Annotated in this window: 103 protein-coding genes, 2 tRNA genes and 1 pseudogene (2 of these 106 running past the window's edge); 48 read left to right on the top strand and 58 right to left on the bottom strand. The window is 72.4% G+C overall.

The window, feature by feature from the left end:
* From AB0L89_RS19645 to AB0L89_RS19625, 5 genes are all read left to right on the top strand, one after another.
* Positions 1-124 carry the 3' portion of a penicillin-binding transpeptidase domain-containing protein gene (locus AB0L89_RS19645; protein WP_365142405.1) on the top strand. 1517 nt of this gene lie to the left of the window's left edge, so 124 of the gene's 1641 nt are visible here — the last part of the coding sequence; the start codon falls outside the window, past its left edge; it ends in the stop codon at positions 122-124.
* 117 nt (positions 125-241) lie between these two features.
* Entirely contained in the window at positions 242-1966 is a 1725-nt protein-coding gene (locus AB0L89_RS19640) for a penicillin-binding transpeptidase domain-containing protein (protein WP_365142403.1), read from the top strand.
* A 124-nt stretch (positions 1967-2090) separates the two neighbouring features.
* Entirely contained in the window at positions 2091-2612 is a 522-nt protein-coding gene (locus AB0L89_RS19635) for a YbaK/EbsC family protein (protein WP_365142401.1), read from the top strand.
* Complete coding sequence (locus AB0L89_RS19630; protein WP_365142399.1) at positions 2609-3460, top strand: DMT family transporter; 852 nt, start codon at positions 2609-2611, stop codon at positions 3458-3460. The genes AB0L89_RS19635 and AB0L89_RS19630 overlap by 4 nt, the downstream gene beginning before the upstream one ends.
* Before the next feature lie 161 nt (positions 3461-3621).
* Positions 3622-4383, top strand: coding sequence for a hypothetical protein (locus AB0L89_RS19625; RefSeq protein ID WP_365142397.1), 762 nt, complete (start codon positions 3622-3624; stop codon positions 4381-4383).
* A 34-nt stretch (positions 4384-4417) separates the two neighbouring features.
* On the opposite strand, the gene AB0L89_RS19620 is transcribed toward AB0L89_RS19625, so the two are convergent.
* The 5 genes from AB0L89_RS19620 to AB0L89_RS19600 form a co-directional block, all read right to left on the bottom strand.
* Complete coding sequence (locus AB0L89_RS19620) at positions 4418-5050, bottom strand: GNAT family N-acetyltransferase (RefSeq protein ID WP_365142395.1); 633 nt, start codon at positions 5048-5050, stop codon at positions 4418-4420.
* Positions 5051-5120: 70 nt separating this feature from the next.
* Entirely contained in the window at positions 5121-6293 is a 1173-nt protein-coding gene (locus tag AB0L89_RS19615; RefSeq protein ID WP_365142393.1) for a serine hydrolase domain-containing protein, read from the bottom strand.
* Between the two features lie 35 nt (positions 6294-6328).
* A complete protein-coding gene (locus AB0L89_RS19610; protein ID WP_365142391.1) occupies positions 6329-7093 on the bottom strand; it encodes an ABC transporter ATP-binding protein in 765 nt (254 codons plus the stop codon).
* A complete protein-coding gene (cbiQ, locus tag AB0L89_RS19605; protein ID WP_365142389.1) occupies positions 7081-7842 on the bottom strand; it encodes a cobalt ECF transporter T component CbiQ in 762 nt (253 codons plus the stop codon). Before cbiQ ends, AB0L89_RS19610 begins: the two co-directional genes overlap by 13 nt.
* A gap of 1 nt (position 7843) precedes the next feature.
* On the bottom strand, positions 7844-8899 hold the full coding sequence (locus AB0L89_RS19600) for an energy-coupling factor ABC transporter permease (RefSeq protein ID WP_365142387.1): 1056 nt from the start codon (positions 8897-8899) through the stop codon (positions 7844-7846).
* Between the two features lie 198 nt (positions 8900-9097).
* Between AB0L89_RS19600 and AB0L89_RS19595 the strand changes: the two genes are divergently transcribed.
* A complete protein-coding gene (locus tag AB0L89_RS19595) occupies positions 9098-9451 on the top strand; it encodes an SsgA family sporulation/cell division regulator (RefSeq protein WP_365142385.1) in 354 nt (117 codons plus the stop codon).
* Between the two features lie 37 nt (positions 9452-9488).
* Here AB0L89_RS19595 and AB0L89_RS19590 read toward each other — a convergent pair whose 3' ends face one another.
* Together AB0L89_RS19590 and AB0L89_RS19585 are read right to left on the bottom strand one after the other, a co-directional pair.
* Complete coding sequence (locus AB0L89_RS19590; protein WP_365142383.1) at positions 9489-11735, bottom strand: MMPL family transporter; 2247 nt, start codon at positions 11733-11735, stop codon at positions 9489-9491.
* A gap of 121 nt (positions 11736-11856) precedes the next feature.
* The gene (locus AB0L89_RS19585; RefSeq protein ID WP_365142381.1) at positions 11857-12447 is read right to left on the bottom strand and encodes a TetR/AcrR family transcriptional regulator; all 591 of its coding nucleotides are present in this window, start codon (positions 12445-12447) and stop codon (positions 11857-11859) included.
* Between the two features lie 228 nt (positions 12448-12675).
* Here AB0L89_RS19585 and AB0L89_RS19580 point away from each other — a divergent pair, with 228 nt between their 5' ends.
* Both AB0L89_RS19580 and AB0L89_RS19575 read left to right on the top strand, forming a co-directional pair.
* On the top strand, positions 12676-15969 hold the full coding sequence (locus AB0L89_RS19580; protein WP_365142379.1) for a S41 family peptidase: 3294 nt from the start codon (positions 12676-12678) through the stop codon (positions 15967-15969).
* 76 nt (positions 15970-16045) lie between these two features.
* Complete coding sequence (locus AB0L89_RS19575; RefSeq protein ID WP_365142377.1) at positions 16046-16285, top strand: hypothetical protein; 240 nt, start codon at positions 16046-16048, stop codon at positions 16283-16285.
* A gap of 613 nt (positions 16286-16898) precedes the next feature.
* On the opposite strand, the gene AB0L89_RS19570 is transcribed toward AB0L89_RS19575, so the two are convergent.
* Genes AB0L89_RS19570 through AB0L89_RS19560 form a run of 3 tightly spaced genes read right to left on the bottom strand, consistent with a single transcriptional unit; the run spans position 16899 to position 20304 of the window.
* Positions 16899-17777 carry an SDR family oxidoreductase gene (locus AB0L89_RS19570; protein ID WP_365142375.1) on the bottom strand — a complete coding sequence of 293 codons (879 nt, stop codon included), beginning with the start codon at positions 17775-17777 and terminating at the stop codon, positions 16899-16901.
* Positions 17774-18715 (bottom strand): alpha/beta hydrolase, encoded by a 942-nt coding sequence (locus AB0L89_RS19565; RefSeq protein ID WP_365142373.1) that lies wholly within the window; start codon positions 18713-18715, stop codon positions 17774-17776. Before AB0L89_RS19565 ends, AB0L89_RS19570 begins: the two co-directional genes overlap by 4 nt.
* Complete coding sequence (locus tag AB0L89_RS19560; protein WP_365142371.1) at positions 18712-20304, bottom strand: NAD(P)/FAD-dependent oxidoreductase; 1593 nt, start codon at positions 20302-20304, stop codon at positions 18712-18714. The genes AB0L89_RS19565 and AB0L89_RS19560 overlap by 4 nt, the downstream gene beginning before the upstream one ends.
* A gap of 184 nt (positions 20305-20488) precedes the next feature.
* Between AB0L89_RS19560 and AB0L89_RS19555 the strand changes: the two genes are divergently transcribed.
* On the top strand, positions 20489-21115 hold the full coding sequence (locus AB0L89_RS19555) for a MerR family transcriptional regulator (RefSeq protein WP_365142696.1): 627 nt from the start codon (positions 20489-20491) through the stop codon (positions 21113-21115).
* Between the two features lie 24 nt (positions 21116-21139).
* Here the strand turns inward: AB0L89_RS19555 and AB0L89_RS19550 are convergent, their stop codons facing one another.
* Together AB0L89_RS19550 and AB0L89_RS19545 are read right to left on the bottom strand one after the other, a co-directional pair.
* Complete coding sequence (locus AB0L89_RS19550) at positions 21140-22168, bottom strand: DUF6528 family protein (protein ID WP_365142369.1); 1029 nt, start codon at positions 22166-22168, stop codon at positions 21140-21142.
* A gap of 132 nt (positions 22169-22300) precedes the next feature.
* The gene (locus AB0L89_RS19545; protein WP_365142367.1) at positions 22301-23092 is read right to left on the bottom strand and encodes an exodeoxyribonuclease III; all 792 of its coding nucleotides are present in this window, start codon (positions 23090-23092) and stop codon (positions 22301-22303) included.
* Positions 23093-23205: 113 nt separating this feature from the next.
* On the opposite strand from AB0L89_RS19545, the gene AB0L89_RS19540 reads away from it, so the two are divergent.
* A complete protein-coding gene (locus AB0L89_RS19540; RefSeq protein WP_365142365.1) occupies positions 23206-23718 on the top strand; it encodes a GNAT family N-acetyltransferase in 513 nt (170 codons plus the stop codon).
* A 24-nt stretch (positions 23719-23742) separates the two neighbouring features.
* Here AB0L89_RS19540 and AB0L89_RS19535 read toward each other — a convergent pair whose 3' ends face one another.
* The 9 genes from AB0L89_RS19535 to galU form a co-directional block, all read right to left on the bottom strand.
* Positions 23743-24951 (bottom strand): HAMP domain-containing protein, encoded by a 1209-nt coding sequence (locus tag AB0L89_RS19535; RefSeq protein ID WP_365142363.1) that lies wholly within the window; start codon positions 24949-24951, stop codon positions 23743-23745.
* Positions 24952-24967: 16 nt separating this feature from the next.
* On the bottom strand, positions 24968-25429 hold the full coding sequence (locus AB0L89_RS19530; RefSeq protein WP_365142361.1) for a hypothetical protein: 462 nt from the start codon (positions 25427-25429) through the stop codon (positions 24968-24970).
* Positions 25430-25553: 124 nt separating this feature from the next.
* Positions 25554-25627 (bottom strand) — tRNA-Ala (locus tag AB0L89_RS19525).
* 85 nt (positions 25628-25712) lie between these two features.
* Positions 25713-26879 (bottom strand): gephyrin-like molybdotransferase receptor GlpR, encoded by a 1167-nt coding sequence (gene glpR, locus AB0L89_RS19520; RefSeq protein WP_365142359.1) that lies wholly within the window; start codon positions 26877-26879, stop codon positions 25713-25715.
* Positions 26880-27097: 218 nt separating this feature from the next.
* Positions 27098-27721, bottom strand: a complete 624-nt coding sequence (locus AB0L89_RS19515) for a GNAT family protein (RefSeq protein WP_365142694.1) — start codon at positions 27719-27721, stop codon at positions 27098-27100.
* On the bottom strand, positions 27718-28230 hold the full coding sequence (locus tag AB0L89_RS19510; protein WP_365142357.1) for a MogA/MoaB family molybdenum cofactor biosynthesis protein: 513 nt from the start codon (positions 28228-28230) through the stop codon (positions 27718-27720). Before AB0L89_RS19510 ends, AB0L89_RS19515 begins: the two co-directional genes overlap by 4 nt.
* A complete protein-coding gene (moaC, locus tag AB0L89_RS19505) occupies positions 28227-28793 on the bottom strand; it encodes a cyclic pyranopterin monophosphate synthase MoaC (RefSeq protein ID WP_365142355.1) in 567 nt (188 codons plus the stop codon). The genes AB0L89_RS19510 and moaC overlap by 4 nt, the downstream gene beginning before the upstream one ends.
* Before the next feature lie 87 nt (positions 28794-28880).
* The gene (gene glp, locus AB0L89_RS19500; protein WP_365142353.1) at positions 28881-30227 is read right to left on the bottom strand and encodes a gephyrin-like molybdotransferase Glp; all 1347 of its coding nucleotides are present in this window, start codon (positions 30225-30227) and stop codon (positions 28881-28883) included.
* Positions 30228-30231: 4 nt separating this feature from the next.
* Complete coding sequence (gene galU, locus AB0L89_RS19495; protein ID WP_365142351.1) at positions 30232-31143, bottom strand: UTP--glucose-1-phosphate uridylyltransferase GalU; 912 nt, start codon at positions 31141-31143, stop codon at positions 30232-30234.
* 94 nt (positions 31144-31237) lie between these two features.
* Between galU and AB0L89_RS19490 the strand changes: the two genes are divergently transcribed.
* Positions 31238-31852, top strand: a complete 615-nt coding sequence (locus AB0L89_RS19490) for a 5-formyltetrahydrofolate cyclo-ligase (RefSeq protein WP_365142349.1) — start codon at positions 31238-31240, stop codon at positions 31850-31852.
* 72 nt (positions 31853-31924) lie between these two features.
* Here AB0L89_RS19490 and AB0L89_RS19485 read toward each other — a convergent pair whose 3' ends face one another.
* Positions 31925-34684, bottom strand: coding sequence for a penicillin acylase family protein (locus AB0L89_RS19485; protein WP_365142347.1), 2760 nt, complete (start codon positions 34682-34684; stop codon positions 31925-31927).
* Between the two features lie 224 nt (positions 34685-34908).
* Here AB0L89_RS19485 and AB0L89_RS19480 point away from each other — a divergent pair, with 224 nt between their 5' ends.
* The 6 genes from AB0L89_RS19480 to mscL all read left to right on the top strand — a co-directional run bounded on the left by AB0L89_RS19480 (position 34909) and on the right by mscL (position 40695).
* Positions 34909-36408 (top strand): potassium/proton antiporter, encoded by a 1500-nt coding sequence (locus tag AB0L89_RS19480; protein WP_365142692.1) that lies wholly within the window; start codon positions 34909-34911, stop codon positions 36406-36408.
* Between the two features lie 245 nt (positions 36409-36653).
* The gene (locus AB0L89_RS19475) at positions 36654-37925 is read left to right on the top strand and encodes an MFS transporter (protein WP_365142345.1); all 1272 of its coding nucleotides are present in this window, start codon (positions 36654-36656) and stop codon (positions 37923-37925) included.
* Between the two features lie 67 nt (positions 37926-37992).
* Positions 37993-38322: an FmdB family zinc ribbon protein gene (locus AB0L89_RS19470; RefSeq protein WP_365142343.1), complete on the top strand. Its 330-nt coding sequence runs from the start codon at positions 37993-37995 to the stop codon at positions 38320-38322.
* Between the two features lie 133 nt (positions 38323-38455).
* Entirely contained in the window at positions 38456-39310 is an 855-nt protein-coding gene (locus AB0L89_RS19465; RefSeq protein ID WP_365142341.1) for an S-methyl-5'-thioadenosine phosphorylase, read from the top strand.
* Positions 39311-39537: 227 nt separating this feature from the next.
* Positions 39538-40083, top strand: a complete 546-nt coding sequence (locus AB0L89_RS19460) for a hypothetical protein (RefSeq protein WP_365142339.1) — start codon at positions 39538-39540, stop codon at positions 40081-40083.
* Positions 40084-40221: 138 nt separating this feature from the next.
* Complete coding sequence (mscL, locus tag AB0L89_RS19455) at positions 40222-40695, top strand: large conductance mechanosensitive channel protein MscL (protein ID WP_365142337.1); 474 nt, start codon at positions 40222-40224, stop codon at positions 40693-40695.
* Positions 40696-40702: 7 nt separating this feature from the next.
* Here the strand turns inward: mscL and AB0L89_RS19450 are convergent, their stop codons facing one another.
* From AB0L89_RS19450 to nirB, 6 genes are all read right to left on the bottom strand, one after another.
* Positions 40703-40912, bottom strand: a complete 210-nt coding sequence (locus tag AB0L89_RS19450) for a hypothetical protein (protein WP_365142335.1) — start codon at positions 40910-40912, stop codon at positions 40703-40705.
* A gap of 22 nt (positions 40913-40934) precedes the next feature.
* Complete coding sequence (locus tag AB0L89_RS19445; protein WP_365142333.1) at positions 40935-42347, bottom strand: NarK family nitrate/nitrite MFS transporter; 1413 nt, start codon at positions 42345-42347, stop codon at positions 40935-40937.
* An 84-nt stretch (positions 42348-42431) separates the two neighbouring features.
* On the bottom strand, positions 42432-43253 hold the full coding sequence (gene pflA / locus AB0L89_RS19440) for a pyruvate formate-lyase-activating protein (RefSeq protein ID WP_365142331.1): 822 nt from the start codon (positions 43251-43253) through the stop codon (positions 42432-42434).
* Between the two features lie 147 nt (positions 43254-43400).
* Positions 43401-45671: a formate C-acetyltransferase gene (gene pflB, locus AB0L89_RS19435; protein ID WP_365142329.1), complete on the bottom strand. Its 2271-nt coding sequence runs from the start codon at positions 45669-45671 to the stop codon at positions 43401-43403.
* Between the two features lie 300 nt (positions 45672-45971).
* Entirely contained in the window at positions 45972-47405 is a 1434-nt protein-coding gene (locus AB0L89_RS19430) for a NarK family nitrate/nitrite MFS transporter (protein ID WP_365142327.1), read from the bottom strand.
* Positions 47406-47540: 135 nt separating this feature from the next.
* Positions 47541-50318, bottom strand: coding sequence for a nitrite reductase large subunit NirB (nirB, locus tag AB0L89_RS19425; RefSeq protein ID WP_365142325.1), 2778 nt, complete (start codon positions 50316-50318; stop codon positions 47541-47543).
* Positions 50319-51151: 833 nt separating this feature from the next.
* On the opposite strand from nirB, the gene AB0L89_RS19420 reads away from it, so the two are divergent.
* The 5 genes from AB0L89_RS19420 (at position 51152) to AB0L89_RS19400 (ending at position 56704) form a co-directional block, all read left to right on the top strand.
* On the top strand, positions 51152-51841 hold the full coding sequence (locus AB0L89_RS19420; protein WP_365142323.1) for a CbiX/SirB N-terminal domain-containing protein: 690 nt from the start codon (positions 51152-51154) through the stop codon (positions 51839-51841).
* 32 nt (positions 51842-51873) lie between these two features.
* Positions 51874-53118 carry a low temperature requirement protein A gene (locus tag AB0L89_RS19415; protein ID WP_365142321.1) on the top strand — a complete coding sequence of 415 codons (1245 nt, stop codon included), beginning with the start codon at positions 51874-51876 and terminating at the stop codon, positions 53116-53118.
* A 165-nt stretch (positions 53119-53283) separates the two neighbouring features.
* Positions 53284-54345: a P1 family peptidase gene (locus tag AB0L89_RS19410; RefSeq protein ID WP_365142319.1), complete on the top strand. Its 1062-nt coding sequence runs from the start codon at positions 53284-53286 to the stop codon at positions 54343-54345.
* 211 nt (positions 54346-54556) lie between these two features.
* Entirely contained in the window at positions 54557-55774 is a 1218-nt protein-coding gene (locus AB0L89_RS19405; RefSeq protein ID WP_365142317.1) for an Ig-like domain-containing protein, read from the top strand.
* A 168-nt stretch (positions 55775-55942) separates the two neighbouring features.
* Positions 55943-56704: a DUF6227 family protein gene (locus AB0L89_RS19400; RefSeq protein WP_365142315.1), complete on the top strand. Its 762-nt coding sequence runs from the start codon at positions 55943-55945 to the stop codon at positions 56702-56704.
* Between the two features lie 69 nt (positions 56705-56773).
* On the opposite strand, the gene AB0L89_RS19395 is transcribed toward AB0L89_RS19400, so the two are convergent.
* From AB0L89_RS19395 to AB0L89_RS19375, 5 genes are all read right to left on the bottom strand, one after another.
* Complete coding sequence (locus AB0L89_RS19395) at positions 56774-57028, bottom strand: hypothetical protein (RefSeq protein WP_365142313.1); 255 nt, start codon at positions 57026-57028, stop codon at positions 56774-56776.
* Positions 57029-57254: 226 nt separating this feature from the next.
* Complete coding sequence (locus AB0L89_RS19390) at positions 57255-59306, bottom strand: fructose-specific PTS transporter subunit EIIC (RefSeq protein WP_365142311.1); 2052 nt, start codon at positions 59304-59306, stop codon at positions 57255-57257.
* A 67-nt stretch (positions 59307-59373) separates the two neighbouring features.
* The gene (gene pfkB, locus AB0L89_RS19385) at positions 59374-60321 is read right to left on the bottom strand and encodes a 1-phosphofructokinase (RefSeq protein WP_365142690.1); all 948 of its coding nucleotides are present in this window, start codon (positions 60319-60321) and stop codon (positions 59374-59376) included.
* 38 nt (positions 60322-60359) lie between these two features.
* Entirely contained in the window at positions 60360-61121 is a 762-nt protein-coding gene (locus tag AB0L89_RS19380; RefSeq protein ID WP_365142309.1) for a DeoR/GlpR family DNA-binding transcription regulator, read from the bottom strand.
* A gap of 237 nt (positions 61122-61358) precedes the next feature.
* Entirely contained in the window at positions 61359-62000 is a 642-nt protein-coding gene (locus AB0L89_RS19375; RefSeq protein WP_365142307.1) for a TetR family transcriptional regulator, read from the bottom strand.
* Between the two features lie 261 nt (positions 62001-62261).
* On the opposite strand from AB0L89_RS19375, the gene AB0L89_RS19370 reads away from it, so the two are divergent.
* Positions 62262-63515 (top strand): extracellular solute-binding protein, encoded by a 1254-nt coding sequence (locus tag AB0L89_RS19370; protein WP_365142305.1) that lies wholly within the window; start codon positions 62262-62264, stop codon positions 63513-63515.
* Positions 63516-63555: 40 nt separating this feature from the next.
* Here the strand turns inward: AB0L89_RS19370 and AB0L89_RS19365 are convergent, their stop codons facing one another.
* Positions 63556-65133 carry an MFS transporter gene (locus AB0L89_RS19365; protein WP_365142303.1) on the bottom strand — a complete coding sequence of 526 codons (1578 nt, stop codon included), beginning with the start codon at positions 65131-65133 and terminating at the stop codon, positions 63556-63558.
* A gap of 103 nt (positions 65134-65236) precedes the next feature.
* Here AB0L89_RS19365 and AB0L89_RS19360 point away from each other — a divergent pair, with 103 nt between their 5' ends.
* On the top strand, positions 65237-66241 hold the full coding sequence (locus AB0L89_RS19360) for a transcriptional regulator (protein ID WP_365142688.1): 1005 nt from the start codon (positions 65237-65239) through the stop codon (positions 66239-66241).
* Positions 66242-66383: 142 nt separating this feature from the next.
* On the opposite strand, the gene AB0L89_RS19355 is transcribed toward AB0L89_RS19360, so the two are convergent.
* Positions 66384-67382 (bottom strand): sigma-70 family RNA polymerase sigma factor, encoded by a 999-nt coding sequence (locus AB0L89_RS19355; RefSeq protein ID WP_365142301.1) that lies wholly within the window; start codon positions 67380-67382, stop codon positions 66384-66386.
* 183 nt (positions 67383-67565) lie between these two features.
* On the opposite strand from AB0L89_RS19355, the gene AB0L89_RS19350 reads away from it, so the two are divergent.
* Positions 67566-68108, top strand: coding sequence for an N-acetyltransferase family protein (locus AB0L89_RS19350; protein ID WP_365142299.1), 543 nt, complete (start codon positions 67566-67568; stop codon positions 68106-68108).
* Between the two features lie 48 nt (positions 68109-68156).
* A complete protein-coding gene (locus AB0L89_RS19345) occupies positions 68157-69188 on the top strand; it encodes a questin oxidase family protein (RefSeq protein ID WP_365142297.1) in 1032 nt (343 codons plus the stop codon).
* Between the two features lie 62 nt (positions 69189-69250).
* On the opposite strand, the gene AB0L89_RS19340 is transcribed toward AB0L89_RS19345, so the two are convergent.
* Entirely contained in the window at positions 69251-70021 is a 771-nt protein-coding gene (locus AB0L89_RS19340) for a class III extradiol ring-cleavage dioxygenase (protein ID WP_365142295.1), read from the bottom strand.
* 149 nt (positions 70022-70170) lie between these two features.
* On the opposite strand from AB0L89_RS19340, the gene AB0L89_RS19335 reads away from it, so the two are divergent.
* A complete protein-coding gene (locus AB0L89_RS19335) occupies positions 70171-70680 on the top strand; it encodes a MarR family transcriptional regulator (protein WP_365142686.1) in 510 nt (169 codons plus the stop codon).
* Between the two features lie 31 nt (positions 70681-70711).
* On the opposite strand, the gene AB0L89_RS19330 is transcribed toward AB0L89_RS19335, so the two are convergent.
* Both AB0L89_RS19330 and AB0L89_RS19325 read right to left on the bottom strand, forming a co-directional pair.
* Positions 70712-72235, bottom strand: a complete 1524-nt coding sequence (locus AB0L89_RS19330; protein ID WP_365142293.1) for an MFS transporter — start codon at positions 72233-72235, stop codon at positions 70712-70714.
* Positions 72236-72374: 139 nt separating this feature from the next.
* Entirely contained in the window at positions 72375-73049 is a 675-nt protein-coding gene (locus tag AB0L89_RS19325; RefSeq protein ID WP_365142291.1) for a helix-turn-helix domain-containing protein, read from the bottom strand.
* A 301-nt stretch (positions 73050-73350) separates the two neighbouring features.
* Between AB0L89_RS19325 and AB0L89_RS19320 the strand changes: the two genes are divergently transcribed.
* Positions 73351-74634 (top strand): M6 family metalloprotease domain-containing protein, encoded by a 1284-nt coding sequence (locus AB0L89_RS19320; protein WP_365142289.1) that lies wholly within the window; start codon positions 73351-73353, stop codon positions 74632-74634.
* On the opposite strand, the gene rho is transcribed toward AB0L89_RS19320, so the two are convergent.
* Positions 74621-75895, bottom strand: coding sequence for a transcription termination factor Rho (gene rho, locus AB0L89_RS19315; protein WP_365142287.1), 1275 nt, complete (start codon positions 75893-75895; stop codon positions 74621-74623). The two genes, AB0L89_RS19320 and rho, sit on opposite strands and share 14 nt — an antisense overlap.
* A 543-nt stretch (positions 75896-76438) precedes the next feature.
* Between rho and AB0L89_RS19310 the strand changes: the two genes are divergently transcribed.
* The 4 genes from AB0L89_RS19310 (at position 76439) to AB0L89_RS19295 (ending at position 80921) form a co-directional block, all read left to right on the top strand.
* Positions 76439-77254, top strand: a complete 816-nt coding sequence (locus tag AB0L89_RS19310) for a 2,3-dihydro-2,3-dihydroxybenzoate dehydrogenase (protein WP_365142285.1) — start codon at positions 76439-76441, stop codon at positions 77252-77254.
* Between the two features lie 147 nt (positions 77255-77401).
* Complete coding sequence (gene dhbC / locus AB0L89_RS19305) at positions 77402-78607, top strand: isochorismate synthase DhbC (RefSeq protein ID WP_365142283.1); 1206 nt, start codon at positions 77402-77404, stop codon at positions 78605-78607.
* Between the two features lie 5 nt (positions 78608-78612).
* Entirely contained in the window at positions 78613-80268 is a 1656-nt protein-coding gene (locus AB0L89_RS19300; RefSeq protein WP_365142684.1) for a (2,3-dihydroxybenzoyl)adenylate synthase, read from the top strand.
* Between the two features lie 17 nt (positions 80269-80285).
* Positions 80286-80921, top strand: a complete 636-nt coding sequence (locus AB0L89_RS19295) for an isochorismatase family protein (protein ID WP_365142281.1) — start codon at positions 80286-80288, stop codon at positions 80919-80921.
* 51 nt (positions 80922-80972) lie between these two features.
* On the opposite strand, the gene AB0L89_RS19290 is transcribed toward AB0L89_RS19295, so the two are convergent.
* The gene (locus AB0L89_RS19290; protein ID WP_365142279.1) at positions 80973-81467 is read right to left on the bottom strand and encodes a MarR family transcriptional regulator; all 495 of its coding nucleotides are present in this window, start codon (positions 81465-81467) and stop codon (positions 80973-80975) included.
* Positions 81468-81598: 131 nt separating this feature from the next.
* On the opposite strand from AB0L89_RS19290, the gene AB0L89_RS19285 reads away from it, so the two are divergent.
* Both AB0L89_RS19285 and AB0L89_RS19280 read left to right on the top strand, forming a co-directional pair.
* A complete protein-coding gene (locus tag AB0L89_RS19285) occupies positions 81599-82015 on the top strand; it encodes an organic hydroperoxide resistance protein (protein ID WP_365142277.1) in 417 nt (138 codons plus the stop codon).
* Between the two features lie 85 nt (positions 82016-82100).
* Positions 82101-82176 (top strand) — tRNA-Arg (locus tag AB0L89_RS19280).
* 620 nt (positions 82177-82796) lie between these two features.
* Here the strand turns inward: AB0L89_RS19280 and AB0L89_RS19275 are convergent.
* Genes AB0L89_RS19275 through AB0L89_RS19265 form a run of 3 tightly spaced genes read right to left on the bottom strand, consistent with a single transcriptional unit; the run spans position 82797 to position 83886 of the window.
* Positions 82797-83177, bottom strand: coding sequence for a hypothetical protein (locus AB0L89_RS19275; protein ID WP_365142275.1), 381 nt, complete (start codon positions 83175-83177; stop codon positions 82797-82799).
* A complete protein-coding gene (locus tag AB0L89_RS19270; RefSeq protein WP_365142273.1) occupies positions 83174-83365 on the bottom strand; it encodes a hypothetical protein in 192 nt (63 codons plus the stop codon). The genes AB0L89_RS19275 and AB0L89_RS19270 overlap by 4 nt, the downstream gene beginning before the upstream one ends.
* Positions 83362-83886 (bottom strand): hypothetical protein, encoded by a 525-nt coding sequence (locus AB0L89_RS19265; protein WP_365142271.1) that lies wholly within the window; start codon positions 83884-83886, stop codon positions 83362-83364. Before AB0L89_RS19265 ends, AB0L89_RS19270 begins: the two co-directional genes overlap by 4 nt.
* Before the next feature lie 180 nt (positions 83887-84066).
* On the opposite strand from AB0L89_RS19265, the gene AB0L89_RS19260 reads away from it, so the two are divergent.
* A complete protein-coding gene (locus AB0L89_RS19260; protein ID WP_365142269.1) occupies positions 84067-84822 on the top strand; it encodes a helix-turn-helix transcriptional regulator in 756 nt (251 codons plus the stop codon).
* A gap of 50 nt (positions 84823-84872) precedes the next feature.
* Here AB0L89_RS19260 and AB0L89_RS19255 read toward each other — a convergent pair whose 3' ends face one another.
* The 13 genes and pseudogenes from AB0L89_RS19255 to AB0L89_RS19195 all read right to left on the bottom strand — a co-directional run bounded on the left by AB0L89_RS19255 (position 84873) and on the right by AB0L89_RS19195 (position 94440).
* A complete protein-coding gene (locus tag AB0L89_RS19255) occupies positions 84873-85499 on the bottom strand; it encodes a collagen-like protein (RefSeq protein ID WP_365142267.1) in 627 nt (208 codons plus the stop codon).
* A 73-nt stretch (positions 85500-85572) separates the two neighbouring features.
* Complete coding sequence (locus AB0L89_RS19250; protein ID WP_365142265.1) at positions 85573-85833, bottom strand: hypothetical protein; 261 nt, start codon at positions 85831-85833, stop codon at positions 85573-85575.
* A gap of 109 nt (positions 85834-85942) precedes the next feature.
* Positions 85943-86179, bottom strand: a complete 237-nt coding sequence (locus AB0L89_RS19245; RefSeq protein WP_365142263.1) for a hypothetical protein — start codon at positions 86177-86179, stop codon at positions 85943-85945.
* A gap of 84 nt (positions 86180-86263) precedes the next feature.
* Entirely contained in the window at positions 86264-86740 is a 477-nt protein-coding gene (locus tag AB0L89_RS19240) for a hypothetical protein (RefSeq protein WP_365142261.1), read from the bottom strand.
* Between the two features lie 8 nt (positions 86741-86748).
* Positions 86749-87270 (bottom strand): hypothetical protein, encoded by a 522-nt coding sequence (locus AB0L89_RS19235; protein ID WP_365142259.1) that lies wholly within the window; start codon positions 87268-87270, stop codon positions 86749-86751.
* Positions 87267-87710 (bottom strand): hypothetical protein, encoded by a 444-nt coding sequence (locus AB0L89_RS19230; protein ID WP_365142257.1) that lies wholly within the window; start codon positions 87708-87710, stop codon positions 87267-87269. The genes AB0L89_RS19235 and AB0L89_RS19230 overlap by 4 nt, the downstream gene beginning before the upstream one ends.
* 411 nt (positions 87711-88121) lie before the next feature.
* Entirely contained in the window at positions 88122-88766 is a 645-nt protein-coding gene (locus AB0L89_RS19225) for a peptidase inhibitor family I36 protein (RefSeq protein ID WP_365142255.1), read from the bottom strand.
* A gap of 217 nt (positions 88767-88983) precedes the next feature.
* Complete coding sequence (locus AB0L89_RS19220; protein WP_365142253.1) at positions 88984-89910, bottom strand: DUF6415 family natural product biosynthesis protein; 927 nt, start codon at positions 89908-89910, stop codon at positions 88984-88986.
* Between the two features lie 87 nt (positions 89911-89997).
* Positions 89998-90834, bottom strand: coding sequence for a helix-turn-helix transcriptional regulator (locus AB0L89_RS19215; protein ID WP_365142251.1), 837 nt, complete (start codon positions 90832-90834; stop codon positions 89998-90000).
* A 16-nt stretch (positions 90835-90850) separates the two neighbouring features.
* A pseudogene (locus tag AB0L89_RS19210) lies at positions 90851-91153 on the bottom strand (DUF6879 family protein); the annotation flags it as partial.
* Between the two features lie 200 nt (positions 91154-91353).
* Positions 91354-92571 (bottom strand): HAMP domain-containing sensor histidine kinase, encoded by a 1218-nt coding sequence (locus tag AB0L89_RS19205; protein WP_365142249.1) that lies wholly within the window; start codon positions 92569-92571, stop codon positions 91354-91356.
* Complete coding sequence (kaiC, locus tag AB0L89_RS19200) at positions 92564-94126, bottom strand: circadian clock protein KaiC (RefSeq protein ID WP_365142247.1); 1563 nt, start codon at positions 94124-94126, stop codon at positions 92564-92566. The genes AB0L89_RS19205 and kaiC overlap by 8 nt, the downstream gene beginning before the upstream one ends.
* Positions 94123-94440, bottom strand: a complete 318-nt coding sequence (locus tag AB0L89_RS19195) for a circadian clock KaiB family protein (RefSeq protein ID WP_365142245.1) — start codon at positions 94438-94440, stop codon at positions 94123-94125. Before AB0L89_RS19195 ends, kaiC begins: the two co-directional genes overlap by 4 nt.
* A gap of 395 nt (positions 94441-94835) precedes the next feature.
* Between AB0L89_RS19195 and AB0L89_RS19190 the strand changes: the two genes are divergently transcribed.
* The 3 genes from AB0L89_RS19190 (at position 94836) to AB0L89_RS19180 (ending at position 97304) form a co-directional block, all read left to right on the top strand.
* Positions 94836-95495: a response regulator transcription factor gene (locus tag AB0L89_RS19190; protein WP_365142243.1), complete on the top strand. Its 660-nt coding sequence runs from the start codon at positions 94836-94838 to the stop codon at positions 95493-95495.
* A gap of 285 nt (positions 95496-95780) precedes the next feature.
* Positions 95781-96539: a GAF and ANTAR domain-containing protein gene (locus AB0L89_RS19185; protein ID WP_365142241.1), complete on the top strand. Its 759-nt coding sequence runs from the start codon at positions 95781-95783 to the stop codon at positions 96537-96539.
* 66 nt (positions 96540-96605) lie between these two features.
* Positions 96606-97304, top strand: coding sequence for an ANTAR domain-containing protein (locus tag AB0L89_RS19180; protein WP_365142239.1), 699 nt, complete (start codon positions 96606-96608; stop codon positions 97302-97304).
* A 4-nt stretch (positions 97305-97308) separates the two neighbouring features.
* Here the strand turns inward: AB0L89_RS19180 and AB0L89_RS19175 are convergent, their stop codons facing one another.
* Complete coding sequence (locus tag AB0L89_RS19175; RefSeq protein ID WP_365142237.1) at positions 97309-98094, bottom strand: hypothetical protein; 786 nt, start codon at positions 98092-98094, stop codon at positions 97309-97311.
* 314 nt (positions 98095-98408) lie between these two features.
* Between AB0L89_RS19175 and AB0L89_RS19170 the strand changes: the two genes are divergently transcribed.
* Positions 98409-99803, top strand: a complete 1395-nt coding sequence (locus tag AB0L89_RS19170) for a cytochrome P450 (protein WP_365142235.1) — start codon at positions 98409-98411, stop codon at positions 99801-99803.
* Here the strand turns inward: AB0L89_RS19170 and AB0L89_RS19165 are convergent.
* Positions 99790-100233: a PPOX class F420-dependent oxidoreductase gene (locus AB0L89_RS19165; protein WP_365142233.1), complete on the bottom strand. Its 444-nt coding sequence runs from the start codon at positions 100231-100233 to the stop codon at positions 99790-99792. The two genes, AB0L89_RS19170 and AB0L89_RS19165, sit on opposite strands and share 14 nt — an antisense overlap.
* Positions 100234-100484: 251 nt before the next feature.
* Between AB0L89_RS19165 and AB0L89_RS19160 the strand changes: the two genes are divergently transcribed.
* The 9 genes from AB0L89_RS19160 to AB0L89_RS19120 all read left to right on the top strand — a co-directional run.
* A complete protein-coding gene (locus AB0L89_RS19160) occupies positions 100485-101723 on the top strand; it encodes an MFS transporter (RefSeq protein WP_365142231.1) in 1239 nt (412 codons plus the stop codon).
* A 145-nt stretch (positions 101724-101868) separates the two neighbouring features.
* Positions 101869-102555: a snapalysin gene (gene snpA / locus AB0L89_RS19155; protein ID WP_365142229.1), complete on the top strand. Its 687-nt coding sequence runs from the start codon at positions 101869-101871 to the stop codon at positions 102553-102555.
* 87 nt (positions 102556-102642) lie between these two features.
* The gene (locus tag AB0L89_RS19150) at positions 102643-104613 is read left to right on the top strand and encodes a transglycosylase domain-containing protein (RefSeq protein WP_365142227.1); all 1971 of its coding nucleotides are present in this window, start codon (positions 102643-102645) and stop codon (positions 104611-104613) included.
* A 69-nt stretch (positions 104614-104682) separates the two neighbouring features.
* On the top strand, positions 104683-105564 hold the full coding sequence (locus tag AB0L89_RS19145; RefSeq protein WP_365142225.1) for a MerR family transcriptional regulator: 882 nt from the start codon (positions 104683-104685) through the stop codon (positions 105562-105564).
* A 182-nt stretch (positions 105565-105746) separates the two neighbouring features.
* Positions 105747-107489 (top strand): trypsin-like peptidase domain-containing protein, encoded by a 1743-nt coding sequence (locus AB0L89_RS19140; RefSeq protein WP_365142222.1) that lies wholly within the window; start codon positions 105747-105749, stop codon positions 107487-107489.
* Positions 107486-109891, top strand: coding sequence for a tetratricopeptide repeat protein (locus AB0L89_RS19135; RefSeq protein ID WP_365142220.1), 2406 nt, complete (start codon positions 107486-107488; stop codon positions 109889-109891). Before AB0L89_RS19140 ends, AB0L89_RS19135 begins: the two co-directional genes overlap by 4 nt.
* Positions 109840-111279 (top strand): vWA domain-containing protein, encoded by a 1440-nt coding sequence (locus AB0L89_RS19130; RefSeq protein WP_365142218.1) that lies wholly within the window; start codon positions 109840-109842, stop codon positions 111277-111279. The genes AB0L89_RS19135 and AB0L89_RS19130 overlap by 52 nt, the downstream gene beginning before the upstream one ends.
* Positions 111276-112463 (top strand): hypothetical protein, encoded by a 1188-nt coding sequence (locus AB0L89_RS19125; RefSeq protein ID WP_365142216.1) that lies wholly within the window; start codon positions 111276-111278, stop codon positions 112461-112463. Before AB0L89_RS19130 ends, AB0L89_RS19125 begins: the two co-directional genes overlap by 4 nt.
* On the top strand, positions 112460-113134 hold the 5' portion of the coding sequence (locus AB0L89_RS19120) for an extracellular solute-binding protein (protein WP_365142214.1). The gene runs 612 nt beyond the window's last position; the window shows 675 of its 1287 coding nt (coding positions 1-675); the start codon lies at positions 112460-112462; its stop codon lies beyond the right edge, outside the window. Before AB0L89_RS19125 ends, AB0L89_RS19120 begins: the two co-directional genes overlap by 4 nt.

Below are 113134 nucleotides of genomic sequence, written 5' to 3'. Positions count from 1 at the left end.
CAAGTCGGACAGCTGGTTCACCGGCTACCGGGGCGATGTCGCGGCCGCCGCGATGGCGCAGCGGGGCGGGCACGGCGGCGACGCGGCGGGGCCGATCGTGGCGGCGGTGCTGCGCGCAGGGTAACGGGTCGTCAGAAGCGTCGTCCGGCCGGGCGACGAAGTGGTCAAGGGCTTCTCCGTCCGCCTCTAAGGTGGCCTTCCGGTGAGGAGCTTGGGGGCTCTGGGGAACTGCGGAGGGTTTGTGGGCAAGCGAAGGCGCGTCGCCGAGCGCGGAAATGTCGGCATCAGGAACGGACGGGTGAAGCCGTACGCGCTCGGCGGGGCGGCGGCCGTCGTCCTGTGCGGCGTGGGGGCCGCCGCGTTCGCGCTCTCCGGGTCCGGGTCCGGCGACGACGGCGCGACGGTCGACGAGAAGCAGGTGGCCTCGGGCCCGCCGACGGCCGCCGAGGTGCGCACGACGTCGCGGGCGTTCCTGGACGCGTGGGCGGAGGGCGACGCGGCGAAGGCGGCGGCGCTCACGGACGACCGCGAGGCGGCGCGCAAGGCCCTGACGTCGTACCGCAAGGACGGCCGGTTCACGAAGGTCGAGCTGATGCCGGGCAAGCGGAAGGGCGCCACGGTGCCGTTCAAGGCGCTGACGGCGGTCTCGTACGAGGGAAAGAAGAAGCCCTACTCGTACGGTTCCGAACTCACCGTCGTACGAAGGAAGAGCGACGGCAGGACACTGATCGGCTGGCGGCCCTCGGTGCTGCATCCCGAGCTGAAGCCGGGCGACCGGCTGGTCACCGGCGAGGCGGGCGATCCGCCGATCAAGGCGGTGGACCGGGACGGCGGGGAGATCACGGCGGCGAAGTACCCCTCGCTGGGCACGGTCCTCGACGGGCTGCGCGAGAAGTACGGCAAGAAGGCCGGCGGCACGGCGGGCGTCGAGCTGCGCGTGGTGCGGGCGGACGGCACGTCCGGGGCGTCCGGGAAGTCCGCGGCCGCGAAGAAGAAGGACGACGCGAAGTCGACGCCCGACAAGACGCTCCTGACGCTGGCCCCCGGCACGCCGGGCACGCTGAAGACCACGTTCAGCCCGAAGCTCCAGTCGGCCGCCGAGCGCGAGACGGCGAAGCGGCAGCGGGCGTCCGTCGTGGTGATCAAGCCGAGCACCGGTGAGATCCTGGCCGCCGCCAACTCCACGCCCGGCGGCTTCAACACGGCCTTCCAGGGCTCGCTCGCGCCCGGCTCCACGATGAAGGTCGTCTCCTCGTCGATGCTCCTGGAGAAGAAGCTCGCCGGGGTCGACAAGAAGCACCCGTGCCCGAAGTACGAGACGTACGGCGGCTGGAAGTTCCAGAACGACGACAAGTTCGAGATCAAGGGCGGCACGTTCCGGGCGAGCTTCGCGCGCTCCTGCAACACGGCCTTCATCAGCCAGGCCGAGAAGCTGGAGAACGACTCCCTGACCAAGCAGGCCCAGGAGGTCTTCGGACTCGGCCGCGACAACTGGTCGATCGGTGTGTCGTCCTTCGACGGCGCGGTCCCCGTGCAGGCGGACGCGCAGATGGCGGCCTCGCTGATCGGGCAGGGCGGGGTGCGGATGAACCCGCTGAACATGGCGTCGGTCTCGGCGACGGTGAAGTCGGGCACGTTCAAGCAGCCGTATCTGGTCTCGCCGGACGTCGACGACCGCACGCTGGCGACGGCGCCGCGCAAGATGTCGGGCGCGACGGCGGGGGCGCTGCGGGACCTGATGCACTACACGGCGGTCGCGGGCACTGCGGTCGAGCCGATGTCGGGCCTCGGCTCGGACATGGGCGCGAAGACCGGCTCGGCGGAGGTCGACGGCCAGAAGAAGCCGAACGGCTGGTTCACCGCGTACCGCGGCGACCTGGCGTCCGCGGCGGTCGTCCAGGCGGGCGGCCACGGCGGTGACTCGGCGGGGCCTGTGGTGCGGGCGATGCTGCTGGCCGGGGGCTGAGGGCCCCGGGCCGACGGTCCGGACCGGGGGCTCGCGGGCCCTCGGTCCAGGCAGCGGAAGCCGGGCGTCCGCTCTGCGGATACCCGGTCGCGTGGCTCGTACACGGAACGCTAGCGTGCCGGGCATGAGTGCAGCCGAATCCTCCGAACCCGCCGCCCGATCCACCGCCGTCCACCCCCGCTTCGCCGAGGCCCTGCACGAACTGGGCCTCGGCGAACTCGTTTCCCGGGTACGCCGTTTCCCGGACCAGACCCGCACCGCCCAGGAGGCCGCCGCCGCCATCGGCTGTGAACTCAGCCAGATCTGCAAGTCGCTGATCTTCGCTGCCGACGGGGTTCCGGTGCTGGTCCTGATGGACGGCGCCTCACGGGTCGACGTGGAGCTCGTGCGGCGGGAGCTGGGCGCGGAAAAGGTGACCCGCGCCAAGGCGGACGTCGTGCGCACGACCACCGGGTACGCCATCGGCGGCGTACCGCCCTTCGGGCACGCCACCCGGACCCGCGTCCTCGCGGACCGCTCCCTCCTCGGCCACGACGTGGTGTGGGCCGCGGCGGGCACCCCCTACGCGGTCTTCCCGATGGCCCCCAAGACGCTGATCGCCCACGCGGGCGGCGCGCTGGTGGACGTGCGCGAGTCCGCCGCGTGACCCCGCTGGTCGCGGCCGCCGTCCTGCTGGCCGCCGTCACCCACGCCTGCTGGAACGCGATCGCCCACCACATCACGGACAAACTGGTCGGCTTCACGCTGATATCCGGCGGCGGCACGCTCATCGGCCTGCTGCTCGCGCCCTTCGTGCCGGTCCCGGCGGCGGGCGCCTGGCCGTATCTGATCCTCTCCGCCGCCCTGCACGTCGGCTACTACGCCCTGCTGATGACGTCGTTCAAGCTCGGCGACTTCGGGCAGGCCTACCCGATCGCGCGCGGCACCGCGCCGCTCGTGGTCACCGTCCTCGCCGCGGTCTTCGCGGGCGAGATCCCCGACGGCTGGCAGGCGGCGGGCGTCGCCGTGTCCTGCGCGGGCCTGACGGGCCTCGCCCTGTGGGGCATCCGGGGCTCGGGCCGCCGCCCGGACTGGGCGGCGATCGGCGCGGCGCTCGCGACGGGCGTCTCCATCGCCGCGTACACGGTGGTGGACGGCCTCGGCGTGCGGGCCTCCGGCTCCTCGATGGGCTACATCGCGTGGCTGATGATCCTGGAGGGCATCGCCGTCCCCGTGTACGCGGCGTACCGCTGGCGGGGCGAACTGGTGCCGCGCCTGCGGCCGTTCGCGGCGGTGGGCCTGCTGGGCGCGGCGCTCTCGGTCGCCGCGTACGGCCTGGTCCTGTGGGCCCAGACGAAGGCGGACCTGGCACCGATCTCCGCGCTGCGGGAGTCCTCGATCATCGTCGGGGCGGCGATCGGCGCGGTCTTCTTCAAGGAACGGTTCGGGGCACCGCGCCTGATCGCGGCGGGGCTGATGGTCGCGGGGATCGGGCTGATGCTGCACGCGGGGTGAGGGGGGCGCGGGTCCGGCACGGTTCTGTCGGGCCCGGTTCCGTCGGGCAGGTTCCGTCGGGCCGGGAGTGCAACGGTGCGGGCAAAACCCTGACGCCCGCGGGCGGCCGGTGATTCCATGGACGGCTCAGGGCAGTTCCATCGGCTGAGGGGGCGGCTGCGGTGGCTGGGGAACGACTTCCGGACGTACCGGACGGGGAGCGCCGCCCGCGGCACGTCGCCGGTGATCCCGTGGCGCAGACGCAGGAGCCGGGCGGATTCCCGGTCGACCCGAAGGCGCCCGACCGGCAGCGGTGCTGGGACATGCTCGGCGAGAACGTACGCGCCCGGCTCACGGCGCAGTCGGGCGGCATCCTCCAGTGGTGGGCGCGGCTGGAGGCCGGCAGCGACAGGCCCAAGGTCATCGCCTTCGGCGAACGCGGCCTGTGCACGGCCACGCCGATGGTCGAGGACGGCAGGCGCGTCTACCGCATCGACCGCCTCCCGCTCGAACCCGGCAGCATGCGGCAGCGGCGCTTCGCCTCACCGGGCGGGGCGGCCGGGCGCGGCGGCTCCTCGGCCGTGGCGCGCGTGTTCCGCCGCCGGACGCCGGAGGCATCGGACGGTCCGGCCCCCGGGACGGCGCTGATCCCCACCCCCCTGAACCTCCCGGACGAGGCCCAGGGCGTCCTCGGCAACTTCCCGGCGGACGTGCAGACGTTCCTCCAGAGCCCGTTCCTCGCCAACGACCACCGCGTGGTGGCGGACTGGTACTACCACGAGGAACTCGACGTCACCCACTCCCGGATCCTGTTCCTCTACGCCCTCTCCGCCGACCGCAACGTGACGGTCGCCGCGGCCACCAGGACCCTGCCGCGGGGCAGGCCCCAGTCCCACGCGACATGGCAGACGGCGGCGTACCACGGCCGGGTCCGGACGACGTGACGAACCGGGGCACGGCTCGGGTTCGGGCCCGGGTTCAGGCGGCGACGGGCTGGTAGGTGAAGCCGGTCAGCGGTGCGAGGACCTTCCAGTCGAGCGTTTCGTAGAGGGCCCGGCCCTGGACGGTCGCGCCCAGGATGCCGGTGGCCGCGCCGTGCTCGACGGCCGCGTCCGTGAGCGCGCCCATCACGACCGTGCCGAGACCCCGGCGCCGGTGGGCCTCCTCGGTGACGATCTGGTCGAAGACGCAGGCGGTATCGGACAGGCCGACCTGGCCGCACGCGGCGGGCTCTCCGTCGGCGGCCAGCACGCGCACGCCGATGACGCCGCCGTCGGTCTCGGCGGTGACCGTGTAACCGTCAGGCGCGCGCACGGCGGACGGACGCAGGTCGACGGCCATCAGGAAGCAGGGCTCGATCGGCTCCCACTCGGGCGGGAACCACGGCTCCATGACGTCCGGTGCCAGGAAGCCCTTGACGCAGGTGCCCGGTTCGGTGACGGAGGCGACGAGCCCGCGGACGGTCCCGGCGTCGGCGTCGAGCAGGACGTGCCGGACCGGCTGGGTCGCCGACCCGACCTGGACGCGCAGCCCCCACGGCATGTCCACGGGCCCCGGCGTCCGCCGCGAGACGGCCCACCCCTCGACCCACGCACGCGCGATCTCCCACATCCGGTCCCCCTCCGAGTAATGACTGAGATATGGATGGGGATATTACACAAGCGGGGTGACGGAAGGCCCCCTACAGAACCCCCCGCACCGCCCCCACCAGGGCCTGGGCCCGGGGGTCCGCCGTGACGCCCTTGTTCATGCCGTTCGTGACGTAGCCGAAGGCCACGCCCGATTCCGGGTCCGCGAAGCCGAGGGCGCCGCCGCGGCCGGGGTGGCCGAAGGAGCCGGGACCCAGGAGCGGGGAGGCCCCGCCGTGCAGCATGTGGCCGAGGCCGAAGCGCGTGTTCACGACCAGGACCCGGTCGGGGCCCGCGGACGCCTCGGTCCGCGCCAGCTCGACCGTCCCGGGCGTGAACAGGCGCCGCACGCCGTCCACGTCACCGATCAGCCCGGCGTAGAAGCGGGCCAGCCCGTCCGCCGTGGCGACGCCGTTCGAGGCGGGCAGCGCCGCCGCGCGGTACTCCGGGTCGTTCTCGTCGGGCAGGGGGTCGATCGCCCCGAAGGCACGCCGGGTCAGGGAGTGCGGGTCCGCGTACGCCTCGGCGACGTTCCGCTTCGGCCGCAGCCGCAGACCGCCCGCCGTCTCCGGCGGCTCGATGCGGCCCACCCGGCCGGCCCGCGCGGCCTGCGCCCCGGGCAGCCCGACCCACAGGTCGAGCCCGAGCGGCCCGGCGATCTCGTCGGCGATCCACTCCCCCACGGGCCGCCCCGTCACCCGCCGCACCAGCTCACCGGTGAGCCAGCTGTACGTCTGCGCGTGATAGCCGTGGTCCTCGCCGGGCTCCCAGAACGGGGCCTGCGCCGCGACCACCGCCGCCCCGAGGTCCGGGTCGAGCGCCTCGGCGGGCGTCAGCGGACGGTCGAGCGCGGGGACGCCCGCCCGGTGCGCCAGCACGTGCCGCACCAGCACCCGCTCCTTGCCGCCCGCCTTGAACTCGGGCCAGTGGGCGCCGACCGGCGCGTCCAGGTCCAGCTCGCCGCGCTGGTGCAGCAGGAGCAGCGCGGCGGCGGCCACGCCCTTGGTCGCCGAGCGGACGATCTGCGCGGTGCCGGGCGCCCAGGGGTCCTGCCCGTCGACGTCCTTCGTACCGCCCCACAGGTCCACGACCTTGCGCCCGTCGCGGTAGACGGTCACCGCCGCGCCGCGCTCCCCGCGCTCGCCGAAGTTCCGCACGAAGGCGTCCCGCACCGGCTCGAAGCCGGCGGCCACCGTGCCGTGCACCCCACCTATGACGTCGTCCATGACAAGGCCAACACCCGTATGCGACCGACGATTCCCTACCGTCCCACCTTCACCGACTTCGGATCGAAGCCGAAGGGGAGCTCCAGGCGGTGTGCGTTCATGAGGTCCTCGTCGGCGAGCAGCTCGCCGGTCGCCCCGTCGGCCGCGATGACGCCCTCGCTGAGGATCAGGGCGCGCGGGCAGAGTTCGAGTGCGTACGGCAGGTCGTGCGTGACCATGAGGACCGTGACGTCCAACGACCGCAGGATGTCGGCGAGTTCGCGCCGCGAGGCCGGGTCGAGGTTGGAGGACGGCTCGTCCAGGACGAGGATCTCCGGCTCCATGGCGAGGACGGTCGCGACGGCGACGCGGCGGCGCTGGCCGAAGGAGAGGTGGTGCGGCGGGCGGTCCGCGAACCCCGCCATGCCGACCTGCCCGAGCGCCTTCATGACGCGCGCCTCCAGCTCGGCCCCCTTCATGCCCGCCGCCGCGGGCCCGAAGGCCACGTCCTCGCGCACCGTCGGCATGAACAGCTGGTCGTCGGGGTCCTGGAAGACGATGCCGACGCGCCGCCTGATCTCCGCCATGTGCTTCTTGCCGACCGGCAGCCCGGCCACCGTGACGCTGCCCGCGCCGCCGGTCAGGATGCCGTTGAGGTGCAGGACGAGGGTCGTCTTGCCCGCGCCGTTCGGCCCGAGCAGCGCGACGCGCTCGCCCCGCCCGATGGAGAGGTCGACGCCGAACAGGGCCTGGTGGCCGTCGGGGTAGGCGAAGGCCAGTCCGGCCACTTCGAGCGAGGGTGCGGTGGTCACAGGGTCCATCCCAACAGGCATACGAGGAGTGCGGCGGCCGGCAGCGCCAGGGCGTACGTCCACTGGGCGCGGGAGGCGGTGATCTCGTCGATGACCGGCATCGACCCGGCGTACCCCCGGCTGACCATGGCCAGGTGCACCCGCTCGCCCCTTTCGTACGAGCGGATGAAGAGCGCGCCGGCGGACTTCGCGAGGACGCCCCACTGGCGCACGCCCCGCGCCTCGAAGCCGCGCGACTCCCGGGCGATCTTCATGCGGCGCATCTCGTCGGTGATGACGTCCCCGTACCGGATCATGAACGAGGCGATCTGCACGAGCAGCGGCGGCAGCTTCAGGCGCTGGAGTCCGAGCAGGAGTTCACGCAGCTCGGTGGTGGCGGCGAGGAGCACGGAGGCGGCGACGCCGAGGGTGCCCTTGGCGAGCACGTTCCAGGCGCCCCACAGTCCGTTGACGCTGAGGGAGAGGCCGAGCACGTCGACCCGCTCGCCCTGCGCGACGAAGGGCATGAGGACCGCGAACGCCACGAACGGGATCTCGATGAGCAGCCGCTTCAGCAGGAAGCCCGCCGGGACCCGGGCGGCGTACGCCACCGCGCCGAGCAGCGCCGCGTACAGCGCGAAGGCCCACATCGCCTCGCGCGGCGTGGAGACCACCACGACCACGAAGCAGAGGACCGCGGCGAGCTTGGTGTGCGGCGGCAGCGCGTGCACCGGCGAGTGGCCGTGCCGGTAGAGCCGGTGGGCGTGGCCCGCGCCCATGTCAGGCGCTCTCGGATTCCGGTACGGCGGCCGGAGAGGCGTCGTCCGTGCGGCGGCGGCGCAGCGCCCAGAAGACCGCCGACCCGGCGACGACCGTGACGCCGACGCCGATCACGCCCGCGAGGCCGCCGGACAGCCGGGCGTCGGTGATGTCCTTGACGCCGTAGTCGGCGAGCGGCGAGTCCGCGGTGGCGTGCTCCTCGGCCTTCTTGTCGATGCCCTTGTCGTGGGCGACCTTCTCCAGGCCGTCGGGGTTCGCGGAGGCGTAGAAGCTGACGAAGCCCGCGAGGACGAGGGAGGCGACGATGCCCGCGATCCACACCGGGCGGGTGGAGCGGGCGGCGACCGGTGCGGGCCCGGCGGCCGGCGCGTCCACCAGCTCCCCGCCGACCCGCAGCTTCAGCGGGGCGGTCAGGCCCCGGGCCCCGTACACCAGGTCGGGCCGCACCGCGACGACCGCGCCGACGGTGAGCGCGGTGATGGCGGCCTCGCCGATGCCGATGAGCACGTGGACGCCGACCATGGCGGTGGCCACCTTGCCGATGGACACGTCGGTCGTGCCGCCGACGGCGTAGATGAGGGTGAAGGCGACCGCGGCGGCGGGCACGGAGAGCAGCGCGGCGGCGAAGGAGGCGACGGTGATCGAGCGGCGCCCGCGCGGCAGGACCTTCACCAGGCCGCGGAAGACCAGATAGGCGACGACGGTCGTGACGATCGCCATGTCGGAGATGTTCACGCCGAGCGCGGTCAGGCCGCCGTCCGCGAAGAGGATGCCCTGCATGAGCAGGACGACGGAGACGCAGAGGACCCCCGTGTAGGGGCCGACGAGTATCGCGGCGAGCGCGCCGCCGAGGAGGTGTCCGCTGGTGCCGGCCGCGACGGGGAAGTTCAGCATCTGCACGGCGAAGATGAACGCCGCGACGAGCCCCGCGAGCGGCGCGGTCCGCTCGTCCAGTTCGCGCCGCGCGCCCTTGAGGCTGACGGCCACGGCTCCCGCGGCGACGACCCCGGCGGCCGCCGAGACCGGGGCATTGATGAATCCGTCGGGGACATGCATGCGCGCGCTCCTGGGCAGGGGCCCTGGGCAGGGCAGATCACTCGTGAACCGTTCTGGCCAACCGTTCAATGATGTGGCTTGTTGCAAACCGCTTGCAAGAGCGCTTCGGTTCCGATAATGCAAAACCGAGCCGGAGCAAAATTCCGTACATATGGGACATTAGGTAGTGAGGTGCCCGAACGGATGAGGAGTTCCGCGATGTCCGCAGTCGAGCAGTACGCACGAGCCCACCTCGTCACGGACTCCTCCGAGGGACACCGCGCCGTCCCCGTCGTCCTGCACTACGACGCGGAGGCCGACCCGCACGCGGTGCGGATCGGCCTCCCTGGTTCCCGTGACCGGATCTTCGCCCGGCAGCTCCTCGAACAGGGGATGCGGGCCCCGGTGACCTCGGGCGACGTCCACGTATGGCCGTGCGGCCGGGTCCAGACCGTCGTGGAGTTCCACGACGGCGAGGGCGACGGGGTGACGGTCGTGCAGTTCGACGCCTCGGCGCTGCTGCGCTTCCTGCGGCGTACGTACGCGGCGGCGGCCACGCCCGTCACCCACTGAGCGCGACCGCCGCCCCGTCACCCCCTGAGCGCACGGCTCAGACGCGGGCCAGCTCCCGGTCGGCGTCCGGGTCGTCCTGACCCGCGGCCCGGCCGGCGTCCCTCTCGGCCTCCGTACGCAGGCCCTCGCCCTCGACGTCGACGTTCGGCAGCGCGCGGTCCAGCCACTTCGGCAGCCACCACGCCTTCTTGCCGAGCAGCGCGAGGACCGCGGGCACCAGCGCCATGCGGACCACGAACGCGTCGAAGAAGACGGCGATCGCGAGACCGAAGCCGATCATCTTCACCATCTGCTCGGACGAGCCGATGAAGCCCGCGAAGACCGCGATCATGATGACCGCCGCCGCGGAGACCACCCGGGCGCCGTGCCGGAATCCGGTCACGATCGCCTGGCCGGGACGCTCCCCGTGGACGTACGCCTCACGCATGCGCGTCACGAGGAAGACCTCGTAGTCCATCGCGAGGCCGAAGACCACGCCCACCATGAAGATCGGCATCATCGACATGATCGGTCCGGTCTGCTCGACCCCGAAGAGCGAGCCGAGCCAGCCCCACTGGAAGACCGCGACGACCGCGCCGAGGGCCGCGAGGACCGAGAGCAGGAAGCCGAGGGCCGCCTTGAGCGGGACCAGGATCGAGCGGAAGACGATGATCAGGAGCAGGAAGGCCAGACCCACGACCAGCGCCAGGTAGGGCACCAGGGCGTCGTTGAGCTTCTGCGAGACGTCGATGTTCATGGCCGTGGTGCCGGTGACCATGATCTCGGCGCCCGAGTCGGACTTGATCTTCGCGCCGGAGTCGCGGATCGAGTGGACCAGGTCCTCGGTCTCGATGCCGCTGGGCTTGGAGGACGGGACGACGCTGACGATCGCGGTGTCGCCCGCCTTGTTGAGCATGGGCGGGGCGACGGTCAGGACGTCGTCGAGCCCGGCGATCGTCTTCTGGATCTCCCCGGCCGCCGCCTTCGGGTCGTCCGCGCCCTTGAGGTCGCCGACGACCATCAGCGGGCCGTTGAAGCCGGGCCCGAAGCCCTCCGAGACCAGGTCGTACGCCTTGCGCTGGGTCGTGGACGTGGGCTGCGCGCCGTCGTCCGGCAGACCGAGCTCCAGCTTCGAGACCGGCAGCGCCGCGGCGCCCAGGGCCACGATGCCGACGAGCAGCACGGCGATCGGGCGGCGGACCACGAAGCGGGCCCAGCGGGTGCCCATGTTCTGCTTCTCCGCGCCGGCCTCCGCGGCCTTCCTGCCGCCGCCGAAGAGACGGCTCTTCTCGCCCGCGGGCAGCACCCGCTTGCCCGCGTACCCGAGCAGCGCCGGGATGAGCGTGAGACCGATGAGGACGGCGATGACGACCGTGCCGGCCGCGGCGAAGCCCATCTTGGTGAGCATCGGGATGTTGACCACGGCGAGGCCGACCAGCGCGATGACCACGGTGAGTCCGGCGAAGACGACCGCCGAGCCCGCGGTGCCGACGGCGCGGCCCGCCGCCTCCTCGCGGTCGCGGCCCTCGGCGAGTTCGCCGCGGTAGCGCGAGACGATGAAGAGGGCGTAGTCGATGCCGACCGCGAGGCCGATCATCATCGCGAGCGTCGAGGTGGTGGTGCCGAGGTCGAGCGCGTTGGCGAGGGCGGTGATCGTCGAGACGCCGATGCCCACGCCGATCAGCGCGGTGATCAGCGGCAGTCCGGCCGCGACCAGCGAGCCGAAGGTGATGATGAGGACGACCGCGGCGATCGCGATGCCGATGACCTCGGTGGCGCCGGTCTCGGGCATGGCCACCAGCGCGTCGCCGCCGACCTCGACCGTGAGCCCGGAGTCGCGCGCCTTGTCGACGGTCTTCTCCAGCGCGTCACGGTCGTCGTCGGTCAGCTCCATCGCGGTGACCTTGTACGAGACCGAGGCGTACGCCGTGGAGCCGTCCTTGCTGACCGTCTTGGCCTTGAAGGGGCTGTCCGCGCGGGCCACCTGGTCCGATCCCGACCCGAGCGCGGCGACGGTCTTGTCGATCTCGCGCTTGTTGGCCGGGTCCGTCACCTTCTCGCCGTCGGGGGCCTTGAAGACGACACGGGCGCTCGCGCCGTCCGCGCTGGCCTCGGGGGCCCGCTTCTCCAGCAGGTCGAAGGCCTTCTGCGCCTCCGTGCCGGGGATCGAGAAGGAACTGGACGAGGCGGTGGGCGCGGACGCCGCGCCGACCCCGGCGAGGGTCAGCAGCGCCACCCAGATCAGGGCGACGAAGTGCCGTCGCCGGAAGGCTAGTTTGCCGAGTTTGTAGAGGAAAGTGGCCACGGAGGCGTACTCCCGGTCAGGTCGTGGTGGCTGCAGCGCGGGGTGCTGCAGGGCAGGGGGTGTCAGCCCGACGACGTGAGCGGTCGCGTCAGGAACAGGGGGTGGTGAGGGGTGCGGTGGGTCAGACGCCGAGGGCGGGGAGGATCACGGCGTCGATGTACGAGGCGAGGAACTCGCGGTCGACCGGGCGGTCCTCGATGAGGTCCCGGGCGGCGAAACCGCCGACCATCATGTGGACGACGTACTCCAGCGCCGGGTTGTCCGCGGCCACTTCGCCGCGCTCGACCGCCCTGCGCATCAGGTCGTTCAGACCCGTGAGCTCCGGCTCGATGAGCAGGTTCCGCAGCGCCTGGTGGAGTTCGGGGTTGTCGTGGATCGCATGGAACAGACCCCGCATCAGCGCGGCGTCCTTCTCCATCTGGCAGTCGTCCGAGCGGCTCACCATCTCGTACAGGTCGCCGCGCAGCGAGCCGGTGTCGATGTCCGCGAGGGACGCCGGCTTGTTGTGCCGCAGCGCCTTGGCGATCAGCTCCGGCTTGCTCCCCCACTGGCGGTAGAGGGTGGCCTTGCTGGACCGCGTGCGGGTGGCGACGGCGTCCATGGTGAGGGCGTCGTAACCCACCTCGCGGAGCAGGTCGAGCACGGCCTCGTACAGCTCGGCCTCGCGCTCGGGCGTGATCCTGCTGCGCCGCGTCGTCGTCGGTTCAGCCATGATCCGCACCTCCTGCCCCTCGACGTCCCACCGCGGAACGAAACGGTTTCGTACTTCGTACGCGAAGACTGTATCCCCTCCCCTTAACGAAACGAAACGGTTTCGTACGTGTGCTGCGTCACGCGGCCGGCGCGGTGCCGCACCACGCGCCCCGTCCCGCTCCGCCACGGCTCAGCGTCACCCCCGTCACGAGTTGCCGGTGCCCCCGGTGCGGAAAAGCATGGTGAGGTGACCGACGCGCGCGACGAAGCCCAGGACGAGCAGGCCTACCTGCGATTTCCCCACCTCAGCGGCGACCGCCTCTGTTTCGCCGCCGAGGACGACCTGTGGGTGGCCCCCCTCACCCCCGAGGGCGCCCCCGCCGACCGGGCCTGGCGGCTCACCGTCGACCGGACCAAGGTGAGCCACCCCCGCTTCTCGCCCGACGGCCGCCACATCGCGTACACGACCTGGCGCAGCCTCGACCCGGAGATCCACCTCGCGCCGGTCGGCGGCGGGCCCTCGCGCCGGCTGACCTACTGGGGCTCCACCGACACCCGGGTCTGCGGCTGGTCCCCCGACGGCGACATCCTCGCCGTCTCCTCGCACGGCCAGCCCTTCTCGTACTTCTGCTGGGCCTACAGCGTGCCCGTCGACGGCTCGCCCGGCGGCAAGCTGCCCTGGGGCCCGGTCTGGGACATCGCGATCACCGACGACCTCGCCGACGGCGACGCCGAGCGCAAGACGCTGCTCCTGACCGGCAAGCCGCCGCACGAACCCGCCGCCTGGAAGCGGTACCGGGGCGGGGCGACGGGCCGCCTGTGGATGCACGGCGAGCAGCTGCTCCCCGACCTCGACGGGCATCTGGACGCGCCCATGTTCGTCGGCGGACGCATCGCCTTCCTCTCCGACCACGAGGGCGTCGGCAACCTCTACTCCTGTCGGCCCGACGGCTCCGACCTGCGCCGCCACACCGACCACGACGCCTTCTACGCCCGGCACGCGGCCAGCGACGGCACCCGCGTCGTCTACCAGTGCGCGGGCGACATCTGGCTGGTCGACGACCTGACCGCCGACTCGGTGCCGCGCCGGCTCGACGTGCGGCTCGGCGGGCCGCGCACCGGGCGGCGGTCCTACCAGGTGCCGGCCGCGCAGCACGTCGACGCGCTCTCCGTGGACACCACGGGCCGGGCCAGCGCCGTCGTCGTGCGCGGCTCCCTGTACTGGCTCACGCACCGCGACGGGCCCGCCCGCACCATCTCCGACACCCCGGGCGTACGCGTACGGCTGCCCGAGATGCTCGGCACCGGCGGACAGGTCGCCTACGTCACCGACGCCGAGGGCGAGGACGCCGTCGAGATCGCCTATCTGCCGCGCGCCAGCGGCGACCGCGAGCCGCGCAGGCTCGCGAGCGGGGAGCTCGGCCGCGTCCAGGAACTGGTCGCCGACCCCGACGGCGAGCGCCTCGCCATCGCCTCCAACGACGGCCGCCTGCTCCTCATCGACGCCACCGAGGACTCCAACGGCGAGGTCACCGAGCTGATCCGCTCCATCAACGGCCCCGTCCGCGACCTCGCGTTCTCCCCCGACGGCGCCTGGCTGACCTGGTCCCACCCCGGCATCGGCCGCTCCCTGCGCCAGATCAAGCTGGCCCGCATCGAGGGGCCCGGCGCCCGCACCATCGTCGACGTCACCAACGGCCGCTTCGAGGACGAGAACCCCGTCTTCACCCGCGACGGCCGCTATCTCGCCTTCCTCTCCTGGCGCGGCTTCGACCCCGTCTACGACGTGCACACCGGCGACCTGTCCTTCCCGCTGGGCTGCCGCCCCTACCTCGTCCCCCTGTCGTCGGCGACGCCCTCGCCCTTCGCGCTGCTGCCCGACGGGCGCCCGGCCGCCGGGGGCCTGGACCCGGACGACGGCGGCTCGGGCGACGGCACCACGACCGTGGAGGTCGAGGGCCTGGAGGCGCGGGTCACCCCGTTCCCCGTCGCCGCGTCCAAGTACTCGGCCCTGTACCCCGTCAGCGGCGGCGGCCTGGTCTGGCTGCGCTGGCCGATCTCCGGCGCGCTCGGCGAGACCTTCGCCAACCCCGCCGACACCTCGGGGCGGCCCACCCTCGAATACTTCAACATCGCCAAGGCGAAGAAGTCCCAACTGGTGGACCACCTCGACTGGTTCGCGCTCAGCGGCGACGGCACGCGGCTCGTGGTCGTCGACGAGGGCGACCTCAGCGCCGTGCCCTCCACCGAGCAGGGCGACGGCGACTCCACCGTCTGGATCGACCTGCGCCGCATCCTGCACGAGGTCGACCCGGCGGCCGAGTGGCGCCAGGCCTACGCCGAGGCGGGCCGCATCATCCGCGCCTACTTCTGGGAACCGGGCATGTGCGGCATCGACTGGGACGGGGTGCTCGCGCAGTACCGTCCCCTCGTCGAACGCGTCGCCTCCCCCGACGAGTTCGCGGACCTGCTGCGCGAGGTGCTCGGCGAACTGGGCACCTCCCACGCGTACGTCTCCGCCGCGCGGCGCAACGAAGGGCCGCCGCACTACCAGCGCGCCATGGGCCTGCTCGGCGCCAACCTGGTGCGCAGGGACGACGGCTGGATGGTCAAGCGGATCCTGCCCGGCGACTCCTCCGACTCCAAGGCGCGCTCGCCGCTGGCCGGCGCGGGCATCCGCGAGGGCGCGGTGCTCACGCACATCGACGGGCGCGCGGTCGACCCGGTCACCGGCCCCTACCCCCTCCTCTCGGCGGCGGGCGGCACGACGGTCGAGCTGACCTTCCAGCCCGCGGAGGGCGAGGGCCGCGCGCGCCGGGTCGCGATCGTGCCGCTCATCAACGAACGCCCCCTGCGCTATCAGGACTGGGTGGCCAAACGCCGTGCGGTGGTACGGGAGTTGAGCGGCGGCAAGTGCGGGTACCTGCACATCCCCGACATGGGCGGCTCGGGCTGGGCGCAGTTCAACAGGGACCTGCGCCTGGAGGTGTCGCGCCCGGCCCTGATCGTGGACGTGCGCGGCAACGCGGGCGGCCACATCAGCGAGCTGGTCATCGAGAAGCTCACGCGCACGATCCTCGGCTGGGACCTGACGCGCAACGCCCAGCCCGTCTCGTACGCCACGAACGCCCCGCGCGGCCCCGTGGTGGCCCTCGCCGACGAGGCGACGTCCTCGGACGGCGACATGATCACGGCGGCGTTCAAACTGCTCTCGCTCGGGCCCGTGGTCGGGCAGCGCACCTGGGGCGGCGTGGTGGGCATGACCGGGCGGCACACGCTCGGCGACGGCACGGTGATCACCGTGCCGATGAACGCGGGGTGGTTCGACGCGTACGGGTGGTCCGTGGAGAACCACGGCGTCACCCCGGACCTGGAGATCCTGCGGACGCCGCTGGACTGGGCGGAGGGCCGGCACGCCCAACTCGACGACGCGGTACGGCTGGCGCTGGACCTCCTTGAGCAGCACCCGGCGGCGACCCCGCCGGGCTACGGGGACGTCCCCGACCGCCGCAGGCCCCCGTTGCCGCCCCGCCCCGCATGATCGAAATGCGCTGAATGTCCGTGCGTGTCAACCTGGTCGAGGCCCAATCCCCTCACCCACAACGGGAGTGAATCGCATGGGCATCAAGGACCAGTTCCAGGACAAGGCCCAGGACCTCGCCAACAAGGCGAAGGACGCCATGGGCGGCGCCCAGGACGAGGCGAGCGAACGCGCCTCGCAGGCCCAGGACCAGGCGAGCGAGCGCGCTTCGCAGGCCCAGGACCAGGCGAGCGAGCGCGCTTCGCAGGCCCCGGACCAGGCCCGGGAGGCAGCGCAGGAACAGCAGGACAAGTTCGACCAGAACTACGACGCGTGACGCTGCGCTGCGCCTGAACCACGAAGGGGCCCCCGGGACGCCGGGGGCCCCTTCGCGTGTGCCGGGGCGCGGCCTGTCCGGCTCCGGCTCGGCCGGTGCCGGGCCGTTCCACTGCGGGTCGGCCGCTCGTCTGCGGGACGGCACACACGCGCTCCCCGCCGCCTCCGCGGCGGAAGCTCCCCACCCACCCGCCCTTCCTCCACACCCGGCGACAAGGAGCGTCACGGAACCGAACACCCCACCACCACCTGCCAACTGAGGCACAGGGCAAACAGGCTGCCCCGCTCTCCCCTCGCTCCCCCGCCCAGCCACTACCGCCCAAGGCCCACAGGCCTCCCCGCCCCTACCCAGCCCCTGAGGCACAGGGCAAACAGGCCTCCCCGCCCCTACCCCGCCGCTGAGGTGCGGGGTAAACGGGTGGGTGGGTGGGAGAGATCCGCCGCGGAGCGGCGGGACAGGGTCGGCCCCCACCGGCCCGCAGGTACAAGGGAGCCCCCGCCCGCAGGCGCAGGGGAGCCCCGGCCCGTCGGCGCAAGGGGCCCCGTCGGCGCAAGGGGGCCCCGTCGGCCCGCAGGCGGAGGGGAAACTCCACGGCCCGCGCGTGGATGCGAGGTCAGCCGCCGGTGCGGACCCGCTCGTCCGCCGAGCCCCCCGCCCCCACGAGCCCCGTGGAAATCGCGCCGAGCCGCGGCTCGAAGCGGCGCATCTCGCGTTGGCCCACCGCCCCGATGACGCCGGGCAGGTAGCCCCGGATGCCCTGCATGCCCCGCAGCCACCACTGCGCGTACACATGGCTGGAGCGGCGCTCGATGCCGGCGACGATGCGGTCCACCGCGGGACCGAGCGGGTACGTCTTGTTGGACGGCCACGGCAGCCGCTGCCGCAGCTCCCGCATCACGTCGTCCTGGTCCGCGCCCCGCACCATGTCAGTGTCGGTCCAGGACAGATAGCCGACGCCGACCTTGACGCCCTTGTAGCCGACCTCGGCCCGCAGCGCGTGCGCGTACGCCTCGACGCCCGACTTCGACGCGCAGTACGCCGTCATCATCGGCGCCGGTGTGATCGCGGCGAGCGAGGCGATCTGGAGGAGGTAGCCCCGGCTCTCCATCAGGACGGGCAGGAACGCCCGTCCCGTCACCGCGCTGCCGATCAGGTTGACCTCGATGACGCGGCGCCACGCCTCGGGGTCGGACTCCAGGAACGGCCCGCCGTTGGCGACGCCCGCGTTGGCGACGACGATGTCGACCTTCCCGAACCGCTGCTTGACCTCCTGCGCGACCCGCGCCATCGCCACGTGGTCCGTGACGTCCGCGTGCCAGTGGTCGGACTCGGTGTGCAGCCGCTCCGACACCTGCTTCAGCTCGTCCGGCTCCAGGCCCACGAGCGCGACCTTGGCGCCCCGCGCCGACAGCTTGCGGGCGAGCAGCTCGCCGACCCCGCGCGCCGCGCCCGTGACGACCGCGACCTGTCCCTCCAGGCTGACCCTGCTCATGCGCCCTCCTTGACCTGAACGTCCTCGACCTGCACGTATGTCCCGACGAGTTCCCTGATCCGCTCGGTGACCGCCTCCGGCGCCTCCACTGGCGTCATGTGCCCGGCCCCGGTCAGCTCGGTGAGCCCGAGGCACTGCGGCAGCGCGGCCGCGAGCCGCCGCGCGTGCACCACGGGCGTGAGCCGGTCGGCCGTACCGGCGATGACGGCGGCGGGCACCCGCAACTCGCGTACCTCGGCGTCCAGTCGCAGCAGGTCGAGCACGTGCGACCAGCCGTGCCGCACCCGCGTCGGGCACGCGTGCACGATCCGCGCGCACGCCTCCACCTTCTCCGGCGCCGAACCGGGGCCCATGGTCGCGTACTTGAGGATCTTCCTGGCGACCGGAGTCACCGGCCCGAGCGGCGCCCGCGAACCGAGCACCGACCGGGTGATCCGCGTCCGCAGCCGCCCGGCCCGCAGCGGCAGCACGGTCGCCTCGGCGACCAGGTCCGAACTGCCCGTGCTGCACAAAAGGACGGCGGCGACGTGCTCCCGGAAGCCCTCCCGGCCGCCCGCGGCCATGATCGTCATGCCGCCCATGGAGTGGCCCGCGACCACGGCCCGCTCGCCCGGCGCGAGCGTCGCGGCGAGCACCGCCTCCAGGTCGTCGGCGAGCGCCCGCGTGCTGTACCCGTCCGGGTCCGCCGGCGCGGCACTGCGCCCGTGCCCCCGCTGGTCGTACGCGATCACCCGGTGGTCGGCGCCGAGGGCACGTATCTGCGCCGCCCAGAACGCCGTCGAACAGGTCCACCCGTGCGCGAGCACCACGGCGGGCGCCCCTTCGGGGCCGTGCACCTCGACGTGGACGCGGGCGCCGTCGGCGGACACCGCGGACAGCTCGCGCGCGGCCGCGGGCGGCGCGTAGGGCCCGCTGATGACATGGGTCAGCCGGCTCATGCGCCCGCCTCGACCTTCTTGGACCCGCCCTTGCCCTTGCCCGTACCGGACGTGGCCCCGTCGACGACCGTCAGCGCCTTGGCCGGCTTCGGCTCGCGCAGCACCTCGTACTCGGACAGGTCCACCCGCCGTGTCGCCGTGCGGAACTCGGTGGTCGTGCCGGGCCACACCGTCGTGTTGACGCCGTTCTCGTCGAGGTACCAGCTGTTGCAGCCGCCGGTGTTCCACACGGTGCGCTTCATCCGCTGCTGCACCCGCTCGTTCCACCCGCGCACGGCGTCCGGCCGGGCGGCCAGCGCGGCACGCCCGCCGAGCACGTCCAGCTGGCGCAGATAGTCGGCCATGTAGTTCAGCTGGGACTCGATCATCAGGATCATCGAGGAGTTCCCGAGCCCGGTGTTCGGGCCGATGATCGTCATCCAGTTGGGGAAGCCGGCCGCGGTCGCGCCGCGCAGCGCGTTCATCCCGTCCTTCCAGGTCTCCATCAGCGTGAGGCCCTCGTCGCCGATCACCCGGTCGGCGATCGGCATGTCCGTCACGTGGAACCCGGTGCCGAAGATGATCGCGTCGACCTCGGTCTCCGTGCCGTCGGCGGCGACGACCGTGCTGCCGCGCACCTCGCTCAGGCCGCTCGCGACGACGTCGACGTTGGGCTTGGCGAGCGCCGGATAGTAGGCGTTGGAGAGCAGGATCCGCTTGCAGCCGATGCGGTACGTCGGCGTCAGCTTGGCCCGCAGCGCCGGGTCCTTGATCGCGCGCGCCATGTTCCGCTTGGCGATCTGCTCGATCATGCCGAGCTCGTTGGGCCGCTTGGTGAACGCCTGGACCTGGAGCTCCCGGATGCCCCACAGGATGCCGCGCCGGGCCTGCGTGGTGAACGGCAGCTGCTTGTGCAGCCAGCGCTCGACGCCGGAGATGGCGCGGTCCGCGCGCGGCATCACCCACGGGGGCGTGCGCTGGAAGAGCGTGAGCCTGCCGACCTGCTTCTGGATCTCGGGCACGATCTGGATGGCGGAGGCGCCGGTGCCGACCATCGCGACGCGCTTGCCGCGCAGGTCGTAGTCGTGGTCCCAGCGGGCGGAGTGGAAGACCTTGCCCGGGAAGGTGCCGATGCCGGGGATGTCCGGCGTCTTCGGGTCGGAGAGCGGCCCGGTGGCGGAGACGACGACGTCGGCGGTGAGGCTGCCGTTGCTGGTCTCGATCTCCCAGCGCAGCCGCTCGGCGTCCCAGCGCATCTGCGTCACCTCGGTGCTGAGGCGGATGTGCGGGCGCAGCCTGAAGGTGTCGGCGACGTGCTCCAGATACTCCCGGATGTGCTCCTGGCCGGAGAAGGTGCGCGGCCAGTCGGGGTTGGGCGCGAAGGAGAACGAGTACAGGTGCGAGGGCACGTCGCAGGCGCAGCCCGGATAGCTGTTGTCGCGCCAGGTCCCGCCGACCGCGTCGGCCCGCTCCAGGACCACGAAGTCGGTGATGCCCTCGCGGCGCAGCCGCACGGCGGCCCCAAGGCCACCGAAGCCGGACCCGATCACCGCCACCCGTACGTGCTCCTGCTCGCGCCCCTGCTCAGGGCCACGCTCGCGCTCGGCCATGCCGCCGCCTCCCGAAGTACCCGACTCTGCCAGTAACCACTGGCGCAATCCGGAGCGTAGAACACCTGCGTACTCATGGGTAGGGGCTGGGCGGAGGAAAGTTACCGGCGGTACGACATAGGCTTCCGGCGTGGCAGACCGAGGAGACCGACCCGAAGGCGAAGGCGGCGTGCGCGAGTACCGCATGGAGGAGCTGGCCGAGCAGGCCGGCATCACCGTGCGCACCGTGCGCTTCTACCGCGAGCGCGGGCTGATCCCGCCACCGCGCCGCGAGGGCCGCATCGCCTGGTACGACGACCACCACCTGGCCCGGCTGCGCACCATCGCCGCCCTCCTGGAGCGCGGCCACACCCTCAACGGCATCGCCGAGCTGTCCGACGCCTTCGACAAGGGCCGCGACGTCGGCGAACTCCTCGGCCTCGGCGAGCCGACCGAGGAACAGCCGGTCCGCCTCACCCCGGAGGAGCTCGCCGACCACTTCGCGGGCGAGGTCACCGCGGAGAACCTCGTCGCCGCCCTGGACCTCGGCTACCTCGGCACCGACGGCGACGAGCTCGTCCACATCAGCCGCCGCCTCCTGGAGGCCTCATCCACCCTCGTACGCAAGGGAGTTCCGCTGTCGGCGGTCCTTGAGGCCGGGCAGCGCGTACGCGAACACGCCGACGCGCTCGCGGAGTTGTTCATCTCGGTCATGCGCACCCACCTCCCCGACAGCGCCGAGGTGGACATCGAGCTGCTCCGCCCGCTCGCCAAGAGCGTGGTGGAGGCGGAGCTCTCGATGGCACTGGACCGCAGGCTCAACCAGTCCTGACCGGCCCCCGCCCCTCGGCCATCCTCAGCAGGGCAGCCACCAACGCGCCTTGTAGATACCGCCGTTGACCAGCTTGTAGGCACCGGCGGGCCGGTGGACGCTCACCGTCGTCGTCCACCACGTCTCCCCCAGGCCGCTCTCCGGCACGGTGGTGACGGCCTGCCCGGTGCGCGGGTCGTTGCCGACGGCCTTCACCGACTTGCGGGAGATCTCCGCCGCCCCGGCGAAGTCCTGCACGAAGGCGCCGCCGCGCTTGTCGTACTGGAAGACGGCCGCGTTGGTCGTCACCCACAGCCGCCCCGGCCGCCCGGCCACCGGGAAGAGGTCGTGCCCGCCGGGCGTCTTCCCGGGCGTGCCGACCGGCAGCCCGACCGCGGACACCTGCTCCAGCGTGGGCCGCGCGGGCGTCCCGCCCACCGCGTACGTCACCAACTCGTCGTCGCCGAGCGCCCAGAGCACCTTGCGCGCCCCGTCCCAGTGCAGCCCGTGCGCGCCCTTGAGGACCGCCTCCGCGTACCGCGTGGCCCGCGGGCCCTGCGAGGCCGCGTACAGCCGCACCAGCGCGCCCGTGCTGCACGCGACCGCCACATTGCCGTCGGGCAGGATCTCCGCGCTGTGCGGATTGAACAGGTCGTCCCCGGGCCCGAGCGCCGCGCCCCAGTACCGCCGGCCCGTCGGATGCTCGACGACGGCCACGAAGCCGAACGACGCCGTCGTCAGGACGTATCTGCGCTTGCGGTGCACCCGCACCTTCGCCTCGCTCGGATACACCCAGCTCACGTCCGGACGCAGGTCCTCGTAGCGCGGATCGCCGAGCGGCGAGAACTGCCACCGCACCACCGACGGATCGGCGGCCGGGTCCCAGACGCGCCGCCCCGGATCCAGCACGAGGACGCGCCTGCTCGCCTGCTCGGTCAGCAGAACGGGCGGCGTACCGGCGGGAACCCCGCCGGCGCCGCCCGCCCCGTACGCCGCGTACGCCTGCGCGGCGGGCAGCGCCGCCACGGTCCCGGCACCCGCCGCGCCCAGCAGCAGGGCACGTCTCGAAGGCATGCCTGACATGAAGTCCCCCCGGACCCTTGGCAGTTGGTCGTGCACTTCGTCATGTACGCGACCGCAATCTGCCATGCCGGGCGGGCCCGGGACAGCCTTCCGCCGGACTTTGTGACCGGCCCCCGTGGACTCCTACAGGTCGTAGACCACCGTCACGGGCGCGTGGTCGCTCCACCGCTCGGCGTGGGTCGCGGCCCGCTCCACGTACGCCTTCACCGCGCGTTCGGCGAGGCCCGCCGTGGCGACGTGGTAGTCGATGCGCCAGCCCGTGTCGTTGTCGAAGGCGCGGCCCCGGTAGGACCACCACGAGTAGGGGCCCTCGACGTCCGGGTGCTGCGCCCGCACGACGTCCTCGTACTCCGCGAAGACCTCGTCCAGCCAGGCCCGCTCCTCGGGCAGGAAGCCGGAGTTCTTCTTGTTGCCCTTCCAGTTCTTGAGGTCGGCCTCGCGGTGGGCGATGTTCCAGTCGCCGCAGACGACGACGTGGCGCCCCTCGGCGGCGGCCCGCGCCTTGAGCTCCTTCAGGTACACGAGGAACTCGTCCATGAACCGGATCTTCTCGTCCTGCCGCTCGGTGCCGACCTCGCCGGAGGGCAGGTACAGGCTGGCGACGGTGACGCCCGGCAGGTCGGCCTCGACGTACCGGCCGCTGCCGTCGAACTCCTCGGACCCGAACCCGACCCGCACCCGGTCCGGCTCACGGCGCGTGTACAGCGAGACTCCGGCGCGCCCCTTCGCGGCGGCGGGCGCGTGCACGACGTGCCAGCCCTCGGGGTCCCGCACCTCGTCCGGCAGCTGCTTCTCCTCGGCGCGCACCTCCTGGAGGCACAGCACATCGGCCGAGGTCCCGTCGAGCCACTCCACGAAGCCCTTCTTGGCGGCGGCCCGCAGCCCGTTCATATTCACGCTGGTCACAGTGAGCATCCCGGCACGATACCGGCACACTGGACGGCACGGCCGCCACGACCAGCACGACCGCGACGACCGCCACGGCCACCCCGGCCACCACGACACCGCATAGAAGTACGATGAAACGCATGACTATCCAGCAGCACTCTCCGGACACTGCCGTCCACCTGCGCACGGTGACCTTCGCGCACCCCGACGCGATCAGACTCAACGACCGCGTCCAGCTCGAATACGCGGAGCGCTACGGCGACGAGGGCGACGTCACGCCCCTCGACGCGTCCATGTTCGAGCCGCCGCGGGGCCTGTACGTCATCGCGTACGACGGGAACGGCACCGCGCTGGCCACGGGCGGCTGGCGCAGCATGGACAGGAACGGCGAGGGCTACGAGGACGGCGACGCCGAGCTGAAGCGGATGTACGTCACCCCCGAGGCCCGCGGGCTCGGCCTCGCCCGGCGGATCCTGGCCGTCCTGGAGGACGACGCGAAGGCGGCGGGCCGCGTCCGCGTGGTCCTGGAGACGGGCACGAAGCAGCCGGAGGCCATCGCCCTCTACGCCTCCAGCGGCTACACCCCGGCCCCGCGGAAGTTCGGCCACTACCGCTTCGACGACCTGAGCCTCTGCTACGTGAAGCCCCTCTAGTCGGCCGGGACACGCCCAAGAGGACTACCGAACGGCCGACCGCAGGTCGAACTCCGCCAGTGCCCCGCCCCCGGCGGGGTTGCTGAAGCGCAGTCCGGCCCCCAGCACCCCCGCCTGCCCCTGCACGATGGTCAGCCCGAGACCGAGCCCCACCCCTTTCTCCCCGCCGCCGCTGCGGAACCGCTGCGGCCCCCCGGTCAGCAGCGCCTCCGGGAACCCGCCGCCGGAGTCCCGCACCCGCACCACCCCGCCGTCGACCTCGACGGCCACTGGCGCCGCCCCGTGCCGCAGCGCGTTGCTGACGAGGTTGGCGACCACCCGCTCCACCCGCCGGGGATCCGTCTCCACCTCCACGTCCCGGACGACCTCCACGCTCACCCCGTCCGCGCCCGCGGCCCCCGCCGCGGCCGACCTGCGCACCAGTTCCCCCAGCCCGCACACCTCGGCCGCGGCCTGCTCCCCCGCCCCGTCGAGCCGCGCCACCTCGATGACGTCGTCGACCAGCGCCCGCAGCCGTCCCGCCGACTCCCGCACCAGCTCCGAAGGACGCCCCGGCGGCAGCAGCCCCGCCGCCGTGACCATGCCGGCCACCGGCGTCCGCAGCTCGTGCGCGATGTTCGCCGTGACCTCGCGCTCCGCCTGCAGCCGCGCCGCGAGCGCGTCGGCCATCGTGTTCACGGCGGACGCGAGCTGGGTGATCTCGTCCTTGCCGTGCAGCGGGAGCCGCGCCGTCAGATCGCCGTCCGCGATGCGCCGCGCCGCCCTGGCCTTCGTGGTGAGCCGCCGCCCGAGCCGGGTGGCGACGAGCAGCCCCGCCACACACGCGAGCGCCGTCCCGATCCCCCCGGAGATCCACAGCACCCGGTCCAGGTCCCGTACGGTGTCGGCCTCCCGGTCGTAGGGCCGCTTGAGCGCGACGGTCTCCTTGCCGTACTTGCTCGCCGCCCACAGCTGCGGCACCCGCCCGCCGCGGTCCAGATAGACGCCCCAGTTCCCCTTGCCCACCGCGGCGGCGAGCGGCGCCGGCAGATCGGCGGGGTTGATGAGCGTGCGGTCGCCGTCGATGCCCGCCGCGTGGTCCTGCACGGCCGTCTGAAGCCGGTCCCCGATCTGGCTGCGCGCGCCCGCGTACTGCGCCTCGACCGTGCGGTGGTGCACGAGGAGCCCCATCACGACGGACACCACGGCCGCGGTGCCCGCGATGGCGATCCCGATCTTCGTACGCAGTCCCATGCCGCTCCCAGCCCCCTCAGAACTCCGGAACCGACAGCCGGATCCCCTGGAACTGCACGTTCACCGCCGCCGCGGGCAGCTCCTCCGGCTTCACCGGCTCGACGGTCGCCCGCCGGTAGTACGCCACCCGCTCCTGCCGCTCCAGACCACTGAGCGTCAGCGTCGCGGCGTACGGCCGGTCGGCGCACCCGGGCAGACACCATTCGCCGCCGAGCTCCCCGGTGGCGCGCGCGGTCGGCCCGCCCCACTCCTTCCAGCTCAGCGCGGACAGGACGACGGACTCGGTGAGCCCCACGGACGTCGGCCGCTGCAACGGCTGCCCCATGGCATCGGCGAGATAGACGGGCCCGGTCACCTTCGAGGGCCGCAGCGCGGGCCCCTCGACCCGCAGCCCGCCGGGTTCACCGCAGCCGCCGACGAGGACGACGGCCAGCGCGGCGCCACAGGCGGTGAGGGTGGTCCTGACGGGGCGCGGCATGGATCAAATGTATCCATAACGGAAAGAAGCACACATGAGAGAGGAATCGACCAGTCGCTCATGGGGTACGCGCAACGCAAAGATCCCGCCCAGTTCGATGAACTGGACGGGATCTCATGTGCAGTGGACCTGAGGGGATTTGAACCCCTGGCCCCCTCGATGCGAACGAGGTGCGCTACCGGACTGCGCCACAGGCCCTTGCAACGAGTGAAACTCTAGCATCCCCATCCGGGTGCTTGGAAATCCGTTCCTGGCTGGTCAGCCAGGGGGACCTCACGACGCCTCACTCGTTGGCCGCGCGGGGCCGATCGCCTTCGGCGTACTGGTCGAAGAGCGGGGTGCGGCCGCGCTCGCGGGCCCGCCGCGCGGAGGCCGCCCGGCGCTTGTCGCTGCGCTCGCCGGAGACCTCGGTTCCCTCGGCGCCGTCGGCACCGTCGACGTATCCGCCGTCGTCCTCGGCGGCGTCCGGGGTCTCCGCGACCGGCTCCGCCGTGCTCGACCGCGCCGAGCTCCAGGCGTCGGGGGCGCCCAGGTCGACGCTGCCGGTGGCACGCGGGGCGACCGGCGCCGTCACATAGGTCGGCAGCGGCACCGGGACCGGGTCCCAGCTGTCGCCGCGCCCGGGACCGCGCTGCCGCTCGCGCTGCTGGTCGACCCACTCGGCGTGGTCGGTCTGCTCGACGAGGGCGCGGCGGTCGGCGGCGAGCGCGGACAGACCGGTCTCCGTCTCGGGCGCCGGCCCCTCCTCCGCCTCGTCGACGACGGGTTCCGCGGGCGCGGGCCTGCGGCGCGGCTGCCGTTCGCGCAGCCGCTGCGCCGCGGCCTCGGCCCGGCGCCGGTCCATCGTGTAGGTGAAGCGCCGCCGCTCCTGGCCGCGCAGATAGACGATGTACGCGCTCAGCAGCACGGCGGGCGCGGCGGGCGCCCACAGGAAGGCGAGCCCGCCGACGGCCGCGACGATCGCGCCGACCGAGAAGGCGAGGAAGAGCAGCACCGTCGTGCGCCGGCGCCGCGCGAGCACCTTGGAGCGCCGGGCGCGCGCGGCGGCCTCCGCGGAGGGCACGCGCCGCGCGGGGTGCGCCGGGGCCGCGGGCCTGACCGGGGCCTTGGCCCGGGGGGCCGGTTCCGGTTCCGGCTCGCGTTCACGCTCGCGTTCGGGTTCGCGCTCCGCCGTTCCGGCCGGGGGCGCGACGAAGCCCCGGACGTCCACCGAGTCGGTGATCACGTCCGGTTCGTCGCGCGACTCCCCGTCCTCCGGCGAGCGCGCTTCCAGGTCCTTGGCGTATCGGCGCTCCATGCCCGCCCGTCCGGACAGCAGCCGGATGGCGGTGCTGAAGCGTTCCGTCGGACGGGCTTCGTTCAGCTCGTCCTGCCTACGGAGCCACATCGGCACCAAGTAGGCGGCCCAGGCCCCGACGATGACTGCGTAGATGAGGCCGCTGCTGCTCACGCTCACACGGTAGAGGGGTTTCCGTGAGGCCATCTGCCAATTGGGCCGGTGTGTCGCACGATCTGGCTGATATCTCGAACTTTTTTTGTGACTGATGCGATCAACAGGCCGTCGACAGCGTGAAATTAATGCCTGAGACAAGACTCATACGAGCCTCGGACGGTCGTTCGGCGATCAATTTCGAACACTTATTTCATTTATGAGGTTCGAGATCGGGTCTAGGCGGTGTTCCGAGGTCGGGCCTGGTGCCAGCGGCGCAACAACCCTTCCGGTACCTCTTCGGCCGTGAGCGCGAAGACGAGATGATCCCGCCAGGCGCCGTCGATGTGGAGATAGCGGGGGCGGAGCCCCTCCTCACGGAATCCGAGTTTCTCCACGACCCGCCGGCTCGGCGCGTTCTCGGGACGAATACAGACCTCGATGCGGTGCAGCCCGACCGCGCGGAAGCAGTGGTCGACGGCGAGCGCGACGGCGGTCGGCATCACGCCGCGGCCCGCGACGGACTCGTCGACCCAGTACCCGACGTGGCCCGAGCACATCGATCCCCAGGTGATCCCGGCGACCGTCAACTGTCCGACGAGGCGGCCCTGGTACTCGATGACGAAGGGCAGCATCCGGCCCGCGTTGGCCTCCGCGCGCAGATGACGGACCATCTGGCGGTAGGTGGGGCGGTGCACGACGGGGCCGCTGGCCGTGGGCGGCGGGATCGTCGCCTCCCAGGGGCGCAGCCAGTCGCGGTTGCGCCGGTTGACCTCGCGCCAGGCCCGCTGGTCGCGCATCTTTATGGGACGGAGGACGATGTCGCCGTCCGTCAGCTCGACGGGCCAGGAAGGGCTGTTCAGCTCGCACCCCCTGAGGGTCTGGGATGGTCGCCGCCGCGCAGCTGGTCGACCGCGTGCTTCAGGAGCGGCTCCAGGACGGCCAGGCCGTCGCGTACGCCGCCGGTGGAACCCGGCAGGTTCACGATGAGCGTCCGGCCCGCCACTCCCGCGACGCCGCGCGAGAGCGCGGCCGTGGGCACCTTGTCCCTGCCGTACGCGCGGATCGACTCCGCGATGCCGGGCACCTCGTGGTCGATGACGTGGCGGGTGACGTCGGGGGTGCGGTCGGTGGGCGAGATGCCGGTGCCGCCGGTGGTGAGGATGACGTCGTAGGCTGCCTCGACGCCCGCGCGCAGGGCCAGTTCGACGGGGTCGCCGTCCGGGACGACCCGCGGTCCGTCGACGGCGAAGCCGAGCGCGGCGAGCCCCTCGGCGAGGATCGGGCCGCCCTTGTCGGCGTAGACCCCGGCGGCGGCACGGTTCGAGGCCGTGACAACGAGTGCGCGGTAGGACGCGCTGTGCTCGCTCATCCCTCTGCCCCCTCGGAGCCTTCGGAGCCCCGTGCTTCCCCGGGACCCTCTGCTCCCTCACGGGTCCAGTGCCCCGACTTGCCGCCCGTCTTCTCCTCCACGCGGACGTCCGTGATGACGGCGCCCTTGTCGACGGCCTTGACCATGTCGACGACCGTGAGGGCCGCCACGCTCACCGCGGTGAGGGCCTCCATCTCGACGCCCGTGCGGTCCGTCGTCCTGACCGTGGCCAGGATCTCGACCGCGTCGTCCGCCACGGAGAGGTCGAGCTTCACTCCGGAGACGGCCAGCGGGTGGCAGAGGGGGATCAGGTCCGGGGTGCGCTTGGCGCCCATGATCCCGGCGATCCGCGCGGTGGCCAGCGCGTCGCCCTTGGGCACGCCCTCGCCGCGCAGCAGCTCGATCACCCGCGGCGAGACGAGGACGCGGCCGCTGGCGCGCGCCGTGCGCGCGGTGACGTCCTTCGCGGACACATCCACCATGCGGGCCGCGCCCGCCTCGTCGATGTGGGTCAGTCGCTGCTGCTCAGGGCCGGGGGTCTCCCCCCGGGAAATCGCGGTCATGTGCTGTGGCGCTCCCGGTCCGGGCCCCGCGCGGTGCGGCGCGCGCGGGCCTGTTGTGCGCGACACGGTACCTCGCGAACGGCCCTCTCAGCCGAGCAGGACCACGTCGACGTCCGCGCCCGGCTCCACCGACGTGGCGTCCTCGGGGACGACGATCAGCGCGTCCGCGTGCGCGAGGGCGGCGATCAGGTGCGAGCCCGAGCCGCCGACGGGCGTCACGCCGCCCGTCTCCTCGTCGTACCGCCCCCGCAGGAACTGGCGGCGGCCCGCCGGCGAGTTCAGCGCCTTGTCGGAGCGCAGCTTCGCGCGCGTGGTGGGCCGGTGCACGTCCGGCAGGCCCATGAGGGTGCGGATCGCGGGACGGACGAAGATCTCGAAGGAGACGTACGAGGAGACCGGGTTGCCCGGCAGCGCGAGCAGCGGGGTGTGGTCGGGGCCGATGGAGCCGAAGCCCTGCGGCTTGCCCGGCTGCATGGCGAGCTTGCGGAACTCCACGCCGCTGCCCGCCCCGATGCCCTCCTCCTCGTCCGGGTCGCCGATGGCGGTCAGGGCCTCCTTGACGACGTCGTACGCGCCCACGCTCACGCCGCCCGTGGTGACCACGAGGTCGGCGCGGATCAGCTGGTCCTCGATGGTGGAGCGCAGCGTCTCGGCGTCGTCGGCGACCGCGCCCACGCGGTAGGCGATGGCTCCGGCGTGCCGGGCGGCGGCGGTGAGGGCGAAGCTGTTGGAGTCGTAGATCTGGCCGCTCGCCAGTTCCTCGCCGGGCTGGACCAGTTCGCTGCCGGTGGACAGGACGACCACGCGCGGGCGGGGGCGCACCTTCACCGTGCCGCGGCCGATCGCGGCGAGCAGGGCGACCTGCGGGGGGCCGAGGACCGTGCCCGCGCTCAGCGCGCGGTCGCCTGCCCGGACGTCGCTGCCCTGCGCGCGTACGTGCGCGCGTGCCTCGGCGGGGCGGTGCACACGGACCTCTCCGGAGGCGCCCTCGGGGGCGGCGCTGTGGGCGCGCATCCCGGAGACGGGGCCCTCGCCGAGGCCTCCGTCGGTCCACTCCACGGGGACGACGGCCTCGGCGCCGGGCGGCAGCGGGGCGCCGGTCATGATGCGGGCGGCCTGGCCCGCGCCGACGGTGGGCTGCTCGCCCGCGCCCGCGGCGACGTCGCCGATGACGCGCAGGACGGCGGGGAACTCCTCGCTCGCGCCCGCGACGTCGGCGACCCGCACCGCGTACCCGTCCATGGAGCTGTTGTCGAAGGGCGGCAGCGAGACGGGCACCGTCACGTCCTCGACCAGGACGCAGCCCTGGGCGTCGAGGAGTTGGAGCTCGATCGGTTCGAGCGGGCGGACGGTCGCGAGGATGTCGTCCAGATGCTCCTCCACCGACCAGAGGTGGTCCTGGCCGGTGGTCGGTGTCGTCGTGCTGCTGCTCAAAGTGCTACATCTCCTCGGTGACGTAACTGCGAAGCCAGGCCTGGAAGTCCGGGCCCAGATCTTCACGTTCGCACGCGAGTCTGACAATGGCACGCAGATAGTCGCCGCGGTCGCCGGTGTCATAGCGGCGGCCCTTGAAGACCACGCCGTGCACCGGGCCGCCGACCTTCTCGTCCGCGGCCAGCTGCTGGAGGGCGTCGGTGAGCTGGATCTCGCCGCCGCGGCCCGGCTCGGTCTTGCGCAGTATGTCGAAGATGTGGGGGTCCAGGACATAGCGGCCGATGATCGCGTAGTTGCTGGGGGCGTCCGCGGTCTCGGGCTTCTCCACCAGGTCGGTCACCTTGACGACGTCGCCGTCCCCGGTCGCCTCGACGGCCGCGCAGCCGTAGAGGTGGATCTGCTCGGGGGCGACCTCCATCAGCGCGATGACGCTGCCGCCGCGCTGCTCCTGGACCTCGACCATGCGGGCCAGGAGCGGGTCGCGCGGGTCGATGAGGTCGTCGCCGAGGAGCACGGCGAACGGCTCGTGGCCGACGTGCGGCGCGGCGCACAGGACGGCGTGACCGAGCCCCCTGGGGTCGCCCTGGCGGACGTAGTGCATCGTCGCCAGGTCGCTGGACTCCTGGACCTTGGCGAGCCGGGCCTCGTCCCCCTTCTTCGCCAGGGCCGACTCCAGCTCGTAGTTGCGGTCGAAGTGGTCCTCCAGGGGGCGCTTGTTGCGGCCCGTGATCATGAGGACGTCGTCGAGACCCGCGGACACGGCCTCCTCGACCACGTACTGGATCGCCGGCTTGTCGACGACCGGGAGCATCTCCTTGGGAGTCGCCTTGGTCGCCGGCAGGAAGCGCGTGCCGAGGCCCGCCGCGGGGATGACCGCCTTGGTGATCCTGGGCGTGGGGGGGTGAGACTCAGTCATGGCGACAACCATATCCGGTGCGTATGTGCGGAATCTGTGGGTCCAGATAATTGGGAGGCATATGCGCCCGCCAGGAAGGATTTGTGAGTACCCCATGCATACGAGCGAAGCCGACGGTCAGCCAACCAAGCGCATGTTGCGGCGAGGCTTCCTCGCGGTGAGAGGCGGGTTGACTGAGGATGACGCAGGGAAGGCGGCCGCGGTTCTCGCCGAACGCGCGCTGGAGCTCCCGGAGCTGGCCGGGGCGCGGACGGTCGCGGCGTACGTCTCCGTGGGCGCCGAGCCCGGCACGCGCGCCCTCCTCGACGCCCTCCACGCGCGCGGGACGCGCGTCCTGCTGCCGGTCCTGCTCGCGGACAACGACCTGGACTGGGGCGTGTACGACGGGGAGGGCTCCCTGGCCCGCGTGCAACACCAGGGAAAGATCGAGCTGTTGGAGCCCTCGGGGGCCCTGCTCGGCCCCGACGCCGTCCTCGGGGCGGACGCCGTACTCCTTCCGGGCCTGGCCGTGGACGCGCGCGGGATGCGGCTCGGCCGGGGCGGCGGCTCCTACGACCGGGTGCTCGCCCGGCTGGAGCGCGCGGACGCCGACCCCGCTCTCGTGGTGCTCCTGTACGACTCCGAAGTGGTCGCCCACGTCCCCGAAGAGGCGCACGACCGGCCGGTACACGCCGTCGTGACGCCGTCGGGGGTGCGCCGCTTCCGCTGACCCCAGGACGCCGAAAGGGCCCTCCACGCGTGCGTGGAGGGCCCTTTCAGGTGTGGCGTACGCCGTGCCGGATCAGGGGCGCAGGACCAGCTTGTCGCTCGTGCCGGCCTCGACCGCCTTCTCCGAGTGGGCCCACGGGAGGAGTTCGCCCTTGGCCCACTTGTCCGTCTGGTCGGTGTAGTGGTCGTTGTACGCGTGCCCCGAGGCGCCGGTGAGGTTGATCCACTTGGACTTGTCGAGGTCCTTGAGGTTCACCACCATCCGCATCGACGGCACCCAGACCACGCCGTAGCCGCCCGCCGCGTTCCAGCCGGTGGCGTTGACCGCGGCCTCGCCGCCGCCGAGGTTCCACGGGCCGCGGTTGAGCACGAACTGGAGCCAGCCGGGGCCTTCGGTGCCCAGCGTCTGGTTCTTCAGCGTGAGGCGGTGCAGCCGGCCCCAGCTCCAGGTGTCGACGTCCTTGCCCAGCTTGGCCGTCAGGTCCCAGCGCGCGTCCTTCAGGGCCCGCGCGAACAGCTGGTCGCGGGTCTTGGTCTCCTCGTCCCTGCGGGTCGAGGGCGCCTTCCACCAGTCGTTGTCCTCGTCGTCGAGGATCTTGCGGACCACCTCGAAGTAGCGGTCGCCGCCGTCCGGCTGCGCCGAGTCGGCCTCGCGCTCGCCGCACTCGCGGACCTTGGTGCCCTCGTCGGCGGGACGGGTGTTGCCGGTCGGCTCGACGTTCAGGCACTGGCCCTTGACGCGCAGCTCCTTGGGGAGCTTGTTGCCGAAGGCGAGCTTGAGGATGTTGCGCCAGACCGAGTTGAAGTACGCGGCCGCCGCAGAGTCGGCGTCCTGGGTGTAGTCCCAGCCCTCCAGGAGCTGCTGGGCCTCGCGGACGTACTTGTCCTTGACGTCGATCTTGAGCAGCTTGGGCACGAGCAGCTTGGCGATCTCGCTGCTGTTGTCCATCTGCATGAGGCGCATGTCCTCGGTGGAGATCTTGCCGCCGTTCTTGATCTTCGACTGGATGAGGTCGTCGATCCGCTGGCTGCGCGCTCCGTAGCCCCAGTCCGAGGTGAGCTCGTACGGGTACTTGCCCTCGCCGTCCTCGATCACGGCCTGGTTGGCGGTGACGATGTAGCCGCGCTTGGGGTCGTACTCGTAGGGCAGGGCGTCCTGCGGGATGTAGCCGGTCCAGCGGTACTCGGGGTCCCAGCCGGGGGCCGGCAGCGAGCCGTCGCCCTTGCCGCGGACCGGGATCCTGCCGGGCGCCTGGTAGCCGATGTGGCCCTTGGTGTCGGCGTAGATCAGGTTCTGGGAGGGCACTTCAAAAGAAGCGGCCGCCTTGCGGAATTCGGTGAAGTCCTTCGCCTTGTTGAGCTCGAAGACGGCGTCCATGGACTTGCCGGGGGTCAGCGCGGTCCAGCGCAGCGCCACTCCGTAGCCGTCGCCCCGGTCGGGCGCCGCGGTGTCGACGCCGGCCTTCTTGCCGACCTTGACCAGTTCGTCGTCGCGGTCGGAGATGAGCGGGCCGTTGTTGGTCTCGCGGACCGTGATCTTCTTCTCCTTGCCGCCGGCGACCTTGATGGTCTCCTCGCGGGAGGTGAAGGGCAGCACCTTCTCGCCGTACAGGTAGCCGTCCCCGGTGAACTTCTCCAGGTACAGGTCCGTGACGTCGGCGCCGAGGTTCGTCATGCCCCAGGCGATGTCGTTGTTGTGGCCGATGACCACGCCCGGCATGCCGGAGAACGTGTAGCCCGAGACGTCGTACTGGCACTTCGAGGAGACCGACCGGCAGTGCAGGCCCATCTGGTACCAGACGGAGGGCAGCTGCGGCGCCAGGTGCGGGTCGTTCGCGAGGAGCGGCTTTCCGGTGATGGTGTGCTCGCCGGAGACGACCCAGGAGTTCGAGCCGATGCCGTTGCCGTTCGGGCCGAGGATCGCGGGGACCTCGTCCAGGGCGTCGGAGAGGCCCGAGAGCTGCGACTGGAGCCCCTGGGGCGCCTGCGTGCCGCCCGCCAGGCCCGTGCCCGCCGTGCCGCCGGTGCCGGTCCCGGACTGGGTGGCGGTGCCCTTGGCGTCGTACTCCTTGGTGGCGCTGTTGTAGGCGCCCTCCTGGACGATGGGCTTGTTCCGCTTGTAGGGGTACTCGGGGTACAGGTCCTTGATCTGCGACGGGCCGAGGCGGCTCGTCATCAGGGAGCGGTCGATCTCGTCCTGCATGTTGCCGCGCAGGTCCCAGGCCATCGCCTTGAGCCAGGCCACGGAGTCGACGGGGGTCCATTCCTGGGGCTTGTAGTCGTTCTCGAAGCCGAGCGCCGCGTACTCGACGGAGATGTCCTTGCCGTCCTTGCCGGCGAGGTAGGCATTGACTCCCTTGGCGTACGCCTGGAGGTACTTCTTCGTCTCCGGCGAGAGCTTGGTGTCGTACTCCTTCTTCGCCACCCGGTGCCAGCCGAGCGTGCGCAGGAACTCATCGGTCTTGACCTGGCCCTTGCCGAACATCTCGGAGAGCCGCCCGGAGGTCATATGACGGCGAACGTCCATCTCCCAGAAGCGGTCCTGCGCCTGGACGAAGCCCTGCGCCATGAACAGGTCGGCGTCGGACTCGGCGTAGATCTGCGGGATTCCGTTCCCGTCCCGCTTCACGTCGACGGGTCCGGAGAGGCCGTCGAGCTTGATCGTCCCCTTGGTCTGCGGGAAGGAGGCGCGCACGGTGCTGATGCTCCAGTACGCGCCGAAGCCGATACCTCCGACGATGGCCAGGACCAGGAAGATCACGACGAGTCGGGCTCGGCGCCCCTTCTTCTTGCCGGACTTATGACCGGAAGAGGCGGTGGTGTTGGAGGGCATCGCTGTCCTTGCTGTCCTTACGCGAGCGGCAGGGCGGGCTGTGCTGTCGAGTGGGCGGCTCTGGGAGCGCTGGAGCAACCATAGGCGCAGGGAGTTGCGACTCCGGACGCGGAGTCAGGAACCCGCCTCCCAGAAGATCGAATAGTTATTCGATCGCGTCAAGAAGTCGTTAACAATTAGGTAAGGTAACGAAGTACTCGGCCACACGGAGGAAGGAACGGCCCCTGACTGTCCACCACCTCAACCAGCTCCTGCTCGTCTGCTCGCTCGTTCTGCTCGTCGCGGTCGCGGCGGTCCGGATCTCGTCGCGCAGCGGGCTCCCCAGCCTGCTCCTGTACCTGGGCATCGGCGTCGCCATGGGCCAGGACGGCATCGGTGACGTCCAGTTCGACAACGCCGAGCTGACGCAGGTCATCGGCTATGCGGCCCTGGTCGTGATCCTGGCCGAGGGCGGCCTCGGGACGAAGTGGAAAGAGATCAGGCCGGCACTGCCCGCGGCGGCCGCGCTGTCGCTCGTGGGCGTCGCGGTGAGCGTCGGCGTCACGGCCGCGGGCGCGCACTACCTCGTCGGTCTCGAATGGCGGCAGGCGCTCATCATCGGCGCGGTGGTCTCCTCCACGGACGCGGCGGCGGTCTTCTCCGTACTGCGGAAGGTGCCGCTCCCCTCACGTGTGACGGGTGTGCTGGAAGCGGAGTCGGGGTTCAACGACGCCCCTGTGGTGATCCTCGTCGTGGCGTTCTCCACGGCCGGACCGGTGGACGACTGGTACGTACTGATCGGCGAGATCGCGCTGGAGCTGGCGATCGGAGCCGCGATCGGCCTCGCGGTGGGCTGGCTCGGCGCCTACGGCCTGCGCCACGTGGCCCTGCCCGCCTCGGGCCTCTACCCCATCGCCGTCATGGCCATCGCCGTCAGCGCGTACGCCGCCGGAGCCATGGCCCACGGCAGCGGCTTCCTCGCCGTCTACCTCGCCGCGATGGTCCTCGGCAACGCCAAGCTGCCGCACTGGCCCGCCACCCGCGGCTTCGCCGAAGGCCTCGGCTGGATCGCCCAGATCGGCATGTTCGTGCTGCTCGGCCTGCTGGTCACGCCGCACGACCTGCTCGACGACACCTGGCCCGCGATCGTCATCGGCCTGGTCCTGACCGTGGTGGCACGGCCCCTGGAGGTCGTGATCAGCCTGCTGCCGTTCCGCATGCCCTGGCAGGAGAAGGCGCTGCTGTCCTGGGCCGGCCTGCGCGGCGCGGTGCCCATCATCCTGGCCACCATCCCGATGGTGAGCGACGTCGAGGACAGCCAGCGGATCTTCAACATCGTCTTCGTCCTCGTCGTCGTCTACACCCTCATCCAGGGCCCCACGCTGCCGTGGCTGGCCCGGAAGCTGCGGCTCGGCGACGGTTCGGAGGCAGCCGACCTCGGCATCGAGTCCGCCCCCCTGGAGCGGCTCCAGGGGCATCTGCTGTCGGTGGCCATCCCCGAGGGCTCGCGCATGCACGGCGTCGAGGTCGCGGAGCTGCGGCTGCCCACGGGGGCGGCGGTCACGCTGGTCGTGCGCGACGGAGAATCGTTCGTCCCGCTGCCCGCGACCGTGCTGCGCCGGGGCGACGAGCTCCTGGTGGTGGCGACCGATCCGGTGCGGGACGCCGCGGAGAAGCGGCTGCGCGCGGTCGGCCACGGCGGAAAGCTCGCCGGATGGCTGGGAACCGATGGAGAAAAGCACTAACCGTCGTTGGCATCGTAGGTGTCAGGCGTCTCATCGGCTGTAATCACAGGGGCGGATCACACCGTCCCCTGTACGATGAAGGCACCTGATCGAACCAACTCTGCCTGAAGCAGAGCTGGCGCGACCGTATGGCGGCCGCGGCGTCCTCGCAGTGGAGCCCCGGCATCTACCGCAGTTCCGCGCAAGAGGACAGCTCTCGGCGCCCCCGCACGGGCGCGCTACCAGGCGGCAGAAAGGCACGGGCCGTGGCATCCACGGTCACCGAATCCCGCCCGGGCTACGGACAGCTCCTGCGCACCCCGCGCGCCTGGACGTTCCTGCTGCCCGGCTTCGCGGCGCGCCAGCCGTTCGCGATGCTGACCATCTCCATCGTCCTGCTCGTGCAGCACACGACCGGCTCGTACGGTGTCGCGGGCGCCGTCTCGGCCGTCACCGGCGTCTCCATGGCGCTCTTCGCCCCCTTCGGCGGCAAGCTCGCCGACCGGTTCGGACAGCGCGCCGTGCTGGTGCCCGGTGTGCTGATCCACTCCGCGTCCGTCGTCACGCTGACGGTGCTCGCGCTCTCCGACGCCCCCTTGTGGGCCCTTTTCGTGGCCGCCGTGCCCGCGGGCGCCTCGACGCCGCAGATCGGCCCCATGGTGCGGGCCCGCTGGGGCGTCAAGCTCCAGGACTCGCCCCTGGCCACCACCGCGGCCGCCTTCGAGTCGGTCACCGACGAGCTGACCTTCGTCCTCGGCCCGCTGTTCGCGACCGCGCTGTGCACCACCATCGACCCCGCCGCGGGCCTGCTCACCGAGGCCGGCCTCACCCTCGTCGGCGGTCTGCTGTTCGCCGCCCAGAAGAGCACCCAGCCCCAGCCGTCCGCCCACCACGCGGAGCACGCGCGCGTGGAGCACGCCTCCGCGCTGCGCGTCCCCGGAGTGCGCGTCCTCATCGTCACGTTCCTCGGGATCGGCGCCGTCTTCGGCGGCATGCAGGTCTCGCTGGCCGCCTTCACCGAGTCGATCGGCGAGCCCGGTCTCAACGGCGTCCTGTACGGCACGTTCGCCGCGGGCAACATGCTCTCCGGCATCATCTGCGGCGCCATCGCCTGGAAGGTCTCCCCGCAGCGGCGCCTCCTCACCGGGTACGCGGCGCTGACCCTGATGGCCTCCGGCCTGTGGGCGGCGCACTCCGTGCCCCTGCTCGCCGGGCTCGGCCTGCTGGTCGGCGTCTGCATCGCGCCCGCCCTGATCACCGGCTACACGCTGGTGGACAAGCTGGTCCCGCCGACCGGCCGCACGGAGGCCTTCACCTGGCTGACCGGCGCGGTCGCGCTCGGGCAGGCGGCGGCCGTCACGGTCGCCGGACAGCTGGAGGACCGCTTCTGGGACGGGGCCGGATTCCTGGTCCCGCTGGGCGGCACGGCGCTGGCCCTGGCGGTCCTGCTGGCACTGCGTTCGCGGCTCGTTCCCACGATCCCGGCCCGCACGGTGGCACGTGGCGTCGGTCACCGAGTTCCGGTCACGGTGGACTGATCTCGCGGAATACGTCACTATAGACCGTCGTTAGCACTCATCGAGTGAGAGTGCCAGGAGGAAGCAAGTGCCGACGTACCAGTACCAGTGCACCGAGTGCGGCGAGGGCCTCGAGGCGGTGCAGAAGTTCACCGACGACGCCCTGACCGTGTGCCCCAGCTGCGACGGACGCCTCAAGAAGGTGTTCTCGGCCGTCGGCATCGTCTTCAAGGGCTCCGGCTTCTACCGCAACGACAGCCGCGGCTCGTCGTCGAGCAGCTCGCCGGCCTCGTCGTCGTCGAAGTCCTCGTCCTCCTCGGACGCGAAGTCTTCTTCGTCCTCGTCGACCTCCTCGTCCTCGGACTCCAAGTCGTCCGGGACCTCGTCGACGTCCACGTCGTCGACCTCGGCCGCGTAACAGCAGCACGCACACGCTTCCTGTGTGACCCCGCCGTCCCACGACGGCGGGGTCATCGGCGTTTTCCGGTGCGGGTACTCCGCCCTTCCGGGTGCGGTACTCCCCCTTTTCGGGTGCGGATACTGTGCGCTCCATGGTGAATACGGCGAACGCTCCGCAGGCCGGGATCGGCGTGATCGGCGGCTCCGGCTTCTACTCCTTCCTCGACGACGTGACCGAGATACAGGTCGACACCCCCTACGGAGCTCCGAGCGACTCCCTCTTCCTCGGCGAGATCGCGGGGCGCCGGGTGGCCTTCCTGCCCCGGCACGGCCGCGGCCACCATCTGCCGCCGCACCGCATCAACTACCGCGCCAACCTCTGGGCGCTGCGTTCCGTCGGCGTACGGCAAGTGCTCGGACCGTGCGCGGTCGGCGGGCTGCGGTCCGAGTACGGGCCCGGCACGCTGCTGGTGCCGGACCAGCTCGTGGACCGCACGCTGTCGCGCTCGCAGACCTACTTCGACGGAGTGCCGCTGCCCGACGGCAGCGTGTCGAACGTCGTGCACGTGTCGCTGGCCGACCCGTACTGCCCCGCGGGCCGCGCCGCCGCGCTCAAGGCCGCGCGCGGGCGCGACTGGGAGCCGGTGGACGGCGGGACGCTGGTCGTGATCGAGGGGCCGCGCTTCTCGACCCGGGCGGAGTCGCGCTGGTACGCGGACCAGGGCTGGTCGGTGGTGGGCATGACCGGGCACCCCGAGGCGGTGCTCGCCCGTGAACTGGAGCTCTGCTACACGTCGTTGAACCTGGTCACGGACCTGGACGCGGGCGCGGAGACCGGAGAGGGCGTCTCGCACGACGAGGTCCTGCGGGTGTTCGCCGCCAATGTGGACCGGCTGCGGGGCGTGCTGTTCGACACCGTGGCGGGGCTGCCGGAGGACGGCGGGGAGCGGGACTGCCTGTGCGCGGGGGCCCTGGGCGGGATGGACCCGGGGATCCGGCTGCCGTGAGGCGGCGTTCAGGTGTGGCGGGGCGTGCAGGTGTGGCGGGGCGTGCGGGTGTGACGGAGCGCTCAGGTCTGGCGGGGCTTTCGGGGTCTGGCGGCGGGGTGGAACTACCCCTTCGGGTGAGGGAGTTGTCCACAACCGGCGGGTAGTCCACGGGGCTCAGCGGGAATCGGCGCGGGCCTGCATCGTGAGAGCGGAAGCCAGTTCTCGCAGCGCAGGCGGTGGTTGTCGTGACGCACGTCCCCTCTCATCGGACCCAGCCCTCCTCGGCCCAGCGGCCTCAGCCCTCCCCGACGGAGGGCTGCCCGGTCCCCCACTTCTCCCCCGTGCGGGTGCGCGGCGGGCATCCGCGGCTGCGCCGGCTGCTGCGGCACAGACGCCGGGCCCTGGCCGTGGGACTCGCGCTCACCGCCGCCGCCCTCGCGGCCACCGCCCCGCGGGAGGCGGACGGGCCGCAGCGGACGGCCGCGGCACAGCCCGTGCGGGAACCACGGCCCGCGGAGCGGGTGACCGCGCCGGTGCGCATCGCGGACGCGGACGCCGCGCGTCTGCTGCGCCCCGGCGACCGGGTCGACGTGATCGCCGCCGACGGGTCGGCCGCGGGCGGCGCGGAGCCGCGCGTGGTGGCGGCGGGGGCGCGGGTCTCGGAGGTGCCCGAGCAGGGTGAAGGCGCCGCCGAGAGCGGGGCGTTGGTGGTGTTCTCCGTGCCGAGGGACACGGCGGTGCGGCTGGCCGGGGCCGGGGCGAGCACGCGGCTGGCGGTGGCGCTGCGATGACGCGGAGCGTTCACGATCGCATCGACATCTTGTCAAGTCGCTCGTTCGAGGGAGTGAATTGGACAGGTCCGCCAGGGCCTGACGTAGGTTGCGAAGTTGTTTGTTCCGCAACCCGCACATGCAACGAAAGGCCTCGTGGTGAGCGAGAAGAAGGAACCGGGCGTCTGGGAGGGCTTCAAGGCCTTCCTGATGCGCGGCAATGTCGTCGACCTGGCGGTCGCGGTCGTCATCGGCGCCGCGTTCACGAACATCGTGAACTCGGTGGTCAAGGGTGTCATCAACCCGCTCGTCGGCGCCTTCGGCACGAAGGATCTCGACCACTACAGCTCGTGCCTGAAGGCGCCGTGCGAGATGAAGAACGGCGAGGTCGTCAGCGGCATCCCGATCATGTGGGGTTCCGTGCTCAGCGCGATCCTCAGCTTCGTGATCACCGCGGCCGTCGTGTACTTCCTGATGGTGCTGCCCATGGCCAAGTACCTGGCGAAGGTCGCCGCCAAGAAGGCCGAGAAGGAGGGCACCCAGGAGGTCATCGAGATCTCCGAGCTGGAGGTCCTCAAGGAGATCCGCGACGCGCTCGTCGCGCAGCGCGGCTCGGGGCACCGCGAGGAGTAGCGCGGGCTCAGAGGTGGTGGGGCGGCTTCTCGTCGAGGAAGCGCGCCAGGTCGGCGGCGCTGTCGCCGCCGGTGTCGGCCCGCTCGCCCCACCCACGGTCCGTGTCGTCCGAGGACTGCTGCGACAGCGGGTCGTCGAAGACCAGCGCGTTCCTCGGCTTCTTCGGCTGGTTCCGCTGCTCCGGATCGCGCGGTTCGGGGGCGGGGGCGGTACTCATGCCTCCAGGGTACGTCGCGGGCTCAGCTCGGGGCCTCCGCGCCCTTGCGGGCGTAGAACCACCAGCACACGACCAGGCACGTGCCGTAGAAGCCGATGAACATCCACAGCGCGGTGGTGACCGAGAGGTTCGCGAACATCGCCGGGATGAAGAAGAAGCCGTACGCGGCGATCGCGGCGGAGAAGCCGGTGACCGCGCCCGCCTCCATCTCGGCCTGCTTGAGCGCGGTGCGCTCCGCCTCCTCACCCTGGCCCGCCGCCTTCTTCAGGTGCAGGTCCCGGAAGATCACGGGGATCTGGCGGAACGTGGAGCCGTTGCCGACCCCGGAGAACGCGAAGGCGCACAGGAAGCCGATGTAGAAGGCCCAGAAGCTGCCCTTGTCGCCGCCCGCGGGCAGCGCGGTGATCACGACGACCAGCGAGGCGGCCATGCCGACGAAGGACACCATGGTGACCCTCGCCCCGCCGATCCGGTCCGACAGCCAGCCGCCCGCCCAGCGGGTGAGGGCGCCGATGAAGGGGCCGACCCAGGCGTAGGTGGTGGCCTGGTAGCCCGAGGCCGCGAAGTTGTTCTTGATCAGCAGTGGGAGTCCGGCGGCGAAGCCGATGAACGACCCGAAGGTGCCGACGTAGAGCCAGGTCATCAGCCAGTTGTGCTTGCGCTTGAAGATGATCTTCTGTCGGCTGAAGGGCGCGGCCGCGACCTTGAGGTCGTTCATCAGGAACCACGACATCAGCGCCATGATCACCAGGAGCGGCACCCAGAGGAACGCGCCGTTCTGCAGCCACACGTCCTCGTTCTTGACGGTGTCGCGCTGCGGGTCGCCGGCGGGGGCGCCGAGGACGGCGGCCGTGACGACCAGCGGGGCGACCAGCTGGACCACGGAGACGCCGAGGTTGCCGAGGCCGCCGTTGAGTCCCGCGGCACTGCCCTTCTCCCGCTTGGGGAAGAAGAAGCCGATGTTCGCCATGGACGAGGAGAAGTTGGCGCCGCCGATGCCGCAGACCGCGGCGATCAGGGCCAGCTCCCAGTAGGGGGTTCCGGTGTCCTGGAGCGCGAAGCCGAGCCAGAGCATCGGCGCGATGAGGATGATCGTGGAGAAGGCGGTGAACTTCCGCTCCCCGAAGATCGGCCCGATGAAGGTGTAGAGGATCCGGAAGGTGCCGCCGGTGAGCCCCGGGATGGCCGTCAGCCAGAACAGCTGCGAGGTGGAGAGACCGAACCCCACGTCGTTGAGGCGGACGGCGGTGACCGACCACACCTGCCAGACGACGAAGCCGAGCATCAGGGCCGGGATGGACACCCAGAGGTTGCGCTTGGCGACCTTGTGGCCGGTGGCGCGCCAGAAGGAGTCGTCCTCCGGTTGCCACTCCGCGATCGTCGATCCGGGACGGTAGGTGTCGCCCGTCCGCCGATGGCTGGTGGGAGCACTCATGCGGCCACGCTAGGCAGGCCCCTCACGGGCCGCCCGCCCACTGGGCCGTTCGGGTGGTCCGCGGAGTGCGCGCGACGGCCCCTGTCAGACGGCCTTGAGGCCCTGGGCCGCGAAGATCTCCTTGGCCGCGGCCACCTGCTCCGGGGTCGGCGAGGGGGTGTCGCGCAGGGTGAAGTCCTTGCCGAGGGCGTCCCACTTCGCCTCGCCCAGCTTGTGGAAGGGCAGCACGTCGACGCGCGTGACGTTGCCGAGCGAGGCGGCGAAGCGGGCGACGCCCTCGATGTTCCCGGGGTCGTCGGTCAGACCGGGGATGAGGACGAAGCGCACCCAGACCTCCTTGCCGAGGTCGGCGAGGCGGTGGGCGAAGTCGAGGGTGGCCTGCAGGGGGCGGCCGGTGACCTTCAGGTAGGTCTCGGGGTCCCAGGACTTGATGTCGAGCAGGACCAGGTCGACGTCGCGCAGCAGGGCGTCGGTGGCGCGTGCGCCGAGGAAGCCGGAGGTGTCCAGGGCGGTGTGCAGGCCGAGTTCGTGCTTGAGGCGGTGCAGCAGTTCGCCGGTGAAGACGGGCTGCAGGAGGGGTTCGCCGCCGCTGACGGTGGCTCCTCCCCCGGCCGCGGCGATGAACTTGGTGTACTTGGCGGCTTCCGCGATCACGTCGTCGGCCGTGGTCCGCTTGCCGTCGCGCATCCGCCAGGTGTCGGGGTTGTGGCAGTACAGACAGCTCAGGGGGCACCCGGCGAGGAACGTGACGAAGCGCGTCCCGGGCCCGTCGACGCCGGTGGACAGGTCCCAGGAGTGGATCGAGCCGGTGACGGGACGGTGGGTGGCCGCAGCCGCGGGGGTGGCGGCGTCCTCGTCGGCCGCGCGCGGGCGTACGGGGATGTCGGTACCGAGCAGGACAGCCATGGCGGAACTCCCGAACTACTGGCAGGACGTGGTGTTCGCGGCGCCCGGGGCCGGGGTGAGGGCCCGGCCCCGGGGCCGCGGATCCGGGGCGGCTCCGACGAGGGAGCCGGTGGCCCCCGGCGCGTGGGTGCGCCGGGAGCCGGGGGCTCACAGGGAGCCGTGGAAGGTGCGGTTGATGACGTCGAGCTGCTGGTCGCGGGTCAGCCGGATGAAGTTGACCGCGTATCCGGAGACCCGGATGGTCAGCTGCGGGTAGTTCTCCGGGTGCTCCATGGCGTCCTGAAGGGTCGCCTTGTTCAGCACGTTGACGTTCATGTGGAAGCCGTCGCTGGCCATGAAGCCGTCCAGGACGCCGGAGAGGTTCTCCACCCGCTCCTCGGGGGTGCGGCCGAGTGCGTCCGGGGTGATGGTGTTGGTCAGCGAGATGCCGTCCTCGGCGTCGTCGTAGGGCAGCTTGGCGACCGACATCGCCGAGGCGATGTAGCCGTGCTCGTCACGGCCGTTCATCGGGTTGGCGCCCGGGGCGAAGGGCGTGCCGGCGCGGCGGCCGTCGGGGGTGTTGCCGGTCTTCTTGCCGTAGACGACGTTCGAGGTGATGGTCAGCACCGACTGCGTGTGCACCGCATCGCGGTACGTGGGGTGCTTGCGGACCTTCTCCATGAAGTCGTGCACGATGCGCGTGGCGATCTCGTCGGCGCGGTCGTCGTTGTTGCCGTAGGCGGGGTAGTCGCCCTCGATCTCGTAGTCGACGGCGAGGCCCGTCTCGTCGCGGATCACCTTGACCTTGGCGTGCTTGATCGCCGAGAGGGAGTCCGCGGCGACCGAGAGGCCCGCGATGCCGCACGCCATGGTGCGCAGGATCTCCTGGTCGTGCAGCGCCATCTCGATGCGCTCGTAGGCGTACTTGTCGTGCATGTAGTGGATGACGTTGAGCGCGTGGACGTACGTCTTGGCCAGCCAGTCGAGCATCGCGTCGTACTGCTTCGCGACGGTCGCGTAGTCGAGGTACTCGCCCTCGATGGGCGTGAAGCCCTGCACAACGGTCTTGCCGGACTTCTCGTCGCGGCCGCCGTTGATCGCGTAGAGGAGCGCCTTGGCGACGTTCACGCGGGCGCCGAAGAACTGCATCTGCTTGCCGACGGCCATCGCCGAGACGCAGCAGGCGATCGCGGTGTCGTCGCCGTACTTCGGGCGCATCAGTTCGTCCGACTCGAACTGGATGGCCGAGGTGTCGATGGCGACCTTGGAGGCGAAGTCCTTGAAGCCCTTGGGCAGTCGCTGCGACCAGAAGACCGTGAGGTTCGGCTCGGGGGCCGGGCCCAGGTTGTAGAGGGTCTGCAGGGCGCGGAAGGTGGTGCGCGAGACCAGCGGGCGGCCGTCGGCGCCGATGCCGGCCATCGACCAGGTGACCCAGGTCGGGTCGCCGGAGTAGAGCTCGTTGTACTCGGGCGTGCGCAGGAAGCGGACGATGCGGAGCTTGATGACGAAGTCGTCGATGAACTCCTGGGCCTCGGCCTCGGTGATGCGGCCGGCCTCGATGTCGCGCTGGAGGTAGATGTCGAGGAAGTTGTCGATGCGGCCGATCGACATGGCCGCGCCGTTCTGCTCCTTCACGGCGGCGAGGTAGGCGAAGTACAGCCACTGGATGGCCTCGCGGCCGGTGGTGGCGGGCTGCGCGATGTCGTAGCCGTACGACATCGCCATGGCCTTCAGTTCCTTGAGGGCCTTGATCTGCTCGGAGATCTCCTCGCGCCCGCGGATCACGTCCTCGGTCGCCCACTCCTCGCCGAGGGCGGCCTTGTCGGCCTCCTTGGCGGCGATCAGGTGGTCGACGCCGTAGAGGGCGACGCGGCGGTAGTCGCCGATGATGCGGCCGCGGCCGTAGGCGTCGGGCAGGCCCGTGATGATGCCGGAGGAGCGGCAGGCACGGATCTCGGGCGTGTAGGCGTCGAAGACGCCTTCGTTGTGGGTCTTGCGCAGGTGGGTGTAGACGTCCCTGACCTCGGGGTCGGCCTCGTAGCCGTAGGCGTTGAGGGCGCTCTCGACCATCCGCCAGCCGCCGTTGGGCATGATGGCGCGCTTGAGCGGGGCGTCGGTCTGCAGGCCGACGATCAGGTCCTTGTGGTCGGCGGCGGTGCCGTCGATGTAGCCGGGCCTGAAGGCGTCGATGCGGGAGGGGGTCTTCACGTCCACGTCGTGGATGCCGCGCTCGATCTCCGTGGGGAACATCGAGAGGAGCTTCTGCCAGACCTGGGTGGTGCGTTCGGTCGGCCCGGCCAGGAAGGAGTCGTCTCCTTCGTACGGGGTGTAGTTCTGCTGCACGAAGTCGCGGACGTCGATGGCGTCCCGCCACAGGCCGCCCTTGAAGCCGTCCCAGGCCTCGCCGTTCACTGTCGTCTCCGCAGGCGTGGCAGTCATGACGCGCACCTTCCGTTTCGCTTCTTCGCTACACCTCTATTCCACTCCTTTTTGATCGATCAAAGGGGCCGCAATGGTCCTCGATCGGGGACCGAAAGGCCCTTTTCCGTGCGTACGCGATCGATGAAACGTGCGTTGACCAGGTGTTTCCTGTGGGACTTTGGACCTAAGTTCGCTTGTGAAAGCATTCACAAGAATTTCCCGGATTTCCCGTGGTACAGGTCCGGAAATCGCGGAAGGCGGGCCGGGTGCTCCCACACCCGGCCCGCCAGGACCGTGCCGCTCACGCCGTCGAGGGCGTCAGCTGGGCGACTCCGCGCCCTTGCGGGCGTAGAACCACCAGGCGACCGCGATGCAGCTGACGTAGAAGCCCACGAAGCCCCACATCGCGCTGGTGACCGCGAAGTTGGCGAACATCGCCGGGATGAAGAAGAAGCCGTACGCCGCGATCGCGGAGGTGAAGCCCGTGACGGCGCCCGCCTCCATCTCCGACTGCTTCAGCGCCTTCGCGTACTCGGGCGTGCCCTCGGTCAGGCCCTTCAGGTGCTGGTTGCGGAAGATCACCGGGATCTGGCGGAACGTCGAGCCGTTGCCGATGCCCGAGAAGAAGAACGCGCACAGGAAGCAGGCGAAGAAGCCCCAGAAGTTGCCGTTGTCGCCGCCGGAGGGGAGGAAGTTGATGACGCCCACGATGGAGATCGCCATGCCGACGAACGAGATGATGGTGACCCGCGCGCCGCCGATCTTGTCGGCGATCCAGCCGCCGGCCCAGCGGGCGAGCGCGCCCACGGCCGGGCCCATCCAGGCGTACGTCGCCGCCGAGTAGGCCGCGTCGATCGGGGTGAACGTGGTCTTGATGAGCATCGGCAGGGCCGCGGCGAAACCGATGAAGGAGCCGAAGGTGCCGACGTAGAGCCAGGTCATCAGCCAGTTGTGCTTGCGCTTGAAGATGATCTTCTGCTGGCTGAAGGGGGTCGCCGCGACCTTGAGGTCGTTCTGGCCGAACCAGGCGACGACCGCCAGGATCACCAGGACGGGCACCCACAGGAAGGCGGCGTTCTGCAGCCAGACCGGCGTGCCGTCGGCCTTGTGCTGGGCCGAGCCGACCGCGATGACCGAGCTGGTGATGACGATCGGGGTGAGCAGCTGGACGACGGAGACGCCGAGGTTGCCGAGGCCGCCGTTGATGCCGGTCGCGTTGCCCTTGTCCTTCTTCGGGAAGAAGAAGCCGATGTTGGCGAGCGACGAGGCGAAGTTGGCGCCGCCGACGCCGCACAGGGCGGCGATGACGACCATCACGCCGTACGAGGTGTCGGGGTTCTGGACCGCGATGCCGAGCCAGATCAGCGGGATGACCAGGACGATCGTGGAGAGCGCGGTGAAGCGGCGCTGGCCGACCATCGGGCCCAGGAACGTGTAGAAGATCCGGGCCGTGCCGCCGGTCAGACCCGGGATCGCCGTCAGCCAGAACAGCTGCGAGGTGGAGAAGCTGAAGCCGACGTCGGCGAGGTTGGTCGCGGTGACCGACCAGACCTGCCAGACCACGAAGGCGACGAGCAGGGCGGGGACCGCGATCCACAGATTGCGGGCGGCGACCTTCTTGCCGGTGGACTTCCAGAAGAGCTCGTTCTCCGGCTCCCAGTCGGTGATGGTGCGGCCGGGGCGGTACTGCGCGGGGTCGTACGACGTGCCCTCGGGCGCGGTCCGCGCTTCTTGGGCGGCAGGCGATCTCATGTTGGTTCCCAGTTCGCTCAGGGTCCCGACCTTGCTACGGGGCCTGACGTATCCACGATCCTTCGCGCGGGGCCCGGACAGCAGAGGCGTAGGGCACCTGCCGACCGGGCCAAAGACCGCACATGTGAAGGGACTTCAGACCTCGTTCGCCGAGGCTTCGGCCGCCGGCACCTCGTGCACCGGCAGCGCGACCGACGGGTCGTCCAGACACTGCCCCGTGCGCAGGTCGAACTCCTGCTTGTGCATCGGCGAGGCCACGACGGGTCGGCCGTCGCGCGTGCCCAGGATGCCGTGGGCGATCACGTCGGTCCCGGAGAACGGGTCGCGGTTGCCGACCGCGTAGACCGTGCCGCCGCCGTCCTTGAAGAGGGCGGCCTCGGAGCCGTCGGGCAGGACGGCCGCCCGGCCACGGCCCGGCTCAAGGAACGCGGGCGACGGCTGCGCGAGGTGCCGCTCGAAGCGCGCGAGGGCCCGCGGGTCGTCGAGGACCGCCTGCCACTCGTCCTGGTAGGCCGCCGCGTGCCGGTCCATCTGGGCCTCCAGCTCGGCGCAGATGCCGAGGGAGTCCTCGATCAGGACGGACTTCAGGTGGTCGAGGCCGCCGACGCGCTCGAACCACGGGGCGGTGCGCTCCAGGCGCTCGCCGGTGCGCAGGTAGTACATGAGGAAGCGGTCGACGAGACGGAAGAGCTCGGCGGTCGACAGGTCGGCGGCGAGGAGGTCGGCGTGGCGGGGGCTGGTGCCGCCGTTGCCGCAGACGTAGAGGTTCCAGCCGTTGGCGGTGGCGATGACGCCGATGTCCTTGCCGCGGGCCTCGGCGCACTCGCGCAGACAGCCGGAGACACCGCCCTTGATCTTGTGGGGGGTGCGCAGGCCTCGGTAGCGCAGCTCCAGGTCGATGGCGAGCTGGACGGAGTCGCCCTGCCCGAACCGGCAGAACTTGGCGCCGACGCAGGACTTCACGGTGCGCAGGGACTTGCCGTAGGCGTGGCCGGACTCCAGGCCCACGTCGACCAGGCGTCGCCAGATCGCGGGGAGTTGGTCCGCGCGGGCGCCGAAGAGGTCGATGCGCTGACCGCCCGTGATCTTCGTGTAGAGGTCGAAGTCGCGGGCGACCTCGCCGATCGCGATGAGCTGGGCGGGGGTGATCTCGCCGCCGGGGACGCGCGGGACGACGGAGTAGGTGCCGTCCTTCTGGAGGTTGGCGAGGAAGAGGTCGTTGGAGTCCTGGAGGGTGGCCTGTTCGCCGTCCAGGACGTGGCCGAGGCCGAGTTCGGGGGCGAGGGTGCCCAGGACGTTGCCGACGACGGGCTTGCAGACCACGCAGCCCTCACCGCCCAGGCCGTGCTTGGCCATCAGCTCGGTGAAGGAGCGGATGCGTTCGGTGCGGACGGTCTCGTAGATCTCGGCGCGGCTCAGCGCGAAGTGTTCGCACAGGCCCTTGGGCTTCTCGATGCCGGCGGCGGCGAGCTCCGCGTCGAGCACGGACTGGAGGGTGGAGAGACAGCCGCCGCAGCCCGTGCCGGCCTTGGTGCACTGCTTGATGCCGCCGATGTCGGTGAGGGAGTTCTCGGCGACGGCGGCGCGGACGGCGCCCTTGGTGACGTTGTGGCAGCTGCACACGACGGCGTCGTCGGGCAGGGCGTCGGCGCCGGGCAGCTCCACGCCGGACGCGGGCAGGACGTAGGCCTCGGGAGGCGCGGGCAGGGGGCGTCCCGCGTGCGGCTTGAGGGTGCCGTAGGCGTCGGCGTCACCGACGAGGATGCCGCCGAGCAGCTGGCCCTCGGGGCCCAGGAGCAGCTTCTTGTAGACGCCTTCGCGGGTGTCGGAGAAGACGACGGAGACCGCGCCGCCGTCCTCGCCCTCGGGCGCGAAGGGGTCGCCGAAGGACGCGACGTCGGCGCCCATCAGCTTCAGCTTGGTGGAGGTGTCGGCGCCGGTGAAGACCGAGGTCCCCTCGCCCGCGAGGGCGTCGGCGACCGTCTCGGCCATCTGGTAGCCGGGGGCGACCAGGCCGTAGACGCGGCCGTCGGAGGTCTGGGCGCACTCGCCGATGGCGTAGACGTACGGGTCGGTGGTGCGGCAGTGCTCGTCGACCACGACGCCGCCCCGGTCACCCACGGCGAGCCCGGCCTCGCGGGCGAGGCGGTCCCGGGGGCGCACCCCGGCGGAGAAGACGATCACGTCGGCGCCGAGGGTGCGGCCGTCGCTCAGCCGCAGGGCCCGCACGGATCCGTCGGCGTCGGTCTCCACCCGGCTCGCCCCGACGCCGGTGTGCACGGCCACGCCCATCGACTCGATGGTGGCGCGCAGTGCCGCGGCACCGCCGTCGTCGACCTGGAGCGGCATGAGCCGGGGTGCGAACTCGACGACGTGGGTGCTCAGTCCGAGGGTGCGCAGGGCGCCCGCGGCCTCCAGGCCGAGGAGTCCGCCGCCGATGACGACGCCCTTGGTGCGGCCCTCATCGGAGGCGTACGCGGTGAGGGTCTCGACGTCGTACAGGGTGCGGTAGGTGAAGCAGCCGGGGGCGTCGGCGCCCTCGATGGGCGGCACGAAGGGGTAGGAGCCGGTGGCGACGACCAGGGCGTCGTAGGCGACGGTGGCGCCGGAGGTCGTGGTGACCGTGCGGGCCCCGGTGTCGATGTGCTCGGCGGGGTCGCCCAGGCGCAGGTCGATGCCGTGCCGGGTGAGGAAGTCGGGCTCGCAGAGAGAGAGTTCGGCGTCGGTGGCGCCGGTGAACGCGGAGGAGAGGTGGACGCGGTCGTAGGCGGGCCTGTCCTCCTCCGCGAGCGCGGTCACCCGCCAGCCGCGGCCGTCCGGGGCGGAGCCGGCGAGGGCGCCGCGCTCGGCGAGCAGTTCCAGGAGGCGGTGGCCCACCATTCCGTGGCCGATGAGCACCAGGTTCTGGGTCATGGGGGCACACTCCGTCGTCTGAGGTGGCTGGGTGCGTTCCTCTTGACGGTAGGCCGGGCGGGGCGGGCCGCCGGGCCGATAAGGACCCCTCTGCGCGGGCCCAACGACCTGTGCGGTCAGGCCTTTTGGCGGCGGTCCGGCGGCCGGCGCGGGCGTAGCGTCGAGGGCGACGGGCTGCTCCCCGACCAAGAGCGCAGCCCGTGGCGATGCGGTTTCCGGGGCGGGAGTGCGGCGACACCACTGTCCCGCCCCGGGCCCGCACTCCAAGATCTCCGGCGTGCCCGCCGCGGGCGCACCGGACCGCGCGAGAGTTCCGGGTGGGCCGAGCAGTGCGACAGCTTCGGACAGCAACCGAGCGAGGGTCCTTGGCGGGCCGCGCAGAGCCACTGCACCCGGCGGGCCGTCCAGAGCTACCGCGCCCGGCGGGCCGCACAGGGCCACCGTTCCCGGCGGACCGCACAGGGCCACCACGCCCGGCAGACCGCGCAGAGCCACCACGCCCGGCAGACCGTCCAGAGCCACCGCTCCCGGCAGACCGTCCAGAGCCACCACGCCCGGCAGACCACCCAGCGGCCCACCTCGCCCCGGCAAACGCAGAGCCGCCCCTCCTCCCCTCGGCCACCGCAGAGCCGCCCCGCCTCGCCCCGGCCACCGCAGAGCCCCGCCTCGCCTCATCCCCGGCCCCGGCCCCGGCCCCGGCCCCCACAGAGCCCTACCTCCCCACATCCCCCACGCCCGCGCGCCCCGCACCCCCGCGCCCCGATCCCTCGCGCCGCACGCCCCCTCACCCCGACCCCGCGCGCCCCGCGCCCCCGCGTCCCTTCGTCCTCGCCGTGCACGGCAGCGCGCTGCCCGGAGCCGGTGCCACGCTGCGGCGGCTCTGCGAGCAGGTCGAGGCGCTCGGTGGGGTGCGTCCCGTCGTCGGTCATCTCGACCACCAGTCCCCCTCGCTCGCCGAAGCGCTGCGGGAGGGTTCCGTCGTCGTGCCCCTTCTGCTCGGCGACGGCTACCACCGGACCGTCGACATTCCCGCCGTCGTCGCGGACCGGGCGCCGAGCTGCGTGCTCACCGAAGGGCTCCGCGGCGAGCCCGCCGTCGCGCTCGCCCTGCGGGACCGGCTGCGCGAGGCCGAGGCCCGCGCCGGGCTGCGGGCCGACGCCGTCGTCCTCGCCTCCGCGGGGTCCGCGCGCCCCGGTGGCAACGACGGGGCGCGGATCGCCGCCCGGCAGCTGCGCAGGCTGCTGCCCGGCGTCCCGGTGCGCCCGGCGTACTGCTCGGCCGCCGCGCCCACCGTCCCCGACGCCGTGGCCCGGCTGCGGGCCACCGGGTACCGCAGGGTGGCCGTGGCCACGCACCTGCTCGCGCCGGGGCGATTCACGGTCGCGCTCGCCGCGGCCGGGGCCGACGCCGTGGCGGAGCCGATCGCCGATCACCCGGACGTGGCGGCCCTGGTCCTGCGCCGGTACGAGCAGGCCTTGCGTCGGCCGGGTGTCACTGCCGTGGCGGTCGGCGCCGCAGCCTGATTCGGCGTACTCCTTCTGCTGTCCTGGAGGGCATGACAACCTCTCCCGACTCCCCCACGCCCGGGAGCCACGGCACCTCGGCGAGCGCGCCCCCCTCACCCCCACCGTTCCCGAAGCCGCTGCGGCCGCTCCTGGCGCGCGGGCGCGACGAGGAGCACCGCGCGGCGACACCGCTGGAGCTCTTCTTCGACCTCTGCTTCGTCGTGGCGGTCGCCCAGGCCGGTGCCGAGCTGGTGCACGCCGTCGCCGAGGGACACACCGGCGAGGGCATCCTCAACTACGCGATGCTTTTCTTCGCGCTGTTCTGGGCCTGGGTCAACTTCTCCTGGTTCTCCTCGGCGTACGACAACGACGACGCGCTGTACCGCGTGGTCACGCTCATCCAGATCGCCGGTGTCCTCGTCTTCGCCGCCGGTGTGTCCAAGGCCTTCCAGGACCACGACTTCCTGCTGATCTGGCTCGGCTACCTGATCATGCGGGTCGCGCTCGCCTCGCAGTGGCTGCGTGCCGCCCGGGCGGCGACGGGCGCCGAGCGCACCACGGCCCTGCGGTACGCGACCGGTGTGGTGCTCTGCCAGATCGGCTGGTCGGGGCTGCTGTTCCTGCCGGAGGGCGCGCGGTCCTGGCTGTTCCTCGTGATGGCGGTCGCCGAGATGTCCGTGCCGGTGATCGCGGAGCGGGCGTACACGACGGCCTGGCACCCGCACCACATCTCCGAGCGGTACGGCCTGTTCACGATCATCGTGCTCGGCGAGACGATCGCGGCGGCGACCGTCGCGGTGAAGTCGGGCATGGACGAACACGACGCGCTCGACGAGCTGCTGCCCATCGCCGCGGGCGGCCTCCTCATCGTGTTCGCCGCGTGGTGGATCTACTTCGTCGTGCCGATCCACGGCCGGCTGGAGAGCAACCGGCAGGCGTTCCTGTGGGGGTACGGCCACTACGTGATCCTCGGGTCGGCCGCGGCGATCGGTGCCGGGATCGAGGTGGCGGTCGAGCACGCGGTGGGCAAGGCGCACATCTCCGCGTGGGCGGCGTCGGCCGCGGTGACGGTGCCGACGGCGCTGTACCTGATCACGGTGTGGGCGCTGCACTCCCGCTACTTCAAGGTGGGGCTCGCCCAGCAACTGGTGCTGCCGGTCAGCGCGCTGGCGGTGCTCGCGAGTACGTTCGCGGGGCGCTGGGCGGTGCTCGTGGCGGGGCTCGTGATGGCGGCGACGGTCGCGACGGGGACGACACTCACCGCGCGCATGACCCGCCGGGCGACAGCGGCATGACGCGCCGGCCGTCGGGGCCCGACGACTCACAGATACCGGCCCCGACGCGCGCCGGACACTGGCCCCGACGTCCGTCGGACACCGGCCCGACGTCCGACGGATACCGGCCGCAACGCCCGGCATACGGCTGCCCGCCCGACCGCCCCGCGTGATACGCATCGACGCATGACTCGTAAGAGCACTGACTCCCTGACCGATGTCGCGGGCCTGCGCGTCGGGCATGCCACCCGGGTCGGCGACGGGCAACTCACCGGGACGACTGTCGTGTTGGCGCCCGAGGGCGGGGCCGTCGCCGCCGTGGACGTACGCGGCGGCGGACCCGGCACCCGCGAGACGGACGCGCTCGACCCGCGCAATCTGGTGCAGCGCGTCGAGGCCGTCGTCCTCACCGGCGGCAGCGCGTACGGCCTGGACTCCGCGTCCGGCGTGATGGCGTGGCTGGAGGAGCACGGCCGGGGCGTGCGGGTGGGCCCCGACCCCGCGCACGTCGTGCCGGTCGTCCCGGCCGCCTGCGTCTTCGACCTGGGCCGGGGCGGCGACTTCGGCGCCCGCCCCGACGCGGCGACCGGCCGGGCCGCCGTGGCGGACGCCGCGCGCACCGAAGCGTTCACGCCGGTCGAGGAGGGCAGCGTCGGCGCGGGCACGGGCGCGGTGGTCGGCACGGTCAAGGGCGGCGTCGGCAGTGCGAGCGTCCGCCTCGACTCGGGGATCACGGTCGCCGCGCTGGTCGTGGCGAACGCCGCGGGGGCGGGGTTCGACCCGGAGACGGGCGCGCTGTACGGGCGGTACTTCCAGGGGCGGCAGGTGCGTTACCCCTCGCCCGAGGCCCACGAGGAGGCGAGGCGGCGCCTGGCCGAGGCCGTCGCGAAGAACGCGGAGCACGGACCGCCGCCGCTGAACACCACGCTGGCCGTGGTCGCCACCGACGCCGATCTCACCAAGGCCCAGGCCCAGAAGCTCGCCGGCACCTCGCACGACGGCATGGCGCGCGCGGTGCGGCCCGTCCATCTCCTCAACGACGGCGACACGGTCTTCGCCCTCGCCACCGGCGAGCACGCACTGGCCGCCGACAACCCCCTCGCCCTGAACGAGATCCTCGCGGCGGGCGCGGACCTGGTGACGGAGTCGATCGTGCGGGCGCTGCTCGCGGCGGAGTCCGTCGAGACACCGGGTGGAACATTCCCCTCTTACAACGACCTTTACAGAGGTTCTTATAACGACCTTTAGCGGCGATAAGCAACAAACTTCATTAACGGCGCATAGTCTCGCAAGGGGCGCGAAATACGGTTGAAATGCTGTCAACCACCCCCAGCGCACGGCGCGTTGGGGCGATTTCACGCCCCCGGTGTGCCCGTACTCACACCACCCGGAGGGAACCTCTCCGCGTACAGGCGACTCTTAGTTCGTACTGGATCAGAACACGTACTTGGAGCAGCCCGTGACAAGGTCGGTCATAGTCAACCCCCGGCGCCGTGCCCTGCTGGCGGCCACCGCGCTCGCCGCCGTGGGTGCGCTGACCCTCACGGCCTGCGGCGGTGACGCCGACGCCAAGGACGACAAGAAGGGCGGCAGCTCGGCCGCCAAGGGCGCCGACATCACCATCTCCTCCAAGGACGGCGCCACCGACGCCTCGATCAACGCCACCGGCGTCAAGGTCAAGGGCGGCAAGCTGACCAGCGTGAAGATGACGTCGGTGACGTCGGGCACCGCGGTCGAGGGCGCCATCTCCGGCGACGGCGCCAGCTGGAAGCCCAAGGGCCAGCTGGAGCGCGGCACCAAGTACAAGGTCACCGCCAACGCCAAGGACGGCGAGGGCAACGCGGCGACCGAGAACGCGACGTTCACCACGGTCTCCTCGGCCAACAGCTTCATCGGCACCTACACGCCCGACGGCGGCGCCAAGGTCGGTGTCGGCATGCCGGTCTCCTTCACCTTCGACAAGGCGATCACGGAGAAGAAGGACGTCCAGTCGCACATCACGGTGACGTCCAGCAGCGGCCAGAAGGTCGTCGGCCACTGGTTCGGCAACCAGCGCCTGGACTTCCGGCCCGAGGACTACTGGAAGGCCGGCTCCACGGTCACGATGAAGATCGCCCTGGACGGCGTGAAGGGCGCGAACGGCGCCACCGGCGTGCAGAACAAGACGGTCACCTTCACCATCGGCCGCGCCCAGGTCTCCACGGTCGACGTGCAGGCCAAGAAGATGACGGTCGAGCGCGACGGGAAGGTCATCAAGACCGTCCCGATCTCCGCGGGCAGCCCGTCGAACCCGACGTACAACGGCAAGATGGTGATCTCCGAGAAGTTCACCCAGACCCGTATGAACGGCGACACGGTCGGGTTCGGCGGTGAGTACGACATCAAGGACGTGCCGCACGCCATGCGCCTGTCCCAGTCGGGCACCTTCATCCACGGCAACTACTGGGGCTCGCCGTCCATCTTCGGCAGCGCCAACACCAGCCACGGCTGCGTCGGCCTCCAGGACGCGCGCGGCGCGGGCGACCCGAACACCCAGGGCGCCTGGTTCTTCAACAACTCCCTGATCGGCGACGTCGTGACGGTCAAGGGCTCGCCGGACAAGACCATCGCCCCGGACAACGGCCTCAACGGCTGGAACATGTCCTGGAGCGAGTGGACGGCGGGCAGCGCCGCCTGACGCCCCTACCGGGCAGCCGCCTCACGCCCATACCGGGCAAACGACGACACGAGCCGCGTGGGAACCCCTCACGCGGCTCGTGCGTTTTCCCGTTCCCGGGCATGATGTCGGACCCAGGGGCTACGGTATGCACTCACCAGGTGACATGCAGCAACGCCGGGAGAAGCCTTGAGCGTTCCGTACGAAACGGCGTACGAGCCACCCGAGTCGCCCGAGCCACACTCTCCGGAGGAGCATCTCGAGCGACTCCTCGGCCGCGCCCTCAACTCCTTCGACCTGCCGGACGAGGTCATGAGCCGCCTCGGCTCCGCCCTCGCCCACGACAGCGCCCTGCACTCCGCGCACCACAGTTCGGGCCTGCACCGCGAGACGTACAGACACACCTGGCTGCTCGCCGACGCGACGGTGCTCACGCTCTGGGAGCTGGTCCACAACACCGCGCAGGGCAGCGCCCCGACGCATGAGATCTACGCCGACGAGGAGGAGGCGGGCGTCGCCACCTCGCGGCTGCCGCTGCCGCCCGATCCGCCGATGTGCGGTCGGCATCTCGCGCTCCAGCTCCCGCCCGACGCCGCGCCCCGGCACGCGTACGTCCCCGACGACTCCGCGGACCACGCGCGCCGCGTGCTGCGCCGCGCGGAGAACCCGGACGGCGACCACCCCGGGGAGGACGTCACGGCGCTGCTGCGCTCGGCGTTCGCGCACCAGATCACGCAGGCCTTCGGCAGTTCCCGCCTGCCCGGCGAGGCGCGCCAGAGCTACTCGCTCTACGAGCACGCGTTCCTGCTCTTCGACGGCGGCGAGATCAGCCTGTGGGAGGTGGAGCACACGCTCACGCCGGACGGCCGGCACATGTGCGAGGTGTACGTCAGCGAGGAAGCGGCCCGCGCGGCGATGGCGCGCAGGGCCACGGGGGCCCGCGGGGCGTAGGGCGGGACGTGTCCGCCGGGCGCCGGGCCCGGTGCCGTTTTACGAGCGGCCGTCTTACGGGCGGCCGTCTTACGAGCGGCCGTCGCCGAACTGCCGTACGAGACCGGCGAAGGCGGCCCGCTCGTCGGCGGTGAGCTCCACGGTCTCCGCGCGGGGCGGCCCCTGCTGGACCGGCAGGGCGCGGAGGGCCTGCGCCTGACGCCACACCTCCACGTCGGGGCGGTCCTTGCGCATCACCCGCACCAGGCCGACGGCCCAGACGACGGTCGCCACGGCGAGCACGGCCACGCCTATCTGCTGAATGATCGAGACATCCTGGAGCATGCGGCCCAGTAGACAACAACGCCCAGGACTTCCGACAGGGGGGTTATGGGACTTAGGTCCCGAAGTGACGCAAGTCGCACACCGGCAGGAACCCCCAAGAGCCGCGCCCCCGGAGGCCGCGGAGGCTTCCGGGGGCACGGTCGGCACCATCAGGCTCGGCGCCATCGGGCTCGGCACCATCAGGCTCGGCACCATCAGGCTCGGCGCCATCAGGCCGCCGGCGGCATCAGGCCGTCGCCGGTACGCGCTCGTCCTCGGCCGGCGTCACCGTCGCCGCGTCGCCCGCCGCGACCTCCGAAGGGGGCTGCTTCCGGGCGCTCTTGAGCAGGACGACCACGACGGTGGAGACGCAGACACCGGCGGCGATCGCCACGAGGTAGAGCAGCGGGCTGCCGATCAGCGGGACCACGAAGACGCCGCCGTGCGGGGCGCGCAGGGTGCAGCCGAAGGCCATCGACAGGGCGCCGGTGACCGCGCCGCCCGCCATCGACGCGGGGATCACGCGCAGCGGGTCGGCGGCGGCGAAGGGAATCGCGCCCTCGGTGATGAAGGAGGCGCCGAGGAACCAGGCCGCCTTGCCGTTCTCCCTTTCGGTCTTGGTGAAGAGCCGGCCGCGCACGGTCGTGGCCAGCGCCATCGCCAGCGGCGGCACCATGCCGGCCGCCATCGCCGCGGCCATCACCTTCAGGGAACCGTCGGTCGGGTGGGCGAGGCCGCCGACCGCGAAGGCGTACGCGACCTTGTTCAGCGGGCCGCCGAGGTCGAAGCACATCATCAGGCCGAGGATGACGCCGAGGATGATCGCGTTGGCGCCGGACAGGCCCTCCAGCCAGTCGGTCAGCGCGCTCTGGAGCGAGGCGATGGGCTTGCCGACCACGAGGAACATCAGGAAGCCGACGACCGCCGAGGAGATCAGCGGGATCACCACGACCGGCATGATGCCGCGCAGGACGGCCGGGATGCGGACCCGCTGGATCCCCATGACCACGGCGCCCGCGATCAGACCGGCGGCGAGACCGCCGAGGAAACCGGCGTTGATGGTGACGGCGACCGAGCCGCCGACGAAGCCGGGGACGAGGCCCGGCCGGTCCGCCATGCCGTAGGCGATGTAGCCCGCGAGGACCGGGACCAGGAAGGCGAAGGCGAGGCCGCCGATCTGGAACAGCAGCGCGGCCCAGCTGGTGTGGTCCGTCCAGATGAAGTGCTCGGCGACGGACGGGGCCTTGTCGATCTTCCAGCCGCCGATGGCGAAGCCCAGGGCGATGAGGAGGCCGCCCGCGGCGACGAAGGGGACCATGTAACTGACGCCGGACATCAGCCACTTGCGGAGCTTGGTGCCGTAGCCGTCGCCGTCGTCCCCGGCGCCCTCCACCGGCGTGGGGCCCGTCGGGGCGGTGGTCTCGCCCCGGGCCGCCTTCTCCTTCGCCTCCGCGATGAGTTCGGCGGGGCGGTTGATGCCGGCCTTCACCCCTACGTCGACGGTGGGCTTTCCGTCGAAGCGGGACTTGTCCCGCACGGGGACGTCGTGGGCGAAGACGACGGCATCCGCGGCGGCGACGACCGCCGGGTCCAGGCGCGTGAAGCCCGCCGAGCCCTGCGTCTCGACCGTCAGCTCCACGCCCGCCTCACGGGCCGCGTTCTCCAGGGACTCCGCCGCCATGTACGTGTGGGCGATGCCCGTGGGGCAGGAGGTGACGGCGACGATACGGAAGGGCTCTTCCGGGGCGGAACCGCTGCCCCCGGCGCCACCGGGAGCGGCGGCTTCAGCGTCCCCGGCGACTGCTGCGGCGTCCCCGGCAGCCGCTGCGGCACCCCCGGCGGCGGCCTCGGCGTCCTCGCCGCTGATCAGGGCCGCCGCCTCCGTCGCCGTGGAGGCGGACCGCAGCGCCCCCGTGAACTCGGCGTCCATCAACTGCCGTGCCAGCGACGACAGGATCGTCAGATGGGCGTCGTCCGCGCCCGCCGGGGCCGCGATGAGGAAGATCAGGTCCGCGGGGCCGTCCGGCGCCCCGAAGTCGATGCCCCGGGCCGAGCGGCCGAAGGCCAGGGTCGGCTCGGTGACGTGCGCGCTGCGGCAGTGCGGGATGCCGATGCCGCCGTCCAGGCCGGTCGGCATCTGCGCCTCGCGGGCCGCCACGTCGGCGAGGAAGCCCTCCAGGTCGGTCACCCGGCCCAGGGCCACCATGCGTTCGGCGAGCGCGCGGGACGCCGCTTCCTTGGTGTCGGCGGACAGGTCGAGTTCGAGGTCGACCAGGTCCGCGGTGATCATGTCGGTCATCGCGGGCTCCTTCGCACGCGTATCGCCCGGCGGGCGGGGGCTGTTGGGGGGACGGCGGCAGGAGGGTTCATGCGGCGGGCTCCGTCAGTACGCGGTCCAGCGGGACGTCGGCCGTCACGGTGACCGCGTCCGGCGCGAGGTCGGCGGGCGACGGCATCACGCTGCCCGGCAGCTGGACGGCGGCGGCGCCGTGGGCCACGGCCGAGGCGAGCGCGGCCGGTCCCGTGCCGCCCGCGATCAGGAAGCCGGCCAGGGAGGAGTCACCGGCGCCGACGTTGCTGCGCACGGTGTCGACGGGGGCGGTCGCGAAGTGCGCGCCCGTGCCGTCGACCAGGAGCTGGCCGTCGGCGCCGAGGCTCGCGAGGACGGCGCGCGCGCCCAGCTCCCGCAGTTCCTCGGCCGCCTTGACCGCGTCGCCGACCGTGGCGAGGGGGCGGCCGACGGCCTCGGCGAGCTCCTCGGCGTTCGGCTTGACGACGTCGGGGCGTTCGGCGAGGGCGGCGAGCAGGGCGGGGCCCGAGGTGTCCAGGGCGATGCGGGCGCCGGCGGCGTGCGCGCGGGCCACCAGCTCCGCGTACCAGGACGGCGCGAGGCCGCGCGGCAGGCTGCCGCAGCAGGCGATCCAGTCGGCACCGGTGGAGCGCTCGCCGACGGTGGCGAGCAGCGACTCCCGCTCCCGCTCCGACAGTTCGGGGCCGGGGGCGTTGATCTTGGTGAGGGTGCCGTCCGGCTCCGCGACCGCGATGTTGGAGCGGGTCTGTCCCGCGACCGGGACCGGGGCGACCTCGATGCCCTGCTCGTCCAGGAGCTGGGCGACCAGCGCGCCGGGCGCGCCGCCGAGGGGCAGCACGGCGACCGTCCGCACGCCCGCCGCGGCGACCGCCCGCGAGACGTTGACGCCCTTGCCGCCCGGGTCCATGCGGTCGCCGGTGGCGCGGACGACCTCGCCCCGGTCGAGGGCGGGGACCTCGTAGGTGCGGTCGAGGGAGGGGTTCGGGGTGACGGTGAGGATCATGCGCGTACCGACTGCTTCCTTGGTCATGCGGGCCGTGCTCATGCGCGTACTACTTCCGTGCCGCCGCGCTCGATGGCGGCCGCGTCGTCGGGGTCGAGGCCGGTGTCCGTGATCAGCAGGTCCACGTCGGCGAGGTCGCCGAAGCGGGCGAAGTGCTCCTGGCCGTGCTTGGCGGAGTCCGCGAGCAGGACGACGCGGCGGGCGGCGGCGACGGCCGCGCGCTTGACCGCGGCCTCGGCGAGGTCGGGGGTGGTGAGCCCGGCCCCGGCGGAGAAGCCGTTGGCGGCGAGGAAGACGACGTCGGCGCGGATCTCGCCGTAGGCCCGCAGGGCCCAGGCGTCGACGGCCGCGCGCGTGCGCTGCCGGACGCGGCCGCCGATGAGGTGGAGCTGGATGCCGGGGTGGTCGGCGAGGCGGGCGGCGGTGGGCAGGCCGTGGGTGACGACGGTGAGCGTCGACTCCAGCGGGAGCGCCGCGGCGAGCCGTGCGACGGTCGACCCGGCGTCGAGGATGACGCTGCCCTCCGCGGGCAGTTCGGCGAGGGCGGCGCGGGCGATGCGGTCCTTCTCGTCGGCGGCGGTGCCCTCGCGCTCGGCGAGGTCCGGCTCGAAGTCGAGGCGGCCCGCCGGTATGGCCCCGCCGTGCACGCGGCGCACCAGGCCGGCCCGGTCGAGGGCCTTCAGGTCGCGGCGGATGGTCTCGGCGGTGACCTGGAACTCCTCGGCGAGCGACAGCACGTCGACCCGCCCGCCGTCCCGCGCGAGCCGCAGGATCTCCTGCTGCCGCTCCGGTGCGTACATGTCCGTTCGCCTCCGCCGAATGCCCGAGCTTGTTGTTTCACTCGGAGACTACGGCTGGATTTCGCCAAAGTAAACAGGTTCGGGCGCCACTCGGACACAAACGGACTTACGTCCCGACAGGGCCGCCCCCTTCGCCCCGGGCGGGCAGGGGACAACGGCCAGCGGGCGAGGGCCAGGGGGCGACGGGGCGAGGGGCGGGGACCCAGGAGGCGACGGCCAGGGGCGGTACGTCAGGCCCTACGGCCAGGGAAACGCGTCCAGCGCCCCGAGGCACCGCGCGGCCAGCGCGGCCGGGCCCTGCGCACCCGCGGCCGGGGCGTCACCGGCGGCCCACGACTCCACGGCGACGCGCACCGCGGCGCTGGCCACCCCCGCCGCGAGCCGCAGCTCCGGCGAGGGCCCGTCGACGGCCGCCGCCCCACCCCGCCCGGTCCGCTCGACGAGCACGGCCAGCAGCGTTTCCTCCGAGCCGTGGCACGTGGCCGCCCACACCGCGCGCAGCGCCGGGCTCCCCCCCGACAGCCGCAGCAGCGAGCGCACCCACTCCAGGGACTCCACGGCTTCGGCGCCCTCGGCGGCGAGCGCGTCCGTCACCGCGTGCCGCAGCGCGTCCGGCACGGCGAGGTCCGCCGGGGCGGCGCGCACCGCCTCCGCCCACTGCTGCGCGCCCGCGCCGAAGAGCGGGGACACCGCCTCCTCCTTGGTCGCGAAGTAGCGGTAGAAGGTGCGCGGCGCGACGCCCGCGGCCCGCGCGATGTCCTCGGCGCGGGTGGCCCGCAGCCCGTCGGCGGCGAAGAGCGACGCCGCCGTGCGGGCGATGTGGAGGCGGGTCTCGGCCTTGCGGCGCTCGGTCAGTGACGGCTGCGAACTTGCGGGCATGGCAGGCAGGTTATGCCAGCCCCGCACGGGGCCCTTCCGGACGGCCAGCAGGGTGCCCTTCCGGACGGCCGCACGGGACCCTTCCGGGCGGCCGCACGGGACCCCTCCGGACGGCCACACAGGGAGGGGGTGCGCGCGCCCGTTCGGGCCCCCAGGAGACACGTACTGCCGCTATGGCAGAATCTGCCACCGCAGATCGGTACGTGGCCGCAGCCCGGCGCGTACGTAGAGGTGCACGCGAGCAAGAGGTGGCAGACAGCAGTGCGTCGTCGGCAGTTCCTTCTCCAGACCGCCGGTCTCGCCGGCGCCACCGCGCTCGGGACCGCGGGCCTCAGCGGCTGCTCGGCGGAGACCGACACCCCGCTCAAGCTGCTCGTCGCGAGCTACGACAAGAGCGTGGGTTCCTCGATCGGCGACCAGTGGGGCAGCCTCATCGCCGCCTTCAAGAAGGCGCACCCGGGCATCGACGTCGCCCTCGAACGCGTCCCCTTCGCCAAGCTCGACCAGACCCTCGCCCGGCGCGTGAAGGACGGCGACGCCCCCGACATCGCGCAGTCCAACTTCTTCGCCCCCTACGCCGAGGACGGCAAGCTCTACGGCGCGTCCGAGCTCTTCGACGTCCGCACCGAGGGCGACTTCATCCGCTCCTACGCGGAGGCGGGCATGGTCAACCGCGTCCAGTACGGCCTGCCCTTCCTCGCCAGCACCCCCCGGCTCTTCTACAACAAGGCCCTCTTCAAGCAGGCCCGCGTGAAGGCGCCCCGCTCCTGGGCCGAACTGCGCGAGGTGGCCGAGGCGTTGAAGGCGATCGGCGTCGCCACGCCCTACGGCCTCCAGCTCGGCCCGGAGGCCGCCGAGGACGAGGCGCTGGCCTGGCTGCTCGCGGACGGCGGCGGCTACGCGGGGCTCACCGGCTACGACTTCGCCAGCGCGGGCAACATCGACACGCTGACCTGGCTGCGCGACAACCTCGTGAAGCCGGGGCTCGCGGGCCCGGACCCCAAGTCGCTGTCGCGGACGGACGCGTACGCGCAGTTCCTCGGCGGCCGGATCGGGATGATGATCGCGCACCCGGTCCTGATGGGCGCCGCGGACAAGGCCAAGTTCCCCTACGCGCACGCCCCGTTCCCCAAGAAGCTCGGCGGGGCCGCGCCGCCGGTGGGCCTCAACGACTGGCTGATGGCGTTCAAGCAGAACGGGCGGCGCGAGCAGTGCGGCACGTTCCTGAGCTACCTGTACGGCCGGAAGTCCGCCACCGCGTACGGCGGCGGCCAGTCCGCGCTGCCGGTCACCGGTTCGGCGTCGGACGCCCTGCGCAAGGATCCGCGGCAGCGCCCGATGTGGGACTTCATCGACCAGATGCCGCAGGCGCAGTTCCAGCCGACGACCTTCGGCTCGTGGCCCGAGGTCAGGGGCGCGGTGCGCCGCCGGATCGGCGAGGCGGTGGCCAAGGACGGCAACCCGAAGGCGGTCCTGGAGGCGCTGGACGCGACGGCGGCGCAGGCGGAGCTGTAGGGCCCCGCGAGCGCCGCCGGACGGAGCCGGGCGGCTCCGCTCAGGAGGCCGGCACCGGCTCCTTCGCCGGAAGTCCGGCCTCCGGCACAGGACGGTCCTCGCCGTCGCCCTCCGGCACGGGCCGGTCCTCGCCGTCGCCGTCGCCGCCCTCCAGGTGCTGCCGCGGCTTCTTCGGCAGCGCGAACATGATCAGGAAGATGACGGCGAGCACGCCCGCCACCCACCACAGCGAGTTCCGGAAGCCGTCCACGAACTCCGCGGGGATCCGGTCCGGCGTGACCCGCTCGTCGATCACGCCGAAGAAGACCACCGACACCAGGCCGAGGCCGAGCGCGGTGCCCATCTGCTGCACGGTGTTGATGAGCCCGGACGCCGAACCGGCGTGTTCCTGCGGGACGCCGGAGAGGACCGCGTCCGTCAGCGGGGCCACGATCAGGCCCATGCCGACGCCCATCACGACCAGCGGGAGCGCCATCTGCCAGGAGGAGATGTCCGCGCCGTACCGGCCGGCCTCCCAGAGGTAGATCAGCACGCCCGTGGCCATCGTCAGGGCGCCGGTCTGGAGCACCTTGCGGCCGAAGCGGGGCACGAGCTTCTGCACGGAGACACCGGCCGCCGCCGAGACGGCGATCGAGAACGGCACCCCGGTCAGCCCGGCGCGCAGCGCGCTCCAGCCGAGGCCCTCCTGCATGTAGAGCGTCCAGACCAGGAAGAAGATGCCCATCGTGACGCCGAACACGGTCTGCACCGCGATGCCCGCCGCGAAGCTCTTCACCTTGAACAGCGACAGTTCCACCAGCGGCGAGCCGTCCTTGGCGGTCTTCCACCTCTCGTACGCGAGGAGGGCGCCGAAGACGACGAACGCGCCGGCCATCATGACGTACCCCCAGACCGGCCAGCCCAGCTCCCGGCCGCGGGTGAGCGGGTAGAGCAGCATCAGCAGGCCGAGGGTGACCATGACGACGCCGACGAGGTCGAGCTTGAGGGCCCGGGGCGCCTTGGACTCGGTGATGAACCTCCGGCCGAGGAGCAGGCCCGCGATGCCCACCGGCAGGTTGATGAGGAAGATCGGGCGCCACTCCAGGCCGAAGAGGTTCCACTGGGTGAGCAGCGCGCCGAGCAACGGTCCGGAGACCGCGCCGAGGCCGACGACCATGCCGAAGAGGCCGAAGACCTTGCCGCGCTCGTGGGCGGGGAAGGTCGCGTGCACGATCGAGAGCACCTGCGGCACCATCAGCGCCGCCATGCCGCCCTGAAGGATGCGGGAGGCGACCAGCATCTCCGGGTTCACCGCGAAGCCGCAGAGCGCGGAGGCGATGGTGAACCCGGTGATCCCTATGAGGAACAGCCGCTTGCGGCCGTGGATGTCGCCGAGCCGCCCGCCGGTGATGAGACCGGCGGCGAAGGCGAGCGTGTAGCCCGCGGTGATCCACTGGATCTGGCTGAACGTGGCGCCCGCGTCCCGCTGGATGGACGGGATGGCGATGTTGACGATCGTGACGTCGACCAGGTCCATGAAGGCGGCGGTCATCACGATGGCCAGGGCGAACCAGCGCCGCCGGTCGGAGGCGTCGGCCCCCGCCCCCGCGGATGGAGAAGTGGTGCTCGGTGAAGTCATGCCGCAAGGCTAGGACGCATATAGGTCAGTTCATGACCTAGTTGTCCGGCACCCTGGACGTGGTGCCGGACGGCATGAGGAACACGAGGAGGCGGGCGTGAGCGTGGACCGGACGACAGGGGCGGGCGGGAGTGACACTCCGGCGCGGCTCTTCCAGTTGCTTTCGTTGCTTCAGACGCCCCGCGAGTGGCCCGGTGGCGAGCTGTCCGAGCGGCTCGGGGTGAGCCGGCGGACCGTGCGGCGCGACATCGACCGGCTGCGGGACCTCGGCTACCCGGTGCGGGCCAGCCAGGGCGCGGCCGGCGGCTACCGGCTCGTCGCGGGCAAGGCCATGCCGCCGCTGGTCCTCGACGACGAGGAGGCCGTGGCCATCGCGGTCGGCCTGCGCGCCGGGGCGGGGCACGCGGTGGAGGGCGTCGAGGAGGCCTCCGTGCGGGCGCTCGCCAAGCTGGAGCAGGTGCTGCCCGCCCGGCTGCGCCACCGCGTCTCCGCGCTCCAGATCGCGACGACGCCGCTGACCAGCGGGGACGGGGCGAGCATCGCGCCGGAGACGCTGACGGTGATGGCCTCGGCCGCCGCGGGCCACGAGCGTCTCCGCTTCGCCTACCGCGCGGGCGACGGGACGGAGTCGCGCCGCCTGACGGAGCCGTACCGGCTGGTCTCGACGGGGCGGCGCTGGTACCTCGTGGCGTACGACATCGACCGCGAGGACTGGCGGACGTTCCGCGTGGACCGGGTGGCCGAGCCGTTCCCGACGGGCGCGCGGTTCGTGCCGCGCGAGCTGCCGACGGGGGACGCGGCGGAGTTCATCCGCGAGTCGATGTGGCGCGGACGCCAGCGGTCCTACGACCTGGACGTCACCTTCGCCGCCCCCGCGGAGTTCGTCACGGCCCGGCTCCCCGCGGGGCTCGGCACGGTGGCACCGCTGGACGAGCGCACCTGCCGCCTGCGGGGCACGGTCTCGGACTCCGTCGAGTGGCTGGCGGTCCGCCTGGCGGTGACGGACTGCGAGTTCACGGCGCACGGGCCGAGGGAACTGGTGGACGTCCTGAGGGACATGGGTGCCCGCCTGACCCGGTCGACGGGGAAACCGCCCCGGACGGACTGAGCCCCGTGCACGGGGGAGAGCCGCCAACGGAGAGAACGGGTGGGCGGGTGGGGGAAACCTCGCGCGAAGCGCGGAAAAGGACCCCGGTGCCGGGGGGGGATGGCACCGGGGTCCGGCCAGTGGGCCGCTGAAGGCCGGCCGCCTAGGCCGCCGCGTCGAACCCGGTGTCCCGCGCCAGCTTCTTCAGCTCCAGCAGCGCGTGCTTCTCGATCTGCCGGATCCGCTCACGGGTGAGACCGTGCTCCTTGCCGACCTCCGTCAGCGTCCGCTCGCGGCCGTCATCGATGCCGTACCGCATCTTGATGATGGACGCCGTGCGCTGGTCGAGGCGGCCGATCAGGCCGTCCAGCTCCTCGCTGCGCAGCAGCGACAGGACGGACTGCTCGGGCGAGACCGCCGAGGTGTCCTCCAGGAGGTCGCCGAACTGGGTGTCGCCCTCGTCGTCCACGCCCATGTTGAGCGAGACCGGGTCGCGGGCCCAGTCCAGGACGTCGACGACGCGCTCGGGCGTCGAGGAGAGCTCCGCGGCGATCTCCGCGGGCTCCGGGTCCCGGCCGTGCTCGCGGTTGAACTCGCGCTGCACACGGCGGATCCGGCCGAGCTCCTCCACCAGGTGGACGGGCAGGCGGATGGTGCGGGACTGGTCGGCTATGGAGCGCGTGATGGCCTGGCGGATCCACCACGTGGCGTACGTGGAGAACTTGAAGCCCTTCGCGTAGTCGAACTTCTCGACCGCGCGCACCAGGCCCGCGTTCCCCTCCTGGATCAGGTCGAGCAGGGGCAGACCACTGCGCGGATAGCGGCGGGCGACCGCGACGACGAGGCGGAGGTTCGACCGGATGAAGACGTCCTTGGCGCGCTCCCCGTCGGCGACGAGGGCTTCGAGCTCCTCGCGGTCCGCGGTGACCTTGCTGTCCTCGACCTCGCCGTCGAGGATCTTCCGGGCGTACACCCCCGCCTCGATGATCTGGGACAGCTCGACTTCCTTGGCGGCGTCGAGCAGCGGCGTACGCGCGATCTCGTCGAGGTACATGCCGACCAGGTCGCGGTCGGCGATCTCCCCGCCTACGGCGCGAACACTGCGGGCCGCGTCGGTCTCGCCGGAGGCGGACTTACGACGGGCGACGGCACGGGTTGCCATGCGTGCTCCCTTGCGATGAGTGCGGTCTGGTCGGCCCATTTCTGGGACCTCTGTGGTGGATGGCACACCCTCGGGTGCCCTGCATCCGATGGAAACAACGACTGGAATCCGGACAGAATTCCCAAGCCGCACATCTTTTTTCCTGACGGTGCAGTACCCTGTGCCGCCACATGGGGAGGCCGGATGCCGTCGGGATCGACAGAGGTGCAGGTCAGGGCGGGAGTCGAGGCGGATCTCGCGGGCCTCACGGACATCTACAACCACTACGTACGTGAGACGGCCGTCACATTCGACACCGTCGTCTTCCTGCCGGAAGAGCGCCGCCATTGGCTGCTCTCCCACCCCAAAGACGGTCCCCACCGCCTGATGGTTGCCCAGGAGCCGGATTCCGCCACGCGCCCCGGCCGGCTGCTCGGGTACGCCACCAGTAGCCCTTTCCGGACCAAGCCCGCCTACTCCACCTCCGTGGAAGTCAGCGTCTACTGCGCGCCGGACGCGGCGGGCCGCGGCATCGGCACCCTCCTCTACAAGACGCTCTTCGAGGCCCTGGCGGAGGAGGACCTGCACCGCGCGTACGCGGGGATCGCCCAGCCGAACGCGGCCTCGGTCGCGCTCCACGAGCGCTTCGGCTTCCGGCACCTGGGGACGTACGCGGAAGTGGGCAGGAAGTTCGGACGGTACTGGGACGTCGCCTGGTACGAGCTGCCGCTGGGACCTCGGACCTAGGGCCCGAGCCCGTTACGGACGGTCGCCACCGCCGCCTACCGTCCCCGCATGACCGACACCACAGGCATCCTCGACGAGGCCCTCGACCGGCTGCACGCCTCCGGGCCCGAGCGGCTCGGCCGGCTCACCAACCACGCCCCGATGGCCGTCGAGGCGCTCGCCGCGCACGGCCGGGCCGGGGCCGTCCACCGGTGGCTCGATCTCTACGCCCCCAAGCTGGAGGAGTTCCCCGCCCGGGTCGCGCCCGTCACCGACGCCGACTGGCACGCCGCCCTCGGCGATCCGCGCCGGGCCGCCGACTGGATCGACTACTTCGAGCGCCGGATCACCGCGTCCGCCGACCCCGTGCGGCCCTGGCGCGAGGTGCTCGCCGAGTGGTGGCCGCGACTGCTGCCCGGGATGTACGGCGGCTCGACGCACCCGGTGATCCGGGTCGGGCACGCCGTGCGGACCCTGGAGGCGGGCGGCACGACCGCCCCGCGCCTGGCCGAGCTCGCGCACGGCCTGGGCTACTGGGCCGCCCGGCACCGCCCCGTCGGCGGCCTCGCCCCGGTGCCGGGGGCCGACGCGGCGGCCGACGCGCTGGACGCGGTGCCGCCGATCGCCGACCGGGCCAAGGGCAGCTTCCCCGACCGCCTCGGCCGGGTCGAGGCGCTGCCCGTGTGGGCGCTCTCGGTGGACGAGCCGGAGGAGGCCCGGCGCAGGCTGGCCGAGCTGGTGCGGGCGGCCACGCACCGGTACGTCACGCACGGGCACGGCGACGAGACGATGCTGGTGCACGCCGCGACGGCACCCAACGCCGTGCTCCGCGCCCTTCCCGCGCTGCCGCGCGCGCTGTGGGTGCCGAGCCTGCGGGCCGCGTGGACCGCGTCCGCGGCCGTCACCGCCATGTACGCGCCGGACGCGCCCGTCGCGTACGAGGCGCCGGGCTCCCTCAGTGCCGAGGAGGTCTTCGAGCAGGCGCTCGCGCATGGGGACGAGCACGTGATCAAGTTCGCCGACACCGCGCTGGACGTCGGTGACGAGGTTGCTCTGGGTGCCGCCCTGCGAGCCGTCGAGCTCAGTGTGCCGCTCGGTTGAGCCGCTGTTCGTCCGACGGCCGTGTGCGGCTGCTCGCGCGGTTCCCCGCGCCCCGTGCGGGGCTACCCGAACTGCACCGACCTCTTCGCAAGACCCATCCAGAAGCCCTCGATCACGCTCCTCTGATCGGCCAGGTCGCCCGTCGCGTCCGCCGCGCCCAGCGTCACGAACAGCGGGGCGAAGTGCTCGGTGCGCGGGTGGGCGAGCTGCCCCGCCGGGGACTTGTGCGTGAAGTCGAGCAGCGCGTCCACGTCGGCCGCCTCCAGCGCCTCGTGCCCCCACGCGTCGAACTCCGCCGACCAGGACGGGACGCCGCCCTGGCGCAGCGCGGCCAGGTTGTGCGTGAAGAAGCCGCTGCCGACGATCAGCACGCCCTCGTCGCGCAGCGGCGCGAGCCTGCGGCCGATGTCCATGAGGCGGCGCGGGTCGAGGGTCGGCAGGGAGATCTGGAGCACGGGTATGTCCGCGTCGGGATACATCTCCACCAGCGGGACGTACGCGCCGTGGTCGAGGCCCCGGTCCGGCACGTCCTGCACCGGCACGCCGGGGCCGTGCAGCAACTTGCGTACGGAAGCGGCGAGTCCGGGCGCGCCGGGCGCGGCGTACGTCACCCGGTAGTAGTGCTCGGGGAACCCCCAGAAGTCGTACACCAGGGGGAGCGTCTCGGTGGCGCCGAGGGCCAGCGGGGCCTCCTCCCAGTGGGCGGAGACCATGAGGACCGCCGTGGGGCGGGGCAGGGCGGCGGACCAGGCGGCCAGCTCGCCGGGCCAGACGGGGTCGTCGGCGAGCGGCGGGGCGCCGTGGCTGAGATACAGGGCGGGCATGCGGGTCATCGCGCACCTCCGGGGGACGGCCGACCGCTCACAGGCGAAGTTCGCGCTGCACGGCTCTGGATACTTGAACTCTCAAGCTCTATGGTCCGACCGTACGCGTGGTTTGTTCAAAGTTCAAGGAAGGGCCTCGTACAGTGGAGTACATGGACATGGCACCGACCCCTCCCCCGACCGCCGAGCCGCACTGGCTGGACGGCGAGGAGCAGCGCGTTTGGCGGGTCTACCTCCAGGCGACCACTCTGCTCGACGACTCCCTCGACCGCCAGCTCCAGCGCGACGCGGGCATGCCGCACATGTATTACGGCCTATTGGTCCAGTTGTCCGACGCCCCGCGCAAGAGGCTGCGGATGACCGAACTGGCCAAGAAGATGAAGATCACCCGCTCCCGGCTCTCGCACGCGATCGCGCGCCTGGAGAAGAGCGGCTGGGTGCGCCGCGAGGACTGCCCCTCCGACAAGCGCGGCCAGCTCGCCATCCTCACCGACGACGGATTCGAGGTGCTGCGCAGGACCGCGCCCGGCCATGTCACGGCGGTGCGCCAGGCCCTCTTCGACCGGCTCACCCCGGAACAGCAGAAGTCCCTCGGCGAGATCATGACGATCATCGCCGAGGGACTTCAGCCGAAGGAGGCCGGGGCGGACCTCCCCTGGCTCCGTTAGGCGGCCTTTTCCCAGCCGTGCACCGGCCGGGTCAGTGGGCCATCACCGGGACCTTGACCTCGTCCTCGGCGCCGTCCGCGGAACCGGCCGAGGCCGTCGTGCCGCCCTGGGCGCCGGTGTTGACGAAGGTCGCCGCGATCACCGCGGAGACCACCAGGATGCCGACCGCCCACCAGATGGCGCTGGTGTAGCCCTCGACCATGGCCTGCGCCTGGAGGAGCTTCGGGTTGGTGGCACCGGCCGCGTGGTCGGTGAGGTACGCGGTGGTCGCCGAGGCGGCGATGGTGTTCAGGAGGGCGGTGCCGATGGCGCCGCCGACCTGCTGCGAGGTGTTGACCATCGCGGAGGCGACACCGGCGTCACGGGCCTCGACGCCGTGCGTGGCCAGGGACATCGCCGGCATGAACGCCGTACCCATGCCCAGACCCAGCATCAGCTGCGCGGGCAGGATCAGACCGGCGTACGAGGTGCCGATCTCCAGCTGCGTCAGGAGCAGCATGCCGACCGCGGCGAGCAGGAAGCCCGGGGCCATGAGGAGGCGCGGCGCGACGCGGGTCATCAGACGGGCGCCGATCTGCGTGGAGCCCGTGATCATGCCGACGATCATCGGCAGGAACGCGAAGCCGGTCTTGACCGGCGAGTAGCCCTTCACGATCTGCAGGTAGTACGTGAGGAACAGGAACAGGCCGAACATCGCGATGACGGCGAGACCCAGCGAGAGGTAGACGCCGCCACGGTTGCGCTCGGTCAGGACGCGCAGCGGGAGCAGCGGCGACTTGACCTTGGCCTCGGTGAGGACGAACGCGGCGAGCAGCACGACGGAGGCGACGAACATCGTGATCGTGACGGCGTCCGACCAGCCCTCGGACTCGGCGCGGGTGAAGCCGTAGACCAGCGCGACCAGGCCGAGCGTGGACAGGACGACGCCGGGGATGTCGAGCGGCGAGCGGTTGCGGCCGCCGGCCGGCTCACGGATGACGAAGTACGCGCCGAGCGCGGCGATCACCGCGAACGGGATGTTCACGAAGAAGGTCCAGCGCCAGTTCAGGTACTCGGTGAGGAAGCCGCCGAGGATCAGGCCGACGGCGCCGCCGCCACCGGCGATCGCGCCGTAGATGCCGAAGGCCTTGGCACGCTCCTTGGCGTCGGTGAACATCACCGCGAGCAGCGAGAGGGCGGCCGGTGCGAGCAGCGCGCCGAAGACGCCCTGGAGGGCGCGGGCGCCGAGCATCGTGGCCTCGCCGGTCGCGGCGCCGCCGAGCGCGGAGGCCGCGGCGAAGCCGATCAGGCCGGTCACGAAGGTGCGCTTGCGGCCCCACAGGTCGGCGATGCGCCCGCCGAAGAGCAGCAGACCGCCGAAGGCGAGCGCGTAGGCCGTGATGACCCACTGGCGGTTGCCGTCGGATATGCCGAGGTCCTGCTGCGCCGAGGGCAGCGCGATGTTCACGATGGTCGCGTCGAGCACGACCATCAGCTGGGCGAGCGCGATGAAGATCAGCGCCTTCCAGCGGTTGGAATCGGGCCCGGACTCGGGCCTGAGGGCTGTTTCGGACATGGGGGTAGCCACCTAGCGGTACGGAGTGTGAAAAACGGCGTGAAAAGGCTGGGTCCGCGCGGGGATCCCGCGGGGAGTGCGTCGGTGTCGCGGAGAGGTGCTTCCGGTACCGGAGAGGTGCTGCCGGTACCGCGCAGGATCAGTGCTGCCGGAGCGCCTCCAAGGTCGCCGCCGCCCCCGGGAGTTCCGAACGGGCGGGCGCCATCAGGCCGTCGAGGAACAGCTGGAGATGGCGGTGGATGAAGCGGTCCATGTCCGGGCACGCGGTGCCCGGCAGCGGCCGGCCCAGCTGGGAGAGGGCGACCATCAGATCGCCGACGGCGATGTCGGCGCGCAGTTCCCCGGCCTGCCTCGCACGCTCCATGAGGCCCTCGATGGACTCCTCCAGGCGCTCGCGGCCGTCGACGAGGTCGGGGTGGTGCGGGTCGAAGGCGGCGGAGAGCATCGGGCACAAGGCACCGATCCGCTCGTCGGCCGCGGCGTGCACGAAGGTGCGCAGCGCGCCGAAGGCGGTGGCCCCGCCGGCGTCGATGGCGGCGACGGCCTCCTCGGCGTGGCCCGAGACGCGGTCCGTGACCAGGAGGACGACCTGGCGCACCAGCTCGTCGCGGTCGGCGAAGTGCCGGTAGACCGTGGCGTTGCCGACGCCCGCCCTGCGGGCGATCTCGTCGAGCGGGACGTCCGGTCCGAACTCGACGAACATCTCGCGCGCCGCGGCGACGATCCGCTCCCGGTTGCGCACGGCGTCGGCCCGCGGGCGGGGGACTCGGCGCTGCGGGGCGGTGGCGGTGTCCACGGCTGCTCCTCGGGTCATTGACCGTCTCGGGTCACTGGCTGTCTCGGTTCACTGGCTCTGGTGTCCGGCGACGCGGAGAGTCTCTCTCCACGATGCGGGGACTGTCTCCCCGTTTTTTGCGAACACAGGTCTAAACGGGGAGACAGTCCCCGGATATTTCCCGCCCCCCGCACGAATCCCTGTGACCTGAGTCACAGGGGATTCGGCGAGAAACCCACGATCGGTCGCACCCAGCGCGCGCCCGCGCACCCCCCGGCACAGGGTGATCGAACAGGGTGCAGCCAGGACCGGCGGCTGCCGCGGAGTGGAAGGCCCACGCATGCAGCAGCCGACCTGGCGGCGGATACCCCTCTCCCGCCGCGGTGTCGCCCTCGCCTCCGTCACCGCGCTCGCCCTCGCGGTCACCACCTCGGCGAGCACCGGACGCCTCATGGAGGACTCGCCGACCACGGCGGGCCCGGTGTCCCTGGCCCGCAGCACCGCGCTCGGCTCCTGCATGATCGGCGGCACCCTCGGCGTGCAGATGTCGGAGGGCATGCCCACTCCCCCCGGCTACGCGCGCTCCACCGGCACCGTCCGGGCCCTGAACCTCATGGTCGACTTCTCGGACGCCCCCGGCGAGGGCAGCGCGACGGACCGGCTCTCGGAGTTCTTCCCGCAGACCTCGGACTGGTTCCGCACCGCTTCGTACGGCCGCCTCGACTACCGCCCCGAGGCCCCGCTCCCCGACTGGCTGCGGATGCCCAAGCCGTTCGCCGCGTACGGGATAGAGCGCGGCGCCCCCTTCGACCCCGGCTACCGCGAGCTCGTCCAGGACATCGTGACGGCCGCCGACCCGGACGTGGACTTCCGCTCGTACGACCTCGTGAACATCCTGATCACCCCGAACGCCGGGCCCTCCGCCCTCGACACCGTCCTGTCGGTGACCTTCGCCGGCAACCACGAGGCACCGGTCGCCGACGGCGTCCCCGTCTCCAACGCCTCGTTCGTCTACAGCCGCCAGGACGACGGCTCGGGCAGCTACCGCGAGACGGGCTACCGCGTCCTGCCCCACGAGAACGGCCACGTCTTCGGCCTGCCCGACCTCTACACCCAGGACGGCGGCGGCGCGGTCGGCCACTGGGACATCATGAGCGAGGACTGGGGCGCCAACAACGACCTGCTGGCCTGGCACAAGTGGAAGCTGGGCTGGCTCGACGACGACCAGATCAGCTGCGCCGCCAACCCCGGCACGACCGAGCACGTGCTCTCCCCGCTGCCCCGCACCGGCGGCACGAAGCTGGCCTTCGCCCCGCTCGACGAGAAGACGGGGTACGCGGTCGAGGTCCGCACCGCGGGCGGCAACGACGAGGCGGTCTGCCGGCCGGGCGTCCTCGTCTACCGCGTGGACGCGGACGTCGACACGGGCCACGGCCCGGTCACGGTCTCCGACGCCACCCCCGACAGCGGCGGCTGCACCCGCCGCCCCAACGTCCACGCCGAACTCTCCGACGCGCCCTACGCCGTCGGCGAGACCTTCACCGACCGGAAGACGGGGGTGCGGGTGACGGTGGCGGGTGTGACGGACGACGGCGAGTACCGGGTGCACATCACGCGTCCGTAGCGTCGGCGCGGGCGGTCGCGCCGTCACCGCGGCCGTGCGCGCCGGGCACGGTCTGCCGCACCTGCCGCAGGAACGCGGCGTTGCCGGGCGTCTTCCTGATCTGGTCGAGCAGCGCCTCCAGGGAGCCCTGGGGGTCCCGGCCGCGCAGCGCCCGCCGCAGCCCGTGCATGGCGGTCAACTCGTCGGCGGGTACGAGGAGTTCCTCACGGCGCGTGCCGGACGGGGTGATGTCGACGGCCGGGAAGACGCGCCGGGCGGCGATGCCGCGGTCCAGGCGCAGCTCCATGTTCCCGGTGCTCTTCAGCTCCTCGAAGTAGTAGTCGTCGGCGCGCGACCCGGTCTCCACCAGCACGGTCGCGAGCATCGTGAGGGAGCCGCCCTCCTCGGCGTTGCGCGCGGCGCCGAAGAGCCGCTTGGGCCCCTGGACGGCGGTCGCGTCGACGCCGCCGCTGAGGGTGCGCCCGCTGCCGGAGGCGGCGTTGTTGTACGCGCGGCACAGCCGCGTCAGCGAGTCGAAGAGCATGACGACGTCGCGCCCCTGCTCGACCAGGCGCTTGGCGCGCTCGACGGCGAGTTCGGCGAGGGCGATGTGCCGCTTGGCGGGCTGGTCGAAGGTCGAGGCGAGCACCTCGCCGCGGACCGAGCGCCGCATGTCGGTGACCTCCTCGGGCCGTTCGTCGAGGAGGACCACCATGAGGTGGCACTCGGGGTGGTTGCGCGCGACGGCCGCGGCGATCTGCTGGAGCAGCACGGTCTTGCCGGTCTTCGGCGGCGCGACCAGGAGGCCGCGCTGCCCCTTGCCGACGGGCGCGACGAGGTCGAGGAGCCGGGTGGCGGCGGGCCCGTCCGGGGTCTCCAGACGCAGCCGCTCGTTCGGGTGCAGCGGGGTGAGGTCCCCGAACCGGGGCCGCCCGCGCAGGAGTTCGGGCACGCGCCCGCCGACCCGGTGGACGGCGGAGAGGGCACCGGCCCGCCCGGCGGCCCCGCCCTCCACGAAGTCGCCGGTCCGCAGGCCGAACCGGCGGATCAACGCGGCGGGCACGGACACGTCGCCGGGGGCGGGCAGGCAGGACGGGCCCCTCAGGAACCCGCGGCCGTCGCGGGCGACGTCGAGAACTCCGGCATGGACGACGGGAGTCGGACCGGTACGGGGGGTGGTGGATGCGGTGGGAGTGACGGTGGATTCGGTGCGGGTGGTGATGGATTCGGTACGGGTGGCCGACTCGGTACGCGTGGTCGGCTCCGGTGCGATGGCAGTCATGGGAGTGGGTCCTTTCGCGAGCATGCGAATGAGGGGCCCGGCGGGGCGGCGATGGTCACGCCCCGTACGACGGGCGAAGCGAAACCGCTCGGAGAGCGGTGAGAAGAAGGCCGTGGAGGCCTGACGGATCCCGGAAGACCAGAAGGCCGGGAAAAGGTCCCGAAGCCCGGGGAAAGATCCCGGAAACCGGGGCGGAGCCCACGAACGGGCGGAGTCCACACAGGGGCGGAGCCCACGAGCGGGGCGAATCCCGGAGACCGGGAGAAGGGAAACCTGGCACGGGCGTCCCGACGGGACGTACTCACGTACCACTTGCACGGTAACACACGTCGCCGGGAGCGCACCGGGCCCGGTTTCGACCCGCCTTCCCGGCCAACCCCCCGGACGGGTCCGGCTCTTGAGAAGCGGAAGCCGCTATACGCACACTCCGCGTACGCATAAGGTGAGGCTAGCCTAACCATTCACAGGGGGCGGGGCGACCCTTGGGGAGAGCAGCACGTTAGGTTAGGCTTACCTAAACCGTAGGGGGAGGTCACTCACACCATGCCAGAGCACATACGGAACGAGTCGCACGCCGAGGGCGAGTTCGCCGGGCGTACGGCTCTGGTGACCGGGGCGGGCCAGGGCATCGGCGCCGCCGTCGCCACCGCACTCGCCGCCCGGGGCGCGCACGTGGTCGCCACCGACCGCGACGCCCACGGAATCGACGAGCTGGCCGCCGCGGCGCGCGGCACGGCCGGCACGATCACCCCCCGCGTCATGGACGTGACGGACCCCGCCGCGGTCGCGTCCGTCGTCGACGGCGTCGTCCGCGACCACGCGGGCCTCGACCTCCTCGTGAACGTCGCGGGCATCCTGCGCAGCGCCCCCGTCGCCGAACTCACCGACGCCGACTGGGCCGACACCTTCGCCGTGAACACCACCGGCGTCTTCCACACCTCCCGCGCCGCCGCCGCGCACATGACGGCGCGCGGCTCCGGCTGCATCGTCACCGTCGCCTCCAACGCCGCCGGCATCCCGCGCACCGGCATGGCCGCGTACGCCGCGTCGAAGGCGGCGGCCACGATGTTCACCAAGTGCCTCGGCCTGGAGATCGCCCGCAGCGGCGTGCGCTGCAACGTGGTCGCGCCGGGCTCCACCGACACCGCCATGCAGCGGGCCCTGTGGCCCGAGGGCCAGGCGGAGGTCCCGCTGAGCGTCATCGCGGGCGACCCGGAGACGTACCGCACGGGCATCCCCCTCGGCCGGATCGCCAGCCCCGAGGACATCGCCGACGCGGTGCTCTTCCTCGCCTCGGACCGGGCGAAACACATCACGCTGCAAGAGCTGTACGTCGACGGCGGCGCGACGCTGCGCTGAGCTCCGGCTCGCGCGGGACCGGGGCCACGGCCCCGAGCCCTCCCCGTCGCCCACACCCCGTACTCGTACCCGTACGCACTCTCCTCCCCCGCCCCTCCCCTTTCACCCGCACCACGCACCGCACCCGCCGCGAGAATTGGAGCCCCCGTGTCGACGGCATCCGAGGTCGCCACACACGTCACGACGGCCGAGCAGGCCCACCCCGCCGTAGGAGCCGCCACCTCCCTGCTCGACGCCTACACCCCAGGCGCACGCTTCCTCGCGACGCCGACCCGCACCCTGCTGGCCGAGGGCGTCCGGGCGCACGTGCCCCACGACGACAGACCCCTGCCGGAACGCGTCGCCGCCACCCTGGCCGCCGCGCGCCGCGCGGGCTCCGCCCAGCCGTACGTGATCGGCGCGGTCCCCTTCGACCACACCGCCCCGGCCGCCCTCGCCGTCCCCGACTCCCTGCGCGCCGCTCCCCCGCTGACCGCCGACCCGCTCATCGCGCTGCCCGCCGACGCCCCGGAGGCCACCGACTGGCGGATCCGCCCGGTGCCCGAACCCGAGGAGTACGGCGCGGGCGTGGCCGCCGCCGTGGACCGCATGTGGCGCGGCGACTTCAGCAAGGTCGTCCTGGCCCGCACCCTCGAACTCACCGCCCCCGCGCCGCTGGACATCCCCGCGATGCTCCAGCGCCTGGCCCGCCGCGACCCCTCCGGCTACACCTTCGCGCTGCCGACGGCCCCCGGCCGCACCCTCATCGGCGCCAGCCCTGAACTGCTCGTCTCGCGCCACGGCCAGCACGTCGTCGCCAACCCGCTGGCCGGTTCGACGCCGCGCAGCGACGACCTCGCCGAGGACGTGCGCCGCGCGGCCGCGCTCCTGGAGTCCGCCAAGGACCTGCACGAGCACGCCGTCGTCGTGGACGCCGTGCACCAGGCGCTCGCCGGCTTCTGCACGGAGCTGACCGTCCCGGCCCGCCCCACCCTCATCCGCACCGCGACGATGTGGCACCTGTCGACGACGGTCACCGGCACCCTCGCCTCCCTGGACACCTCAGCCCTCGAACTGGCCACCGCGCTGCACCCCACCCCCGCGGTCTGCGGCACCCCGACCGCCACCGCGCGCGAGGTGATCCGCGAGACGGAACCGTTCGACCGCGGCTTCTTCACCGGCATGATCGGCTGGGGCGACGCGAGCGGCGACGGCGAGTGGGTCGTCACGATCCGCTGCGCGGAGGCCGAGGAGCAGTCCCTGCGGCTGTACGCGGGCGCGGGCATCGTCGCCGCGTCGGACCCGGCGGCGGAGACCGCGGAGACGGGCGCGAAGTTCCGTACGTTCCTGAACGCGGTGGGAGCCGAGCTGTGAGCACCATGGATTCCCCGAGCACGCCGGACGCGCCCCTGTGGCCCGAGGAGTTCGCCGAGCGCTACCGCGCGGCGGGCTGGTGGCGGGGCGAGACGTTCGGGCAGATGCTGCGCGACCGCGCGGAGGCGCACCCGGACCGGATCGCGGTCGTCGACCCGGCCCGGGACCTCCGCTGGACGTACGGCGAACTCGACCTGCGCGCCGACCGGCTGGCCGCGGGCTTCCTCGCCCGCGGCATCGCCAAGGGCGACAAGGTGGTGGTCCAGCTCCCGAACATCGCCGAGTTCTTCGAGACGGTCTTCGCCCTCTTCCGCATCGGCGCCCTGCCGGTCTTCGCGCTGCCCGCGCACCGCGAGACGGAGATCCGCTACTTCTGCGAGTTCACCGAGGCCGCCGCGTACGTCATCCCGGCCGAGCACGCGGGCTTCAACTACCGCGACCTGGCCACCAAGGTCGCCGCCGAAGTCCCCACCCTGCGCCACGTGTTCGTGGCCGACGGCGACGGGGGCGCCTTCGAGGCGCTGTCCGACGTCCCCGCGGAGCCGGTGCCGATCCCGGACCCGCCCGCCCCCGGTGACCTCGCCTTCCTCCAGCTCTCCGGCGGCAGCACGGGCGTACCGAAGCTGATCCCGCGCACCCACGACGACTACATCTACTCGCTGCGCGGCTCGAACGAGCTGTGCGGGGTCGACGCGTCCTCGGTCTATCTGGTCGCCCTGCCCGCGGCCCACAACTTCCCGCTCTCGTCGCCCGGTTCGCTCGGCGCGCTGTACGCGGGCGCCCGCGTCGTCCTGTGCCCGCGCCCCGGCCCCGAGGCCGCCTTCCCGATCATCGAGTCGGAGGGCGTCACCCTCACGGGCCTCGTCCCGCCGCTCGCCCTGCTGTGGACGGACGCCGCGACCTCGACGCCGTACGACCTGAGCAGCCTGGAGGTCCTCCTGGTCGGCGGCGCGAAGTTCAGCGAGGAGGCGGCGCGCCGGGTGAAGCCCGCCCTGGGCTGCACGCTGCAACAGGTCTTCGGCATGGCGGAGGGCCTGGTCAACTACACGCGCCTGGACGACGATCCGGAGACGATCGTCACGACCCAGGGCCGCCCGATCTCGCCGGACGACGAGATCCGGGTCGTCGACGACGAGGACGAGGACCTGCCCGTCGGCGCCACGGGTCACCTCCTGACCCGCGGCCCGTACACGATCCGCGGCTACTGGAAGGCGCCCGAGCACAACGCCCGTTCCTTCACGGCGGACGGCTTCTACCGCACGGGCGACGTCGTACGCCTCACGGAGAGCGGGCACATCGTGGTCGAGGGCCGGGCCAAGGACCAGATCAACCGCGGCGGCGAGAAGATCGCGGCCGAGGAGGTCGAGAACCACCTCCTGGCCCACCCGTCCGTGCACGACGCGAACGTCGTCGCCGAGCCCGACCCGTACCTGGGCGAGCGGACCTGCGCGTACGTGATCCTGCGCGAGGGCGCCGAGCCGCTGAAGGCGCTCGCCGTCAAGAAGTTCGTACGCGAACGGGGTCTGGCCGCCTACAAGGTGCCGGACCGCGTGGAGTTCGTGACGGCCTTCCCGCAGACGGGGGTCGGCAAGATCTCCAAGAAGGACCTGCGGGCGGCCGCCACGTCGCCCTCGCCCGCCTCCCCCGCCCCGCAAGCCTGAACGGAACAGCTCACGACATGGCCCTCCCCGCCATCACCCCGTACCCCATGCCGTCGGCCGACGAGCTGCCGGCGAACCGCGTCGACTGGAAGGTCGACCCGTCCCGCGCCGTGCTCCTCGTGCACGACCTGCAGAACTACTTCCTGAACGCGTACGACCGCACGGCCTCGCCGGTGCCCGAACTCCTCGCCCACGTGGCGCGGTTGAAGCAGACGGCCGACCGTCTCGGCATCCCGGTCGTGCACACCGCGCAGCCCGGCGGCCAGACCCCCGCCGAACGCGGGCTCCAGCAGGACTTCTGGGGTCCGGGACTGCCGGACGACGCCGACGCGGCGGCGATCGCGCCCGAGATCGGCCCCGCGCCCGCGGACACGGTCCTCACCAAGTGGAAGTACAGCGGCTTCGTCCGCACGGACCTCCTGGAGCGCCTGCGCGAACAGGGCCGCGACCAGCTGGTCATCACGGGCGTCTACGCCCACATCGGCGTCCTGATGACGGCCTGCGACGCGTGGATGCAGGACATCCAGGCGTTCGTGGTCGCCGACGCGGTGGCCGACTTCTCGGCGGAGGACCACGCGATGGCGCTGCGCTGGGCGGCGGGGAAGTGCGCGGTGGTGACGACGGCGGGGACGGTGTTCGGCGAGCAGCCGTAGCGGCTGCCCGGCCGCTCCCTCACGACCCGGGGGCCGAGGCCCGGGGGCGCGTCAGTCGACGCATCCCCGGGCGTCGGTCCCCGGCCGCACTTCGGCCCCCGGGCGCGCTTCGGCGGCGTCCAGGGCCGCCGTCAGGGCGTTCAGGCGGGTCCGCAGATCCCGCACGTCCTCCAGGGACAGGCCGGTGGACTCGGCGATGGCGCGGGGGACGGCCCGCGCCCGCCCCCGCAGGGCGAGCCCTTCCGCCGTCAGCGTCACGGCGACGGACCGCTCGTCCTCGGCGCTGCGGCGCCGCTCCACGTACCCGGCCGCCTCCAGCCGCTTGAGCAGCGGCGACAGGGTCCCGGAGTCGAGCCGCAGCCGCTCCCCGATCTTCTTGACGGGCAGCTCGCCGTGCTCCCAGAGCACGAGCATCACCAGGTACTGGGGGTAGGTGAGCCCGAGCCCCTTCAGGGCGGTGCGATAGACGCCGTTGAAGGCGCGCGTGGCGGCGTGCAGCGAGAAGCAGATCTGGTGATCGAGCCGCAGAAAGTCCTCGTCGTCCATGGCCCCAGGCTACAACAGGACCCAACTAAGTTGTGCACAACTAAATTGCGTGCTCTACTTATGGAGACGGCTCAGCAGTCACGAAAGAGCTGAGCCGACACACCACAGCCGACACCCGAAGCGAGGACCCCATGGACGCGCTGTACACCGCAGTGGCCACCGCCAACGGCCGCGAGGGCCGCGCCGTCAGCTCCGACGGCCAGGTCGACCTGCCGCTGGCCTTCCCCCCGGCGCTGGGCGGCGACGGCAAGGGCACGAACCCGGAGCAGCTCTTCGCCGCCGGCTACGCGGCCTGCTTCGCCAGCGCGATGGGCAACATCGCGCGCCAGGAGAAGCTGGACGTCTCGGACGTCTCGGTGACGGCGGAGGTGAGCATCGGCAAGGACGACACGGACGGCGGCTTCGGCCTCGCGGTGGTCATGCGCGTGGAACTCCCGGCACACCTGGAGGGCCCCACGGGCGAGGCACTCCTGGAGAAGACCCACGCGTTCTGCCCCTACTCGAAGGCGACGCGCGGCAACATCCAGGTCGACCTCGTCATCGAGTAACGGGGAACGACCCCCGGCCCCGAGTTGACCACCCGCTACACTGTCGGCGGTGACGCAGTCCACACGACCCGCGCCATCACGCCACGCCTTCGTAGCTCAGGGGATAGAGCACCGCTCTCCTAAAGCGGGTGTCGCAGGTTCGAATCCTGCCGGGGGCACCAGGTCAGAACGGCAAAGGCCCAGGTCATGGAGCAAGTCTCCGGCCCTGGGCCTTCGTTGTGTGCACTCTAGCTACACGCTCAGACAGTCTCGCTACACCCTCACTACCGAAGATCATCGTCCAAATATCACCCAAATGATCTTTACGTTCCTGCAGGTCACCCTAGACAAGGGACCACCCCCGGCTCCATGGGTGCGGAACGCGGGGGCAGTCGAGTGCCGGGCCGCCACCGAGGGGGGCACCACAGTGGGACGGCCCGACACGTTCAGGGGGCGGGCTCACATCATGTGTAACAGGCACTCGCCCTCAAGGTCATCGCCCGAAAGGGTGAACACGTGTTCTATTACGAGACCGTACCCGTAGCCCTGCGGCATATGCCAGCGCCGCAGGGCTAGGGAGCCGCCGCCCACGTGGGGAGGTGCAGGAAGGGGCGGGGCCCTCGGCGCGGCGGGGTCTGGGCAGCGCCGGGTATGAAGCGCCATCACACATCGGGAACCGCCGCGACGGGAGTGTGTGTAGACAGCACGTGACTGCATTCCGGTCACACGGGGCGTGAAGCACCCGCAGACGGCCATCGTCTCGCCTGCCGCGCGGCCTCTCCAGCTGGCGGCGGGGGGCTTCCTACTCGGCGCCGACCTGGCGCCGTGCCTCGGCCCGCGCGTCCGTTAAGGCCTTGCTCTCCGCCGGGGGCGCCTCGTCGCCTTCGAGGGGGCAGCGGCACAGGCAGTGCGTCTCCGGGATGACCACGATCCGGGCCCCGTCGACGCCGAGAGAGGTCGTCTCCTGGCACGGGTGCGGGCCGGGGGCATCGGTCAGGACCGCGCGCAGGCAGAGGGCACAGGGCAGCGGCTCGACCCCGATGGGGCACGGATCCACGTGGGCCACACCGGGAACGGGACCGCCGGAGTTCCTCTGCCGCATCCGCGGCTCGACCCTCTCGCCGTCGCGGATGGTGTGCTGGCAGAGGATGCACCGCTCGGGAGACTGGAACGGCGTCGTCACGAACCCTCACCGCCGGGAGCGCGGTGCGCGGCGGCGGAGCGCGTGGCGCGCCAGGCACGCGAGAGGCGCCGCTCGTCGTCGCACTCCTCGCCCGCCCGGCAGCGGCCGCACCCCTCGGTGTGCGCGAGGAGGAGCCGGTACGCCTCGTCCGCCCGCTGCTCCTCGGCGGTCACCGCGCTCGCGATCACTGCTCGGCTCCGCTCAGGACGGCGCTGCCGGCGGTGACGAGGCCCTCGACGGCGGTGGGCTCGCACAGGTCGCCCTCGAACCGAGGCAGCACCACCCAGTGCGTGCCCGTCGGCTCGGTCCGGGTCAGCTTGGGCACGCCGAGGTAGCTGTGCGCCCCGAGCCGAGGTGCGATGTCCTGGTAGCGCCACCGGACCCGGTCGACGGGCCGCATGAGGGCGTAGTAGGTGCCGCCCATGGTCCGGCTGTCGTGGATCACGGGGCCGCTGAGGAAGTGCCCGAGGCGCGCGGCGATCTCATCGGGGACGGTGGAGCCCAAGGCGGCGTGCACGAGGGCGTCGGACAGGCGCACCGCGTCAAAACGCCCGCCCAGCGGCAAGATGGCGACGCCGACGTCGGACCACTCGCGGCGTGCTTGTTCAGGTGCGTCCAGGGTGCGCGCGAACCAGTCGGTGACGGCGCTCACCAGCGCCGGGGATGCTCCACTTTCCGAGCTGAGGGCTCGGCCCGTACTGTCGGCCATGTCGGCTCCCTTGGTAGTCGGCCACGCCCCGGGGCCGTGTCAGCGGTCGCCGGGGCTTTGTTACGGATCACGTTCGTCCCGTTGCTGTCTGCACCGCGACGACGAATGCGACGTCATACCGGCGACATTGGGGACGACATTTCGGTGTCATTCCGCAGCGTGGGCGCGTACGGTCGATCTATGGCGACACCGAACGGAACCCTGCAAGCGGTCCGAAAGGGCCTGCTCATGTCCCAGGACGAATTCGCCCGCGCCGTCCGTGACGCCGGGCAGCAACTCGGCCAGCCCAACGACGCCTCCAAGCGCCTCGTGCAGCGGTGGGAGTCCGGCGACACCGCCGCCCCGCGCCCGCTGTACGCGCGTGCCCTGGAACGCGTCACGGGAGTGCCCATTGAGGGGCTCGGCTTCGGCGCTTCGGCCGTCGCCGTGTCCGAGGACGGGCAGGGCGGCCACGACCTCGATGACCCGACGCTCGCCGTCCACTCCAGCCAGACGGCAGCACAGACCGCGCCCCGCGGGAACTACTCCGGGGTGTGGCTCTCGACCTACGAGTACGTGTCGAGCGGTCGGAACAACGACGTCTTCACCGGGAAGCACTACGTGGTGCTTCTCCAGCACGGCAACCGGCTCACCGGCCGTAGCCTGCCCGGAGCGTCACTCAACCCGAACAGCCCACTGACTCTTGATCTTCAGGTGGACGGCGCGACCGTGACGGGCACCTGGACCGAGCAGACCTCTGCCGAGGGCTACTACCGCGGCGCCCGCTACTTCGGGGCTCTCCAGATGCTCGTGGAACCCACAGGGCGGCGGATGGCGGGCAAGTGGGTCGGGTTCGGCAAGGACTTCGATGTGAACACGGGGCCGTGGGAGTTGCGGCTCATGGACGCTTCGACGTCGAAGACGACCCTCGATCAGTACAACCGGGTGCCGGAGTAGCGGGCATGACGAAAGGCCCCCTCCCGCCCGAAGGCGGAAGGGGGCACATCTCAGACGTACTGGCGGCGGGTCGGGTCGAGGGCGGCCGCCTGCGGGCTCGGCCCCGGATCCGGCGGCGGGGCACCATCACGGCGGCACACGAGCGCATCCGGATCGTCGGCCGGCGCCTGGAGGCTGTAGCCGTCGGGGCACGTCTGCCCGTCGCGGCCGTCCTGCCCAGCCGCGCCGTCCTTGCCCGCGGGGCCCTCAGGTCCGGCCGGGCCCGGCTCGCCCTGCGGACCTGGCGGTCCGGCCACACCGTCGGCGCCGGCGGCCCCGGTCGGGCCGGTCTCGCCCACGCCGTCTGTGCCGTCTGCGCCTGCCTTGCCGGTATCGCCGGCCTTGCCCGGCTTCCCCGACGCCCCGGCAGGGCCCGGCTGGCCACGCTGGCCCTGCGGACCGCGGGGCCCGGTGACGGACCGGCCCGGGTCACCGCGCGAGCCGGGCGGGCCCGCGATGGGTTTGCCGCCGAGCTGCTGGACCTGGCGGGCGAGTTGGTCGCGCGCCCGGTTCGCGGTGTGCAGGTCACCAGCGAGGGACTGCAACGTGACGACCACCCACAGCGCCCCCGCCAAAGCGACCGCCACAGCAAGGACGAACAGCAGATCACTGCGCCTTCGGTGCTTTCGCGGACTCACGTCTGCACCCCCTGCGACGCCAAATACAGCATGAGCGCGAGCATGATGACCGGGGCGACCAGCGCCGTGAAGATCAGCCGCCGGTCGGCCGCCGGTCGGCCTCCTTCTCCCGCTCGGCCTCGATCTCCTGGATATCGCGCTGCAGAGCGTCCATGGCGCGGTCACGGGCGGTCTCGCGAGCGTCGTAGACGTCCCTGCGCACGAGCTGGTCGAGGCGCGCTGAGATCTCGGCGCGGACGTCGGTGATGAGCCGCCACAGCTCGCCGTTGGACAGGTGGCCGCGCTGCCCCGGGTGACGGTGTGGTGAATGACCACGCCGTGCACCGGGCCCCACGGGCCCTTGTGGTTGCGGTTCCGGTCGGGCCATCCGGCGACCTCGACGACCTTCACGCCCTCGGCACGCAGCGCGGCCAGCGCCTTCGAGGCGGACAGCGGCGCGGCCATCAGCGCGCCCCCTGTCCGTCGGCCCACACGAAGCGCGTCGCGCCGCCGTGACCGTGGACGGCCTCGGCGTCCTCCAGGCAGGCCCAGTGCACGATGCTGGGGTGGTCGCCACGCCAACGGATCGAGGCCGAGCCATCGGACCAGAGCACGCCGTCAGCAACGGTGCCGACCCCGGAAATCCCAGTGACGTCGAGGTCCCGTTCCAGGCTGAACAGGCGGGGTGGGGTGTCGTACATGAGGTCTCCAGACATGACGAAGGCCCCGACCAGACGGCACGGGGCGAACAGAAAACCGTGACCCACTGGGCCACAGTTCTTGGATCAGGTCGGCTGGATCGCCAACTTGAGCTCGGCGAGGGTGACGTGCCGCGCCTCGCTGGCGTCGTGCCGCACCATCAGAGCGAGCGGCGTATCGGGGTCGACGAACAACCCCCAGGTCTTGGCGCGGAACTGACCTCCGCCCGTGGGCACGTCGTCCTCGGTGCACGTCGAGTCGAAGCCCGTGGACAAGCCGAGCGGGTCGCGTACGAACCGGGAGCGGACTTCCGTGTAGTCGCCGCTCTCCCACTGGACCAGGGCGTGCAGCGTGCCCCAGCCCACGGCCGCTGGCCAGATCAGACCGGAACGGTCGTCCCGCGCCCAGTCGGAGACACGAGCCCCTCCGGGCTGCACGACCTGGTGCATGCAGTGCGCGTCGTACGACTCTGCGGAGCCGAAGGGGAAACGGACCACGGTGTACGCGCCGGGCGGGATGGACTGTGGGGTCTCGCTCTTGAGCGAGCAGACGAGGACGGTCATCACCCCTCCTAGCTGGCGGCTTCGTAGCGGCCGGAGCCGTAGAGGATGTCTCCGGCGGCGTACACGAACGGCAGTTGGGAGTCCCAGATGCCGGTGTTGTCGGCGCGGTCGGACACGATCGTCTTCACGACGCCGCCGTTGCCGGTGTTGTAGATGCCACGGGCGGAGTAGTGCAGGGACGTGCTGTTGTCGAACGCGTCGAACGACGCGATGCGCTGGCTGAAGCCGGTGGCGGGCCCGGCGGGCAGCACAAACATCCAGTTCTCGCCCCCGCCCCCGCCGCCGACCGCGGTGGTCGAGCCCCAGGTGAGCTGCAGTACCCAGTCGACCGTCCTGCCCACCTTCAGGTACCGGCCGGTCAGGGTGCCGTTGCCCAGGGTGGGGGCGGCGCCGCCTTCGGCGAGCCATCCCGGGGTCCACGTCGTTGTCCAGGCGCTGAAGAAGCTGTTGAGCTGGTCGCGGATCTCCTGGTTGAGCGGGGCGGCGGTGACGACCTCGCCGACCACCCAGGTGCGCGGCGTCGTCGTCATCGCGGCACCTTCGCGAGGAACGGCTCGTGCGTGGCGGGCGGCGGGACCGGGACAGGCCAGGACTCGCCCGAGTCGTCGGGGTGAACCCAGTTCCGCTCGTCGGGCAGCAGCTCGGCAAGGCTGGCCTCGACGGCGTCTGGGTCTGCGGGGAAGACGACGACGATCCAGCCGAGGCCGCACTCCGTGCACGCGGTCCGCGGGTCAGCCGGTGTGGCCACTTGGGCGGATCCGCATCGGCAGTCCACCACCCACCGGTTGTGGTTGATCCGCGCGTACACCTGCTGTCCGACGATGAAGCCGTCCGGCGGGATCACGCGGCGCTGGACGCGGTACTCGTACCAGCGGAACACCAGCTCGGCTGACGGCACGAGTGCCCAGGTGTCGGGCGGAAGTTGTGGTGGAGGCAGGTAGAAGGTCTCCGCCCGTGCGACAGGGATCATGCTGTCCTCCTGTTCAGTTGAATCGGCAGGCATCGATGACCTTCGTAGGAGTCGCTGCGATGCCTTTCAGATGGCTAACAGCTGGGCCCCGCCAGGCACGCCAAAGGGCGGTGGAACGAAGCTTGTTGCTTCGTTCCACCGCCCTTTGGTCATCGCTGTGCGGGTGGTGGCCCGTCCGGCGTGCCACTCGGAGACGGTGCTGGTGAAGGGCACTGAGACTCAGACGGGGAGGATGGGGTGGTGCTGTCACCCTGCAGACTGCTCCCCGAGCCAGAGTCGGACGAATCCGAGATGAGGGTGAACCCGTAGTAACTCGCGGTCCCAAGCACATAGCCAACCGCTATGGCGGCAAGGGTTCGGGAGATACGGCTTCCCCGCTTTGAGGAGTCCTCGCTTTTATGACCCATGGGCTTAAATGCACTTACCCGGCATGCACCAGGCGCTCATCTTGTCGTTCGCTGCGTTCCCGACGTAGGACGACTTGCTACCGGCGTACATTTCCCACAGGAAGCCGCTCACGCGCCAATTCTTGTCGACATGGTTCCACGTGTACCAGGTATTTGAACCCTTCTTGTTGGTGTTTACCCACGAAGAAGTCTTGTCATTGAACCCGTAGTTCGAGGCGTACTGTCGCTCGGTCTCGTTGAACTGGAGCCTGCGCCCCTTGAAGTTCTTGTGCTCGTAGAAGCAGTACCAGCGGCCTGCTTCGGTCCAGCCCTGCGGGCAACCCTCCACGTTGGCACCCTGCGCGGCCGGAGCCTGCGCATTCTTCAGGAGGTCGTCGCGCTTCGCCTTGGCTGTCCTAATGCCATCGCCGAGGCCATCAGGGGCCGTCTCTTCTCCCGGGTCGGGAAAGACCATGACCACGCTGCCATTCTCGTATGACACGGCGTTGTCACTGACCTGGATGCCACCATAATCGCGAATCTGCTCGTCGATCTGCTTCTGCAGTTCGGTCACCTCAGGCGACGCGGGAGCGGCTTCCGCCGAAGTGGCGAGAGTGCCGAGCACTGCGAGAGAAGCGGCCGCAATGGTCAGGTTCTTGCGTATGCGCAAGGTAGTTCCCCCCTAGGAACAATTCATTGGCTAGAAACCGGCATGGCGAGGTCAGCGCCAAGCGGATGCGGTCTAGACCATAACATCGGCAAATGGGGCATCTAGACCAAGGAAGGCATAGGGGGGTTTGACAGGATTTCAACTCCATTTGTGGAGCAGGTTAGTTGCTTGACACACGTCGAGAGCCCCAGCGAAGGCGCGCGTGCATACCGCCTGGCTAGTAGGCGAGGCGGGTGGTGGAGCCGAGCACCGAGTAGGTGGGGTCGTCGAGGACCCACACGGTGTCGGTCTGCGCCCGTGCGGTGTGGAAATTCAGCAGGTGCCGGTTGCGGGTGATGGTCTCGCTGTAGCCCTCGACGGTGACCGTGGCGGTGGGCGCCGGCGCCTCGTCGGGCAGGCCGGTCAACTCGAGCACGGTGGAGACATCCGCGGCGAGCAGCGCCCGGTAGGTGACCAGGGGCAGCGTGTACGCGTCGACGGGGGCCTGCCGGGTCTCGGTGGGTGAATCCGCGTAGCGGGACACCACCCAGTTCGCCGCGTCCAGCACCTTCAGATCGCTCGACTTGAGGAGGTCGAGGGCTGAGCCCGCGCAGCTTCGGGACGATGGGTCCTCGCACGGCGGATACGCGGTGAGGTCGCGCAGCCGTCGGCCCAGCTCGGCCGCGCGCAGGGCCAGTGCCAGGGGGCTGGGGCGGTCGCCAGGGCCATCGGCCAGGGCGTCGGTGACGGCGTCGATGACGCGCCGGTGGCTGTGCCACGTCAGGGTTCTCTCGCCCGCGTGCGCGGCGGCGGCCCGCGCGGCGGGCAGGCGCCGGTGGATCTCGTACTGGAGGCGGACGTGGAGGTCCATCAGCTCGTCGGGCGGCGGCAGGGCGCGGCACGCGGAGAACGCGGCGTCGAGCAGCGCGGTGACGTACGCGCCGTCGGCGCAGGGGCGGCAGGCGCGGGGGAACCAGTTCACGCGGGCGTCGAGGCGCTTGACGTGCTGGGCGCCGAGGTCGACGGCGGCTCCGGCGCGGAGGGTGATGCCGCAGAACACGCAGTCCCGGCCCCGGACTTGGGCGTCGGACAGCGCGTCGGCGGCCGGGAGCCGGGGGGTGTTCCACGCGCCTCGCTCGGGCGGCACGGGCTTGGTTGCGGGCATGACCAGGACGTTAGGAGCCTCGGAGAATCAGAGGCGGGGATGATTCTCGAATATTCTCGGCGCCGCTCCGGTGATTCGCCGGGATGCTCAGGGCGCTTCCAGATGCGCTCGCGCGCGGGCCAGCACGCGGTGTGCGTGTGAACCGTAGACCGCGGAACCTGCCAACGTGTTCCACACCCGGCGGTAGAGGCTCGTGCTGTCGGAGTCGTCGAGCCAGAGTTCGGCATGCCAGTCCTCGACGATGGCGAGCCGGTCGTCGTAGAGCCAGAAGCCATTGGCCGGAGGCAGGGCAACCTCCCCGCCCAAGGGGACGATTCCGAGCTTCACCGTGTCCAGGCCGATCGCGCCCACGAGTCGGTCGAGTTGGGCGACGAGGACATGTCGGGGTGCGACACCGGCATGCAGGGCTGCCTCCCACATGACGATGTGGAAGGTCCGCCCGGGTCGGTAGAGCAGCTCCTGACGTTTCATGCGGGCGCGGACCGCCTCGTCGAGATCCTTCGGCGAGCGGTGGAGTTCGGCGTACCGGGCAAAGACATGGCGCGCGTAGTCGGGTGTCTGGAGCATCCCGACGACCATCGCGCCCTCCCACGCGCGCAACACCGTGGAGCGCTCGTACTCGACAGTGAGCGCGTCTTGAACGGGCCGGTGTCCGGCGCGCAGTTGGCGCCGCCAGGAACGTGAGTGGGATTCGATCCCCTGCAGCCTCGATGTGTGCTCCTCGGCGGCGGCAGGGTGCCCCGTCCCGGTCGCCCACGCCGCGAGGTCCTCCGGCGTCGGCGTCTGACGACCGGCTTCGAGTTTGGAGACCTTGGACTGGGGCCAGCCGAGCCGTTCGGCAAGGCTCCGCTGGGAGAGCCCGGCACGCAGTTCGCGAAGGCGCGCGCCCAGGGCTGCCCGGCCTTGCTGGTAGTCGGTGCTCACACGGTGAACGTACCTGCTACGCCTGGTCGTACGGGATGGCGTCGTGCTCGGCGGCTTCGGGGAGCCTGAGCTCTTCGGCCTCGCGGCGGGTGAGGACGTGGATGCGTTCACCTGCTTCCGCGTTCCTGCGGGCATTGTCGAGGAGATACAGCTGCCCTTCCGTGGGCGGGTCGTCGAGGATGCGTACGCGCTCGAAGCGCTTGCCCAGGGCCGTCTGCTCGCGGCGCTCAGTGCACCATGAGTCATCGAGGTCCCAGTCGACACGGCCCTCCGCGAGGAACTGACCGTACGTGTCCGTGGCTTCGTCCGAGGCGTAGCGTGCCGACTTTCCACAGCCGTCGAGTCATGGCGCTCCCCTCCATGATGAGCAGACGCTCGCACCGTAGCCCTCGACGAGGTGGACGCAAGTACGCAAACGCCCCGGGGCCGGGGTAGGGGATACCCAGTTCGATGCCCAGTTCGGAGCCCAGTTCGGAGCCCAGTTCGGAGCCCAGTTCGTGGGCGAGGGAGCCGGACACGTCACGGCCCCCCACCCCCCGCCGAGGCATCCGGTGCCGCCGTCGGCAGGCGTAGGTGGAAGCCCGCGTCAGGGTGGGGCGGAGGGACGTACCAGGCGTCGCCGGTGGCCGCGCGGGCCAGGTGGCGGACGATCCACAGGCCCAGGCCCGTGCCCTGCCCGGTCTGCGCCGGGGCCGCGCCGGGCGCGCGGCCGAAGCGCTGGAAGAGGCGCGGTACGGCGTCGGGCGGGACGCCGGGGCCCGCGTCGTGCACGCGGACGGTGAGGTGCCCGGCCGGCTCCGCGACCACGCGTATGCCGACGGGTGGGGCACCGTGGGTGAAGGCGTTCTCCAGGTAGTTGGCCAGCATCTCCCACAGGTCGCCGCGGTCCACGGACGCCACCAGGTCGGGCGGGCACGCCACGTCCACCTGGGGCGTGTCCTCCCCCAGCGCGCCGAGCAGTTCGAGGATGAACTCCAGGACGGGTACGGGTACGGGGGCGGACCGCGGGGCGGCGTGCGAGGCCTGCGCGTCGATCCTCACCGCCGTCAGGTGCTTGCGTACGAGGGCCTGGAGCCGCTCGGTGGTGTCGACGATGCGGTGCGCGATGTCCGCCCGCCGTGCCTCGGTCAGCCGCGCGCCCGCGTCCCGCAGGGTGTGCGCCAGCACGCCGATGGTGGCCAGCGGATTGCGCAGCTCGTGCGCGGTGACCGCGATCACGGTGTCCTGGCGTGCCAGCGCGGCCTCCAGGGCGGCCTGGGTCCGGCGCCGTTCGGTGACGTCCCGCAGCGTCGCGATGTGCAGGCGCTCGCCCAGCGCGTGCGTCGTCCTGACCCTCATCTCGGCCACGCGTCCCTGGCCCGACGGCAGGAGGATGTCGATCTCCGCCGCCCACCTGGCCGCGACCGGGAATCCGAAGGGGAGCTGGAGGAGTTCCGCCGCCGGGCGGCCGAACAGCGCGGCGGCGGCCGGGTTGCAGAGCCTGATGATCCCGTCGTCGTCGACCACGACGATCCCGTCGGGCGCCGCCGCCACGACCGCCTCGCCCGGGGAGCCCGGGGAGCCCGAGGAGCCCGGGGAGCCCGAGGAGTCCGGGTAGCCCGAGGAGTCCGGGTAGCCGTGCGCCACGACGTCCCGAGGCCGGCCCTGCCCGCCGCCCGAGGTGCGCCCGGCCCCGGCCCCGGCCTCCGACGGCTCACCCCTCGGAGCCGCGCCCGCCGGCCGGTCGCGGTCAGCCATCGGCATCCGGGCCGGGACTCTGCGCCTCCGACGAGCCCGACCGCTCCTCTTCCGCGGCCGGCGCGGGGGGCTGTGCCAGCCCCCCGGCGGGTGTGTAGGTCGCGCCGAGGACGTTGGAGAGGCCGCGCATCGGCCCGCCGATGTGCATGCCCGTGCCGTCGATCGCGAACTGCCGGATGGTGTGGTCGTGGACGGAGCCACGGGTCTGGAGCACGGTGATGCCGCGCTGGACCTCGCCCTCGGCCTCCACGTAGCGCAGCAGGATGGTCACGTCGGTGAGGCTCGCGACCTCCATCGCGATCGCCGGGTTGACGGTCGGCGTGACCCGGCCGGTGGGGGCCGAGGTGAGCAGCGTCGTGATCTCGTGGTGCCGCAGCACCGCACCCAGGGCGATGACGAAGTCGAGCAGCGCGCGGGAGCTGACGATCCGTTCGAGCGCGGAGAGCGTGTCGATGGCCACGCGGGAAGGGCGGAACTCCTCGATGACCCGCCTGATCCTCAGGAAGTGGTCCTCGGGCGAGGCCACTTCGGGGTATTCGGACACGACATGCAGCAGGCCCGAGGCCTCCATCGCCTCCAGGTCGAGCCCCCAGCTCGCGGCGTTGCGCCCGAGCTGCTCGCGCGTCTCGTCGAAGGTCTGGAGCAGACAGCGCTCACCGGCGTCGACGGCGGCGGCCGCGAAGAACAGGCTCGTGAGCGTCTTGCCGGTGCCGGTGGGGCCGGTGAGCAGCACGATCGAGTCCCGGAAGAAGCCGCCTCCGCACATGGCGTCCAGGCCCTCGTTGCCGCTGGAGACGCGCTCGCTCGACGCGCGCTCGCGGGGCTGGAGGAAGGCGAGGGGCATGATCACGATGCCCTCGTGCGGGCCGATGGTGAACAGCCACTCGCCGGTGCGGTGGCCGGTGCCGCGGAACTTGATGATCTCGACGGTCCTGCGGCGCCGCTCGGCCCGCAGGACGTTGCGCAGGATGATGACGTTGTCCAGGACGAACTCCTCGACGCCGAAGCGCGAGACGCTGTTGTACTCCTCGGGCCGCTCCGCGGTGACCACGGTGGTCACGCCGAGCACGTCGAGCGCCGAGACGATCCGGAACAGTTCGTGGCGGATGATGCCGGAGTCGGCCAGGCTGGAGAAGACCGCGCCGAGCGAGTCGAGCGCGACGCGCCGGGCGCCGATCCTGCGCGTCGCGTGGGCGATCCGTGCCGCCAGGGCGCCCAGGTCGTACGCGCCGACCGTCGACGCCTCCACGGCGATGTCCGCCGAGGCGTCGACGAACACCCACTTCCCTTCGGCCTCCCACTCCATGATCGGAAAGCCCAGCGAGGCGACGTTGGTCCGGATGTCGTCGGGGTCCTCCTCGAAGGTGACGAACACCCCCGGATCCTGCTGGTTCTGCACCCCTCGCGCCAGGAACTCGATGGCGAACAGGGTCTTGCCGCTGCCCGTCGTCCCGGCCACCAGTGTCGAGCGCCCGGCGGGCAGTCCGCCCAGCGCGATCTGGTCGAACCCGTTGATGCCGGTGGGGATCCGCTCGATCCCGTCGGTGCCAGTCATCGTCCCCGCCTCTTCTGGGGCAGTTCGCCCGAGTCAGGGAGACCGAGCGCGAGAGCGGCGCGGTGCTCGTCGGACAGGTCCCCGATGACGCGCCGCTGCGGCAGCGGAGAGAGCCTGATGACCGTGGGGGTCGCCAGGATGCGGTTCTCCTCCGCCTGTTCGGGCTGCTCCACGACATCGATGACGGTGAGCTCGTAGCCGTCGTCCAGCCGCGCCGCGCACAGCTTTCGCAGGTTCGACCGCGCGGCGTCGGAACGTTCCGTCGCTCCGGCCACGAAAAGCGTGAAGGCGTACCTGCCCGGATCGCGGCTCATCGGCGGTACCGGTCCGTACGGGGCGGCCCCGGCAACGCCGCTACGGGCGCGGACCCATGACAAGTTTCCGGATCGTCGTCGCTGCGCATCGCGAGGCCTCCGCAGTATGGCTGCTCCCCTTCACGCTACGGAGCGTTCATGGCACCGGCCAGAGCCGTTTCCGGATACGCCGGTACGCCAAGTACGCCGGTACGCCGGTACGCCGGTACGCCGGTACGCCGGTACGCCGGTACGCCGGTACGCCGGTACGCCAAGTACACCTGTACGCCGGTACGCCGGTACGCCGGTACACGGGTCCCCTCGCCGGTCCCCTCGTCGATACGGGATACGCCGGGGCCCCGCGTCGCTACGATCGGAGGACAGGCCGAGCACGGGGCCGTCCCCGGGGATTTCCCATGATCCGAGTCCTTGTCGTCGAAGACCAGCGGGCGATGGCTGGCGCGCTGGAGATCGCGATCGGAGCCCAGCCCGACCTCGTGTGCGTGGGGGCGGTGGGCACGGTCGAGGAGGCCGTTCCGCTCGTCGCCGAACTCGGCCCCGACGTGGTGCTGATGGACGTTCACCTGCCCGGCGCCGACGGCATCGAGGGGACCCGCAGGATCAGGGCCGACCATCCGCGCACCCGGGTCCTCCTGCTCACCGCGGACGCCCGGCCCCGCCAGCTGGTGGCCGCCGCCTCGGCGGGAGCCGCCGGATTCATCGCCAAGGACAGCGCGTTCCCCGCCGTCCTCGCGGCCATCCGGGCCCCGGCCGAGGGGCCGATGTACATCGAGCAGTCCACCCTGGACCTGGTCGTCTCGGCGCTCGGCCCGCTGCTGGACGGCTCGCCGCCGGGCCCGCGCTACGACGACCGGGCCGGGCTCACCGCCCGGGAGCGGGAGGTCCTCCAGCTGATGGGCCAAGGGCTCGGCCCGCGGGCCATAGCCGAGCGGCTCGTGGTGAGCCCGCACACCGCACGCGGTCACGTGAAGCGCGTCATGGCGAAGCTCGGCGCGCACAGTCAGCTGGAGGCGGTCGTCATCGCCGCCCGGTCCGGTCTGCTGCGGGAGCGGTGAGCGGACCGGCCCGGCCTGCCGCGGGAGCGCTGAGCTGATCGGCGGATGAGCGCGGGCCGTGTGACGCGCACGCCCCGAGACAGCCCATTCGGGCCGTTCCATCAGCTCACTTGGGTCCTGTCACGGGCCGCGCGCTCCCCCTAGCGTTTCGGTACGGGGCCGATGGCCGCTCCCCCCCGTACCCGTGTGCGGGACCCGCCACGCGGCCCCGGCCCACGGTGCGGAACGCCCCGCCCGGACATCGCACCGTCCCCGCCGACCGCTTGCCGAGCAGAGGTGATCGCCATGTCACAGCCAGAGCGGGACGAGCGGCTGACACGGGCCTTCCTGGAGCTGGCCGACACCATGGTGGACGGCTTCCACCTGGTCGACTTCCTGCACGTCATGACCGATCACGTCGTCGGTCTGCTGGACGTGGCGGCGGCCGGGGTCGTCATGGTCGACGCGCGGGGGCAGCTGGTGGACGTCACCGCCTCCACCCACTCCGCCCAGCGACTGGAGGAAGTACAGCTGCAGTTCGACGAGGGCCCGTCCCGGGAGTGCTGCACGCGGCACGAGAGCGTCGGCCCCGTGGACCTGACCCGGCCCGCGGCCGCCGGGCGCTGGCCGCACTTCACCGAGGCGGCCCGCACCGCCCGGTTCGCCGCGGTCGCCGCGCTGCCCCTGCGGCTGCGCGAGGAGACCATCGGCGCCCTGAACCTCTTCCACGTCCGCCCCCACGCGCTGCGCTCCGCCGACCTGCGCCTGGCCCAGGCCCTGGCCGACGCCGCGACGATCGGCATCCTGCACCAGCGTCTCGCCCGCGACCGGGCCGAACGCGTCGCCCAGTTGCAGACGGCGCTCAACAGCCGGATCGTGATCGAACAGGCCAAGGGAGTCCTCGTCGCCCGCCTGCGCATCGCGCCCGACGCGGCGTTCGCCCTGCTCCGTGCCCATGCGCGGTCCCATCGGAGTTCGCTGAGCCTGCTGTGCGCCCAGGTCGTCCAGGGCACCACGGACGCCGCGTCGATCGCCGCGCCCCCGGGCGCCTCGCGCCGCCCATGACACCCGGCGCCCGCCGCGGGTCGCGGTACCGCGCGCACCGCTCTCCTCTGCCAAGGAGGCCCCGCAGTGCCCGCAGCCGTCCCCGACCTTCCCAGGCTCCTCGCCGAGGCCACCACGGCCGGGCGGGGCCTCACGGCCCTGTCGCCGACCGCGTGCGCGTCGGCACTCGGGCTCGACGGACTCGCCATCTCCCTGCTCAGCGGGTCCGGACTCGAACTGGTCTGGCACGACCCCGCCGACGCGGTCGGCCTCGCCTTCGAGGACCTCCAGTACACCCTCGGCGAAGGCCCCACCCACGACGCCACCGACACCGGCGAGACCGTCGTCGTGCCCGACCTGCGCGCCCTGCCCAAGGCCCGGTGGCCCGCCCTGGTACCCGCCGTGCGCGGCCTGCCGATCCGCGCCGTGCACTCCCTGCCGCTGCAACTGGGCACCATCCGGCTCGGCGCCCTCACCGGTCACCGCGCCACGGCCGCGCGGCCCACTCCGGAAGGGATGGCCGACGCCCTCGCGCTCGCCGACGTCGCCACCCTCATCCTCCTCACCCCCGAAGGCGCCGACGACATGGCCGGCGACGGCCCGCCGCCCCTGCACCGCGCCCTGGTCCACCAGGCGGCCGGCTTCCTCACCGTCCGGCTCGGCATCCCCATCGACCAGGCCCTGGTCCGGCTGCGCGCCTACGCCTTCACGCACGACCGCCCGATCCTCGACGTGGCGCACGACGTCGTCCACCGTCGGTCGTGCCTGGGCGGCGCGGCGACGTGAGGGATCAGTGGCGGATGCGGACGCCGTGCCGGGTGCGCATGCGGCGCAGTTCCCACAGGGCAACCGCCGTCACGGTCACCGGGCCGCCGAGGACCGCGGACCACTGCGCGAGCGGCGGGCCGTGCGGCAGTCCGCCGTCCAGCGCCACGCTGCAGAGCATCAGCTCCCAGACGAGTACGACGGTCAGGAAGGCCGGGAGCGCGGCGTGCACGTTCGAGGTGTTGAAGGCGTAACGGGCGGCGTAGGCCGAGGAGAAGAGGAGGAAGGGCAGCAGCCAGATCAGGCCGATGAGCAGCGCCAGCGCCACGAGGCCGTTCAGGAGCGTGCCGTAGTTCTGCTTCAGGAGCAGGGCGCTGCCGACCAGGGCGAGGACGACGCCGGCCAGGATGCCGACCCACCAGCCCACCGCCTTGAGCGGGGCGCGCAGCCGGGAGCGGAGCAGGGGGCGCTGCTCGGCGGGGGCGTACCGGATGAAGCCGAGGACGGCCAGGGGCCCGGTCAGGATGAGCAGCAGCGGGGCGAGGATCATCTTCACGACACCGTCGTTGGCGACGCCGCTCCAGCCGTCGTCCGCGCCGTAGGCATAGACGAGGGAGAAACTGGCGACCGCGCCGATGACCGCGCGCCACAGCTGCACCCGGGACACGACCGGGTCGACGACGCGGCCCTCGCCCGGCTGGTTGAAGATCGCCTCCGCGCGGCGGCGGGCGGACCGGATCACCGGGACGAGCGGCGAGACGAACCAGAACGCGCAGCCGGACCGGGTCCGTCGCACGGGCTGCGGCGGCATCGGATACGGGTACGGCCGCGGTGGCGGCGGACCGTACGGATGCGGCCCGCCGCCCTGCGGCGGTACGGGGGGATGCGGCCCGCCGCCCTGCGGCGGCGGTGCGTACGGATGCGGGTCCCCGCCGTGCGGCGGAACGTTCCCCTGCGGGCCCCAGCCCTGGTATCCCCCGTGCGCCACCGTTCTCCCTCGTCCTTCGATCCGCCGTCGGGCGCGCGCAGTTTACTGGCCGAAAGCGGTGGGCGAGGGGCGGGGACGCGCGAGACGCTGGGGGTGGCGGGGTCCGGGTGAGGCTTCGGCCGTGAGGAGGGTGCGACATGCGGATTCCTGGGCCCGAGCCTCGGGAGGACGGCGGGGTGGGGGCCATCTCCGAGGCCGGGGGGCTGCACCTCTATCAGCGGTGGCTGCACGAGCGGTTCGGGCCCGTCGTGCGGTTCCAGCTGCCGGGGGCGGGGACGGCCGTCTCCGTGGCCGATCCCGTACTCCTTGAGGACATCGTCCATGTCGACGAGCGGCCCGCGGAGTTGTTCGCGTTCCTCTCGCCGTTGTGCGAGGCCGGGAACCTCCAGGTCCTGCCCGGCGACGAACACGAGCCCTGGCGCCGCCTGTTGCTGGAGGTGTTCGCCGGACGGCCCTCCCACGAACGGCACTTCGCGCGATTCGTCGCGCTCGTCGGGGAGCTCGCCGATCGGTGGGGCCGGCAGAGCGGGCGCGCACCCGTCGCGTTGCAGAAGGATCTGACCTCGCTGTCCCTGCGGATGATCTGCGCGTACGCCCTGGGGGACGGCGCGGGCGACAGCGGTGACGGCGGTGACGGCGGTGACGGCGAGGGTGTTCCGGTGGACGCCGAGGCCGTCGTGTCCTCCTTCGAGACCGTGCTCACCGAGTACCTGGGGCAGGGCGGGAACGCCACCCCGCGGGCCGCGGAGGCCCTCGCGTACCTGCGCGCCACCGTCGACCGCGTCGTCTCCGCCCACCGGGCCTCGGGGCGGACCGACCGGAGCGACCTGATCGGCGCCCTCGTCGAGGCAGGCGAGACGCCCGCCCGGATCCGGGACACCGTCATGGTGACGATGCTCGCCGCCCACCACACGACCGGAGTCGCCGTCTCCTGGGCGCTGCACCTGCTCGGAGAGCACCCCGACGTCGCCGATCGCGTCACCGAGGAGCTGGACCGCGTCCTCGGCGGGCGCGCCGCGCCCGACTACGCCGACCTGCGCCACCTCACGTACCTGGACCAGGTCCTGAAGGAGTCGATGCGGATCTGTCCGCCGGGTCCGTACGGCGCGCGTGAGACCACGGAGGCGGTGACGCTCGGACCGTACGAGATCCCGGCCGGGACCCCGCTCTTCCTGCCGTTCTGGGCCGTCCACATGAACCCCGGACACTGGCCGGAGCCCGAGAGGTTCGACCCCGGGCGGTTCGCGCCGGACGCCGTGGCGAAGCGGCCGCGCCTCGCGCACATCCCCTTCGGCTTCGGGCCGCGCGCCTGCGAGGGCGCCCGGCTCGCCACCGTCGAGGCGCTGCTCGTCCTCGCCGTCCTGCTCAAGCGCTTCCGCTTCCGGCCCGTCCCCGGGCACGAGGTGACGCCCGTCGAGCGGTTCGTGCTCTGGGCGGCCGACGACATCCTCATGGACGTCACCGAGCGGGACGGAGCCGGGCCGGGCGGCGACGGGCCGGGCGCCGACGGGCGGGGTGTCAGTCCCGCGTGATCCGCTGGCCGTACACGTGGTCCACCGTCATCGTCATCAACACCCGGCGGTCGGCCACCATCACCGCGCGGTACTCGTCCCAGTCCGGGTGCTCACCCGCCGCCGTGCGGTAGTAGCGCACCAGTTCCGCCACCTCGGGGCCGTCCGGGTCGGTGCCCGGCCCCGTGAGGGTCGCGGTGCCCTCGGCCGTCGCCCACGACCCGCCGTCCGCGCTGGTGACCTCCAGCGTGGCCCGCGGGTCGCGGCGCAGGTTCGCCGTCTTGGCCCGGCCCTCGGTCATCGACACGTACAGGAGCCCGGCCTCCCGGTCGTAATAGGGCAGGACGGGCGAGAGCTGCGGGCGGCCGTCCGCCTTGATCGTGGCGAGGACGCCGAGGCGGCTCTCCGCGAGGAGCGTGCGCGGGTCGAACGGCATCGGGGTGGCGGTCACGGGCGGGCCTCCGGGGCTCGGGACGGGCGGGGGCGTTGCAGGTGGCGCGGGATCGTTCGTCGATCCCACGGCGTCGTGGGTCCGTTCGGCGATCCCACGGTGGCGCGAGCTGTTCCAACGCCGGTGCCCCGCCCCGCATTCCGCCCCGACCCCGCGCCTATGCTTCGCGCGGACCGCGCCGCACCGGCGGCTCCACGGAACACGCGACGGCACCACGGCAACAGGCGACAAAAGACGGCAACAGGGGGATCATGAGCACCGCGGAGACCACCACCGGGCGGACGCCCTCCCCGGCCCCCCGCTCCCCGCTCCGCACCCCCGCCTTCCGCCGCTTCGCCCTGGCCCAGCTCATCTCCGCCACCGGCTCCGCGATGGCCCCGCTCGCCCTCGCGTACGCGGTGATCGGCGCGGGCGGCGGGGCCGGCGCGCTCGGTGTCGTGCTCGCCGCCAACACCGTGCCGACCGTCGTCTTCCTGCTCGTCGGCGGCGTCCTGGCCGACCGGATCTCCCGCAGCGCGCTGCTGTTCCGGGGGCATCTTCTCGCCGCGGCCGCGCAGGGCGCCCTGGCCCTGGTGGTGGCCGGCGGGCACGCGGGCACCGGCGCGATCGCCGCCTGCGGCTTCGTCTCCGGCATCGCGGTGGCCCTCACCACGCCCGCCGCGCAGGGCGTCGTGCCCCAACTCGTCGCGCCGGAGCACCTCCAGCAGGCCAACGCGCTGCTGCGGCTGCCGGTCAACGCGGTCAAGGTGGTCGGGCCCGTCGTCGGCGGCCTGATCGTCGCGGTCGGCGGGCCCGCGTGGGCGCTCGGCCTGGACGCGCTCACCTTCGTCGCCGCCGCCCTGCTGCTGCTCGGCCTGCGGCTCGACGCGCCGGTGAGCCGGGGCAGTGCGCTCGCCGACCTGCGGGCCGGGTGGACGGGGTTCTGGTCGCGCACCTGGCTGTGGACGTACACGGCCGCGGGCACCGTGCTCGTCGCCGCCTGGCTCGCGGGCTATCAGCTCCTCGGTCCCGTCGTCACCGAGGAGCGCTACGCGGGCGCCCGCACCTGGGGGCTGATCCAGGGCGCCTTCTCGCTGGGGCTGCTCGCGGGCACCGTGGTGTGCCTGCGGTGGAAGCCCCGCAGGCTGCTCGCCGTGGCCGTCGTCGCGAGCGCCGGGCTCGCGCTGCCGCTGGCCGGGCTGGCGCTCGGACTGCCGCTGCCCTGGCTGCTGCTGTGCACCGTGCTCGCGGGCATCACCCTGGACATCGCCGCCGTCACCTGGGTGACGGCCTTCCAACAGGAGATCCCCGAGGCCGAGTTGGGGCGCATGAGCTCCTTCAACCAGGTCGGCGAGCGGCTCGCGATCCCGCTCGGCTATCTCGTCGTCGCGCTCGTCTCGCCGGTGTTCAGCGACCGTTCCGTGCTCCTGGTCTGCGCGGGGATCATCGTGGTCGCCTGCGCGCTCAACCTCTGCGTACGGGACGTGCACCGCGTGAAAAGGCTGCCGTGACGGGCAAGCCGCGGACCCCACGGGCCACTTGATGCCCTCGCGCTATCGCCGAATGGCATCGGCGCAAACACGCCCCGCGCTCCCGATACTCGTCCCGACCGGAGGCCGCACCCGCAGGCCTCCATCCCGGAAGGGACACACCCCCATGAACAGATCCAGGACCAGCCTCGCCGCCGCTCTCGGCGCGGCCGCCCTCGTGGCCTCGCTCGCCGCCGCCCCCACGGCGTTCGCGGCCCCCGCCCCGGCGCCCGACTCCGTCAAGCCCGCCGCGACGCACGCGACGTCGTCGTACGTGGGCTCGGCCGAGGAGGAGGCCGCCAACCGGCAGTTCTTCGAGGCCGTCATGAAGTCGGCCCTGAAGAAGCAGGCCGAGAAGCCCGGCATCCAGGTCGTCACCGTCACCTACAACACCAGCCGGGCGCCCAGCTTCCGCAGCCAGATAGCCCAGAGCACGCAGATATGGAACTCCTCGGTCAGCAACGTGAAGCTGCAGGAGACCAGCTCGACCGGTAACTTCCAGTACCGCGAGGGCAATGACTCGCGCGGCTCGTACGCCTCCACCGACGGGCACGGCCGCGGCTACATCTTCCTGGACTACCGGCAGAACCAGCAGTACAACTCCACCCGTGTGACGGCGCACGAGACCGGCCACGTGCTCGGTCTGCCCGACCACTACTCGGGCCCGTGCAGCGAGCTGATGTCGGGCGGCGGCCCCGGCACGTCCTGCACCAACGCCTACCCCAACGCCCAGGAGCGCCAGCGGGTCAACGCCCTCTGGGCCAACGGGTTCGCCACCCTCAAGGACAAGGGCGCGCTGACGAAGGTCCGCTGACTCCACCGCTCCTCCCCGAGCGGACTGTTACGTACCGATAACAGCCTCCCGGCCAACCCGGCCGCGCGCGGCGCGCTCTCCTCCGGCATGGGGACACACACGCAGGGGAAGAGTCCGCGTCGCCGCGGCCGGCGGCACCCGGCCGGCCGGCGCGGGCAGCGCCGCCGCTTCGTCGACTACCCGCGCGCCGGCCGTTCCGGCGTCCGCCGCTGGCTCCCGTCCTGGCGCCAACTCCTCGGCACGACCGCACTGTTCGCCGCCGCATTCGCCGGGCTCTTCGTCTGCGTGTACGTCAGCGTGGACATCCCCGACGAGAACGAGGCGGCCCGCCGCGAGGCCAACGTGTACTACTGGTCCGACGGCACCCAGATGGTGAGCACCGGCGAGGTCAACCGGCAGAACGTCGAGCTGGACCAGATCGCCCCCGCCGCCGTCGACGCGGTGATCGCCGCCGAGAACGAGACGTTCTACGAGGACTCCGGGGTCTCCCCCAAGGGCCTGGCCCGCGCCGTCGTGAACATGGCCCGCGGCCAGGAGACCCAGGGCGGCTCCACCATCACCCAGCAGTACGTGAAGAACACCTACCTCTCGCAGGACCAGACGGTCACGCGGAAGGTCAAGGAGTTCGTCATCGCGCTGAAGGTGGACCGCGTGAAGAGCAAGGACGAGATCCTCAAGGGGTACCTCAACACCAGCTGGTTCGGGCGCGGCGCCAACGGCATCGAGGCCGCCGCCCACGCCTACTACGGCATCCCCGCCAAGGACCTGGACCCCGGCCAGGGCGCCCTGCTGGCCGCCGTCCTGAAGGGCGCCGAGCAGTACGACCCCTCGATCAGCCGCGCCAACCACGAGCGGGCGCGCGGGCGCTGGGCGTGGATCCTGGACCGGCAGGTCGACGTCGGCCTGATGACGGAGAAGGAACGGGCGAAGTACCGCGTCTTCCCCGAGCCGCGCAAGCAGTCGCGCTCCACCAGCCTGGGCGGCCAGACCGGCTACCTCGTCGACGTCGCCAACCGGTACGTCAAGCTGCACACGGGCCTCACCGACGAGGAGTTGGCGCGCGGCGGGTACCAGATCCACACCACCTTCGACCGGGTCCAGGTGCGCCGCATGGAGCGCGCCGTGCGCCGCGTCCTGGCCCGCGACCTCGACCCGAAGGAGCGGGCGGCCGACCGGCACGTCCAGGTCGGCGCCGCGTCCGTGCGGCCCTCCGACGGCGCGGTCGTGGCGCTGTACGGCGGCCGTGACGCCACCGAGCACTTCACCAACAACGCCGACACGTCCGGCGTCCCCGTGGGCTCCGCGTTCAAGCCGTTCGTGCTGGCCGCCGCGCTGGAGCACGGGGTGTCCGTGCGGGGTCCCGGCTTCACCGCGGCGGATCTCAAGGGCCGTGTGCCCGGCGTGCGCGAGAGCGTCCTCGCCGACAGCCGCTACGCCGCCGACGGCACCCTGCGCGTGGCCGCGGGCTCCCCCGACCCCGACCGTCCCACGCTCGCCGAGGCCCTGGTGTCCGGCGGCAACGCCACCTACGTACGCCTGGGCAAGGACGTGGGCCGGGACAAGGTCCGCGCGACGGCCGTCGCCGCCGGGCTGCTGCGCCAGAGCATGGCCCCGCTGGAGCCGACGTTCTCCATCGGCACCTCGACGCCCAGCGCGATCCGGATGGCCACCGCCTACGGCACCTTCGCGGCCGACGGCCTGCGGCGCGACCCCTACTCGGTGACCAAGGTCGTCAAGGACGGCGAGACCCTGCCCGGCCTCGCCCCGTCCGCGTCCCGGCGCGCGCTGGACCCGCAGGTGGCCCAGGAGGTCACCCGCGCCCTGCGCGCGGGCGGCAAGCGCGTCGGCGCGGACGCCGCGGTGGGCCGCACCGGCGACCAGGACCGCCTCAGGTCGGCGTGGTTCACCGCCTTCACCAAGGACCTGTCGACGGCGGTGACCCTGTTCCGCGTGAAGCCCGACGAGCCGCAGCTGCTGCCGCTGTCCGGGGTCGGCGGCAAGAAGTCCGGGCGCGGGAACGTCCTCCCGCCGCGGATCTGGCAGGAGTACCGGCGCTGACCGGCGCACGCGGTTGACCTTGCCCCTGGGACAGACCCCACCGTCTGCGTCACCGGGCCGCCCGGCCCGGTGACGGAGGATGACCCCGTGAACGTGGAACACGACGACCTGCTGTCCATCGGCGCGTTCGCCGCCCGCGCGCGGCTCTCGCCCAAGGCGCTGCGGCTGTACGACCGGCTCGGTCTGCTGGCGCCCGCGCACGTCGACGAGGCGAGCGGCTACCGCTACTACCGGCCCTGCCAGGTCGAGCGGGCCCGCACGGTCGCGCTGCTGCGCCGCCTGGACATGCCGCTGGCGGCCATCGCCGACGTCGTCGCGCTCGACGGGGAGCGGGCCGCGCGCTCGCTCGACGGCTACTGGGCCGGGGTCGAGGAGCGCTTCGCGGAACAGCGGACGCTCGCGCGGTACCTCCGTGGCCGACTTTCGGGAAGGAACGCCGAGTTGTACGCGACATTCGAGGTGAAGACCGTGGACGTGCCCGAGCGGTACGTCATCAGCGAGACCAGGCACGTGCGGGCGGGCGAGCTGCCCGCCTGGATCGCGGGCTCCGCGGAGCGTCTGGAGGGGGCGGCGCGGGAGTGCGGCGGGATGCCCGGCGCGCACTACGTCGTCTACCACTCCGAGGTGACCGAGGAGAGCGACGGGCCCGCCGAGTCGTGCGTGCCGGTCGCCGACGCGGCGGCGGCCCGCGCGTGGGCCCAGGAGCGGGGGCGCACGGCGGACGTCACGGTCCGCGTGGAGCCCGCGCACCGGCTGGCGTACACCAGGATCACCAAGGCACAGGTGTCGTACCCGCAGATCATCGCGGCGTTCGACGCGGTGGAGGCCTGGGTGTCCGAGCAGGGGCTCACCGTCACGGGGCCGTGCCGCGAGGTGTACTTCGCGGACTGGACCCGGACGGGGCCCGAGGACGAGGTGTGCGACGTGGCGTTCCCCGTCTCGACGGCGTGAGGGAAGGCGCCCCCGGGGCGTGAGCGACGGCCCGGCACGGAGGGGGGCTCCGGACGCGGAGTCCCCCCACTACCTCCCCATGCAGCGCAGGCGTCATACCCCTCCCCCGCACCTATCCTGGGCAAGCAAGGAGGAGGCTGCGGGGGGCTGCCGAAGCTGCGGACGGGGGCGTCGACTCTCCGATGGACCATTCCAGTTGGCGGGTGCGGCTGCGGCGATGGGCGGCGTCCGGAAGCGGCGACGTCCTGGGCGCCGGGGTGCTGTTCGGCACCGACCGCGTGCTCACCTGCGCCCATGTCGTCCGCGACCCGGCCACGGGCCGCCGCCCCGACCGCGTCCAGGTCGAGTTCCCGCTGCTGCAGGGCCTGACCCGCACCCCGCACCGCACCGCGACCGTCGCGGCCGGGCACTGGGTGCCGCCCTTCGGCAAGGCACAGGGCGACCTCGCGGTGCTCGTCCTGGACGAACCCGCGCCCGTCCCCTCGACCGTCACCCTGCACCGCACGCTCGACTACCGGGGCGCCCTCGTCCTCGTCGACGGCTTCCCCGAGCACCAGTCGGGCGGCCAGTGGCTCACCGGCGCGTGCCGGGGGCCCGGCGGCGAGGGCGACGAGCGGGTGCAGATCGACCTCACCGGGGCGGGCGCGGACGCGGACTCCGGGCAGCTGCTGCGCGGCGGGTTCAGCGGGGCGGGCGTGCGGGAGGAGGGCACCGACCGGATCCTCGGCATCCTGGCGCAGGCCGACGAGCGGGGCGAGCGCGGCTACATGATCCCGGCGGCCACCGTCGCCAAGTACTTCCGCCACTTCGCCGAGCGGTACGTGACCGGGCCGCACGCCATCCCCGGCCACCGCGTCGTCTCGGCGGACGCCGCCCGCACCGCCCGCCCGCACGGCCTGCAGCGCACCGTCACCCGCTGGCTGAACGGCGACGCGGACGCCTGGGACACCGAGATCCTCTTCGTGCCCGAGGACGACGAGCGGGCCCGCCAGGCGCTGTACGTCGTCCTGAACATGGCCGACCGCGAACAGTCGCCCCAACTCGCGGTCCAGCCGGTCGAGTTGACCGGCCAGGGCGACTCGCTGCTGTCCCGCGCCGGCATCGCGCCCCGGGTCGGCAGCATCGGCCTCGTCCTGGACCTGGAGGGCGCGGCGCTCGACGACCCCGCCCAGCCGGAACTGCGCGAGGCGCTCGCCGTCCTGCGGCACGAACTGCGGCACGCCCCGGGCCGGCGGACCGCGCCGCCGGGCCGTCCCGCGGTCGCCGTCCTCTACGCCGACCGCTCGGCCACCGAACCGGCCGCGGCGACCCGGATCCTGCGCGAACTGGCCGATTCCGGGGCGCGGTTGCTGGTCGTGGTGCGCGACAGCTCCCACGGCTTCTCCTACGCCGCGGCGGAGCGGCTGCTGCCCGCCGACCGGGCCGCGCAGTGGCTGCAGCGGCTCGGCAACCGCGTGGACGCCCTCGCCGACACCGAGCGGCGCGCCCGGCGCCTCTTCCACCGCGTGGAGCCGCACGTCGTGGACCCGCCGCTCGCCACCGGGTACGCGGCGCGGGCCGCGCTGTGGACGGTGCAGCTCAGCAACGAACTGCGGCCGCAGAGCGGACGCAGCGGGCCACGCTTCCTGGAGAAGCTCTCGTACGCCGAACAGGCCGTGGACACCTACCTGTTGCGGGCCGAGCGGGCCGAGGACGAGCTGCGCGGGGTGCTCGACGAGCATCTGCGGCTGCGCGGGCTGCTCCGCGACCATCTGGCGCGGCTCGCCCGGCGGGGCCTGGCCGAGCACCCCGACGCGGTCGGCCCCTACCGCGAGGCGCAGCGGCTCCTGATGACCGGGCCGTGCCCGCTGGCCGACGCCGAGCGGGCCGTGGAGGCCTTCGCGCGGGTGGTGCGACGCCTGGCCGAGCCGGACGGCGCCGCATGACGGCCGCCGCCTGCCCGCACCCCGGCTGCGCGGGCACCCTCACGCCCACCGGGTACTGCCTGGCCAGCGGGGAGCCCGTCGACCCGGCCACCGGACGGCACTCGGCGGTGGTCCCGGCCGGACCGGCGGCCGCCCGCGAGCCCGGCTCCGGCCCGCCGCCGCCCGCCACCGCGGCGGAGTCCTCCTCCCAGCACTGGATCGTCGGCCCGGGCGCCGCCGCGCCCCCGCCGCGCCCCGCCCGCGTCGCCCTCCCGCCGGAGCACCCCGACCCCACGGTCCTGCCCGCGATCACCCTCCTGGACCGGGCCGACGGCCCCGGCGACGGGCGCGCCGACGCGTCCAAGGAGCAGGACGGACTGCCCCTGCCGCCGGGCACGCTGCTCGCCGGGCAGTACCGCCTGGTGCGACCGCTCGGCTACGGCGGGATGGGCGAGGTCTGCCTCGCGCACGACACCCAGGTCGACGACCGGGCCGTCGCCGTGAAGATGCTGCACGCGGAGCTCGCCGCGGACTCGTACAGCCTGCTCAGGGGCGAGCGGAAGGAGCTCGTCGAGCTCAACCACGACGGTTTCATCCGGGTGTTCAACTACGGCCACCACACCGGCGTCGGGGACTTCCTCGTCCTTCAGTACGTCGACGGGCCCAACCTGGAGGAGGTGCGGGTCCGCGCCCAGGAGTGCCCCGAGGAGTTCGGCCACGCGCGCTGGTGGGAGTTCGTGCTCGCGTACGGCGTGCGGATCCTCGCCGCACTCGCGTATCTGCACGCGCCCGAACGCGGCAAGGTGTACGGCGACCTGAAGCCGCCGAACGTCATGCACGACGGCTCCACCACCAAGCTCATCGACGTCGGCAGCGTGCGCCGCGCGGGCGCGCCCGGCCTCACCACCGCCCTCTACCGCGCCCCCGGCGTCGGCGACCGCGGCGAGTCCGGGCCGCAGGACGACCTGTTCAGCCTCGGCGAGACCCTGCGCGTGCTCAGCGGCATCGGCGCGCACCGCCACGACCTGGCCGACCTCGCCTCGCTCGACCGGCTCGACGACGCGGCGGCCGGCCACCGCGGCCTCGGCCCGGTCTCCCTGGCCCGCGCCCTGCGCCGCGCCACCCGCACCCGGCGCGCCGACCGCTACGCCACCGCCCGCGAGATGGACGACCAACTGCGCGGCGTCTTCCGCGAGTTGCGGTCCCTGCGGACCGGCGAGGAGACCTTCGAGCCGTCACCGCTGTTCCGGCAGTCCGCGCACGCCCTGGACGGCGGGCTCGGCGCCGCCCCCGACCTCGCGCACTGGGCCGCCCCGCCGTCCGCGCCCCGCCACCTCGCGCCCGACCCGCCCGAGGTCGCCCGGCGGCTGCCCGTGCCCTTCCCCGACCCGGACGACGACCACCACGACGAGCTCAGCAGGCTCAGCGACGACGACCCCGAGGCGCTGCTCCAGCACACCCGTGACTGGCGGGACTCCCCCGAAGTGCATCTGCTGCGCTGCCGGCTGCGGCTGCGCCTTGCGGCCCGCTCGGACGGCGAGGCGCTCCTGGACGCCGAGACCGCGCTCGCGCTCGCCGAGCGCGACATAGGGCCCGCCCTCGCCCCCCACGACTGGCGGCTCGACTGGCACCGGGGCCTGCTCGCGCTCGCCCGGTCCCGGGTGACCGCGGCCCGCGGCCACTTCGACCGGGTCTACGGCGCGATCCCCGGCGAGTACGCACCCAAACTGGCCCTCGGCTACTGCGCGGAGCGCCTGGACCGGCGGCACGAGGCCCTGACGTTCTACGAGGCGGTGCGGCTGCGCAACCCGACGCTGGGCAGCGCGGCGTTCGGCGCCGCCCGCGCCCGGCTCGCCCTCGGCGGACCCGACGCCCGCACCGCCGCCATCGCCGCGCTCGACGCGGTGCCCCAGTACTCCCAGCACCGCACCGCCGCCCGCACCGCCGCCGTGCGCATCCGCGTCGACCACGCGCGCGACGCCGAGGGCCTGGCCGGCGCGGTGCGCGCCCTGGCCGCGCTCTTCGACGCGCACGGCCTGACCGACGACCAGTCCCGGCTGCGGATGAAGGCCGAGGTGTGGGGCACGGCCCACCGCCTGCTCGGCGCGGACGGCGGCGCGCCCGGCCTGACCGCCGCCGAACTGAAGGCCGTCGCCGCGCAGGCCGACCCGCTGCTCGCGTTCCCCGGCGACGAGCGGTCGTTGCGCGAGGACCTGTCCCGCTTCTACCGGCGCCTCGCCCACCAGGCGGCCCGCGACGCCCCGGCCGACGGCGGCGCCGGCACACCTCCGCTCGCCGAACTGCTCCTGGACCGCGCCTACGCGGTACGCCCCCTCGCACTCCGGCACTCCTCATCCGGCAAGGACCTCTCATGGCTGGGCAAGAAGATCAGGACATGGACGCCTCGGTCGCTCTGGAGGTGAGCCAGGTCGTCGAGCTGCCCCGGCCCCGCACGACGGGCACCGAGGAGGCGGCGCGGATGTACGCCGTCCTCACGGTGACCGTCCGCAGGCGGGGCGCGGGGCACGCCGCGCCCGCCGCCACCGTGCCCGACCCCGGCCCCCGCGCACCGCGGCCCCGGCTCGCCGAGGTCCTGCTCATCGACCACTCCTCCTCGATGGTGCTGCCGCCGAGCCGGCTCGCCGCCGCCCGCGCCGCCGCCGTCAGCGCGCTGGCCCGCATCCCCGACGGCGCGCTGTTCGCGCTGGTCGCCGGGGGCGACAGGGCCGCCATGATCTATCCGCGGCGGCCCGGACTCGCCGTCGCGCACGCCGAGTCGCGGGCCGCGGCGGGCGCCGCGCTGCACGACTGCACACCGGGCGGCGGCACCGCGATGGGCACCTGGCTGGAGCGCGCCCGGCACCTCTTCCGCGACCTGCCCGCCCACGGCGACGGCGGCTACGTACGCCACGCGCTGCTGCTCACCGACGGCAGGAACGAACCCGGGTACGAGACGCGGGAGGAGCTGCGTGAGCGCGTCGAGCGGTGCGCGCGCGCCTTCGAGTGCGACGTCGTCGGCATCGGCGACGCCTGGGAGACCGAGGAACTCCTCTTGATCGCGGGCGCGTTGGGCGGCCGCACCCGGGCCGTGTCGGACCTGACGCGGCTCCCCGACGAACTGGCCGAGCTCACCGGGCGGGCCGCCGAGCGCGACGTCACCGGGCTGCGGCTGCGGCTCCACCACCGCGCCGGGGTGCGCCCGCACTCCTTCGAGCAGGTCCATCCGACGCGGGCCGCGCTCACCCCGGACCGCGCCGACCTGTCGGGGGTCGGGACGGGGGCGGGCGGGCCCGTCCACGAGTACGACCTGGGGCCGTGCGGCGCGGAGACCCGCGCCTACCTGCTGTGCGTCGGCGTGCCCTACGACCCCGCCCAGCTGGGCAAACAGCTCCTGCTCACGGAGATCGAGGTCGACGCGGACCCGCCCGTGGACGTACGGCTTCCCACGCCGCAGCCCGTGCTGGTGCGCTGGACCGACGACGCCGACCTCTACAGCCGTCTGGACCCCCAGGTCGCCCACTACCGGCACGAGGAGGAGCTGCACCGCACCTTCGAGGAGGCCTGCGCGGAGCTGAAGCGGGGCCGGCGCGCACCGGCCGAGGCGCTCCTCGGGCAGGCCTGGCGGCTGGCCGCCGACGCGGGCGACACGGCGATGCAGGACCACCTGCGCCGCCTCGTCCGCGTCCGCGACGCCGCCCGCGGCGAGGTGCAACTCCTGGACCGCATCGCGAAGTTCGACGTCAAGGCGGCCCGCGTCCAGTCGAGCATGACGGTCCTGCCCGCGCCCCGCCGCCCCGGCGACCCCCGGTGAAGGCGCCCCGGTGGGCCGCGCGGGCCGTCCGGTCCCTGCGCGAGCGCGGGCGCGCGGCGGCGCGCGCGCTGGGGCGGCACCTGTGGCCCGCCCCGCTCGCCGCACGGCCGCGCAACCGCGTCTACCTGCGGGAACGCATGATCGCGCTGCCGCTGCTCGCCGTCGTCGCGACCGCGTCGTTCGGCTGGGCGTACGCCGAGGTGCGCGGAGGCTCCGCGGCGCTGCGGGACAGCTACGCGCCCGCGCTCGGGGACCTGGCCGACGCCCGGATGTCGCTGCGCATCGCCGACCGCGAGGCCGGACGGAGCCTGCGCGCCGGGGAGTCAGTGCGGCTCAGCGGGATCGGCAAGCGGTACCGCGTCCGCACCACGCGGGCCACCCAGAGCCTCAACCAGGTCGCCCGCAGCGGCGCCCTGACCACCGCCGAGCGCCAGGAGCTCGACGTGGTCTCCGGGCTCGTCGCCGACTACGGCACCTGGATCGCCTTCGCGCAGAACAACGCGGGCGACCCGCCGCTGCGGGACGCCGGACTCTCGTACGCCCGCAGCATGCTCTGCTCGACCCCGGAGAAGGGCGAACGGACCGACGCCGGCTATCCGCCCTGCGCGGACGGGCCCGGCGCCGACGGCGCGTCCGACGCCGTCGTGGACCGCATCTCCACGCTGGAGGACCACCTGCGCGGCCGGCTCGCCGACCGGGCGGCGCTCGGCGGCCGGGTGCTCGCCGCGGGCGCTCTCGCCGCCCTCGCCCTCGGCCTCCTCGGCTGCGGTCTGTGGCGCACCCAGATCTTCCTCCGCCACCGCCTGCGACTGCCCGTCAGCCTGCCCCTGCTCGCCGCCGCGCTGGCGCTGCTCGCCGTGCCGCTCCTGACAACCGACGCCGTGCTCGCCCACCGGGCGCAGCAGCGGGTGGTGACGACGGCCGGCGACCTGTCGCACCGGACGTCCCCGTCGGCCGAGTCGGCCGCCGAGGACAAGCCCTTCGCCGCGCCGGAACACCCGCTGATCGCCTCCCTCGACGACGACATCGCCGACGACCTGGCCGGCGGCCGCGTCTCCTGGCTGGACGGGGTCGCGCCGTGGGTGGCGCCGGCCGGGCTGTTCGGCGCGGCCCTGATCTACGCCGCGCTGCACGGCTACCGCCGCGAGTACGTCCTCATCTCCCGCTCCGGAGCCGCCGTATGACCCGAAGCCGCCGCACCCGCCGCCGCCCGGTCCTGCGCACCCTCCTCGCCGCCTGTCTGCTGGCCGCCACCGCCGGTGCCTGCGCGGACGGGCGCGAGGAGACGCTCGTCGTCCTCGGCCCCTGGACGGGCGCCGAGGGCGAGGCGTTCGAGACGATGCTGCACCGCCTCGACGACGGCACCGGGAAGACGTACACGTACCAGGGCACCCGCTCGCTGCGCGAGACGCTCGTCGCGCAGCTGGAGGCGGGCGACCCGCCGGACGTGGCGGTCCTCAACAGCGTCGGCGAGCTCACCGAGTACGCGCGCGCCGGCCGGCTGCGCCCCCTCGACACGGCGTCCGCCGCCCGCGCCTACCCGCCCTGGGCGCCCTCCCTCGTCGTCGACGGCCTGCGCCGCACCTACTGGGTGCCGCTGAAGGTCGACCTCAAGAGCCTGGTGTGGAGCAAGGAGGGGCAGCCGGCCGCCGACCCCGAGTGGTGCGTGGGCCTCGCCTCGCAGGCCACGTCCGGCTGGCCCGGCACCGACTGGATCGAGGACATCCTGCTCCACCGGTCCGGTCCGGACGTGTACACGGAATGGGCCACCGGCCGGCTCGGCTGGCAGGACGAGAAGGGGCCGGTCCGCGAGGCGTGGCGGACCTGGGCGCGGCTGCTGGGCGCGCGCGGCAAG

This window comes from Streptomyces sp. NPDC052114, from assembly GCF_040680155.1.
Lineage (GTDB): Bacteria > Actinomycetota > Actinomycetes > Streptomycetales > Streptomycetaceae > Streptomyces.
The sequence above is the reverse complement of the archived record's forward strand: the minus strand, read 5'-3'. Positions and strand labels throughout refer to the sequence as shown.

Bases quoted from the DNA above. Each gene is read 5' to 3' on its own strand.
- rho (WP_365142287.1), bottom strand. From the start codon at position 75,895: ATGACTGCCATCGCACCGGAGCCGACCACGCGTACCGAGTCGGCCACC.
- AB0L89_RS19585 (WP_365142381.1), bottom strand. From the start codon at position 12,447: ATGGCTGAACCGACGACGACGCGGCGCAGCAGGATCACGCCCGAGCGC.
- AB0L89_RS19380 (WP_365142309.1), bottom strand. From the start codon at position 61,121: ATGTACGCACCGGAGCGGCAGCAGGAGATCCTGCGGCTCGCGCGGGAC.
- AB0L89_RS19510 (WP_365142357.1), bottom strand. From the start codon at position 28,230: ATGAGCGAGCACAGCGCGTCCTACCGCGCACTCGTTGTCACGGCCTCG.
- AB0L89_RS19490 (WP_365142349.1), top strand. From the start codon at position 31,238: ATGCATACGAGCGAAGCCGACGGTCAGCCAACCAAGCGCATGTTGCGG.
- AB0L89_RS19135 (WP_365142220.1), top strand. From the start codon at position 107,486: ATGACGGCCGCCGCCTGCCCGCACCCCGGCTGCGCGGGCACCCTCACG.
- AB0L89_RS19615 (WP_365142393.1), bottom strand. From the start codon at position 6,293: ATGGACGACGTCATAGGTGGGGTGCACGGCACGGTGGCCGCCGGCTTC.
- AB0L89_RS19130 (WP_365142218.1), top strand. From the start codon at position 109,840: ATGGCTGGGCAAGAAGATCAGGACATGGACGCCTCGGTCGCTCTGGAG.
- AB0L89_RS19375 (WP_365142307.1), bottom strand. From the start codon at position 62,000: ATGCCCGCAAGTTCGCAGCCGTCACTGACCGAGCGCCGCAAGGCCGAG.
- pflB (WP_365142329.1), bottom strand. From the start codon at position 45,671: ATGACTGCCACGCCTGCGGAGACGACAGTGAACGGCGAGGCCTGGGAC.
- AB0L89_RS19565 (WP_365142373.1), bottom strand. From the start codon at position 18,715: ATGAGCCGGCTGACCCATGTCATCAGCGGGCCCTACGCGCCGCCCGCG.
- AB0L89_RS19260 (WP_365142269.1), top strand. From the start codon at position 84,067: ATGGCGACACCGAACGGAACCCTGCAAGCGGTCCGAAAGGGCCTGCTC.
- AB0L89_RS19365 (WP_365142303.1), bottom strand. From the start codon at position 65,133: ATGACTTCACCGAGCACCACTTCTCCATCCGCGGGGGCGGGGGCCGAC.
- moaC (WP_365142355.1), bottom strand. From the start codon at position 28,793: ATGACCGCGATTTCCCGGGGGGAGACCCCCGGCCCTGAGCAGCAGCGA.
- AB0L89_RS19465 (WP_365142341.1), top strand. From the start codon at position 38,456: ATGGTGAATACGGCGAACGCTCCGCAGGCCGGGATCGGCGTGATCGGC.
- AB0L89_RS19150 (WP_365142227.1), top strand. From the start codon at position 102,643: ATGGGGACACACACGCAGGGGAAGAGTCCGCGTCGCCGCGGCCGGCGG.
- AB0L89_RS19195 (WP_365142245.1), bottom strand. From the start codon at position 94,440: ATGAGCCGCGATCCGGGCAGGTACGCCTTCACGCTTTTCGTGGCCGGA.
- AB0L89_RS19330 (WP_365142293.1), bottom strand. From the start codon at position 72,235: ATGTCCGAAACAGCCCTCAGGCCCGAGTCCGGGCCCGATTCCAACCGC.
- AB0L89_RS19290 (WP_365142279.1), bottom strand. From the start codon at position 81,467: ATGGACGACGAGGACTTTCTGCGGCTCGATCACCAGATCTGCTTCTCG.
- pflA (WP_365142331.1), bottom strand. From the start codon at position 43,253: ATGGCTGTCCTGCTCGGTACCGACATCCCCGTACGCCCGCGCGCGGCC.
- AB0L89_RS19160 (WP_365142231.1), top strand. From the start codon at position 100,485: ATGAGCACCGCGGAGACCACCACCGGGCGGACGCCCTCCCCGGCCCCC.
- AB0L89_RS19245 (WP_365142263.1), bottom strand. From the start codon at position 86,179: ATGTACGACACCCCACCCCGCCTGTTCAGCCTGGAACGGGACCTCGAC.
- AB0L89_RS19575 (WP_365142377.1), top strand. From the start codon at position 16,046: ATGGGCATCAAGGACCAGTTCCAGGACAAGGCCCAGGACCTCGCCAAC.
- AB0L89_RS19235 (WP_365142259.1), bottom strand. From the start codon at position 87,270: ATGACGACGACGCCGCGCACCTGGGTGGTCGGCGAGGTCGTCACCGCC.
- AB0L89_RS19530 (WP_365142361.1), bottom strand. From the start codon at position 25,429: ATGCCGCGCCCCGTCAGGACCACCCTCACCGCCTGTGGCGCCGCGCTG.
- AB0L89_RS19545 (WP_365142367.1), bottom strand. From the start codon at position 23,092: ATGCTCACTGTGACCAGCGTGAATATGAACGGGCTGCGGGCCGCCGCC.
- AB0L89_RS19555 (WP_365142696.1), top strand. From the start codon at position 20,489: ATGGAGGAGCTGGCCGAGCAGGCCGGCATCACCGTGCGCACCGTGCGC.
- AB0L89_RS19410 (WP_365142319.1), top strand. From the start codon at position 53,284: ATGACTCGTAAGAGCACTGACTCCCTGACCGATGTCGCGGGCCTGCGC.
- AB0L89_RS19395 (WP_365142313.1), bottom strand. From the start codon at position 57,028: ATGCTCCAGGATGTCTCGATCATTCAGCAGATAGGCGTGGCCGTGCTC.
- AB0L89_RS19300 (WP_365142684.1), top strand. From the start codon at position 78,613: ATGGATTCCCCGAGCACGCCGGACGCGCCCCTGTGGCCCGAGGAGTTC.
- AB0L89_RS19295 (WP_365142281.1), top strand. From the start codon at position 80,286: ATGGCCCTCCCCGCCATCACCCCGTACCCCATGCCGTCGGCCGACGAG.
- AB0L89_RS19170 (WP_365142235.1), top strand. From the start codon at position 98,409: ATGCGGATTCCTGGGCCCGAGCCTCGGGAGGACGGCGGGGTGGGGGCC.
- AB0L89_RS19310 (WP_365142285.1), top strand. From the start codon at position 76,439: ATGCCAGAGCACATACGGAACGAGTCGCACGCCGAGGGCGAGTTCGCC.
- AB0L89_RS19285 (WP_365142277.1), top strand. From the start codon at position 81,599: ATGGACGCGCTGTACACCGCAGTGGCCACCGCCAACGGCCGCGAGGGC.
- galU (WP_365142351.1), bottom strand. From the start codon at position 31,143: ATGACTGAGTCTCACCCCCCCACGCCCAGGATCACCAAGGCGGTCATC.
- AB0L89_RS19415 (WP_365142321.1), top strand. From the start codon at position 51,874: ATGACAACCTCTCCCGACTCCCCCACGCCCGGGAGCCACGGCACCTCG.
- AB0L89_RS19345 (WP_365142297.1), top strand. From the start codon at position 68,157: ATGACCGACACCACAGGCATCCTCGACGAGGCCCTCGACCGGCTGCAC.
- AB0L89_RS19550 (WP_365142369.1), bottom strand. From the start codon at position 22,168: ATGCCTTCGAGACGTGCCCTGCTGCTGGGCGCGGCGGGTGCCGGGACC.
- AB0L89_RS19350 (WP_365142299.1), top strand. From the start codon at position 67,566: ATGCCGTCGGGATCGACAGAGGTGCAGGTCAGGGCGGGAGTCGAGGCG.
- pfkB (WP_365142690.1), bottom strand. From the start codon at position 60,321: ATGATCCTCACCGTCACCCCGAACCCCTCCCTCGACCGCACCTACGAG.
- kaiC (WP_365142247.1), bottom strand. From the start codon at position 94,126: ATGACTGGCACCGACGGGATCGAGCGGATCCCCACCGGCATCAACGGG.
- AB0L89_RS19230 (WP_365142257.1), bottom strand. From the start codon at position 87,710: ATGATCCCTGTCGCACGGGCGGAGACCTTCTACCTGCCTCCACCACAA.
- AB0L89_RS19485 (WP_365142347.1), bottom strand. From the start codon at position 34,684: ATGCCCTCCAACACCACCGCCTCTTCCGGTCATAAGTCCGGCAAGAAG.
- AB0L89_RS19450 (WP_365142335.1), bottom strand. From the start codon at position 40,912: ATGAGTACCGCCCCCGCCCCCGAACCGCGCGATCCGGAGCAGCGGAAC.
- AB0L89_RS19185 (WP_365142241.1), top strand. From the start codon at position 95,781: ATGTCACAGCCAGAGCGGGACGAGCGGCTGACACGGGCCTTCCTGGAG.
- AB0L89_RS19570 (WP_365142375.1), bottom strand. From the start codon at position 17,777: ATGAGCAGGGTCAGCCTGGAGGGACAGGTCGCGGTCGTCACGGGCGCG.
- nirB (WP_365142325.1), bottom strand. From the start codon at position 50,318: ATGACCCAGAACCTGGTGCTCATCGGCCACGGAATGGTGGGCCACCGC.
- AB0L89_RS19355 (WP_365142301.1), bottom strand. From the start codon at position 67,382: ATGGCAACCCGTGCCGTCGCCCGTCGTAAGTCCGCCTCCGGCGAGACC.
- AB0L89_RS19220 (WP_365142253.1), bottom strand. From the start codon at position 89,910: ATGCCCGCAACCAAGCCCGTGCCGCCCGAGCGAGGCGCGTGGAACACC.
- AB0L89_RS19190 (WP_365142243.1), top strand. From the start codon at position 94,836: ATGATCCGAGTCCTTGTCGTCGAAGACCAGCGGGCGATGGCTGGCGCG.
- AB0L89_RS19620 (WP_365142395.1), bottom strand. From the start codon at position 5,050: ATGTGGGAGATCGCGCGTGCGTGGGTCGAGGGGTGGGCCGTCTCGCGG.
- AB0L89_RS19610 (WP_365142391.1), bottom strand. From the start codon at position 7,093: ATGGACCCTGTGACCACCGCACCCTCGCTCGAAGTGGCCGGACTGGCC.
- snpA (WP_365142229.1), top strand. From the start codon at position 101,869: ATGAACAGATCCAGGACCAGCCTCGCCGCCGCTCTCGGCGCGGCCGCC.
- AB0L89_RS19535 (WP_365142363.1), bottom strand. From the start codon at position 24,951: ATGGGACTGCGTACGAAGATCGGGATCGCCATCGCGGGCACCGCGGCC.
- AB0L89_RS19595 (WP_365142385.1), top strand. From the start codon at position 9,098: ATGTCCGCAGTCGAGCAGTACGCACGAGCCCACCTCGTCACGGACTCC.
- AB0L89_RS19340 (WP_365142295.1), bottom strand. From the start codon at position 70,021: ATGACCCGCATGCCCGCCCTGTATCTCAGCCACGGCGCCCCGCCGCTC.
- AB0L89_RS19140 (WP_365142222.1), top strand. From the start codon at position 105,747: ATGGACCATTCCAGTTGGCGGGTGCGGCTGCGGCGATGGGCGGCGTCC.
- AB0L89_RS19540 (WP_365142365.1), top strand. From the start codon at position 23,206: ATGACTATCCAGCAGCACTCTCCGGACACTGCCGTCCACCTGCGCACG.
- AB0L89_RS19390 (WP_365142311.1), bottom strand. From the start codon at position 59,306: ATGACCGACATGATCACCGCGGACCTGGTCGACCTCGAACTCGACCTG.
- AB0L89_RS19560 (WP_365142371.1), bottom strand. From the start codon at position 20,304: ATGGCCGAGCGCGAGCGTGGCCCTGAGCAGGGGCGCGAGCAGGAGCAC.
- AB0L89_RS19205 (WP_365142249.1), bottom strand. From the start codon at position 92,571: ATGGCTGACCGCGACCGGCCGGCGGGCGCGGCTCCGAGGGGTGAGCCG.
- AB0L89_RS19175 (WP_365142237.1), bottom strand. From the start codon at position 98,094: ATGCCGCCGCAGCCCGTGCGACGGACCCGGTCCGGCTGCGCGTTCTGG.
- cbiQ (WP_365142389.1), bottom strand. From the start codon at position 7,842: ATGGGCGCGGGCCACGCCCACCGGCTCTACCGGCACGGCCACTCGCCG.
- AB0L89_RS19430 (WP_365142327.1), bottom strand. From the start codon at position 47,405: ATGAGATCGCCTGCCGCCCAAGAAGCGCGGACCGCGCCCGAGGGCACG.
- AB0L89_RS19240 (WP_365142261.1), bottom strand. From the start codon at position 86,740: ATGACCGTCCTCGTCTGCTCGCTCAAGAGCGAGACCCCACAGTCCATC.
- AB0L89_RS19265 (WP_365142271.1), bottom strand. From the start codon at position 83,886: ATGGCCGACAGTACGGGCCGAGCCCTCAGCTCGGAAAGTGGAGCATCC.
- AB0L89_RS19445 (WP_365142333.1), bottom strand. From the start codon at position 42,347: ATGAGTGCTCCCACCAGCCATCGGCGGACGGGCGACACCTACCGTCCC.
- AB0L89_RS19320 (WP_365142289.1), top strand. From the start codon at position 73,351: ATGCAGCAGCCGACCTGGCGGCGGATACCCCTCTCCCGCCGCGGTGTC.
- AB0L89_RS19635 (WP_365142401.1), top strand. From the start codon at position 2,091: ATGAGTGCAGCCGAATCCTCCGAACCCGCCGCCCGATCCACCGCCGTC.
- AB0L89_RS19325 (WP_365142291.1), bottom strand. From the start codon at position 73,049: ATGACCCGAGGAGCAGCCGTGGACACCGCCACCGCCCCGCAGCGCCGA.
- AB0L89_RS19335 (WP_365142686.1), top strand. From the start codon at position 70,171: ATGGCACCGACCCCTCCCCCGACCGCCGAGCCGCACTGGCTGGACGGC.
- AB0L89_RS19600 (WP_365142387.1), bottom strand. From the start codon at position 8,899: ATGCATGTCCCCGACGGATTCATCAATGCCCCGGTCTCGGCGGCCGCC.